We start from the raw sequence: 115343 nt of genomic DNA on the forward strand, positions 1-115343 counted from the left end.
CGCATGGTCTTGGGAATGTCGCTAGATACCAATCCAGGATGGCTGCCGTCGAATATGCTCTCGAGCACGATGACGGTCAGTCAATCCGCGCACTGGAGCACGCTGAATTAATTCTTCTGGCACCGTCCCGCTGCGGAAAAACTCCTACCACCATGTATCTCGCGCTGCAGCATGGCCTCCTCGCGGCCAACTTCCCGCTCGTGGAAGAAGACTTCGAACGGGGCATGCTTCCACCCCTGCTGCTTCCACATCTCAGCAAGTGCTTTGGGTTAACTTCTGACCCGGTACGGCTGAGCCAAATCCGCAGCGAACGCCGCCGCGAGTCAAAGTATGCCTCCTTGCGGCAGTGCCGATACGAAGTGCGCGAGGCGGAGGAAATGTATCTTGCAAAGAAGATCCCCTACGTCAACTCAGCAAGCATGTCGGTGGAGGAAATTGCGGCCACCATCCTCCAGCGAATGCACCTTCATCATTGATCGCGATCTCCTGCACACGCCTGTCGGCGGCCAAGGACCACTAGGGCGCAAAGCAAGGCAACACGTTCCGTATGCATTACCCCTTTCAGGCCCCAAGCATCACAGAGGCGGCACTAGCCACCTGACCGTCCCAAAGGAAAAAGACATGGATATCGACAGGCCGATGTCGCCGATCACAACACGGCGGTCCGGCGGTAGCTTTCATGGAAAGCAATCCGTTATGAATTGGGGAAGGATTCAAAGGGGAACGCAGATCGCGCTCATCCAGGATTGCCAACGAATAGCATCTGGCTGGGTTGATGATGTGATGCCTGACGGCAGCGGACTCTGGCTGATCCAAAAGGACGACGGCGAACGCAGGTTCTTCCTCAAGGTGGACGGCATCACAGCGGTCCGGCTGCAAGGGAACCCGTGTAGCGGCCTTCCGTTCCCTAAACCTTGACGACGAGTCGTCAGCATAGAGGGATGCGAGATCCAGCGGGCTCGGCCTGGCGCGCTCCCTACTCCCAGCCCATTTAACACTCGCAGCCAACATCGGAAAGGTACCCAATGACCGCGCTAAAGGCCAATGACTGTCCTCCCCTGGCCGACAAAGTCCTGACACAACTGCAAAACTGGCCCGGAGATCCTTCTTTGGCCGTAGTCGGAGAAAAAGGGATTCTCGGTGGTCACGATTCCGGCCGAGTTTATCGGTTCGCCTCTGTCACGAAGCTACTAACTGCTCTGACCGTGCTCGACGCGGCACAGAGCGGTGTCATCGCGCTCACCGATCCAGCCGGACCGAAGGGTTCCACTGTTCTGCATCTGTTGGCACACGCCTCAGGCGTGAACTTTGAAGACGGCAGGGTTAAAGCTCCCGCCGGATCCCGAAGAATCTACTCCAATGCAGGGATCGACATTGCCGCGGAGCACCTTACAGCCACGAGCGGCAAGGATTTCAAGGACGAAATGTGGGACCGAGTACTGGAGCCTTTGGGCATGCGGCACACCACACTGCGCGGCGCACCGTCCAAAGGCGCCGAAGGGACAATTGCTGATGTCGCACTGCTGGCTCAAGAGCTGCTGCGGCCGGTGTTGTTTCCTGGCTCTGTAAAAAGACTCTCATCCCTCGCCTACCCTGGCTTGTCCGGCTTCCTTCCAGGCTTTGGATACCATGCCGACAACGCCTGGGGTGCAGGAGCTGAAATCCGGGGGAACAAGTCTCCCCACTGGACCAGCCCGGATAACTCGCCCACAACCTTCGGACATTTCGGCGTCAGCGGCAGCTTCCTGTGGGTGGACCGCGACGCAGGACTGGCCTGCGCTGCCCTTTCGACTGTGGATTTTGACACCTGGGCAACCCGCTCATGGCCCGAGACCTCGACGGCCGTGCTGCGCTCGTACACCCTCCCGAAACGTAGGGTTCCGGCAGCTGTATCTTCAGGCGCGCCTCAGTCCACGACTTGATCGCCGCAATGACGGCAAGGCAATAAACCAGAAAAACAATAAGGAGTACGAACGTGACTTTGGTGCCAGAAGGCCGGCGTTTGCTGCGCGTGGAAGCGCGCAACTCCGCCACACCTGTCGAACGCAAACCCGAATGGATGAGAAGCAGGGTTAAAACCGGGCCGAATTTCGTCGGGCTCAAGAAACTGGTGCAGCGGGAAGGCCTCCATACCGTTTGCGAGGAGGCGGGGTGCCCCAACATTTTCGAGTGCTGGGAGGACAAAGAAGCAACTTTCCTGATCGGCGGTTCGCAATGCACGAGACGCTGCGACTTCTGCCAAATCGATACTGGAAAGCCGGATCTGCTTGACCTGACGGAACCGGTCAAAGTCGCGGAGTCTGTACGGACCATGGGCCTGAAATACGCCACAGTCACTGGCGTGGCCCGGGACGATCAGGAGGACGAGGGAGCCTGGCTATATGCCGAAACCATCCGCCAGATCCATTCCCTAAACCCGGGAACCGGTGTGGAAATCCTCATTCCTGACTTCACCGGGCACCGCCCGCTCATCCAACAGGTCATCGACGCCCGCCCCGAAGTTTTCGCTCACAATGTGGAGACAGTCCCACGGATTTTTAAGTCGATTCGTCCTGCCTTCCGCTATGAGCGATCCCTGGATGTCATCCGGCAAGGCCAGGAGAACAATATGGTCACAAAGTCCAACCTCATACTGGGCATGGGCGAAACCCGTCAAGAGATATCCAAGACGCTGCAGGAACTGCGTGAGGCAGGATGCGACCTGATCACCATTAATCAATACCTTCGCCCAAGCCCCAGGCATCATCCTGTAGCCCGCTGGGTCAAACCCGAGGAATTCGTCGACCTTCGCAGAGAGGCAGAGGAAATCGGATTCCTAGGGGTCTTGAGCGGGCCCTTAGTTCGTTCCTCATACCAGGCCGGGCGGTTGTGGGCAGAAGCCTCGAGCAAAAAGGGCCCCAAACTTCCTAACCAATTTGCAATCCTTCAGGAATAACACCGGCGTCCCGACCCGCTTGGTATTGTTGCCGCCTTCCGGAACAGAGTCGTCTCTCCCACACCGAATATCCGGAGGGTCTCCCGCCACCTTCATCCGAAATCGACCACAAAAGGCACTTAGCAATGACGCAGATCGTAGCGGACCAAACCGCGATCACTACCCAAGATCAGGCGCCCAACCTGAAATCAGCAGGACACGTTATCGTGGACACGCTCGTCGCCCATGGAGTCAAACGTGCCCACGTGGTGCCCGGCGAAAGTTTCCTTGATGTCCTTGATGGACTTTACGACTCTGAAATCGAGACGGTTGTTTGCCGTCACGAAGGCGGGGCAAGCTACATGGCGGAAGCTGACGGCAAGATGCACCAGCTTCCGGGCATCGCTATGGTTACTCGTGGGCCGGGGGCAGCAAATGCACACGTGGGCTTGCATACGTCTTGGCAGGATTCCACTCCAATGGTGCTTTTTGTGGGTCTAATCCCATTCGCACACCGAGACCGCGAGGCCTTCCAAGAGTTCGACATCAAGGCGTGGTTTGATAGCGGTGCCAAGCGCGTCATGGTCCTTGACCACGCAGAACGTGCCTCTGAGATCGTCGCCGAAGCCATGTTCGCGGCCATGAGCGGTCGGCCAGGCCCAGTGGTGATCGGCCTGCCCGAAGACGTCATCCGTGAGCAGATCTCCTCCGAACTGCATCCCCCAATCCCGGTAGCTGCTGGGGGGATGACAACAACGGACGCAGCTGCACTGACTGAAGCCCTTGCCGCATCCAAAAAACCGCTCTTTGTCACAGGCGGGAACGACTGGACCCAGGAATGCGCCGACCGCCTCACAGGCTGGCTGGAAAAGCACCACATCCCCGCGGCAGCTGAGTGGCGCACCGAGGGCACGGTCCCGTTCGATTCACCGTCCTATGTTGGCCCCATAGGCTACGGGCGGCCCCGCCCCACATATGACCTACTCGAAGAAACGGACTTGCTGGTTTTTGTGGGCACAGTCCCCGGGGACGTTATAACGGACGGCTTCGTCTGTCGGCAGGATTGGAACAAGAAGAACTTCCTCGTCACCATCGACCCCTCGCTCCGCGGCCGTTCCGGTCCAGTTTCCTACCAAATCGTCGCCAAACCGGAGGTTTTCATCCGGGACTTGGCTAAGATCAACCTTCCCGTCAAAGACGAATGGACGAAGTGGACGGCCAGAATGCGCGCTGAACAGGAATCCTTCGCAGCGCTGCCCCCGGCCACACCCTCCTCCGGCCAGGCACGGATGGATACATTGCTGGCGAACCTTGTGCCCACGCTGCCTCGGGACGCCATGATCACGTTAGGGGCGGGCGAACACACCAACTGGGCACACCGCTACTTTCCAACGCAGCGCTACGCGTCCATGATCAGCGCCCGTAACGGCTCCATGGGGTATTCCGTTCCCTCCGCGATCGCAGCCTCCCTGGAATACCCCGGCAGACGGGTCGTCACCATCGCTGGAGACGGCGAGTTCCTCATGAACGGACAAGAACTTGCCACAGCTGCCCAATATGGGGCGACTCCGCTGGTGATTGTGATGGACAACCAGGAATACGGCACCATCCGCAGCCACCAGGAAAAGCGTTACCCCCACCGGGTCTCAGGCACCCAGCTCAAAAACCCTGAATTTGCGCTCATGGCCCAGGCCTTCGGAGGTTTTGGCATAAAAGTCCAACATGATTCCGAAATTCCCGCTGCTATAGACGCTGCACTTCAGGCAATCGACCATGACAAAGTGTTCGCACTTATCCACCTCGTGGTCGAGCAGAGGGTCAAAGCCTACTAAGCGCACCCCTCAAGTGCAGCGCCAGCGCCTAAAAACCGCGGTTGAACCCGCACGCAATGCAAGCAACCGACACCTCCGAAGGATTTTTCCATGACTGTCTCCGAGATCTCCGCTGCCATCACCCAGGAGCGTGAGGCGTCCCTGCTCGCCTCGGTGCCCACCGGCCTGCTGATCAATGGGGAGTGGCGGGACGCGTCCGACGGCGGCACGTTCGACGTGAACGACCCCGCCACCGGGCAGGTCCTCGCCACCCTCGCCTCCGCCACGAGCGAGGACGCGATCGCCGCGCTGGACGCCGCTGACGCCGCCCAAGCCTCCTGGGCCCGCACCGCACCCCGGACCCGTGCCGACATCCTGCGCCTGGCCTTCGACCTCGTGACCGAACGGGCCGAGGACTTCGCGCTGTTGATGACCCTGGAAATGGGCAAGCCGCTGGCCGAAGCCCGCGGCGAAGTCACCTACGGCGCCGAGTTCCTGCGCTGGTTCTCCGAGGAAACCGTCCGGGACTACGGCCGCTACCTCACCACCCCCGAAGGCAAAAACAAGATCCTGGTTCAGCACAAACCCGTCGGCCCCTGCCTTCTCATCACCCCTTGGAACTTCCCACTGGCCATGGCCACCCGCAAAGTCGCACCCGCCGTCGCCGCCGGCTGCACCATGGTCCTCAAACCCGCCAAACTCACCCCGCTCACCGCGCAATACTTCGCCCAGACCATGCTCGATGCCGGACTGCCCGCCGGCGTCCTCAACGTCGTCTCTTCCTCGTCAGCCTCCGGGATCTCCGGGCCGCTGTTGAAGGATTCGCGGCTGCGGAAAGTCTCCTTCACCGGCTCCACCCCGGTCGGCAAACGGCTCATGGCCGACGCCGCGCAGAATGTGCTGCGCACCTCGATGGAACTGGGCGGGAACGCACCCTTCATCGTGTTCGAAGACGCCGACCTCGACGCCGCCGTCGAAGGCGCCGTAGCGGCCAAGATGCGGAACATGGGCGAAGCCTGCACCGCAGCCAACCGCTTCCTCGTTCAGAACTCCGTCGCACACGAGTTCACCACCAAGTTCGCTGCCGCGATGGGCGCCCTGATCACCGGACGTGGCACCGAGCCCGCAACAAAGGTAGGTCCGCTGATCGATGGCGGTGCCCGGGATGACGTGCACGCCCTGGTGAGGGCCGCCGTCGACGCCGGAGCAGTGGCCGTTACCGGCGGCGCCCCCGTAGACGGGCCCGGCTACTTCTACCAGCCCACCGTCCTTGCGGACGTTCCCAACGACGCCGCGATCCTGGGCCAGGAAATCTTCGGGCCCGTAGCGCCCGTCACCACCTTCAGTACCGAGGAAGACGCCATCCGGCTCGCCAACGCCAGCGAATACGGTCTCGCCTCCTACCTCTACAGCCGCGACTTCAACCGCCTCCTGCGCGTAGCAGAGCAGATCGAGTTCGGCATGGTCGGCTTCAACGCCGGCGTTATCTCCAACGCCGCCGCGCCCTTCGGAGGTGTCAAACAATCCGGTCTGGGACGCGAAGGCGGATCAGAAGGTATCGCCGAATACACCACCACCCAATACATCGGCGTCGCCGACCCCTACGCCAGCTAACCCTTCCCAGGCGGGGTGCGTCTCCCGCGAGCCGGCTCTGGCAACTGGTTGGCGGGCCTTCACCCGTTCCTCTGGCAACTGACGGGTGTGGGCAGGGTGGTGTTTGGATGAAAAACATGCATGCCCCACCCCCGCAGTTTCGGAGTACACCCCCCATCTGAGCTCGAGGGAGCATTGAAATGACTTACAAGGAGCCCGTCGTTTTCTTCGATCCGTTTGCTGCTGAGCACCTGACGACACACCCTTCATCATGTCCTGAACCTTCGAATCAGGGTCGACCTGAAAGCTCGCCAGCGCGGCAACCCGCTCAGTCTCGCCGCGAACGTGAAGTGCAACAGCTGATCCATGACTTGGCACTTTTGGCGGCAAGAAGAAAAGCGCCTGCCACGGAAGCTGAAGCGCAGGGCTTGACGAGGCGCCGGGTCGATGTCACCAGCTGGGGCAACGAACTCTGACTACTTGTCCAGTTACTCAATATCCAAAGCTGACATCAGAGACCAGTAGACGCGAAGAGCAGGCAGTTCAACAACTCCTACTTGTCGCCCACAACCGATCCCCTGGCGGCCCGGGCATGCGGGAATGGCGGCCGAGGTAGCGCCACTTGCCGCTTGCGCTTCATAAGACATGAAGGGGCCTCGTCTTCGACTGGTTGTCCGCGCTCGTTTCGTTTGGGTTTGATTGACCACATTCGTCGGTTCAATGCATCAAGACTTGCATGCCCAGCACAGTGCCGGCGCGTTTATCGTTGAGCCGCGTGATCAAGTCCTCGGGCAGATCTATAGATGACGCGCCATATCAAAGCCAGACAACTGTATACAGTTGGCTCGGTTAAACATCACGGCCAGAAAGTCAGCCCTTAGCAATCAAACCGAGTACCAGGAGCAGTGAGCTGTCAGCGCAGCGCTCTTATCAGCAGCCGTTTTCGCCCTCGGTACCCCATCAAACACTGCCTGCGACCGGGGCAGCGCTACGGCAGCAGCTCAACATATTCTCACCAGGCTCATACGGAAGGGCAGCCCATGTCAGAGGCATTCAAGCGCTTTACGGCACTCATCCGCCTCCGATTTGTTGAATCAGCATGCGAGGGAGATTCCCACTGCCACGCCCAGCTCCGCGACCTTCTAGCAGTACCCGATCTATGGGCCTACGGGTCTAGCTCGGACTGGGTCCGCACAGATGCTGGCGATGCCACTCGCGCCCCCTGTTGCAGCACAGAGGGCTTGCGCGTAAAGACATGATGTGTCAAACTCGGAGCTAGAAAGTGTATACAGTTCGGCATGAAGCTTTGCATGCGAGTGCGGCATTCATCGGAAGGCGGCAAGGTCGAGATGGCTGAAACATCAATGGAAGCAGTAGCCGGTGACACCGCTGCTGAACCCCGGAAGCTGGTTTCGTTCGCCCACCGTCAGCTGAGGGAGGCGATACTTACCAATGCGATTCCCGCGGACTCCACCATTAGCCAGGTCCAGCTTGCCAAGCATCTTGGCGTGAGCCGTACTCCGCTGCGTGAGGCACTCCGTCTGTTGGAGCATGAGGGCCTCGCCACCGTGGAAGTGAACAAGAAGGTGACGGTGGCCAACGTTTCGCCGGAGGATTTGGACGCACTCTATGCATTACGGATCCAGCAGGAATCACTTGCAATTTTTACGTCGGTGCAGAAAGCCGATCAGGACCGCCTTGACCGTTCGCGCGAGCACTTGGAGGGCATGCAATCTGCGATTGGCGACCACGATTATGTGCGCTGGGCTAATCATCACCGCATCTTTCACATGAGCCTGGTCGATGGCGTAAGCGATAGGTTTTGCAAATCCATTCGTCAGAATTTTGACCATGCTGAGCGATACCGCAGGATCTACGTCAATGAGTCTGATACAAACTGGAACCAGAGCCAGGTGGATCACCAAAGCATTTTTAATGCCCTAGTCGAGGGAAACCCGGCAGCGGCAGCAGAACTACTCGCCAGCCACTACTCACACACGGCCAAGGGCGTGCTTGCGGCCATCGACGCCGGATATACGCCGGAACTGATGAATGCCGCCGTAACGATGGCGATCAGTCTCCGATTTCAGCAGAAATAACACCCAGATCCGCGTCAGAACGCACGCAGCTGGTTCCCCAGCATTACAGCGCCCAGGGCCCGCAAGCCAATTTTCCAGTGATCTACCAAGCGTCTAGGTTTACCACGTCGTTTCCTGCCTCTGGCGAGGGCGGGAGCCGGGCCCGCTAAGACAACGCGATGAAATTTCCAATGGAGGAAGCGTGAGCATGAATACGTGCGGCCAATCAGGCCCCATCAACGCCCAGCAGAAGAACAAGACGCCGCGGTTCCTTCTGCCCGCGGCCGGAGACAACGCAGCCATCGCGACTGAACGAATTGAAGCCGGCGATCTCATCGAAATTGACGGTCAACTGCTCGCCGTCAAAACGGCTATTCCCAAGGGCCATCGCTTGTGCGTCAAAAGAATTCAGAAGGATGAAGGGGTGCTTTCCTGGGGTTATCCGTTCGGCTACGCATCCGTTGATATCAATCCTGGAGATTATCTTTGTAACGAACGGATGAAAGATGTCCTGACGATGCGGAACCCCCAAGACTACCCTCTTGGTCTTAGCGTAAATTTTACGGATAGGGACAGCACCAAGGAACAAACGCTCCCGCAGCGGCAGACCCTGGCCAAGAACGAGCGCAAGCAGGATTCCGGTCCGGCGTTCATGGGATATTACCGAGGTCCCGGTCGCGGTTGGGGCACTAGGAACGACGTTGCGATTATTGGTGTTACTTCACGCGTCCGGTCTCTGGTACTGGCGGCTACGGACGATCTCCAGGGTTACGTGCGTGGCTTGGAGAACGTCGATGCCCTCACGCCCGTCGTCCACACTGAAGGCGGCAGTTCCGGAGTCATGCACAACAAGACCCTGCTTCTCAGGACGTTGGCCGGGTTTGCTGTAAACCCGAACATCGCAGCTGCTGTGTTCGTGAACGACCCCGATTCACCCGTTTCAAATGCCGAACTGCTCCACCAGCTCAATTCTGTCGGGAACGCCCATCTTGAGAGCAAGATCCGGTACTTCGTCAGCGACGATGATTCCTGCGAATCTGTTTCGGCGCTGACAGCACTCGTCCGGCCGCTCCTTGATGGTGCCGCGAAGTGTGTGCGCGAGCCTGCGCCGTTTGAAGGACTGAAAGTGGGGCTGCAGTGCGGCGGTTCGGACGCCTTCTCCGGGGTGACAGCCAATCCTCTGCTCGGCGCCGTGGTCGAGAAGCTGCTGCAGGCCGGCGCCACGGCAAACCTCGCCGAGACCGACGAACTTATCGGCGCCGAAGAGCACGTGCTGGCCAAGGTAGCTGACCGAAACATCGCAGAAGAGTTCCTAGCCAAACTCAACAACTTCAAAAACTATGCCCGACGCCACGGCCAGACCGCTGAAGGCAATGTTTCAGGAGGCAACCTCTACCGCGGTCTCTACAACATCACTCTGAAATCGCTGGGCGCTGGACGAAAAAAGGACCCCAACACCGCGCTCGAGCACGTCATCGCGTACGGAGAACGCATGGAGCTTCCTGGTTACTACTTCATGGACAGCCCCGGTAACGACTTGGAAAGCATCGCAGGTCAGGTCGCGGCCGGAGCAAACCTGATCCTTTTCACCACCGGAAACGGTTCGATCACCAATTTCCCGTTCGTTCCCACAATCAAGATCGTGACCACGAACGAACGCTTTGCCCTGCTCGAAACGGACATGGACTTCAATGCCGGCCTGCTACTCAATGGGCTGGGACAAGGAGACACCGCACAACAGTTGTTGGATCTCACCTGCCGCATTGCCTCTGGTGAAAAGAGCAAAGGCGAGTACACCGGACAGTCACAGGTCCAAATTTGGAGGGATTGGCGCCAGGATGGCAGCCGGACCACGGACGCAAAACTCGGCCATTCCGCAATCTGGTCCGGGGAACCCCTCCTCCCTGCCGCGCAACCAAGCGCGGCCCCGGCAGATTTCTCAAACAATTATGGCTCCGGAACGGAGCACAGGCGGACTATCGAGATCCTGCCAACGAGCCTGTGTTCAGGCCAGGTCGCCGAGCAGATCGCCGCCAAGATGAACGCATCTCTCGCGGATGCAGGGTCAAACGCATGGGAAGTGGTCGCCCTGCCACACACAGAGGGATGCGGCGTCTCGGGAGGTGACGCAGAGGAAATCTACACCCGGACGATACTCGGCTACGCGATGCACCCGGCTGTCTCTCACACCATCTTCCTTGAGCATGGATGCGAGAAGACCCACAACGACTTCTTCAAAGACAGTTTGAGGCGCCGTGGAGTTGATACAACACACTTCGGATGGGCCGGGATCCAGAATTCTGGAGGCATCACGGCAGTGTCGGGCATCGTCGGCGACCTTATCCAAGAACATATCCGCGGACATGCAGCCAGCCCCGATGCACCAGGTGCACCGGCCAGCCGCATCATCGGCCTGGCAACAGCGACCACACCCAGCGAAACGGTGGCTGGAATGGCAGCTGACCTTGTCCAACGCCTGCTTGCCGAAGGAACCAGCGTCATCGTAAGCGAAACCGACCATCTGCTGACCTCGGAAACGTTCCTAACGGAACTCCAAATCGATGTCGCCGGGCCGACGATTCCCTATTCGGGATCAGTCGAGGCAGCTGGCCTGCATGTCATGCAGGCCAGCACGTCGGACTGGCTAGAAATCTCGACCGGGCTGGGCGCCACCGGCGCCGAAGCTCTCCTCGTTTTTGCCAACCAGCGCCCTGTCCAACCGCACCGGATGCTTCCGGTCCTTCAGATCGGCACCGGAACCACACCCAGCACCCACAAAGTTTTTGACATTACCGCAGACAACCAGGATTTGTCGGTGACCAGCGGCGAAATCATCTCCAAACTCAACGAAATCCAGCGAGGTCACTACGTGCCTGTAGTGACTGCCCGCCCCAACGTGGGATTCCAGATATCGAGAGGGTCCTGGGGTATCTCGCTCTAAACATCCACAAGAACCGCCGAAAGAAAGAAAACTACCATGTCAGCACTGCTAAAGAACAAACTCGCAGCCCGCGCCGCCCAAGGCAACCCGATCCGCGTAGGATTCGTCGGTTCAGGCCGAATGGGCACCGGAGCCATTTGTCAGATCGGACAGATGGCCGGGATGGAGGTTACTGCCATCGCGGACATCAACACCGATCGTGCAGTTGAAGCGTTCGAAAAGTCTGAGGTAAAGTCCCAGCTCGTCACCGTATGCAATGAAGCGTCGGAAGCCAAGCGCCTGATCAGCCAGGGACAGCGCATCGTCACCAAGGATTGGCGGCTGCTGCTGGAGGTCGGGGTCGACGTCATTGTCGAGTCAACCGGAGTTCCGGAAGTCGGCGCCGAGGTCGCGATGCAAGCAATCCTCAACCACATCCATGTCGTCATGCTCAACGTGGAGACAGACGTCGTTGTCGGTCCGATCCTTACCTCAATGGCTGACCGCAGCGGAGTCGTGTACACGGTGTCGTCCGGCGATGAACCTGGCCTGATCGGCGAACTTTACGACCGATACACATCCTTGGGATTCAAGGTCATTGCCACCGGCAAGTCCCCCTCCAGCATCGGCGAATACGATCGTTACGCCACCCCGGACAGCGTGCGGGCGGATGCAGAGCGCTTGAAAATCAACCCGCACTTCCTCGTCACATTCCGGGATGCCACCAAAACCATGATCGAGATGGCAGCCGTATCTAATTACACGGGGCTTCGCGCAGATGTCCGCGGCATGCATGGGCCTGTGGCTGGTGTCGAGGAAATCTGCCGGTTCTTCCGCCCTAAGGCCGAAGGCGGCGAACTCAACGGCACGGGTGTCATTGACTATGCGCGCCCCCTCAAGAACGAGGACGGCAGCATCGACTTTTTCCGATCGGTTACCCCCGGCGTCTTCATGGTCATCTACACCGACAATCAGCAAATCCGTGAAGACCTCGACTACTTGGACGTTTACGGCGACAACGGATACTACGTCATGTACACCCCCTACCACCTGGTGACCAACGAGATCCCTCTCGCCATCGTCCAAGCGGTCGACTTCGGTGAGCCCACCGTGTTCCCCAAATACGGTCTGGTGTCGGAAGTCTTCGCAGCCGCCAAGAAGCCCCTCAAGAAGGGCGAGACCATCGACGGTGCCGGCGGGTTCGCCGTGTATTCCCTGGTGGACGACTACGAGACGTGCAAACAGGAGAACGTAGTTCCCCTCGGACTGCTCACGAACGCAAAGCTGACCCGCGACGTCGAAAAGGACCAGGTCATCACTTACGACATGGTCGAAATCAACAAGGAATCAGCCCTCTATCACCTTCGCTGCCTCCAGGACTCCATGGCCACGGCCTGACCCTGCCGGCCGTCCCTCATACAGACAAAGGATTCTGAATGCGCATCGCATCTATCAACGACCGTGCCACACTGATATTTGAAAATGGCGGGGACCTGCAAGGCGTCGACATCGAAAAATGGTCAAACGGCAAGTTTCCGTCGAACACACGTGAGCTACTCGCCCACCTTGACGAGCTGAAGTCCTGCGTGAAAGACCACGATTTTGACTCCGATACTTTCCCGGTTTCATGGGATTCATTGGAAAGTCCGATCACCGACCCCCGCCAAATCTTCGCCATCGGTATGAACTACCAGGCGCATGCTGAAGAAGTCTCGATCGCAGCTCCCGAAGTTCCAGCCGTTTTTACTAAATTCTCAACGTCGCTGTCAGGGGCACGGAAGGCAATTCAACTGCCCTCCGACAGCGTCGATTGGGAGATCGAACTCGTTGCCATCATTGGGCGCGGAGGCCGCAACATCTCCAAAGACGAAGCCCTGGATCACATCGCCGGCTACGCGGTTGGACAGGACCTATCAGACCGCGCCCTGCAATTCGCTGCGAGCTCATCACCCCAATTCTCACTCGGAAAGTCTTACGCCGGCTTCGCCCCAGTAGGGCCTTGGATGACGACCTCCGACGAGGTGACGGACCCCGGACAGTTGAAAATGCGCTGCACCGTGGGCGAGGAAGTGCTCCAGGACGGATCCACCGCAAACCTGATCTTCGACATCCCCACTCTGGTGGAGCACCTGTCATCCGTCGTTGAACTTGCCCCGGGAGACCTGATCTTCACGGGAACGCCTGACGGCGTGGGCTTCGGTAGAAACCCCAAACGCTACCTGCGCACAGGCGAGGAGCTCGTCAGCACGATCGAGGGACTAGGCGAGATCAAACAGCTCTTCTCGTAAGCGAACTGGCCCTAAATGAGTCAAATCTTCCAATTCAAGAGCGGCCACTTCAACGGGGAGTGGCCGCGCCCCTTCCTCCAGGATCCACGGTTCAAAGGAGAACAACAGTGAGCTCCACCCTTACCCAGCGCGAGAAGAATCGCGCAACTGCTCTCGGCACCATGGTCGGTGCCGGCATCGAATGGTACGACTTCTACGTCTTCGGCATCGCCGCCGCACTGGTCTTCAACCGGATATTTTTCCCTGGCGTTGACCCTGCCACCGGCACACTGCTGTCATTCGCTACATTCGCTACCGCATGGTTTGCCCGTCCTTTGGGCGGAATCATCTTCTCGCACCTCGGAGACAGGCTGGGCCGCAAGAACATCATGCTGGTGACACTCATCCTCATGGGCACAGCCACCACGGCAATCGGGCTGCTCCCCGACGCCAGTGCAATCGGGGTCTGGGCACCCATCGGCCTTGTCATCCTCAGATTCCTCCAAGGCCTGGCCTGCGGAGGTGAATGGGGTGCCGCCACTGTAACCGCCGTTGAAAACGCCCCTCCAGGCAAACGCGGCCTGTTCGGCGCCTTCCCACAAATGGGTGTACCGATGGGTCTGTTTCTTTCCTCGGGTGTATCTCTCCTCTTCTACATGCTTCCCGAAGATCAGCTCCTCACCTGGGGCTGGCGAGTCCCGTTCCTCCTCACCCTCGTGTTTGTCGTTGTTGGCCAATACATCCGCCGTCGCCTGCCCGAGAGCGAGGACTTCAAAGAAGCGGCCAAGAACGGCGAAATCGTACGATTCCCGATGCTCGAGGCCCTCCGCCGCCATCCCCGCGCAGTCCTAACCGTGTTCCTGGGACAAGCCATCATCAACGTCACCTTCTTCACCTCAACAACCTTCATCCTCGACTACGCCACCAAGCACGGATCTTTCGAACGCACTACCGTCCTAGCGGTTGTTGCCCTCGCCGCTGTGGTGGATTTCTTCGCCATCCTCGCCGGCGGCCTGCTGGCCGACCGGATCGGGGCCAAGCGAGTCTACCTAACCGCCTGCGCAGCCGGAATGGTAGTCTTTGCGGCAATATTCCCCCTGACCGATACCGGCAATATCGTTGCACTCATCCTCGGTATCGCAGTCCTGTTCCCCCTGGTGCACGGACTTGCCTTCGGCGCACAGGCCTCGTTCTTCGCAGGCCTATTTCCTCCCAACGTGCGACTTTCGGGCATGTCCACCGGATTCCAGTTTTCAGGCATGGCATTTGGTGCACCACTCCCGCTGCTGGCCGGTTTCCTGATCGCAACCGCTGGCGGCTCCCCTTGGCTACTCATCGCCTATATCGGTCTCGTCGGCCTGATCAGCACCATCGGTACACTTACATCACCGCGCGAGTACGTGCCGGCTGCATCGCCGGAACCGGCTACCCAGGCACACGTCTAGCAACACCTGAACCCAACCTGATTTCGAGGGACGAGACCGGCGATAAAAGCGCTGGTCTCGTCCCTCAGTCATGCCTCTCCGGTTACCGCGTAAGTGCTGGTCGCGAACAAGGGAACCATTTGACCGGTCCGGCGTTTCGGCTCCTCGTGACCTGGATCCCTGTATGCGGATTTTCGCAACGGTAGAAGGACCCTGGGGATAAAGCAGCACGCGCATGTGCTGGTCAGAGTAGTGGCGCCACCACTCATTGGTGCCTGTGGCATCGTCGAGACCCAGGGGCTCCCAGAGCCTGCCACAGGGCTTCGTCGCGGGAGAAGATAGTGACTGAACCGGTCAGTTTGATCTCATGTCAGCTTGAGTTCCACCCTAAGCTACCGTCAGCCAGGAAGCCCGCGTATGGCCAGAATGAGGTTCGATTGTTCATTTTGAACGTTGGCTTGGAGGGGCCCTCGGATCGAAACCCGACACTTCTGGCTCAGCTCAACATTGCCCCCTCACCTGGCCGGATCGGGAAAACCGAAGTGCGGACTATCTCAGGTTGCCGGAGCAGCCATAGGCCCAATCCCTGCCGTCGGTCCAAGCACTCAGTGTGTTAGGGGTCGAGCCCGATCCTGGAGACGTAGGGCCCGCTCCCCCACAATTTTTGAACGATCAACATCCACGCCTGTTTCGCTGGTTGTCGCTCTGATCTTCGTGGTCGTTTGGACGTTCTCCGCCGGCAGCCAAGGCGCCACAGGCCTTCGCGATCCGTAATTCCATTCCGCTCTGCTCGCACCAAGGGACTCCCATAAAGCAGACTTAAGTGTGGACAGTGTCCACACCCCCTTTGGCAGGACAAAGCGTGCGCCTGCAGCTCCCGAGACACCCTGAGGACCTCTTCGTGAAAGCTCCCCACCAAAGTCGGCTAGATCATGTCGTGCTCCCCCACCTCGGACCATGAATAGATGTAGGCCGCCCCGGGCCCACCCGACAGAACCAGAAAGAGGAACCCAGAAACCCAGCCACAGCAAGCGAAAGGGCCACCAGCCAGGGACCTGAACCCGCCACCCCACACACCTGAACAGGCTCCGCGGCAGCCAGGCCACAGCCCGCGAACCAGCCGTCAGAGCGACGCGACCACAAGCTTTGTACACACGTCAAAGCAAAAAAGCCTCTGACGAGGGAAAACGTCGTGCCCGAGGTGGGACTCGAACTGCACTCCCAGCCCTGCAAGCACTGGGAACCCGCGAAAACATGCGGAATTCGGAGCAGTCCGACCGACCTACTAACCAGTCCGAAGCCCAAAGTGTTGACACTGTCAACACTTCCCTTTTGTCCACTCCGTCCTACTCCAATCGGCCTCCGCGACCGCCGCGCCACCGCGCGCAGCTAGATGTGTCCCAAGCCAAACACCGTTGGACTCGTCCGAATGGCAGGGCGACCGAACGTCTGCTATCGACGTTCGGACTGGGCCGTCGTTACATTACAGAATCGCTCATCTATCGGTAAATTTCCGTTGGCCTCCAACCCACAATAGGCTGACCAGCATGGAAGAGGACGCGGCGGTGCAGGGGCACCGCACCTACACCGGTACGACCCCCGAGGGGGAAGCCGCTGTAGGACGGATAGCTATCTGGGCCGCATCCGTAGAAGACAATCTTGTGGAACTGTGCGCGCGGCTGATCAACAGCGACAACCGCGAAGCTGGATACGCCGTGACCGTAAACATGAGTGCTTCATCGGTAATCCAGCTTGCTAGGAAACTGGTGACTGATTCAAACAAGGTCAGCGAGAAGGACAAGACCGAAGTCCTGGCCATGCTCACGGAAGCGAAAGCTGCCCTGGAGCAACGCAATAAGATATTGCATGGCCGGGTGGGAGAACTGATGTTTGAGGGCAAAACGACCTTCTTCCACCGACGAAGAAAGGGTCCCGTTCCGGTCGGGCAGAATCCGGGCTGGCATTCCACCTCGCTCGGATTAGAAGAGCTTGACAAGATCGGCGCTCGGCTTTTCGATGTGTCGGAGGACCTTTGGGGATACGTATACCTGCCGCCTGACTAGGCCCTCTTAGCTCCAGCTTTACGGATCGCCGGTTATCGGCGTTCAAAGCACGGGATTTGTAGTAGGTGCGCGGACTCCCGTTCCATGGCTATTCTGGTGTCCTGCCCGCGGCCCCTGTTCCCCTCATCATGTTATTGCCCCGTATCAACGGGTATGCGGCCTTCGACGACGTTGAACGCGTTTTGCAGTCAATGCCCGATCATTTCACCGTCCTCGAAAGGTGTCCGGACGATGTCCGGCATTGGGTACGCAACCATTAGCACCGCGGAAACGATCCAGATGAGACCAACCGCCCCCACGGTCACCGCTCCTCCGAGTCCTGCGGCCGAGGCGGCCAAGGCTGCACCGGCCGCAGAGGCAGTGGCCCTCAAGCCTGCAGTCACAGTAAAAATTTGGGATTTGAGGAGAGGCGGACTGTGTCGGTTCCGAAGGAAGAGCATCGCGGCTGCACTGGGTGCAGTGAAGATCCCGGACAGTCCTATGACAATGGTGGTCCAAGTGGTCCCAACGTCAAACGAAGCGGCGATTGTCAGCAGTCCTGTCGCAAGAAAGCACGCCATCATGACGAAGTGTGGACGCTGTCGGGTGGGTCGGGCCGTCTCGAAGAGGGCACCTACGAGGCTGCCAATTGCGAAAGATGTCATCAGGGCCGCGCCCGAGCTGGGTGATCCGGCCCTTTCGAGTGACAGAGCTACGCCCGCGATCGCCAAACCGCCCTGGCCGAGTTGCGTCAGGGTTGATGACGCGGTGACGACTGCAAGGGGCCGATGGTTGGAGATTCTGTGCAGGCCGGCTTTGATGGCCTGCCATGGCGAACCGCTGTCACCTGAGCGGGCGTTAAGGCCGAGGGTGCATACGGCCACGGAGCCAAGGGAGGCAGCAACGGCCAAGACCCAGAGCGCAGTGCGGGCTGGCAGGAATGTAGCTATGATCGCCACCAGCGCCGGCCCAGCTACGGCCGAGATGTTGTACGAGAGGGCGTCGTAGGCGAACGCCCTGCGCACATCCGGTGTAGAACCGGCCACGAAGCTTGACAACCCGCCCATATAGAAGGGCGACACCGTCCCGGCCGCCACTAGGACGGCACACACGGCCGGCAGCGGTATTTGGCCAATGAAGGCAGTCACAGCTAAGGCCACCGCGGTCAGCAATCCCGATGCGGCGACTAATGTACCAGGCCGGCGTGCCCGATCCAGGGCAACACCGACCAGTGGGGCAGCGAGGACACTAGGACCCAGCGATGCAGCCACCAAGAGACCACCGACGGCGACATCGCCGAGTTGCTCCGCTGCGACAACGGGAAGGGCTACAGCCGCACCGGCACTTGCCATTCTTAGTGGGGCGGAAGCGGCTAGATAGCTGAGCGCGCCCATTATTAACTAGAACCCTTCAGATCCGGGGATTGCTCCCAAAAGGTGCAGCAGAAAGTGTCAACGTAGGAGCTGCGGCCATGCTGAAGGCCATTCCCAGTCCCGACTTCCATCGACCTTATCGAACGCGAGCCGATCGGTCCTCCCGCCGGCGCTTGTACCATCGACCGGTGTCGAGCTTCGGCCAGAGCGGCCACCTCAGGCTCTCCCCGCTGGTGCACCCCGCCGTAATTCTCGACAGCATGGGCTGGTGACCTCCGGATCCGTCTTGACCTTTGGAGGATCGCACACTCGTCCAAAATGGTCGAAGCCCATCATCGTATCTCCTCAGCGCTGAGTCGAGACGACACATACGGTCCGCCTTTCAACAGAGGTTGCTCTCCCGCTTCATGCATTGTGTTGATCAACAATGCATTCTACAGGCTGCGCACTGCTCCGGCGGCAGGCTGGAATTGGCGCGCCACCAACTGCCGGCGATGACTTCCAACGTCCGGTGGGGCAGGCGCGACATCGTAGCGTCCTGCATACTTACCTCAACAAATGGATCATTGCGCAAATAATGCATTATCGGTTATGGTGAAGATCACAAGGGGCTAGCGCGACGTTGCTGCCGAAGACCTGCTGATAAAAGAAACGCTCCGGGCCGTAATTCTTGCTGGTCTTGGGCGGCCGAAGCGGGACAGTGCCAGCCCTCTTCCTGCACCTCACCAAAGAAGGAGTCCACATGACCGGTGTAGATCGCGTAAAACTCACAATGATCACTGACAACTACGTCGATATGCTCCTGCCCGACCTCCCCAACGTCACCCGCACGGGTCTGGCTCATCACTTTGATCCGAAGACGAAGTGCGTGACGGGCGAAAACGGCATAGCCCTCCACGTGGAGGTTTCCTGGGGTAGGTATACATACCGCGCCCTGTTCGATACCGGGATGTCCAGTGAAGTCCTTTTGCACAACATGAAGATCCTCGAACTTGAGAGCAACAGTATTGATCACATCGTCCTAAGCCACGGCCACCCTGATCATTACGGTGGGTTGCTGGGACTGCTCGAATCCCGTGAGGCTCCGGTCCCGGTCTCCGTCCACCCGGAAGCGTTCGCGCCGCGGTATCTCAGGCTTGCTTCCGGCCAAGTTGCCCCGTACTTCAATTACGGTCTTACAAAGGACTCAATCGGTGAGCGCGGAGGCCTCGTCGTTGAACATGTCGAGCCGTTGGAGATTGGTCCCGGCCTGATCGCCACAGGCCCGATACCCCGCGAGGTCGACTTCGAGAACGCGCCGACAGACCTCACTGCTCCCAACGCCTTGCTGCACATCGTCAACGGAAAGATTCAACCGGACGTCGTCCCCGACGACCAAGCCCTAGTTATTGAGATCGGTGAGGATGGCATCATCATCCTTGCCGGCTGTAGCCACGCCGGCATCATCAACACCATCAACTACGCCAAAAAGATCACCGGCCGCAGCCGAGTCGTGGGCGTCTTCGGCGGGTTCCACCTCGGATTCCCTGGCAGTCCCCGGGTCAAAACAGAAAAGACGATAGACGCACTACGCGAAGCGAACGTCGAGGTGATCGCGCCAAGCCACTGCACCGGGATGGAGGCCATCATGGAGATCGGACGTGCGTTCCCGGACAATTTCCTCCTTAACGTGACGGGCACCGCCATCACTCTTACGGCCGGAACCGATCCTGTGCCGGACCTCGATGCGGCAGCGCGATGAGGGGGAAACAAGCATGAGGGCGCTACGTCTGCACAATATCGCCAATGCCCCGGTGATCGACAACGTAGACGTGCCGGTTCTGTCCCCAAGGGAGGTTCTCGTACGGGTGCGCGCGGCGGGGATCTGCGGTTCTGACCATCACATCATCGCAGGACACAACCCATTGCCGGAATACCCGCGAACGCTGGGTCATGAAATAGCCGGCGAAGTGACAGCCCTGGGGCCTGGGGCCGAAGGGGTTCAGGTCGGCGACCGGGTCGCGGTCAACTTCCTGGTCAGCTGCGGCACCTGCGATTACTGCTGCACGGGACGGACGTCCCTCTGCCTCCGAAGGGAGGGGCTCGGCGTCGCTCTGGACGGGGGCTTGGCCGAGTACGCCCGCGTGCCCTCGACGAACGTCATTCGCATACCTGACAACGTTCCTTACTCTCATGCCGCCATCGCCACAGATGCATTCGCCACGCCTCTTCATGCAATCCGGCGTTCAGGCGTCAGGCCCGGTGATGCCTGCCTGGTGATAGGGGCAGGCGGGCTCGGGCTCAGCGCCGTGCAGCTTCTGGCGGCGATGGGCGCCGGTGCCATCGTCGTGCTGGACGTCGACAGGGCTGCACTGAGTGCTGCCTCTCGGAACGGAGCTACGGAGGCCAGGACGGTAGAAGAACTGAAGGACCTGGATAAGTCCTCGTTGCCCGCTCATCATGCATTCGATTTTGTCGGTTCGCCCGAAACCGTCGCCATTGCTATTGAAAACACCAGACGTGGCGGTCGCGTCAACGTAGTGGGACTGAGTGATAAACCGATTGCGCTTGCCCGTGGAGACGCCTTGGTACGTGAAGAGAAGGTCATCGCCGGAAGCTACTCGTTCGATAACGCCGAGATCAGGGAAGTGCTCGACCTGATGTCGCAGGGACGGATCCATCCGGATGCGGTCATCGGTGACCGCATCGACCTCAATGAGGCGATTGACGTTCTCGATCCGGCCGGCAACAGACCCCGCAGCGTCGGCCGGACCGTTGTTCAACTCGACCACACCACTCAGCTCAACACGCACATACCAGCATAGGAAGGCTTGCAATGCACACACCCACAGAGTTCTTTACGGGCAACGGTTTCTCACGCCTCACCGGCAGACTGGCCGAGGCAACGAAACAGTTCAACAAGACCTTGGACCAGGCCCGCGAGGATGCTGGCTTTCTTCCGAAAGGTAACCTCCGCGAGCCAGTCCTGACGGCAGAATTCCCCGGCTGCCCGACCGATATCCCAATCAACTTCCTCGCCCATCCGGGAAGGCTCATGGACTACTGCCTGATCAGGGTTCAACCCGGTCGGGGCTTCCCCGAACACGTACACGGCTACGGCGACGAGATATACCTGATCATCTCCGGACACGGCAAAGTCCGCGTTGACGGTGTCCTCTACGACGCTGGCCCCGAGGATGTTTTTCATCACCGCGCCGGCGTCGCACACGAGCTGTTCAATCCCTCAACCAACACAGAAGTGCTCGAGGTGTTCGCTGTAAACGTCCCCGGCGTCCACGAGGACTTGAGGTCTGAATACTGGGGGATCCCGGTAGACAAAAGGTCGGCTGAGTCATGAGCCTTCCGCTCAGCGGCATCACTGTCATCGCGCTCGAGCAGGCGGTCGCTGCACCGTTTGCCTCGCGGCAGCTGGCAGACCTCGGAGCAAACGTAATCAAAATCGAAAGGCCTGGCGGAGGCGACTTCGCCCGTTCCTATGACAACACCGTCGGCGGCCTATCCAGCCACTTCGTCTGGCTGAACCGAAACAAGAAGTCAGTCACCCTGGATCTCAAGACCGCTGAAGGAATCGCTACCCTTCAGTCCCTGATCGCGTCAGCCGATGTGTTCCTCCAGAATCTAGCTCCCGGTGCCATTGACCGTCTGGGAATCCCCGTCAGCCAACTCCGCGCCGAGAACCCGGACTTGATCACATGCAGCATCAGCGGTTTCGGCGAGGGCGGCCCCATGGCCGGCCGAAAAGCCTATGACCTCCTGATCCAGGCAGAAGTGGGGCTGGTATCGATCACCGGAAGCGAAGACGCGCCCGCGAAGGCCGGAATATCGATCGCGGACATCGCGGCGGGCATGTACGCCTACAGCGGCATCCTGGCTGCACTCTACGAACGCCAAACTACCGGAGAAGGCAGGGAGCTTACAGTTTCACTCATCGACGCGCTGACAGAATGGATGGGATTCCCTTACTACTACGGCAGATACGGTGGCGAATCCCCCCGGCGACATGGTGCCCACCATGCGACCATCGCCCCGTACGGCCCGCTGCAGTGCCGGGACGGCTCAGCAATCATCGCGGTCCAGAACGAACGCGAATGGCGGTCGTTCTGCAGAACCGTTCTGGCGGCGCCCGAACTGGCAGATGACCCACGGTTCAGCAGCGTTACGAACCGGGTCCGCAACCGCGATGAACTCGACTTGATCATCCGGTCACACCTGCAAGAGACGCCGCTTGCCGAAGCCGTGACCCGTCTCGAGACCGCAAATATCGCCTACGGTTCGATGAACGACGTTGCGGCACTGGACAGCCATCCACAAATGACAGCCCGCCAACGGGTCCAGCAGATTTCCACACCAGCCGGAGCCGTCAACACATTCATCCCCGTCGTCACCACAGAGGGATGGCCTCCACGACTGGACTGCGTCCCGGGAGAAGGCGCCGATACAGACCGTATCCTCGCCAACCACCACGTCCCGAGCTGAGTGCGCCGGGGCTTCTCCCCAAGCCACTAAAAACCCACCGCGTCACCATCACGTCCGTTCAATGCGGACCCCCACCAGTGAAATTCAAAGGAGAATGCACAATGAGTCAAGACGCCACCCTTTCCGTGACGGCCCCGCCGCAGGTCGAAAAAAGGACCTCCATGGTCCCGATTGCTCTGGCCACGCTAAGCGGTTCCGCGCTGGAGTGGTACGACTTCTTCCTGTACGGCACGGCCGCAGCACTCGTTTTCAACAAGATCATGTTCGCCACCACAGACCCCTACGTCGGCACCCTGCTGGCATTTGGCACGTACGCACTTGGTTTCCTGGCCCGCCCCCTCGGCGGCATCATTTTCGGCCGGCTCGGTGACCGTATCGGCCGTAAATCCGTCCTCATCGTGACCCTACTGATCATGGGCTCTGCGACCCTGGCCATGGGCCTGATCCCAACCTACGCCCAAGTCGGGTTCTGGGCGCCCGTCATCCTGATTGTGCTTCGACTGATACAGGGACTGGGCGCCGGAGCCGAATTTGGCGGCGCCGCGATTCTCGCCGTTGAGTTCTCCAAGAAAGACCGCCGCGGCCTCCACGGATCTTGGCCGGCGGTGGGAGTTTTCCTCGGCCTGCTCTTGTCATCCGGCATATTCGCCATCGTTACCACCATGCTTCCAGAAGACGCCTTCCTCTCCTGGGGCTGGCGCATCCCGTTCCTCCTGAGCATCCTGGTCATCATCGTGGCAATGGTCATCCGCCTGAAGATATCCGAAACACCCGCGTTCGAGAAGCTCAAGTCAGCCGATCAGGTCGCTAAGCAACCATTACGCGAAATCTTCCGCACCCAGAAGAAGGGACTCTTTGTCCTCATGGGCGCCCAAGTCGCCCAGAACGCGAACTCCTATATTTACCTCACGTTCGCCACCTCCTACATCGTCGGCACGCTCGGACTGGCCAAAAACCTCGGACCCCTTGGTGTCACACTGGGCGCCGCCGTGACTCTCGTAACCATCCCTTTCTTTGGCTGGCTCTCGGACCGCATCGGCCGAAAGCCCGTAATCCTTTTCGGCGCGATCTCTGCAGCGGCGTTTGCCTTCCCTTTCTTCTGGCTCCTTCAGACCAAGACCGAAAGCCTGGTCCTCCTGGCGATGATGATCGGCATCGGCCTAGGCAACGCCGCGATGTTCGGACCCCAGGGCGCCTTCTTCTCGGAACTGTTCACCGCACGCGTCCGCTTCAGCGGCCTCTCCATGGGTCGTGAAATCGCCAGCGCCGCGGTCGGCGGCTTCGTCCCCCTGGTGGCCGTCGCCCTCGTCGGCTGGTCAGGACACTACTGGCCGGTCGCAATCCTGACCATCGTCGTCTGCCTCGTTGGGATCGTAGCAGTATCACTAAGCTCGGAAACCCGGGATCGCTCGATCGAAGCCACAGAAGCCCACTAGCCCCTATCGGGAAACGCGGGGGCAGGCCATGCAAACGGCCTGCCCCCGCTCGGCTATCCCCCCCACTGACACCACGAGCAGGAATGATCGTTACGGATGTTCTCAACCACCCCCGCCTTTCTCTACGTGCCGGCAGACCAGCCAGCACTGCTCGGGAAGGCGCGCCAACACCGAAACGCAGCACTTATCCTGGACCTGGAAGACAGCGTCGCACCCTCCCGGAAAGAGTATGCGCTCCACAATGCGATCGAATTTGCACAACAAGGCCCGCATCCTGGAGGCACATGGGTCCGGATTAACCAAGGGGGGCAGGGCATCAGCGAATCTGCGGTTCTCGGTGCTGCCAAAAACCTCAGCGGCATCTGGATCCCCAAGGCCGAACAAACCCAGCAAGTGCTTGACATAGCCGCGGTCCTCCCGGCCGCCGCTGCGCCCCGGCCGAGAATCGGCCTCCTGGTTGAAAGCGCCAAGGGTGTGCTCGCACTTCAGGAATTGTCTGCAATGAAGGAAGTTAGCCAGCTACAACTTGGCGAACTGGACCTCGGAGCGGACCTGCGTCACCGCGCCAGGCATGCTGAGAACATGCTATTGGCCCGGCAGAATATGGTCCTGAACGCTGCCGCGCAAGAGCTCCCGGCACCCATCGCCCCCGTCGAGGACAACGTTGTTGACTTGGACGGGTTCCGCGAGTCCAGCAAGAAACTTCGAGACGCCGGCTTCGGAGGGCGAGCGTGCATTCATCCAGCACAGGTCCGGATCGCACTTGAAGTCTTTGGCATCTCAGAAGAGGAGCGTTCCGCCGCGCAGCAGCTGCTGGCCCATTATGAAGCCGCGACCTCCACAGGACAGGGCGTGATCCGGGACGATCAGGGTGTCATGATCGATGCCGCTTCGGTCCGCACCGCCCGCCTGGTACTCGGACTCCGAGCTTAAGGACCTACACACGCTATAGCGGAGAATGAATACAACACACGGGAGGCACAGATGGAAGACGAGACGATCAAAACGAAGAGTGCGCAGATCACGCAGCAGCTGCGAGACCTAATTTCCACAGGAGAACTGCCGCGCGGATCATCACTGCGCCAGGACAAGCTCGCAGAACTGTTTAATACCAGCATCACACCTGTCAGGGAAGCGCTGCGCTCCCTGCAGGCGGAAGGGCTGATCGTGGGCGAGCCGCACCGGGGAGTACGCGTCGCATCGGTCGATCTGGAGCACCTCAAGAGCACCTATGTCATGCGGCGACTCGTCGAAGGCTACGCGATCCAGAGATCCACCCACCGGCTCACGATCCTTGACCTGCAGAAGGCCACCGACCTCAACCGCCAAATGGAAGCCGCCTATGCAGCAGGCAATTCACTTGATGTGGGAACCATCAATCGTGATTTTCACTTCCTCTTCATCGAGCGGTGCGGCCTTGCCGGTGTCACGCACGAGGCCGAGAACCTCTGGTACTCATACCCGTGGGACATTCTCCGAGTCGTTTCCACACGTGTTCCCCATTCAGTTGGCGAACATGATGCCATCATCAATGCTGCCCGGTCCGGAGACCCCGAGGAAGTGGGAAGGGCCGTCGGCACCCACTTGTCCAACAGCTACCGCACACTCGTGAAGCATCTCACCGGGGATGATGTCATCGATCCATTCGATCTCAACGCCGTCTGACCTGCTCCTGAGGAAAGGCGCGCAGGGATTCGCATGCGGGATGACTGACGTCGTCGTGGCCGGCGCGGCCGTAGCGGCAAACGGAGAAGGGCTGCAGCCCCTGCGGCTTGACGGCGGTTCTGACCTCCGCGTTGCCTGTCTGCTTCAGGCCAGGTCCGCGGGGCTTGGAGTGGCGTGGGCATATCTGGCTGCTGTGAGGAGGGTGTGGGCCATGTTTCGTGAGTCCGCGACCCCCTTGCCTGCAATGTCGAACGCTGTTCCATGGTCGACTGAAAAGCGCAGGAAGGGCAGTCCCAGTGTCGTGCTGACAGTGCCATGAAAGTCGATTGATTTGCAGACTCCGGCAGCGATGTCGTGATACAGGGAAAGAACAACGTCGAACCGTCCCTGGGCGGCCAACGCGAAGACCGAATCCGCAGGAACAGGTCCCGTGACATCGATTCCCAGCGATCGGGCCAACTCCACCGCAGGGGCGAGAATGTCGATCTCCTCTGAGCCGAAGAGTCCACCTTCGCCACCGTGTGGGTTCATTGCCTGAAGAGCAATACGTGGTGACTCGAGGCCGACCATGTGGGACACGGAGACAAACCGTTCCAGCGTCCTGACGATCATGTCCTGATCGATGCTGTCAAGTGCCTGGCGAAGGGATAGGTGCCGGGTTAGGAACAGGACGCGCAGGTCCTGGACGGTGAAATACGTCAGTGACCAGGGGGACAACGTTAGATCGGCGAGCAACTCCGTATGTCCCTGGTGCCCCAGGCCTGCCAGCTTGAGCGCGGCCTTGTTGATCGGTGCGGTGACAAGGGAGGCGATTTCTCCTTCCTGCGCCATCCTTACGCCCTCGACTATGTAGTCGTACGAGGCCCGGCCTGCTTCAGCGGCGGCGATGCCGAATGCCTGCTCCGGGTCGACCCCCGGCACATTCCGGACCGCCAGGGCCCCGTCCACAAAGCCCTCGACATCAACATCAACCAAAGCGGTGCTGATACCCACAGCCTCGCATGTACGGCGCAAATTCGGGATGCTGCCGATTAAGAGCGGCCGGCACTGGGCTCTGACCGATTCCTGCGCCGCCGCTGCGAGCACGATCTCGGGGCCGATGCCCGCAGGGTCCCCTACTGTTACTCCGATGATGGGCAAATCCATTACTGTCCTCCTGTAGATGTGTTGGTTCGGCGACGGTCATCCGACGCGAGCAGTTCTATGGCATGAAGGGTTCTCATGGCATCGCCTTGGGAACCGGATTGGATTATGGCCAGCATTCCGTCATGGTTTCCGCCTTCAATCCTGGTGATCGGCGTGGCCGGCCAGGGTTCGCCGAGGACGGAGAGCCGTTGAGGTTTGAGCAGCCGGATCAGCGCCGAGGAGACCTCGCCCCCGAGCAACACCAGCCCTGTCGGGGTGACATCGGCAAGGATCCGGGCTGCGGTCTGTGCAGTATTTACTGCAACCGCCGCATTGGGCGAAGCGAGGCCTGACCGGTCCCGCATGGTGGTCAGCGCAACGTTCATTCCGGCGCGCAGCCCTTTGACCGCTTCGTCGACGACGCCATCAGCCCCTCTAGTGGCATCGAGGACGATGGTATGGAGGCCCTGCGCGATCACTTCGATCTGCTGCCGTGTCGCTTCGCGGTAGCTGGTGGCCACCACGAGAACGCCGGGTCTTTCGCGCTCGAGTTCTGTCTCAAACCAGGCCCCGAGCAGGCCATAGGACCCGGCAAGGGCCAGATCAGTACCGTCCCGCTGCACTTTTCGGATTCCGGTTGCGACCAGGTTCAGGTCGTTGAGGGACTCCGAGTCGACCACTACGCTGCGCCCTGCCGACATGTTCGCCGCCAGCCGCACAGGGAAAGACTCTGATCGGAGGGCCTGAAGGGACAGAACTTCGGAGTCGAGCAATTGATAGGGGTGGGCGCTGTTTTCTTCCCCGACGGCGTCTGTAAGGTCGAGCTGCATTCCGTTCACCTCTTGGAGTCCACTTCTCGTTGTGATTCCGTAAGAGGGTGCGGCCGCGGCGAGTACAACGGGGCGCTGCACGACATCATGCCAGGCTGTCATCTCGGCATGGGTGTTGCCACGCAAGAGGCTGTCCACGCGCTTGTACATGAGAGTGCCGGGGCCGAAAGAGTACAGCGCGGCCACCGTGCAGGCGCGCACCCGTTCAGCCGCTTCTGCCTGGTTCAGCAGCCGGCTGTTCGTATCTACGATAAGGGCGTGGGCGTTGCTGAGGCTTGGAATGCAGTCCCAGTGAACGATTTCCGTTCTCGCCCCCGCCCGGGCCGCTTCGCCCGCGGCAGCCACGGCTCCGGTTAAGTCGTCACTGAGGACCACAGCTTTCGGTAGCTGCTCTTGAATGACCTTTTCCTTCCGGTTTAAAAGCAAAAAAGCGTTAGCAGGCCAAGCATGCCGATCCCTTGGCGCAGCAGGCGGAGCAGGAACGGGCCGGGAGAAAAGTTCGGCGAGCCGACCCTGACTAAAGTTTTTGATGTGAGCTTCTGTCAGCGAGGCTTAAGCCGCTGCGGGCTTCAATCACTTCGACGATGAGGGGGTCGTCGCCTTCTCCGTTGTGCCGGTCGACGGCTTCCCGGATAGTTTCTGCAGCCGCCTTGGTGACTCTGGCGTCGACACCGAGCTGTTCGGCGAGTTCCAGTCCTGCTGCCATGTCTTTTGCAGCAACGGCAAGCGAGCCGCCACTGCTGTATTCATTACGCCAGCTCAGTGGGACCCGGTTGCGCAGGGCCCAGCTGTCGCCACTGCTGCGGCCCACAACCTCGATGACAGTGTCAGGGTCGAGCCCGGCCTTGGTTGCGGTGACGACCATTTCGGCCGCGGAGGCCATGGCGCTGAAGTACATCGCCTGATTAATCGCCTTCATCGTGGCACCAAGACCAGGTCGGCTGCCCAACCGAATGATGGCTTCACCGAGCACTTCGTGCACCGGCCGTACGGTCTCCAAGGCGGCCTCGGAGCCAGCCGCCATGATCGTCAAGGTGCCGGCTGCGGCGCCTTCAACCCCACCGCTGACAGGTGAATCGACGATATGGAAGCGATCTGCGGCGCGTTCTGCTGTGTCCGCCACGAATGCGGGCGGCAGGCTGCTCATCAGAATCAGGACGGAGTCTGGCCCTGCGGACTGTGCGAAGCCGTCGTCGCCCCAGATCGCCTCATCAGCCTGAGCAGCGTTGAGCACCATCAGTATGGTTGCTTCGGAGTCCTTCGCGACAGCGGCAGGTGAGGGTGCCGCTGTCGCCCCGAGCTGAGGCAACGCGTGTGCGACTTGCTCGCGGGGGTCGTAGGCAGAGACCTGATGGCCTGCTTTCACCAAGCGATCCGTCATCTGCCAGCCCATGTTTCCGACGCCGATGATTCCAACCTTCATGACAGCTCCTTCGCTGGTTGTAGTGCGAGTTGATTTGGCTCTTGTTTCTTTGTGCCGGTTACTGCGCGGTCCAGCCGCCATCGACGAGAAGATGGTGGCCAGTGACGAGGTCGGCGCCTTCGGATACGAGGTAGAGCACCGCCGCAGCAACTTCCGAGGACTTCCCCAGACGGCCGATGGGAATGCGCCGCATCACTTCCTCTTCGATCTCCGGGTCTTCGAACATCTGCCGGGCCAGGGGACTGTCTATGAATGTGGGTCCGACGCAATTCACCCGGATCCCGTAAGGCGCCCACTCAAGAGCCAAGACCTTCGACATCTGGACGAGTCCCCCCTTGCTGGCCGCGTAGGCAGCGCGCTTATAGAAGCCGACCGAGCCGATCTGGGAGGCGATGTTGACGATCCTTCCGGACGTCCCTGACTCGATCATCGTCTTGGCAGCAGCCTGCGACAGGAAGAAGATTGCGCGGAGGTTGACGTCAAGGATGGTGTCCCAGCTCGTTTCATCGACGTCCAGGGCATTCTGCTGGATATTGGTTCCGGCTCCGTTGACGAGAATATCCAGTCCGCCGAAGTGCTCCGCAATCCGCACGATGAGCGCTCGGGCCGCGGCAACGTCTGTCAGATCGGCGGGAAAAGGGTGGGCTTGAAGTCCAAGCTCATCGGCTTCCGCCGCCACCCGTTCCACGTCGTTGGCGGTGCGGGCCACCAGTGCCACCGCTGCACCGGCTTCGGCAAGCGCCAGTGCCGTGTGCCGTCCCAGACCGCGGCCGGCTCCGGTGACGACGGCGACTTTGCCATCGAGGCGGAAACTTGGCAAATAGGACATCTGGTTCTCTCCCTAATGTTGATTCCCAACACCCCGGTCGCGTGCCGATCTCGTTGGGACCGGTCCTGTGCCCGAGGGTGCGGGTTTTGGTCTATCGGATGCCGGGCTGGCTGGCTTCCTGTGGCAGATTGTGCAGGCGGCTGCGCCGGCCGAGGATGGTGTGTGCTGCGCCAGCAAGGGCGCTCTCGGAGCCGAAGGCGCCGGGTTTGGTCATGATAAGCGGCCACTGCGGTGTTGTCGTGCACACCGCGAAGGGTACTGCGGCGGTGCATTCCCCGCGTACGGCCAGGGACGCGATTGCGAGCACGTCAAACACGGCTCCGGTCGTCTCACCGCCGATAAAGTACAGGGCGTGGCCCGGTGCCGCCTGAACCGCGAGGGAGAAGGGGACGGCGAGAAAGTTGGCGAGGTCGCGTTCGTTCCATCCAAGCCGTGCGCAGTGTCGCTTGACATCTTCCCCGGTGCGCGCAGCTGCCGTATGCACAATAAGGACGCTGGCCGAGGATGAGTGGATACGGGCCGCAGCGCGTTCCCCCTCACCGTTGGCCTCGCCTGTGAGTATCCGGCCTATGTCCAGAATTATTTCTTCTGCCCCTGCGGCCACGAGATAGGAAAGTTGTGCGGCGGTGGCTGCTGAAGCGGACCCTGCGATGACAAGCAGCTTATCGACCACAGGCGGCACGAACAGGCCCGCCGTTCCACTGCCCAGGAACGTGTCGGCGAGGGGGGCGCCAAGTCCGTAAGTGCCGCCGAAGGAAACGATCCCCGCGTCTGCGGCCCCCGCCACGACCGTTGCCAGGTCGGCTTCCGTTTCCGAGTCTGCCAGGACGGGACCGTCCGGGTTTTGCCGCAGCCATTTTGCCACTTCACCGCTCCCCCGCCTCACGGTGCCCAGGTCAAGGGAGACCAGGGGCTCTGCCATGGAGGGCGAGAGCAGGTCAAGAACACTTGGCCCCGGACCGCCAGGTCTGAACTGCCGGCCGTCTCTGAGCGTCAGTCCTACTTCCGGACACGATGGGGCGATAAGGAGCCGTCCAGGGCAGGCTGCGGAAAACGCAGCCAACTCCGTCGCGACGTTGCCCTTCAGCGTACTGTCGATCTTCTTCATAAGAACGGCTGCGCACGCATCGGTCAGAAGCCCGGCTGCGTCGTGAACCCGTTGGGCCGCCAGGGAGGGCGCAAGGTACCTGCTGCCGGTTTCAAGGACAATGGACCTGGCGGGACGGATGGGTTGGCCCGTTCGGACGACATCGACGAGGTGGCCCGTACGGGCCACCTCCGCTCCAATGCTTGCTCCGCCGGTCACATCATCGGCGATTACTCCGATGAAGCCCTTGGCTGGGGTCATGATGCCGCTACTGCTGTTGATGACTGCGCGAGGTCCCCGGCAAGCTTAACGGCGCGGGCCAGCAATGACGGGTCCGCGTTGCCTTGCCACGCGATGTCGAACGCGGTGCCGTGCCCGGCCGTGGTGCGGATGATGGGCAGGCCCGCAGCGTACGTGACGTATCCGTAGCGTTTGAGGGGAATGGTGCCCTGGTCGTGGTACATGGCAAGGACCGCGTCGTAACGGCCGGCCTCGGCTGCCGCGAAGAGGCTGTCCGCTGCCAGGGGGTCGCTGAGGTTCATGCCTGCGGCACGGCACTTTTCCAGTGCAGGTTTGACGTGTTCGATTTCTTCGGTCCCGAACACCCCGTTCTCCCCTGCGTGGGGGTTCAGTCCCGCGATTCCGATCCGTGGTTCGGCTACCCCGAAGTGGTCGCGCATGGCAGTGTGGAGCTCTCCAAGGATCCTTTCGATCCGGTCCGCCCGGACGCGTGCGACAGCCTCCAGCATGGAGCAGTGGGCGCTGACCAGGCTCACCCTGAACGGGCCTCCGACGAGAATCGTGTGGAAGGCCTCGGTCTTGGTCAGGTGGGCGTAGATCTCGGTTTGTCCCTCGAAGTGATGACCGGCGGCGTTGAAGGCCTCCTTGTTTGCCGGGGCCGAGCAGACGGCTGAAATCTTCCCCTCGAGGGCCAGCCGGGCGCTGACCTCGATGGCGTCCACAGCGGCCTTGCCGCAAGCGGCGGACACCTGTCCCGGGATGACCGAAGCGGCGTCCATGGGTGCGTCCAGAACATAGGCGACGCCAGGCTCGGTGGCAGCCTCGGCGGGATCGTGGACAGCGCGGATTTCGGTTGCCAGCCCCACGGCCGCAGCAACACGGCGCAGCAGCTCCACGGACCCGATGAGCAGCAGTGGCTTGGCGGGCATGAAGGCCGGCTCGGAGGCAATCCGGAGGCTCAGCTCGGGGCCGATGCCGGCCGCATCACCGATAGTGAGGGCAACGGGTGCGTCGTTAGTCATTAGCCTGTCCTTTCGCCTGCGGGGCCAGGCCCAGCTTTCCCGGAGAGAGTACACCGGCAGGATCCAGTGCTGCCTTGACCTTGTTTAGAACCTGCAGAGCGTTCCCGTGCTCGCGGTACATCCAGTCTTTGCGGGCCTCGCCCACCCCGTGGTGGTGGCTGACTGAGCCTCCCGCCTCCGAAACGGTGCTCAAGGCGGCGTCCCAGGCGTTCCGGTACCGGTCCAGCACTTCCTGCCGGTCCGTGCCGCTGGTGAAGAAGATGAAGTAGATCGCGCCGCCGTTGGGGTAGAAGTGCGAGTAATGGGCGTAGGCCTTGTCCACGTGCGGGTCCATTGCTGCCAAGACCTTGCCGTGCAGTGCCGCGAGCTCGGGCCAACCCGCCGAGACCTCAATGGCGTCGGCAATCATCGTCCCCCCGGCGTTCCCGCGTTCAAGCCAACTGGCATCAAATCGCGTTCGTTCCCACGTCTCTCCCGGGACTGCGCCGAGATCGGCCCCGCCGTGTGCTGCGGCCGCGGCGAGAGCCACGGACTCTTCCGACGCCACAACCGACTCGTGACCGTCGTGGCCGAGGATAAGTAGTGCACGTCCCTCACCAGGGACACCGGAGCGCTCGTAAAGGTGGGCGGCTTCGTCACCGTCATACAACCGGATCACGGCAGGGGTGACGCCGGCGTCCAGTATCGAACGGACAGTGGCCAAGCCGCCGGAGAGATCGTCGAACGCGATGCCGCGGAACCTGCTGTCACGCGCCAGCGGAAAAGTCCGAAGCGTGACGGCGGTAATGACCCCAAGCGTCCCTTCGCTGCCGACGAAGAGCTGGGCGATGGAGGGACCTGTGGAGGAGCGGGGAACTGCCCGGGTCCTGACAATGGTGCCGTCAGCCAGAACCACTTCCAGCGCCACCAGCAGATCCTCGATGTTGCCGTACTTGCTGCTGAAGGTTCCGGAAGACCTCGTTGCGACAAGTCCGCCCACGCTCGCCAGCGACAAAGACTGGGGATAGTGCGGGATGCGTCGGCCCCGTGCGTTCAGGGCCGCTTCGAGGTCGGCGCCCAGCATCCCCGCGCCGACGGTGACTTCCCCCCGTTCATCATCGAACGCAGGGACCCCTGCCAGACGGGCCAAATCCAGTGAAACAAAGACGCCGTCATTGACGACGCCTCCAACGACACCCGAACCTGCCCCGTAAGGCACGACGGCGATGCCTGCTGTCTGCGCCGCTTTGAGCACTTCCGAGACCTCCTCGACGCTGGAGGGGCTGATCACGGCAGCGGGGAGATGGCGCTCCCGCTCTGCGGCGGACCATTTGGCAGCTTCCGGCCACCTGTCCCCCGCCCGGGAAAGGCGGCTCTCCTCTGTCCTGTCCACGGCGACTGACGGTGCCGCTTCCTGCAGCTGCTGCAGGAAGCGGTCTGCCTGATCCACCGCTATTTTCGTGTCTGCGGGAATGCCCATAGTTTTTCTCCTTTTCCGATCTGGCGTTTCCTACAGCATACTGTATATTGTTTGTAACGGAAATCACAGAGAGGTGAAATGATGTCCCGTACTCCAGATCTACGAAACCCGGCCCCCTCATCCGCTGGAGGATTGACGGCGCGGCGCGGAGCCTTCCGGCTCCGTTGGCTGATTTTGGCCACGACCGCTCTTCTGCTCGTACTGAATTACGCAGACCGGGCCGCCTTGGGTGTTGCAGGGCCCCAGATGATTGAACAGTTGGGCTTGAGCAAGGCCCAGTTCGGCTTGGTGGCCAGTGCGTTCTTCTTTGGTTATGTTCCGTGCGCCTTTTTGGGCGGATGGCTCTCGGACCGCTACGGCCCCCGCTCCATCATGGGCGTCGCTGTCGCCTGGTGGTCCCTGTTCACGGCGTTGACGGCTGCCGGTACAGGCTTCGTATCGTTGCTGATCATCCGGGTTCTTTTTGGCTTCGGTGAAGGGCCTCAGGGGTCAGTGTCGACCAAAACCATGCACAACTGGTTCCCGCAGCGTCAGATGGGGACGGCTATGGGCTTGGTGCAGGGCGCAACGCCGCTCGGCGGCGTCGTCGGCACCCCGCTCGTGGTGTGGCTGCTGAGCATTGGTGACTGGCGACTGGCTTTTATAGTCCTGGGCGCTGTCGGCGGCCTGTGCACCATCGGCTGGTTCGCCGTCGTCCGTGACCGCCCGGATATGCACCCATGGGCGCGCCTGCAGGATGTCGAGGAACAGCGGGAGCGCATCACGGCGATGCCAGAGAACTCCGGCGCGGACGAGGCAGACGCACTTCCCCTCAGGCACTACTTCAAGATGCCGATCATCTGGTCCACTGCCATTGCCTTCTTTGGCTACGCGTGGGTTTTGTACACCTTCTTGACCTGGTTCCCGGTTTACCTGACCCAGGAACGCGGCGTGAACCTGAAAGAACTCGCCGTCGCCGGCACCATTCCTTGGGTTTTCGGCGTTATCGGCTTCGTCCTTGGCGGACTTATCACCGACCGCATTGCCCGGCGGACGGGAAAGCCTGCGACGGCTCGGGCCGTGATGATTGTCGCCGGTCTGACTGTTACGGCTGTTCTCTTCGCGCTGATTGGCCTGGCCGATTCCACAGTCGCCGCGGTGGCGCTGATGGCGGCCGTGGTCTTCGTCCTTTACCTGACCGGCGCCCAATACTTCGCCATCGTTGCCGACATCGTTCCTGGCCGGCGGGTCGGGGGCGTCATGGGCTTCGTTCACGCGATTGCCAACCTTGCCGGGATAGCAGCCCCCTTCATTGTCGGCGCCATCATCGACAACACGGGGTCATGGGCAACCACCTTTACCCTCAGCGGGGCGGTGTGCATCGTGGGAGCCGCCCTCATGGCTATCTTCGGTCGCTCCAAAAAGGTTGCGCAGGTAGTGTGAGGACCCATGTACACCAGTGTCGCGTCCGAGACCTCTGCTACGGCGTCCGCGCCCCGGCCGGCTGAGACGCCGCAGCAGCGGGCCTCGGCAGGGGTCGCACTCACGATCCTGACCACTGAAATCGGCGCACGCCTGCCTAACATTGACCAGCTCCGCTCCAGTATTGGAGTGGGAGCCGGAACAGTTCAGAAGGCGCTGCAGGACATGCAACAGAACGGGTGGGTAACCCTCGACCCCAAGCCGCGGCAAGGAACCTTCCTTCTCAGCCGCCGCAGTGGCGAGCTATGGCACACCGCCGGGCTACCCACCCTTTCCGTTCTTTTGCCGCTGCCGAACAGCTGGGAGTTCCAAGGTCTTGCCACCGGGCTGCGATCCGAACTGGAACGCCTCGGCGTACCTTCAACGTTTCTCTACGGGCACGGCTCGGAGCAACGTGTCGCAGCTCTTCAAAGCGGACTCGCCCACATCGCCATAATGTCGCTGGGAGCAGCTGAACGCTGGACATCCGAAAACACCGGGATAACAACCCATGCTGCCCTACCCCCAGGCAGCTACTACGCATCCGACTCGGTCCTGGTGATGGCCCGTGCAGCCCGGCACGAACTCGGCACGGACCTGAAGATAGGAATTGACCGCCTTTCGGTAGACCACTCGGCCCTCACTAGGGCCGAGTTCCCCGACCATGAGTACGTCGACGTCAGCTACGCCCAGGTTCCATCTGCGCTGACGAGGGGGATAATCGACGCCGCGGTCTGGCATCGGACTGCGCTTGGCCTCTCACTCGACGACCAGGGGCTCCTCGCATGGCCCCTGGAACAACCGAGCGCACGCAGCCTCAGCGAGGGCATCAACTCGGCGGCAATCGTTGTCAAAGCCAGTGACGAAGCAACCAGAGGTGTGCTTCGCGAACTCGATGCGGAACGCCTGCTGGACCTGCAGCGGGGCGTCGTCGCCGGTGACGTCCTTCCCCTGTACTAGTCAGGGCCCAAGAATCACCTGGTTCTGGATCACGGCGCCCTGCTGAAGCCTGGTCTCGCAGGAGAGGACCGGGCGCGGGATCACTGTTTGGCGGAGCCCACAGGGCACAATGGCCCGCGAAGGCAGAATGAGCTTTTCCTTGTAGAAGTGCGTATTCGAGGCAACAAGAAGGGAACAAGTTTCATGGCAGAAAAAAGTGCGATCGTTACCGGAGGAGGCTCGGGCATCGGGCTCGCGACCGTTGAGCACTTGCTCCGTGAAGGCTGGCATGTCATCGCTGCGGACCGTGACGAGCACGCTTTGAACGAGCTAACTTCAGCACTCCCAGGGACGGACTTAACCACCGCCGCCGTCGACATCACTGACCCCGCCGACGTCGCCGATCTGGCATCCCTGTCTGCTTCAGGAGTTCCGCCGGTCACGGCGCTGGTCAATAGTGCCGGTATCGGTACCGTCGTCCCATTGCAGGAGACGACCGCGGAGCTTATGCGGCGTATCTATGAGGTCAACGTAATTGGGGCTCTGGCAATCACGCAGGCGGTTGCGCCCATACTTGCGAAAAACGGTGGTGGTTCCATCGTGCACCTCGCCTCAGTGTCCGGGATCCACGGGAATTTTGGACGGGCAGCATATGGGGCATCAAAGGGGGCAATGATTACCCTGACAAAGGTCATGGCAGTGGAACTGGCAGGTGAAGGGATACGCGTCAACGCAATCGCTCCAGGCCCAATCGAGACCGCACTAACAAGAAACAGCCACAGCGCTGAAACGCGTGAAGCCTGGGAAGGCTCCGTTCTTCTGGGCCGATATGGCACGCCGGAGGAAGTAGCAAGCGCCGCCGCATTCCTGGTCGACGGCAAACGGTCCTCATTTATTACAGGCCAGATACTCGCGGTTGACGGCGGCTTCACCGCAGCCGGAGTGCGGGCATAAAGGCCCGAAAGAACGATCAAGGAGACCCGAATGGGAAAATTTGCTGACCTCAAAGTACTTTGCCCTGATATGAAAAGTTGTGGATCCTATGCCTGCTAAAACCCGGATCTCTGAGGTCACCGTGCATCTGGTCGACCAATATGCGTTCGTTAGAATCCGGACAGAGGATGGCGCAGAGGGCATCGGTCAGAGCGGGTACTTCGGATTTCCTCAGATCACAGACGCAATCCTCGAGCCCCTTCGCTCAGTGCTCCTCGGACAAAACCCTGATGAGATCGGGCGGCTAGGACTCGAACTATTCCGTGCGGTATCAGTGCGTGGCGGAGCACTGACGTCGACAATCGGCGCAGTTGACCTGGCGCTCTGGGATCTGAAGGGACGCCGGTTCGAAGTTCCCGCATATGACCTCGTCGGTGGACGCCACCGGCACAAAGTAAGACTCCACTTGCTCATGGGACAGAAGTCCTGGCCTCGTGCATCGACGCCTGATGACCTTCTTACAGAGGCGAAGCTCGGGGTGGCAGAGGGTTTCACCGCAGTAAAGATCGACCCGTTCGTCGAAGGAGACGATGGGTTCCACATACAGACATCCGCCCGCCGGATAAACAAAGCGGTCGAAATCGTGGAAGAACTGCGCTCGATTGTTGGAAGAGATGTCGATTTGGGCGTCGAATGCCATCGCAAGTTAACCACAGGCGAAGCCATCCAGTTCGCCCAGCGCTTGGAGCGCTCGAACATCCACTATCTCGAAGACCCGATGCCGCCCGACAGCATTAGCGAATACGCGCGACTGGCCCAGGCCGTCAGAACTCCTCTGGCTGTGGGCGAGCGCCACGATACCCTTTACGAGTTCGAGGACCTTCTTAATGCGGGCGTAGGTGACTTCCTTCGACCTGACATAGGCAACGTAGGTGGCCTGAGCGCCAGCATTAAAATCGCTGCACTGGCGGAAGCGCGGCATCGCCGAATCATGGCTCACAATTTCTTGAGCCCCTATCTGACGGCTGCTGCACTCCAACTCTATGCAGCGGTTCCCAATACAGGCACATTTGAGTGGACTCCGCTGGACGAGGAGCCGCATCGAGCAGCAATGCTCACTGCGCCGCTTCCTCGCACCGGTGGATGGTTGGACGTGCCCGAGGCACCCGGACTTGGTTTCGACATTACACCCGGATACCTTGAGTCCGGGCCTGAATTCGCAGCCCCGCCGGCACCGGGCACACTTCGGACACAGGACGGTTCGATCCATGCCATCTAGGTACTTCGACCGTGGATGTTGTTGACGGGCCATAGTGGTAACGCCAAGTAGACCGCGAGGTGGATGGGCTCGTCTTGAGTACGGATCCGCCCTGCGGTCTTCTTCTCCACCTTAGGGCGTCGTGCGCCCGAGTCCCTACTACTGACGCCTAATGTGGCCTGCCAGTGATGGATATGCTGTGGGCCCACCTTACGTGCGAGCAGGGTCCAGCTCAGGAAGCTGCAGCATACCCAAGGGTTACGAACGAGGACTCTTTGGCATACGAGACGCCTTGCGGCCGCACACCCGGATTTTTAATATGTCAAGCTTTGTCAACAGCGAAGAGGGAAAAAGTCTCTGACCTGCGAAAACACTGTGCCCGAGGTGGGACTCGAACTGCATTCCGGCCCTTGCAAGCACTGGGAACCCGCGGAAACATGCGGATTCTGAAGCAATCCGAGGCCTCTACCGTCCAATCCGAGGCCACGACTGTGGACAATGTCCACACCCCGACTTCGCCCCGTCAAAGCGTTCAAGCCAGCGATCGCATCCCGCAAAGAAGGGATGCGGTTCTTCTTTGTCGTGACAGATTTGCCTCGGCCCTGCAACAGACTCTCGCGATTGTAAATACGAGGAGTATTGAGCAGGCATCGAACGGAACTTTACGACATCCGGTCGAATCCACACGGCACTTGTACCCCATGAAAGATCCCGCCCTGCAGCACCGCTGACGGCACTGCGGTATGCCCTCGACGAAATGCACGAACGCTTCGAGAACCTCGGCCAAATCGAGGAGCGCGACTGTCCGAGCGGCGGCATGCGGGGCGGAAAGGAGCAGTCACCAGCGGCCCCGTCATTGTCGCGGCTGAGGCAGCCTTAGTGGTTGCCGGCTTCCCGCAGCAGTCGCTTTATGCCAAACGGGAAAGATGCTTTCCTGGAAGTAATAAGGCTCAACGGGCATAAGCTTGCTCGAGGGCAAATCAGACTTCACCGTCCTGATGAACCCGGAAATGTTTGTCCGGTACGAAGCCACCGTATGCCTGCCTTCAAGGAGTTCAGTTGATCGAGGATTTTACGCAACTTCCCTCCTCCTGCTGTGCGCCTGCCGGACGGGATCTGACAGCGAACCGTACAGAACACCGTACAACGGTCACTAGAGGTGACGTGCTCGCCCCAATTCACGATGACGTGCTCCTGCCCGCGGCGACCTTTGAGATGGGGGACGCATTCGGGGAGGGCTATCCGATCAACGGAGAAACGCCAGTGCACCCGGTCACGGTCAATTCCTTCCGCATCGATACCACTGCCGTCACAAACAGGATGTTCAACGCATTTGTGGCTGCCACGGGCTATCGCACGGAAGCCGAACGCTACGGCACCTCCGCAGTTTTTCACCTTCTGCTCGAAGCACCAGCGAGCGATGTGCTCGGCGAGGCCGATGGAGCCCGTTGGTGGCTCAACATCCGCGGCGCTGATTGGCGCCACCCCAGAGGAATAGACTCGGATTGGTCAACCATCCCGGACCACCCTGCGGTGCAGGTTTCGCACAACGACGCCCAAGCCTACTGCGCATGGGCAGGCCGAAGACTTCCCACGGAAGCAGAGTGGGAGTACGCAGCGCGGGGCGGCCTCGCAAACAAGCGCTATGCCTGGGGAGATGAACTTCATGGACGCCAAGGAGAGCACCTCTGCAACATCTGGCAGGGCGAATTCCCGGAGTTCAACTCCGTGGAAGACGGTTTCCTGGGGACGGCTCCGGTTAGAAGCTTCCCTCCTAATGGCTTCGGCCTGTACGAAGTAGCAGGGAACGTCTGGGAGTGGTGCTCGGACTGGTACCTGCCACGGTATTACCGAAAATCCCCCAGCATAAACCCGCAAGGGCCGACGATAGGTGCCGGCCGGGTCATGCGGGGCGGGTCATACCTCTGCCACGAGTCCTACTGCAACAGGTACCGGGTGGCGGCCCGCACCTCTAACACCCCCGAGTCCTCCAGTGGAAATACAGGCTTCCGGACCGTGGCACTCTAATATTCGCCTGCTCCGGCAAGAAACGTTCCGGCCAAGACCGGCGCGGGGCACCGCTTGGACGCGCCACACAGTTCCTGTTAGACGCAATGGCTGGTGCAGGATTAGTCTGCTTAAGTGAAACGCGTGACGCTCCAAGATGTGGCTGAACATGCAGGTGTCTCCCGTGCCGCTGCCTCGATGGTCGTCCGCGAGACCGGGCGGCTGAGCGACGGGACGCGTAAGCGTGTCCGGCAGTCAATGGAGACCTTGGGATACGTCTACCATCGGGGTGCCGCTACCCTGCGGACGAATCGGAGCGGTCTCCTCGGGTTGGTCCTGACGGATATATCGAACCCCTTTTTCTCCTCCATGGCCCTGGGTTTTGAAGAAGTCGCCGCCGCTGCCGGGTTCATGACGATGGTTACCAGTACCTACGACGAAGCCAGCCGCCAAGAGCGGGTGCTGCGGACGATGCGGGAATACCCCGTGGACGGCCTGGCCTATTCCCCGGCACTGGGGAGTGCAGCTCCGTCCGTGTCAGTCCCCACCTTGGCTATTACCCGACGGTCACAAGATGGCTCCCCGAGCCTGCGGTTAGAAGAAGTGAAGGCCGGATTTCTGGCTGCAGACCACTTGGCGAGAGTGCACGGTGCGCGGAAGTTCGTCTACCTCGGCGGGCCCGAAGGGGCCGTGCCGGGGCAAGAGCGGGTCGAAGGGCTTGAGCAAGCACTTTCGGCGTTCCCTGGCGCAGAGCTCGTTGCAGTCTTACGCGGCAAGACAAGCACGCAAGGCGGGATAGAGCTCGCCAATCGCCTGCTGTCCACCAATATCTCTTTCGACGCGGTCCTATGCCACAGCGACGTGATCGCCTACGCACTCCTGCACGCACTCCGGACGCAGCGAGCAGAGCAGGAACCGGCAGGCGTAATCGGGTTTGACGGGCTCCCGGAGTCGGCCCTATTCAACCCTGCCGTTACGTCCGTAGCCGTCGGCCCTGAGGAGATGGGCCGACGCGCAGCGCAGTGGCTTCTGGACGCCCTGGACGGCAACATTCAGTCCCCACTCGCTCCCATCGAGCCACATCTTCAGGTAAGGGGTTCCTGCGGCTGCACAGAAACCGAAACCCTTGACGTGAGGCCTGGGTCACAGTTAGCCTCTTAGCGATGGTAGATCGATCCATCCTTCGGCTACTGTTCGACTCCTCCAGCAAGGCCCTGCATCGCCGCCTGATGGGGTGCCTTCAAAGCTGCAATTCCCATAAATGAGGGCGGCTAGCAGTGGTAGATCGATACAGCACCCAGAATTTCGAAAGGTGAGCAATGGAAGCTCCTATCCCCAGCGGCCGGGCGGACAAATGACGGCGGCCGTCGGAACCGCGTTGGCCCCCTCGTCGCCGGTTAAGAACAGCAGGTCCCGCCGCCGCGGCAAAGCCGGATGGGCCGCGATCGCCTTGGCTCCATTTGTTTTGTTCTGTCTCCTAATCGGGGCCTATCCCTTCGCTCGGGTACTCCAGATGGCGCTGAGCGAAGTGGCCATCACCGGCAGCGGATTCCATTTCACTTGGACCGGTTTAGCCAACCTCCAGACCGTCTTGGCCGACGCCGCCGCTTGGCAGGCGCTGGGGAACACACTCGTCTTCATCATTGGAAGTGTCGCGGGAAGTCTGATCGCAGGACTGGCCGCCGCCCTGTTGGTGGACCGGGCGGTGACGCTGCTGCCGATCGCCCGCAATGTCATGATCTGGCCGGCAGTAATCGCCCCTGTGGTGGTGAGTCTGATCTGGCTGCTCATCCTTAGCCCCACGGCCGGCGGATGGAACAAAGTCCTCGCAACGTTCGGCCTCCCGGAGCAGAACTGGCTGGACACAGGGTTCGGGGCCATGACTAGTGTCATTGTGGTGGACATCTGGCACTGGTCCCCAGTGGTCTTCCTCTTCATCTACACCGCGCTCAAGGGCATCGGCGAAGAACTGCTCGAAGCCGCCCGGGTCGACGGCGCCTCTGAAGGGGCCATCCTTCGCCGGATCGTGCTTCCCCTGCTGCTGCCCGCCATCGGAACCGTCGCGCTGGTACGCGTGGTCATGGGCGTGAAGGTCTTCGACGAGATGTACCTGTTGACCGCTGGTGGCCCGAACGGCGCCACAACGCTGGTGTCGCAACGGATCCAGCTCTGGTTCTTCCATGATCTGCAGTACGGCAATGCCGCCGCGTTCAGCGTTGTCGTCATCATCCTGACGGTAGCCCTGCTTCTGGTTGCGGTGCTGGCACGACGGGCAAGGCGGGCGGCATGAACGTGAACAAGCCAATGCGCCGCAGCAACCCAGCAGTCGAAATCACGCTGGTCGTCATTATGTTGATTGTCATCGTCCCGATCGTCTGGGCAATCCTGCTGGCATTCCTTCCCAACCGGGCCATCATCAGCCGGAGCTGGGACTTCCCGTTCTGGCTCGGAAACTTCCGGGCAATTTTTGCCGACGGCACGTTCGGAGTCCAGCTGCTCAACAGCGTCGGACTGGTCATCGGGACCGTCGTCCTATGCCTGGCGATTGGAGCCTTCAGCGGGTATGCGCTGGCAAAGCTGTCCCCGCCGCGCTGGCTCACGCTGCCGGCGCTGGTGCTGTCCGGGATCATCCCGCTCATCCCCCCGGCGACCCTCGTGCCAGGCCTTTACGTGCTGCTGAACAACATCGGCCTCCTCGGGACGGTGCCGGGCCTTATCCTCGTCAACACTTTGTTCAACCTGCCGTTTGCCGTCCTGCTTATGAGCTCGTATTTTTCGGCGCTCCCCGACGAGCTGCGTGAATCGGCGCTCATGGACGGAGCCCACGAATTCCGCGTTTTTTGGATGGTGATGCTGCCGCTGGTCCGGCCCGGTCTCGCCGCGACCGGTGTGTTCGTCGGGATCATGGCCTGGAACGAGTTCCTCATGGGCCTGACTCTCACCTCCGGCGGCCTCACAGCCCCGGTCACCGTCGGCATCGCCGGGTTCCTCCAGCAGTACGCGGTCACCTGGGGCGAGCTCGCCGCCGCCGGGGCCGTCGCCGCAATCCCGATGATCCTGCTCGCGATCTTTGCCAACCGGCAGATCGTCTCCGGGCTCACCGCCGGGGCAGTCAAGGGCTGACCCCACCTCAACCGACCGCTGATATCGAAGGAGATACCTATGCAAACATCCGCACAGCCCCGCTTCACCCACTTCGCACGAGCTGCGGGGGCCTGTCTTGCCATCGCAACCGCAACCGTAGGCCTGGCAGCCTGTGACTCGGGAGCCCCGGTTCCCCCGGGAGGAGCGGCCAAAAACGTCACACTCGTTGTGCCCACGAGCCAAGCGCCCTGGAATCCGGCCTACGCCAAGGTCGTGCAGGAATACCAGAAGGAAACCGGCAACAAAGTGGAGTTGCGCAATTTTCCCAACCCGGATGTGAAGACCCAACAGGTCAACGACATCCAAAGCCAGAAGCACACCTTCGACGTCTTCCAAATCAACGAGCAGGACCTTGCCCAGTTCAACGTCAACGGCTGGGTCCAGCCGTTCAACGAGGTCGACCCCGGCTACAAACCGGACGAGCAGATCTACAGCTACAGCAACGTCGCGAAGTGGGATGCGTCCAAGAAAGTCTTCGACGCCAGTGGGAAAATTACCAACCTCCCTTTGCTGGGCAACGTCGACATCTTCGTGTACCGCAAAGACATCTATGAGAAACTCGGCCTGAACGTCCCCAAGACATGGGAGGAAGTCATCTCCAACGGCAAGAAAATCGCGGAGGCCCAGGCAGCCAAGTACGGCGGCGTCTTCCGTACCCAAGGGGTCCCCGGTACCTACAGCGCCACCTTCGAATTCCAGCCACTGCTCAACAGTGCTGGCGGGGCCTGGTTCAAGGAACAGGGCACGGACTGGACACCAACCGCCAACACGAGCGCCGGCGTTCAGGCCGGGACATGGCTCAGGGAACTGGCCCAGCTGGGGCCCTCCGCCACCACCACAATGGGTCAGGCGCAGGTGATCGCGGAAATTCAGAATGGGAACGCTGCCCAGAGCTATCTCGTGGCCGCCGCTGCAGCCCAGCTCGAAAACCCGGCCAACTCCTCGGTCGCGGGCAAGATCGGCTATGCGCCGCTGCCCCAGACGCCATCCGGTGAAGCATCATCCGCCACAGGCCTGTGGTCTCTCGCCATACCGGCAGGCCTCCCGAAGGAAAGGGCCGAAGCAGCACTGGACTTCATCACCTGGATGACCTCACAAAAGGCCCAGACGCTGTTCGCCAAAGAGGGCGGAATTCCCGTCCGTGGTGATTCCTACGAGCCCTCCGACATCTCCGGCGCGCAACAAGAGGCTCTGCAGGCTATGAAGGAGACAGCCGAGAATCTTCCACAAACGCCGACGTCACTTCGCTACGGATTCTCGACGGAGATGCTCAATGCCACCGAACCTGCGCTTCAAAACATCGCCGCAGGAAACACCCCGCCTAAAGACGGCATGGACCAGATCCAGACCGCACTGCAGGGCATCATCTCCAAAGCCGGTCTCCCCACGCGTTGACGGCCACGGCGGGCGGCGGCATCAACACCAGCTCTCAGCCTGCGCCGCCCCGCCGGCCCAAGTAGACCGTCCGGCTCCCGTATCAAAACGCGCCCACCCTCGATACGGGAGCCGTACCCCCGATCCCACAGCAAGCTGTCGCTCCGCGTCGCCGTCATCAGCGGCAGGCGTTGGTGCCGGAAGGAACCCATGCCCCTCCCCACTCATCCAGACGTGGTCTTGATCCACTGCCACGACCTCGGTCGTTGGCTCCCCACCTATGGCATGCCACACGTGCCGGCACCGAACATAACCGAATTCGCGGCCGACTCGATCGTGTTCGAAAACGCCCATTCATCGTCACCGCTGTGCTCCCCTGCCCGCGCATCCCTCTTTACCGGGCTCTCGCCCTACCGCAACGGGGTCCAGGGACTCGTCCACAATGCATGGAGGTATCGCGAGGGCGTACTGACTGCACCCGAGCGCCTCCGCCCGCTGGGATACCACTCAGTCCTGATCGGACTCCAGCACGAAAACGTCGATCCGACCGTCCTGGGCTTTGACGAATGCCCCGGTCTCGGCTTCCTCCCACGCACCAATCAGGTGGTCGAAGCCACCGAGCGGTGGCTGGGCCAACTGCCCGGCCGCAATGAACGCAAGCCCGTCTTCCTCACCGTCGGAACCTGGGAGGTGCACCGGCCGTGGGGCCCCGAGGACTACGACCCAGCTGATCCGTCCGAGGTGGACGTCCCCGCATTCCTGCCCGACAACGAACACACCCGCCGTGACATCGCAGCCTTCAACGGTGCGATAGCCCAATTCGATGCCGGGTTCGGCAGGCTGCTCGCCGCGATTGACTCAGCCTTTGACAGAGAGAACACAATGGTCGTCTTCACTACCGACCATGGCGTCGCCTTCCCCCGGGCGAAGAGCACGCTGTACGACGCCGGTACGGGAGTGAGCTTCATCGTCCGGCCCCCCTCAAGCTGGAACGTGGCACCCCACCGAGTCAAGGAACTAACCAGCCACATGGACCTCCTCCCCACGCTCCTCGAGCTGGCAGGCGCCGCCCCGGACGGAGAAGAGCTCGAAGGCGAATCGCTCATGCCCTTGCTCACCCAACAGCCCGGTAAAGAGGGACGCGTCATCTTCACCTCTAAGAGTTTCCACGACACCTACGACCCGAAACGGGCAGCACGCTCCGCGGAGTACGTGTACATCCGCAACTATGAACCAGGACCCAAGCTTCAGTTGGCCATAGACCTCGAGACAAGCGACACACGCCAAGGAATGGGAGACGCCCATCTGGAGCCGCGTGAGCCTGAAGAGCTATACGACCGCCGGGCCGACCCCTCGGAACTCGTCAATGTCATTCGCAACGCCGAGTACCAGCACGTACGCTCCCGGCACTCCGACCTCCTCGACAAGTGGCTAAAAAAGACCGGGGACCCAGTTGCACACACGCCCATCGAAAGCGCACCTGCGCGCAACCGGCATGTTGACGACCTACCCCCGGCCAGCACGACGGAATCCCGTCCAGCACCCGTCACCGAAACCGAGGCGGCCGCTACGAGGACGTAAGAAGACAAACGACCTTGTGGCGGAATTCGAAGTGTCCGAGGCGGCTGCTTGCGGAACCGTTCTGGGTGCCTCACGCATTGACGCTCGCTTAACCGTTAAACCGTGATGCCAAGCGTGTTTACCTCGTTTCGCAACTCCAAGGACCAGGAGCGGATAATGGCCTTACCGAGAATGGGATCCTCGCTGGATGCCTATGCCGGAACCCTTGCTTTTGCCGGCGACATCCACAATCACTGTGATATCAGTTATGGTCACGGGAGCTTGGAAGACGCCTATCGGAATGCCCGCCTTCAGCTCGACTTTGGCAGCGTGACGGGCCACGCGAACTGGCATGACATGCCGGACACGCCAGCGGATGTGAATGAATATCACCGCAGGGGGTTCGCGCGCCTTAAGGATCAATGGGCTCACGTCCAGGACGTCACCGAAGGTGTACATCAGGATGGCGTCTTTGTATCTTTGCTCTCGTTCGAGTGGCACAGCATGACATACGGTGACCACTGCATCTACTACAAGTCCGGACGGGGGCCTCTGCGCCCGGCCACTGCCAACAGCCTGGAGGAACTCCGGTGTGAGCTCCGGAAACTCAAAGCCCGTGGACTGAATGCTCTTGCAGTGCCGCACCACATCGGCTATTTGCCGGGGCGTCGCGGCATTAACTGGGGAACGTACAGCGAAGAGTTTGCCCCGGTGGTGGAAATCGTATCGATGCACGGGTGCGGAGAGCACGACCAGGCGCCGCGAAAGTATCTGCACACCATGGGTCCGCGGGACACACAGAGTACGGCCCAGCACGGCTTGGAGCTGGGGAAAGTCTTTGGCTTCATTGGATCAACCGATCACCACAGTGCCCACCCTGGAAGCCACGGTTATGGCAGGGCCATGGTCTGGGCGGAGGAGCTTACGCGGGACGGCATCTGGAACGCCATACGCGCCAGGCGCACCTACGCCGTTACCGGAGACCGGATCATGCTGGCGACAAGCGTCAACGGTCATCCCATGGGGTCCGAGATCCTGAGCAACGGCGACAGGGAGATCGCCATAGAAGTGGCAGGCGGTGACTCCGTCGATTACGTGGAGCTTGTACGCAACGGGGACATCATCGCGCGAGCATCGCCCACGGCCGCTCCGGAGAATCTCTTTGACGGCGTGCTCTCCGTGAGCGTCGGCTGGGGAGAAGTCGGAGTGAAAGCAGCGTGGGACATCGAACTTGAAGTCCTCGGGGGGGTCATCACTGCAGTTGAACCACGGCTTCATGGCACCGACATCGTCGCGCCAAGCGACGCCGTCAAGGGCAAGTTCAGCTTCTCCGCCTGGCGACAAATCGATGAGCATCGTGTTGTCTTTACCACCGAAACCAGGGGCAATCCCACGGTCACGACGGACGCCACGCAACAGCTTGCCTTGCACGTGACAGGCGATGAGCGCACAGTGCTAGTCGGCAGGTTCAACGGCGTCGAGATGAAGCATTCCATCGCCGAGCTTCTCCGCGGCTCACGGGCTGCGTACACCGGAGGCTTCCTTTCGGGCGGAATCCTTATGCACCGCGCGTCGCCCCGAAACAGTCGGCAAGTAAATCTTGAGCTTGTGGATAAGGGGTCCGGAAGCCATCGCGACTGGTACTACGCAAGGGTCCGGCAACACAACGACCAATACGCCTGGAGCTCCCCCACATGGGTCAAAAGGCAACACAGCTCCCCGCAACTTCCACGAGAAAGCCAATGATAAGTGTCCCGTGCCACACGTGTCAGGCTGAGACGACGGTACCAAGAACTTATAGCAGGTCCGTCTCGTCGCGTGGTGGGCTGAGGAGCGGCGAAGTCCAAAAATATTGACCCCACGTCGGGATAGGCTACACCCCAACCTGACATCACGTGTCCGAGCGCGCCAGGTGTGTGAGCCGGGCACGTATATGTTCCTTAAAGCAGACGTAAGTGTGGACACTGTCCACACCCCCTTTGGTAGGACAAATAGAGCACCCCGAGCTCGCGTGACGCCAGCGAGCAGCCTTCCAAGAAAGCTTTGCACCCAGAATCGGCTGGGTCATGTGGTCCCCGCTCCCCCGCACCATGAACTGATGTTGGCCACTCCCGACCAACCCGACAGAACCGGAACGAGGAACCGCAGAAACCCCACCTCAGCAGGCGGAAGACCCACCAGCCAGGGTCTTGAACCCGCCACCCCACACACCTGAATGGGCTCCGCGGCAGCCAGGCCACAGCCCGCGCATCTAGCGTCAGAGGGACGCCACCACAAGCCATGTCAACACGTTAAAGCAAAAACCCCTCTGACGAGGGGTGATGCGTGCCCGAGGTGGGACTCGAACTGCATTCCAGCCCTTGCGAACACTGGGAACCCGCGGAAACATGCGGAATCCGGCCCGGTCCGACCCCCATACCACCCAGTCCGAGGAGCAAAGTGTGGACATTGTCCACACCCCCAAATTTTCCGCTTCAAGCCTTCCTGCCACCCACCGCGCGTCATCTGGAGATGCTGTTCTTCGTTGTGCTGACAAGAGTCCGAGGCTCCAGCGGGCCTGCACCATCAGAGAGGCACCGCGGTACAAACCGAAGGAATGTCAGCTAACCGCCGAACCCTGCAGCAGGAAATGCAAGTGTCACCATTCGGTGACATAATCGACGGTAGGAGGGGATACCATGACACTGGAAAGCACCATCGAGACCCCGGCGGCAGCCGGCGCCTTCATCCGCGCCCACCGCACAGCCCGCGGGCTGTCCCAGCGAACCCTTGCCGACATGGCCGGGGTGTCACGGAAGTTCCTCATCGATCTGGAAGCCGGCCACGACCGCGCCGAACTCGGCAAAACCCTGGCCGTCATGGCCGCCCTCGGCCTGTCCTTGGCCGCCACAGATCCCATCCCCCGCGGCAGAGACTTCGACCCGGCACGGCGCGACTACGCGACAACCTTCACGCGCCTTATCGCCGAACGGGACTTTGAGTTCGCGATCAAAATGCTCGCCGATTATGCCAGCGCATCCCTCACTGCCGGCATGCCGCTCCTCCAGCGCAGCCCCCGCCTCAAAGACCCGCACTGGTCAGCGGCCCTCGCCGGAATCACCAACTACACCGCACACCGACTCGGCCAAGCCGCACCACCATGGACGCGACGAATCAAGCCCCTCGACGAGGCATGGATGCCAGCCCAGTCCTACCGCACAATCCGAGAACCCATGAAGAAACTCACCATGTCCGAAACACCCCAAGAACTCGCCGACCTGAACGTCTTCATCCGCGAACGCAGCCTGGCCACCGCATGACCGGCGGAGAACTCACCGCCACACAAATCAGGGCACTCCTCCACGAACTCGGCAGGCGCCTGCAGACCGCCGGCGCCCACGGCGACGTCAAACTCGTCGGCGGGGCCGCCCTCATCCTCCAAGGCATCGGCAACCGCCCCACCGCAGACATCGACGCCAGCTACGCCGACCCAACCACTATCCACGCCGTCGTCGCCGACATGGCAGCAGACTACGACCTCTCCCCCGACTGGCTCAACACCAACGCCGCAGCCTTCGTCCCAGACAACGCCACCTGGGTCGCCCTCGAACAGCTCGACGGACTCACCATCCAGGCCGCAGACACCGAAACGCTCCTTGCCATGAAAATAGCCGCCGAACGCGACAAAGACACCCTCGACATCGCCCGGCTCCTGCGCCGACTCAACATCACCAGCGCCGCCGACGCCGTAGACCTCGCCTACGACAAATACGGCGAACACTCCATTCCGCTCGCCGCCGGACGCGACAATTACCTCATCGTTGTCGACGACGCCCTCGACGCGGCCGCCACCCTCAAGCCCGAAGACTGATCCGCCCCTTCACCGAGCAGTAGGCTCACAGACTAGACAGCGCACTCGTGGGCTCTGTTAACAGGCTCCGCGGGCCTACGCTCACCTAGCCGCCACAGAAACGAGGATGCCCGTGATCACTCATGGCATTGAGTGACGGCAAAATCTACCAGCCCTGCGTGGATCAGGCTTAGCGAATCCCGGTGTCGACAACCAGCGTGACGTGAACGGGCGTGTCTGAGATGACCACCAGCTCGGTAGCCGTCGATGCGTAACCGCCGATGTTGGTCGCTCTGAGCACGTAGCGACCGTCAGGCAGCGTCAGGTGGAAGGCCCCGGTGCTATCGGTTTGTGTTGAGCCCCGGGCGGCATCCCCGTCCATGGCCACAACCGCGGCCCCTGACACGGGGCGCGGTGGACACTCCTGACCAACACGTTCGACGGGACAGACCGGGCCGGTCAGGACGAAGCCGGTAACAACCCCGGAATGCCCCGTGACCGGACTGTCTGGACTGGTGCAAGCGCACAACCACACGACTGCGGCCAGTAAGGCCCAGACGGAATGCTTCACTTCACTCACCAACATTCCAGCACGACGTCACGATCCTTGCCCGCCGTTGGCTGACGGCGGCGGTCCGTTGCCCTGGACTGGACAAAGTGGCCGACAGGCGGCTCAACCATTAATGCATAAGACCGAGTATCCACCCTCCGCAGCTGGGAGGATATCGCCTCCCGCAGGCTCGTACAACCCGCTCACCTCAGTTGACGACATCCTCTAGTAGATGGCGTGGGGGCCATCTTCCACCCTCACGTCCTCATAATTGAGCCATGGACGACCAAGAACTGAATGCAGTGCTGAGAGGCTACAGCGAAGCCTGGGGTCGGTATATTTCCCCTCCTGCAATGCAGGGCGTGGAACCGGTGCTTGGGACTGCCCCGGCTTTTGTTGACTCGGGGTCTTAGGCCGCTGTGAGCGCGGTCCGGTTGATTGTTTCATATTCGATTGGCGTGAGTTTGCCCAGCCGTCTTTGCCGTCGCCGGCGGTGGTAGGTCCGTTCGATCCAGGTCGTGACGGCCAGGCGCAGTTCCTGCCTGGTGAGCCACCGTTGACGGTCCAGGACGTTCTTCTGCAGCAGCGAGAAGAACGATTCCATCGCGGCGTTGTCCGCGCACGCACCAACCCTGCCCATCGAGCCGGTGAGGCCGTGGCGCCGGAGTGATTCGACAAAGCGGCGTGACCGGAACTGGGACCCGCGATCCGAATGCACCACGGTCCCAGCAGGGTTGCGTGACCGCACCGCGTTCTCCACAGCGGCGACGGCAAGCGAGGACTTCATCCGCGAGTCCATCGAGTAGCCGACGATCCTGCCGGAATAGACGTCCTTCACCGCGCAGAGGTAGAGCTTGCCCTCGGCAGTGGGGTGCTCGGTGATATCTGTCAGCCACAGCTCGTTCGGAGCTGCGGCTGTGAAATCCCGCTCGACCAGGTCGTCATGCACGGGCGGCCCGGGTCTGCGGTTCACGCCCCGCTTCTTAGAGAACACCGACCAGATGCCGTGGTCCCTGCACAGGCGCTGGACCCTGTTCTCGCCCGCTGTGATGCCCTTCTCCGGGAGTTCGTCGGCGATAAACCGGTACCCGAACGCTGGGTCGTCGGCATGGATGTCAAGGGCTGCGTTGACCAGGTGCGCATCGATCCAGTCCCGTTCCGTGACCGGGTTGGCCTTCCAGCGGTAATAGCCTTGCTTGCTGAATCCCAACACCCGGCAGGTCACCGCGACGGGGACACCGTCGGCGGCAAGATCCGTGACCAGCGGGTAGGTCATTTTGGGTTGATGTCCCTGGCCAGATAGGCAGCAGCCCGGCGCAGAATCTCGTTCTCCTGCTCCAGCAGGCGGTTGCGCTTCTTCAGCTCCCGCATCTCAGCCGACTCCGCCGCCGCTGGGCCGGCCCCGGAGTCCTTACGCTCAGCGATAGCGATCCAGCGCTTCAGCGTCGTGACCGAAAGCCCAAAATCCTTCGCAATCTGCGCCAGCGGCGCCTCACCCTTCCGGGCCACATCGATAACATCCTGGCGGAACTCCGCCCCATACGGCGTGGGCATGGTCAACATCCTTCCACGAGCACAAGCTCGCTAGGTCAAGGAGTCAACAAAACCGGGGGCAGTCCCCTTCCCGCGCAGGCGCGATCAGCCATAAATAGGTTGCAGGCGGAAGCGAGCCGCGTGCCCGCCCCGGGTGGACCGCTCAGCAACTATAGCGATGCGTTGACCACATGGGCGGCGGTCAACCATCCCGACATCGACGCGCTGGAAATGAACAGGCATATCCTTCACAAACTGATCTTCGATCACCGGTAACCAGAAACGGATGCTCCAGGAGCGGTGCGCATGCGAAGCGCGTCGCCAGAACCAATGCCCTGGTCCCCTGAAACGGGCTAGCGATTCTCGCGCATGGATGTCTTACAGGGGGTTCCACTGAAAAGAGGCCGACTCGTTCTCAGCCGATTCAGTGTCTCCAAACTTCTGGCCGTTTCCTGAGCAGCGAGGTGACATTTAGCTTGCTGACGGAGGAAATAACACCATGAGAAAATGAGCACATTAACTGTTCTGGCTGGCGAACCGCGGACCAGCACGCCCCGCCGCACCAGGAGGCCAAGATGAGTGATTTTGATCCTCGCCTGGCAGCCCGCGCCCTCATCGAATCAGGCGGCCCAACCATCCCGCAGATCTGGCTTAAATACTGGGCACTGGGAGGGACGGCCGACGTCATGGAACTGGATGCATTCATCCACGGCATTCCCCTCCTCAGGGGCCTGGAAGTTGAACTTCTAACCCTCGCCCTAAAGGAACTATCGACCGAGTGAGGTTCCGAGGGCCGATCGAACCTTGGGCGGCCCGGCCCCTACAGCCGCCTGCCCGCAAAGCCCTACCCCTGCCGGCGCCCAGCAACTGCCTGCTCCAAAACCGCCCCGCGGGGAACGCGGAGAAACATTCCACAGACGGGCCCATCGGCCCTGCCCGGACCTTGCCCACTCTGGCAAACTTCCGCCCATGCGGTACTTCCTTGAATACGCAACCGACCAGGGAGCCGGCCGCTTCGCGGTTGAAGGCACAAATCTTTGTGACGCGCTCACAAAGGCCCGGGCAGCCCTGCAGGGTTTGGATTGCACCCGTGCCGCCCTGCGACACACCCCTCACCCACGTCCAACCTTCGGTGAAGGGCAGGCCCTCGCCATTTACACGCGTACCGAAGGCTGGAAGATCCAAGGACCGCAGCCCGTGTCCGAGTAGCCGTTAGCACTGCTTCCCTAAAACCTTTCTCGCCCTCAAAATGTCCTCAAAGTGCCGCAGTCGGGCAGTGATCCGTGCTTAGCGACCGCCGCCATTTCCGAGGCGCCCGGCGCCTACGGCCACATGGCTTCGCGTCAGAATCCACGGTTTACAAGGGCCTGGACTATTTGGTTGAGGGTCGGCAAGCCCGCAAACCCATCAGGAGTGGCGTATAACCTGCAGGCCAAATCGTCAACTGGTGCGCCGGTCGGGAAAATGTCCGAGCCATCGACAGTGATGGTCAGGGAACCCGCGAATCCCGTGTCCGAGATGTCCGAGATGTCCGAGGCCGTGCTCAGCTGTCGCAGCCGCACGGCAATGTCGCTGCGTCCCAGCACAGCCAAGGCCGACTCAAGACGTTCCAGAGCTCTAGCGGTATTGGGGCACTGGTCGATGTGCAGCAGTTCTATCCTCATACATCCATTGTGAACCGTCACCACGACGTCCCCGGCTCCGGTCAGTTGGAGTGTGCTCCTCGACCGCGAGCTGCTGCGGCCGGGGGCTCAAGGTCTGCAGTAGCAAGGAGATTCGTTGCCACATGCAGCTCAGGAGAGCTCGGGTGCACCACCTACGAACCCAGCCCCCCGTATAAAGCAGACATAAGTGTGGACACTGTCCACACCCCCTTTGGTAGGAGAAACCGAGCCACACCGAGACTCCACGAGGTCTCTGAGAAGCCCCTGATGAAGAATTTCATACCAAAGTCGGTCACGTCATGTTGTGCCAGCAGCCCTGGACCATGAACAGGTGTTGGCCACCCACGACCAACCCGAGACAACCAGGACGAGGTACCGCATAACCGCAGCCACAGCGGGCGGAAGGCCCACCAGCCAGGGCCTTGAACCCGCCACCCCACACACCTGCACAGGCTCCGCGGCGGCCAGGCCACAGCCCGCGAACCAACCCGTCAGAGCGACGAGAATCAAGCTTTGTACACACGTCAAAGCAAAATCGCCTCTGACGAGGCGATATGTCGTGCCCGAGGTGGGACTCGAACCGTCTTCCAGCCCCTGCAAACACTGGGAAGCCGCGAAAACATCCAGAATCCGGGGCAGTCCGGCCGATCTCCTCCCCAGTAAGAAGCGAGAAGCGTTGACATTGTCAACACCCGCTATTTCACTATTGAAGCCGTTCCAGGCCAGCACGACCTCATGGCTTCCGACCACGTGTGTCCCGAAATGGCCCGCTGGCTCACGCCAAAAACACAACTTCGGCGGTCGTAGTAACGCCCAGGAGAACATCGGGAGAACGCTCACTGAGGAAGGTGGCCGCCACGTGGGGCCGCGGATGCATGAACCTGACGGAGACTTTCGAGGCATTCAGGAACAATGTGATCCATGAATGATCACGCTTTACATGGCCGCGAGGACGACCGTGAGGCCGTAACGGCCCGGCCGGATGGTTTCATACTCGTCGTAGGCGATTCAGGCATCGGGAAGTCGAATTTCCTGTCGAGCCTGACAGCCTGGCCCGGAGAACCGTTCGTATCACGTCCAATCGTTTTGAAATCGGTTGAGGGTTCGTTGCAGACGGCTCTCGCCGACGCAATCAGTGATTGCATGGCCCAGTACCTCGCGGCCGCCCCCGACGTTCGCACCGCGTGGGCCGTGGCTAAATCCATCATGGACCGAGCCAGCACGATCACCGGAAGTGAAATTGGCCGCGCAGTCCTTGCTCGCACTCTCACTTATGCCGAATCGAAGCTCGGCAAGGAAGTCGTCGATATCGGCAAGAAAGTGCTCGGTGACGTAGCGACAGGTGGGGCGTTGGGCTTTGACGATCGACTGGCATCGATCCGGGTTCCTGACCGCGCGAAGGAACTATGGGACATCGCGTCGGGATTCAGCGAGGCTGTGGGTCGACCGGTGGTGCTGCGGCTCGATAATGCTGAACGCCTTGCGCCATCCGATCATGGACTATTGGCTGAACTTGCCGACACGACTGCCGGACCGGTGCGAATTGTCGCTTGCGTTACCCCGCATCATGCGGCGGGCGACGCCATAGTGCAGCAAGTGTCCCTGCGCGGCGTACAGCCGCATACACTTCTCCCACTCGTGCACTCCGCCATCGAAGAGTGGCTCATCTCCGCACACGTTTCCCAGGCTCTCTGGGATACGATCATCCGACTCTCTAGCGGGTACCCGTTCTTCATCGCCGATGCCATCCGGCTGGCAGAAGGGGGAGCATCTCTCGGCGAGATCGCCGCCCCGAACGGGTTTGAGGCGCTCATGCGCGCGTCCTGGAACAGCATCCCTGAGGGAATCCGGGCAACAGCGGCAAGACTTGCGCCCTTCGCCGAGCCGCCCAGCGACGATTTCATTCTCGATTACCTCGGTTTCGATGTTCTGCAATGGGGGATCCTGACCGACACCTTGCTTGAGTCGGGCATCTTCGTCCGCCGCTCCGATGGCGCGGCCTGGTTCCACGATAGGCGGCGTGCCTTTATCTGGGAGCGAGTGCTAACTGACAAACCGCGGAAGCACGTTGCTGGTGCGGCATTCGCCGCCGTCGCGTCCTGGTTGGACAGACAGAGCAGCCTCGAGCTGTGGGTTCCATCTGCAACGGCCGTTCTTGCAAGAGCAGTTGAGCCGTCGGCTGAGAAAAGCCTTACTCATGAAATCCTCGCGCTATCCGATGAGAGCATTGCCCTGCTCTGGGGGCTGATCGAGGTGATGGAGCCGAATTCAATTCGCGCTCCTTTCGCCGAGATCGGTGAAGTCATACGTCATGCTGAGGCGCGTTCAAGTAGAGCGATAGACACGCTGAATACCATGACTCAGCTCGAAGCGAAGGGTCTTATCGAGACGCACGAGGCAGATGATGCCCGACTCGTGCGCAGCAATGTGCGACAAAAAACCGACTACGCGGCCCTGCTCGGCGAGATTCAACTGCGCTTTTACACTACTCCCAAGCCTCGTCTAGCAAGCGCGGTTTTTGATGCCTTCATTGGTCCCGTGATGGGCCATTTCGACGCAGCCGTGATCAGTTTGGGTAAATCTAGCCTTGTCGACCATAAGAACCAAGCGAAGCTACTGCGTGACCCGAGCATTATCGGCGGCGTCGACGAACCGCTAGCGCTAGGGGCAACGGTCGCGATCGATGACCAACCGATAAGCTTTACCGCCAAATTTTCCACGCGTGAGGCCAGGGATGAGGCGGAGCGGGCGGTGCTAGCCATCGACGGGCTCACCTCCCGAGTGCGACCCGATCGGGTGATTCCCCTACCGCAGCCTCGCCTGCGCTACGCTCGGTATCGGCTAGCGGTGAAGTCGTTGGGACTCAAGCGGGCGAACGCCAACGCACCCACGCGCCACGAAATCATGGAGTTCCTCGACTTGCGGGCGCGCTACGCGGCAGCACTCGGAACAGTCAGCACAACCGAAGAGTTGGAAGTGCTCAACCTAGGGCGGCAGCGCTTTATCGTCGACATCCGTAAGGATCCTGGCACTTGGAGCTCGTTCGAAGTAAGAACGGACAGTGTAAAGCCCACACAAGATGTCTCTGAGCTCGCCCCTGACCTACGCGACCCACTTCTCGAACTTCAATTGCGTGCGGAGGGCTATCTCACCGGCAAGGAGCGCATCGTAAGGACGGTGACGCGCTTTGGTAAGCAACCGCCGATTCCGCATCCACTGACCGCAGTTTTGGAAGATATAGACGAGGCTGGAAAGACGTATAACTCAGGACTCCGCTCGGTACTCTTCCCGCCAGATGCCGAGTTGCTCGAGCGAGAAATACAAAGAGAGCGGCAACGATTTAACAGTGTGATAACCGCGTTGGAGTCGGCTGGCGTCGAAGGTCCAGCTCATCAACCTTCGCTGCTCGTAGGGTTCTGGGAGGACCTCGACGGGGGATGGCACAGCGACTTCGGCAACTGGAGTGCCTGCGCGCTGCAGGTTGACGATGACCAAGGCGCCGTGAATGTTCGGCGACTCGAGCGATCGCCGATAAACGTCACCGAGTGGCCCGAGGTCACGGTACCGGACGTGTTCGCGGGCCACGCCGGCGTCAAAGCGAAATCATGGCAAGAAGGTGTAGCGGATTCGGTCATCGCTCCGCTGTTGGGTTACGCCGACCACGACGCACGGATGATGGATCTCGACACGCCGCTTGGCAAGATGATGCGGAAGACGCGCGACATCGTTGGCGCGGGTGATTTCGCCACGTAAAGGGTTGCCCATTTGGCGAAGCCTTCGGTCTAAAACCCATGCCGCCCATAGGAGGAAACATGGCAGCCCAACGGACATCCAATGAAGGATTAAGACCCCCACAGAATGGGCAAACGGATGCGCTTTCCCGTGTTGAATACGACAGTGCAGCCTTAGAAAGGTTGCGGCACGCAGCTGATCTTTTTCAGTCACTCGAGCGCGAAGTCGACGAGTGGAACAGGCAAAATGTTCTGCTCGCACAAGGCGCAATGCGTCGGACCCTAAAGAGCTGGAATTCTTCATGCCGCGGGAGCCTCGACTTCCGCTTCCGCGGTGGAGCAACAGTTTTGGCGACGGAGTGCACAGCTTGCGTGCCTCGCTTGACAGGCTCGCCTTCGAACTTTGCCATGTGACCGGCCAAGCACTCGAGAAACCAACGCAGATCTATTTCCCGTTGCCGAACAACCGGACCAATGGAGGGACAAGATCAAACATCTTGGCTCGATACCGGAAACGATTCTCGAGCGGCTCAAGCAGGTGCAGCCCTGGCATTCGGCCAAACTGAAAACCCACGCGCTGGCTCTTATCGACCGCCTAGATATCTTGGACAAACACCGAACCAAGGTCGACGTATTTGCGCTTCCAACGGGTTTGTCTCCGGAGAGGCTACGGGCATGGCCAGGGGGCGAAGAGCACTCGGATGCCTGGGAAGAACCTTGGATGCAAGTCGGATATGACGGCCCTGTAGATCGCGGCGCGGAGCCTGCACTGTGGGACGTTGATGCATGGCCATTGGTCCATTTCGAAGGTCGTATGGCGCTGCTCGGCCAGCTCCAGCCATGGCTCTATCAAGAGACCATGCGCATTTTCGTGTTCGTCACGTCCGGAAGGTGGCCTGAGTCAAGCAATCCCGTGTTGAACCGGAATGGGTCGCATTACCGCCCTGGGGCGTCCAGCCTTAGAGTCCAAAGTACCTAACCGCAGCGGTCCGTCAGTGGGGACGCCTATCGCAGATCGCTGTCCTTCATCGATAGACACAGACAGGCGGCTTTCATCGTTACCGCCAGCCGAAGCGGCGGTTGCCAGGGGTGATGCAACCTCTGTCAGCATGGATGCCCTCGTTGTCGTCCTCGAACTCTCCTCCGCAGTCTGTGCACTCAAAGCGGAATCCGTTAGGGCTGACGCGGTACCGGGGGTTTGCTCGGAGCTGCTCCATTCGTTCGGCATGGGCCTTCTTGGCGGCCAAGCGATAAGGCAGTTCCTCGTTCCCCGATTCGGTCATCCAGTACGGCTTGCGGCGTGGGCCGATGAATCTCCAGTCGCTCTCTTCGACCTGCACGGGCAGCCGTCCCGGTCGTGGCTTCTCTGAAGAGTCACGTCGTTGAGTGGGCGGCTCCCGGTTCAGCACATCGCGGGCCCCAACGGAGGCAGCGCTTGCTTCTGCGATAAGCGTCCACTTCTCTGGAGGTAGCGCGGACACCCACCGGCCCTGAACGACCTGCTTGCATTCGGGGCACACGAATGTCCGTCGCATAGGCTGGCCCCTCACCTGATAGACCTTCGCCTTAGCTAAGCTGCTCCCGGCCGCAGCGAACCATGCATCGACGTGAGCACGGCCATTGTCGAAGTTCTCGCTCGGAGGGCGCCACATGGTGTCCGCGGGCGTCCGTGGGGTCGTTGGTTTCGTCGACCGCCAGATGATCATGGGATGGCCTCCCTCCATGCACAGGACTTCACTGGCCCAGACGCACTTGGGAGCGATAATCGGGCGCGCATCTGTGGCGGCCGGCGCTGTGGCGGACGCGACGAACCTGGCTTCTACTTCCGCTGCCTTTAGCGCTGCTTTCTCCTCCGCCAGGCGCCGCAATTCTGCCGTTTCCTCTTCCCGCGCCAGTTTCTCCGCTGCCTTTAGCGCCGCTTTCTCCTCCGCCAGGCGCCGCAACTCTGCAGCCTCCTCTTCCCGCTTCAGTTTCGCCGCCGCCGCTGCGGCCTTCATTCGCTCCAGTTTGGCGATCTCATCTAGCTGATGCTTTGGCGTTCCGTGCGGCCAATAAAAGGTCGGCTGCAAGACCGCGTCCACTGCAGCCCCAACACGGTCTCTTTTGCCGAACAACGGCTGGTAGGAGGCGAGGTCCATCAGCGCCCCCGGTGCCTCGGGCAAGTCGCTGGACTTGCCGAAGCCCGTAACGACCATCGGCAGCCGAACCCGGAACCAATGGAGGTCGTCAGGGACGACCCACACCGCCCCGATGCGATCGTCTGCGTAACGCTGGGACCGGCGAATGTACTCATCTTCGCTCTGCGGTGACAGCTGTACCTCGAACGCGAGTCGTTTGCCGCTGGCATGAGTAGCCAAGACGTCGGCAATCCAAATCCGGTCTGGGTGCGGGTGCTCCACCTCAGCACGCCACTCTGGCATCGCGTTGATTCTGTCTTTCAGCGCCTGCTTCATCGCCAGGTGTTGAGCTGACTCAGACTTGTGCTGGATGGGGCACTCAATGTCTGGGTAGTGCTTGAAAAACTGTCTGCCTCGTCGTGTTACCCGGCTGGCACGTAGGCCGCACTCAATCAGCGTCAGGCTTGGGTAGTCAGGGTGATTCGCCAAGGCCCGCCACGGTTCGTGCACCATTTGTGTGGCATCGACGCGTTCACCCTTCAGGTACGCCACTAATTGCACAGAAGCTCCCCCATTTCTGCTGCTGATATCTAGGGATCAATGTATAGCCCCCGGCGTCGCCAGCAGCAGAGGAACTAATAAGCGCGTACCAGGCGCACTGCACGGCGGTTCGATGGTTAATGCAGGAGCACGAGCAAGGCCAGCCGGAGGTGAGGAGGGGCGTTGGCGAGCAAGGGAAGAAAATTCGTGCCGGTTCCTTCGTTAGTTGGTGACCCCGGGGTTCCGGAGCCGATGCAGGAACCTTCGCTGGGTTTCGCAGACCTATGGGGACACGTTGCGTTCGTAGTCCTCCGCTTCCGGCCTCGCCAACCCCATAGGCGATCTCAACAAGCGATCCTTTATAGAGATGGGAGATCCGGGCTCGATGTAAACTTTCTCCGCCCCGTCTTAGAGGGGTTTCAAGCGGGGCGGGTCGTCTCAACATGAGCTCAGGCTGCCACACGCTAGCGGACCGGCTTACGGCCTTCTTTACAAAGGGTCCAGGTTTCCGGTTACGTGACGCCGATCTTGTGTTCTACGTACTTTTGCAGGATGTTGAGGCCTACGCCGAGCCCGCGGTTACCGAGGTCCGCCAGGAAGCGCTTGAGGCGACCGCGCGCCGCGACACGTTCGGCCCCTCGCGCACCGCCGTCCTCAAGCTCATGAACCGCCGTTTCCAGCTGAGCGCGCTCGTGGCCGCCAAAAGTCGCTATGAGTTCTAGCAACTGTTTCGCTTCAGCTCCCAGGTTGACGGTTCCCGCGATGTTCTGGACCACCGAACCCGTAACCTCGTTGATGAACTGCGGATTGAAATTATTGACTGTTAACGAATGACTTGGGTTCATCCTCGGCCCCTCGATAATCCCGATAGCCGCGGGAGGCGGAAGCATCTCGTCCAAAACAGCCTCTACATTCCTACTCGTCAACCCGTCGACCTCAAGGACGATGTTCTCGAGTTCGTGCTTCAAGCTCAGCATCCGCTCCTCCCTTCGTTGCTTAAGGTCGAGGCTGAGACGGCGTGCCCTGGTCGCATACCGCGACACAATAATTGCTGCCGCGTCCTCCGCTACACCGTTCGCTATCAGTTGGGCGGCAGCGGCCGCTGGCGTGGCCACGCAGTCACCGAGGAAGGAGGAGAAATCCTCGAAGTAGCGGCTCAATCCACCCTCAGGCTGGCCGTCCCCGCTGAAGAATTCGAACACCTGACCGGCGGCAGTGCTGTAGCCCTCCTGACGAACGCGGCTGTGGCCCGTCTGGCCAAGCCACTCGCGGAACAGGCCGAGGAGAGCGTCCGCCTCTTGCGCGTAGAGACGACCGCTGGGGACGTAGAAGCGGAAGAGCAGGTGCCGCTCATTGTCCTCCAAGAACCCGCTCGCAATGATCGAACGTTCCACGTTCGTGCGGTACGGAAAAACGTTGAGTTGACGATCCCTTAGCATGGCGTTCACGCGCTCCCGAGTGGCGTCGGAAATCGCTCTGAAGGGGTCCTCCCATTCCTCCCTCATAGATTCGAAGAGGGCGCGATCCTCATCGCTAAGCCCGAGAGGAAAGACATTCTCCCTCGAACGCTCATCTGCCGGGACATCGTGGGCCGCGCGCTGCTCGTCGGTGAGGAATACTGCCTCATGGACGAGAACCGCGTGAGAACGGTCGGCGAGAGCATCCAGCAGGGCCCTAGACGCTTCTTCATACTCGGGTCGGCACATTGCCTCGTAGTCGTTGCGTCTCAGAACGACAAGCACACCACGACAGTGCGGCGAGGTAATCATGGTGACGATCCTGGCCCAATTTTCAGGCTTCGAACTAAGCAGCTTCTTATGATACGTGGCACCGCTTGACCTCAGTTTCGTTGTGGCCGATTCGCTGTCAACGTCTCCAATGAAAAGAAAGTAGTCAGGCTCATCCGTGGTCATCCACTATTTCTACAGGCTTCGCGCAATGGGGCGAAGCTGTCGACCCCGATGGGCCTTCGGGAACGATCGTTCGCAAGATCATCACTCGGTGTCCCCTCCTGCCCCGGCATCCAAGGATTCGCGGTGTAACGCCTGCCGTGTACGCGCCAAAGCAACGGCTGGCTCCATGCCTGAAACACCGCGTGCAAAGATCAACGCTTCAGGAGGACGGACCCGCCCGGGAGGCCGCCATGGGGCTCCGCTCGCACCGACGCCGTTTCAAACGTCGGCCTACTCCCCCAATTTGTCGCTGCGTCGCCCCAGATGCAGGGCTAACCGCGCCCACCAATCGAGCCGGCCCCCGCCCCTGTTCGCACCGGAACTGCTGGGCAGCACGAACACTTCGCTACCAGCGATTCTCCAGTCCTGAAGGCCCATCTCGACACGCTGACCGGGATCGGCGTGCTCGACGTAATCCTCGGCAACACCCTTGCCGTTGAAGGCCACACACTGAGGCCGGAACTCGCGCACCAGTGCCTCCAACCGCGCGTGGCCGGAGCCAAGTTCGTCGGACTTGTGCAGGTCGGTCAAACCGATCCCCAATCGCGGAAGGTCTTCATCATCCTGCCAGGTCAACGCCTCGGAGGTCAGCCCGGAGTCGTAGAGAAGGCCCCAGAACGCATTGCCGCCGTCCGCGTAGTAGTGGCCTTTTTGGAGGCTCTTGCCGCCTGGCTTTGGCTTATCCCCACTGATGAGCACCTGCATTCCTGCAGCAATCCGGTCCGGCAGACCCGCTCTATCCATTCCCCGTCTCCTTCGCCTAGGCGCCTCATGGTATCGGGCTTCCAACGTTTCCGGGCGTACTGAGGCTTAGCGTTGGACACTGCACTTTTTCAGAAACAATCAACCGGACCGCGCTCACAGCGGCCTAAGACCCCGAGTCAACAAAAGCCGGGGCAGTCCCGACCGCCCCGAGCAGCAGGCGCTGGGCTGGATCTTTGGCCGGATCAGCGACTAAGCGGCTTTGTCTTTCAATGAACGATCCGCTCAGGGGCTTCCAGCCCAAGCAGAGCTAACGAGCCCACGCTTACGCTTTGACCCCCTCAGATCAAACGTATCGACGACTCGCAGAATGCGCGCCGAAACATCGCGATGTATGCGGCAGTCGCCGCCTCGACCGAGATTATGCACGCCTACGACCAGGACGGCGAAGGACGGACGCGGCTCTGGATCCAGCATGGCGCCTCCGGTCTGCGGGCACTGTTCGTCCTGCATGGGGACGGATTCGGCAGCGTCGAATCCAAGAGCACTAAGCTCGGATCCATTGACCCCGCTAAGCCGGAAACGCTGGACGCTTGGAGGCGGGTCACAGGCCTCGGAATCGGACGGCGCATCTACGAAGAGGCACACCGGCTCGAGCCGGACGTCCGCTGGGGCGCCGCGAGGGCCACCATGACTGCTGCCACTCTTACCCACGCCACGATGACCCTGATGCTCTTGTTCGCCTTCGACGCTCCGCGGTTCCAGCAGGGACGGAGTTCTAAGCGACGCTGTTTTACCAGAGAAGCAATATTACGGACACGGTGAGTGGATGGCAGAATCTACGGCATGGCCACCGAAGAAACCGCAGTTCATAGCGAGGCCTGGGAACAGTTCGGGGCTTGGCTCGCCGACGTACAGAATTTGTCCCAGGACACCCACGCGTACCCCCTTGCGCCGGAATCTCTCCTTGCCGGAGATGAGCTTGACATCCCGAAGGGGCCAGGTCCGGCAGCAGTGGTCCGAACACTCCTGGATGCGTCGGTCGACAACCTGGGAGCGGCTTTCAGTCTCGCGCAGGCTGGTCGCCTCAGCCCTGTCGGGATCCCTACCCTGGTGCGCGGCACAATCGAGCTTTCCGGTCTTGGAATGTGGGTGCTGACTGGAACCGAGCGCGCAGGAAGACAGGAGCGGGCGCTTAGGGTAGGACACGATTCGCTCATAAATGCGTACAAGTTCTTCAAGGAGCGCTCAGAGCTTCCGGGTTTTTCAACTGAGAACAAGAAGGCAGCGGCTGCATCGGCGGCTGAACATAAAGACTCAGCGGCAGCCCTCGGCGAGGCGGCTGCCAAGGCGGGCCTCAAGAGGACGCGGGTAACAGCAAAACTGAACCGCACAGAGGCCCTCCAGGAGGTTGACAAAGCCCGGGGTTCGGATTTCTTCTCACTCTGGCAGCTGTGTTCGGGCTTCGCCCACGGATTGGCGTGGGCGCCATCCCTGTTCCACCTCCCAGTCGGCACGCACACAATGGAGGGCGGTGGAATCATTACTGCCAGCACTTTCCACGAGGAACGTGCACTGATGATGTTCCTCTGGGGAAAGCACGCGATCGAGGAACTGAGAGGCACCTTCGCTGCCGGTCGAAGTGCGACCGGCGGTCCGGAAACGACCCTCGTCTCCATGCCCAGGGAGAAGATGGAGGTGGAGGCGCGCGCCAAAGGCATCCAGATTAATTATCAATTCACATTCCCTCCGCCTCGCCAACCTGAAAGCAGCACTTTCTACATGGCTCAGCCGAATAATCCCAAGGGTTAGATCAGGGCCGAGGACCAACAACGGCCGGTCATCCTCGGTGAGCACGTGGCCTGCCGTTGCTATTCCTCGTCCTTGAAGACCTTGCGCCCTGACGTATAGCGCCAGATAACGTGATCCAAACGACTAGCGGGGACGGGGTAAAGCTTCGCCACCTCCTTGATCAGATCGCCGGTCTGCCTCGACGTGAGTTTCCTCGTAACGCCGCCGTGTTCCTTGACGAATCGGGTGATCATTCGGTCGGGCTTCACCGATCTTCACGTGCGGAACTTTCCCACCGTTCCTTAGCAGCCCTTGCAGCGGGAGCGAGAGGCAAGACGCAGTGCTTGTTCACCGTTCTTGCCATAGAGCTGTGGCCCAGCTCAATCGTTATCACTCCCAGACAGCCACTGTTTCCGCCGCTTCGGCGCCGGCGCGATTGGTACTTTCGAATGGGTCACCCTTCGAAACAATGCTTTCCTCGGGAGTGATGGGGCGAGCCGCATTGGGGTCAATTCGCAGACGTTCGACGCGTTCGACGTACTTTGGAGCAGCCAGCGTCTTGGCAATACTTTCCAAGCCGGTCCGATTCTCTCCACCTACGTTGATAGTCTTCGTCCTGAAGGTCGTGGCGAGCGTGATTTTATCTGCTACCTGGGTGGCCACAACCACCACTTTGACCCTCTTCAGCCCTCCTAGGTACTCGCCGGTTTCGGGATCTTCGACCTTGAAACCTTTTGGGTCCAGGATCTTGAAGTACATACCTTCACGAACTCCGTGGGAAGCCCCTCTATTCAGGATCAATTCGCGGTCGCTGATGATCTCTGCCACTTGGCCTTTAACGACTTCATCCATTTTGTTCCTCCTTAGTCAGTTCCAAGAATCTCCTTTTCCCCGCGTCGCGCTTAGTAGTAACTGCAACGACCACGCCCGGGGAAATTTCGTTCCAATCGCTGACGGATCTCTCCATCATCTCGATCTGCCTCAGCAAGGCGTTCTGAGCTTCGACCAAGCGAAGGGCCGTCATCGGCTCTACTTCCTCCACCACGTCAGTGACTGTCTCCTGAACGCTCTTGATTTCGCGGGCCATGTCCATCATGCGCTCGACGGCAGCCGTTGCAGTGGGCTCATGATCGACGGGCTTCGGTGCGGGGGCGAAAAGGATTCCAATAACTCCACCCAGAACGACTAGGAGCCCAGTTTTCAGTCCATCCTCGTTCTGCCCGGCCGAAGAGAGTGTCCAGATGAGAACGGCGCCCGAAACGGCAATCCCACCCCAAAATTTTCTGCCAAAATAGATCACCGAGTTTCTGAACTGAATTCCAGATCGGTTCTTTTGGCCCGGTTCTCTCCCCACTCGCCCATGATCTCACGCGTCCGAGGGATTCCAGGCCCGCGCTCGGATCAGGCTGGTGCATGTCGAGGGCCATATCGCGTTTCTGGGCTGACTCCAACTATGGCCGCGCCAAGAACGGCCGCAATTTCAGACTCGTCACGTCCCGATGTGTGATCTGAGTCAAGCGATCCCATGCACCGGAGTGGCGTGGCGGCTGTAGTCATGGGCAGCTGGCTGTGGGCCCAGAGTCCCCAACCTACTAGCAAGAGCGGTTGCGGAAATCACCGTTCTAGTCATGAAACAGCCGGAGCGGAACCTGACATTCCCTGGTGAAGGGCCTTTACCTATCACCTGAAATGTTCGTGCAGCGCCCCTGGTTTTGGGTGCCAGGAGGATCACCAACACGGCATCCATCCCAAATCGGCCGAGTCCTCGTGTTCGCCTTGCGTCTACATTCCGTCACCACCGAAACGACGTTGGCGGCAGCTCCCTAAAGCAACCCGTGGGCCGCGAAGCTGGCGCGATGTTCCTCACGGAGGACCGCCTCGGGTTGCAGGTGGCGAAGTCGTCCCGCGGATTTCTTCCCTAATAGCGTCAATCGGCTTCGGACGACGGAACGTGACGAGCTTCGCAGGAGTCGCAATCGCAGCATCTTGTCTTCGTAGAAGAACGGCTCGGGCCGCCGCTTTCCCGTCAGCAGGACGTACTGCACTGCGAAGCAAGTGCACAATTAGCTACAACAAGTCAAGATTTGTCAACAGCAAGAAGACAAAAAGCCCCTGACCTGCGGAAACACTGTGCCCGAGGTGGGACTCGAACTACATTCCAGCCCTTGAAAACACTGGGAACTCCCGGAAACATGCGGAATCCGAGGCAGTCCGACCGACCTACTACCCAGTCCGAAGCCCAAAGTGTGGACAATGTCCACACCCCCTTCCGGGGGCGCTGGAGGGACTATCGGGGCACCAGATGCCTGGAAATCTCGGCGGCAGCGTTCGGCAGGTCGATAGCGCCCGCGGCGACTCCGACGACGAGGTCGAAGCCTTCATCCGTGGTGAAGTCATGCCGGTGACCGTTGATCCACAGCAGCAGCACCATGAGCGTCCAAGCCGTCCGTTTGTTGCCGTCAATGAGTGGATGGAACCGGGCGACCGACTCCAACAAGGCTGCCGCCTTCACCGCGAGCTCCGGATAGGCTTCCGCGCCCAGGACAGTCGTAGCCGGCCTGACCAATGCTGAGGCCAACAACCCGACATCACGGATATGGAAGCCGTACCGATCAACTACCTGAAGGGCATCCTCAATGTCCAGGTACGCTGTCACGCGTCTTCAAGGCGCTTCAGCAGATCAGCGTCATGACTCATAACAAAATCAAGACCTGCGCTGATTTCACGCCGGCGCGCGTGGCGCTGCAGAACCAACTCTGCCCCCTGCAACAGAAGCGCGGACTTGGACGTATGTTCCTCAGCAGCCAACTTCTCCAGCCGCCGATCGAGGTCTTCAGGGACACGGAGATTCATAGCCATCCCCTTATGGTACCAAACCGGTACTGTCACCTTCAACGGTCTGCACGCGCCTTCGACTCGAGTCCTGAGCTTAAAAGGCGGGGCGGACGCCGGCGGGTAGTAGGTCAGCACGGAATACCGCCGTGCTTCCAAAGCCGCGAAGGCGAGATTCTGGATCAGATCTACGCGGTGACGGGGTCCGCTGGTCACGGATCTTGCCGCCGACGGTGTTCCCGTGGCGGTGACCTGCAGGGTGTTGGGAAACAGCCAAGCAAGGCTAATACGGGTGGAGGGCCAGTCCGTTGACGGACCGGACCTGGCTGCTGCGCACCTGGTCAACGCCGCCCGGGACATCCACGCCGACGGCCCTGCATTCGACAGGTCGGGTCCCGTAGTAGGCCTGCACCGCTTAGTCGTGGCAGTTATCCGCAAAACGCTCAGCTCCACAGTCGCCCACTCTTGCAAGGGCTCTGCGCAGGCAATCAGGTGTATGTGATTCCGTAGGTCAAATTCCTTCTATTGACGCTCCGTGTGACACACGCTAGAGTTATCGAAGTTATACGCATAACCCAACAAACTTACCGGCTCGAGGAGGTGCCCATGGCTGGAACGCGGCCGAAGTCCGGACCGACGATGCACGACGTGGCTGCCGCCGCAGGCGTGTCGCAGGCTACGGTTTCCTTGGTGCTGAACTCGGCCTCCGGGTCACGGTTCTCGGAGGAGACCCGCAAGAAGGTCCGGGATGCCGTGAACCGGTTGGGCTATCGGACCAACGCCCACGCCAAGACCCTCCGTGAAGGCGTGGCAGGCATGATCGGGTTCATCGGCGATACCGTTGCCACCACTCCTTTTGCCGGCGCCATTATCGAGGGTGCGCAGCAGCGGGCGTGGGAGGACGGGCTCCTTCTGCTGACCGTCAATACCGGCGGCGACAAGGAGCTTGAGGCCGCGTCCCTGGACGCAATGCTCTCCTACAAGGTTGCAGGAGTGGTTTACGCCGGCATGTATCACCGGCGCTTGGATGTTCCGGAGGCCCTGACGGATGTCCGATCCGTTGTGCTGAATTCCCAGGACCGGGCGGGACGGGTTGCCAGTGTCGCTCCCGACGAAGTCAAGGGCGGATACGCGGCCACTCGCCGATTGCTTGCGGCGGGGCATTCCCGAATCGCGTTGATCAATATCGAGAGTCTTGAAAGCGGGCTCCCGGCCGCCGTCGGCCGTTACGACGGTTACCGGAAAGCTCTTGAGGAAGCAGGGCTGGAACTGGATCCGGACCTTGTCCGCTTCGGCGGAGGCGGCGAGGAAGACGGCTACAGGTACGCGATGGAGCTGTTGACCTCCGGCAAACCGCCCACCGCGATTTTCTGCGCGAACGACCGCGGTGCCTGGGGCGCCTACCAGGCGGTGTCCGACCTGCGCCTTTCGATTCCCGGGGACGTGTCCATTGTTGGCTTCGATAACCAGGCGACGTTGGCACCGTTCCTCCGGCCGGGCCTGACCACCTTTGAATTGCCGTTCGTCGCCATGGGCCGGCGCGCGGTCGAACTGATCCTCCAGGATGCGGAACCCGATGGCCGGGTCGAGCTCATGGACTGCCCCCTGATCGAACGGAACTCAGTGACCCATCCCAAGGAGATGCCATGAGCCGCACTATCCCGGCCCGACGCGGCGGTCCAGCTGCGGCACCGTTGCCGCAGCGGAAAAATTCTCTTTCGCTCCGCCTCAAGAGAATTTCCCGTGCCTGGCAGTTATACGTATTACTAGCCCCGGCTGTCATCTACATCCTGGTCTTTAAATACTGGCCGATGTACGGCGTGCAGATAGCGTTCAAAAACTACAACCCGGTGGACGGGTTCACGGACAGCCCCTGGGCGGGCCTGACCCACTTCGTCAGGTTCGTAAACTCCTACCAGTTCGGCCAGGTGGTCGGCAACACGCTGTGGATCGCCATCCTCGGACTGCTGGTGGCTTTCCCCATCCCGATCATCCTCGCGCTGCTGGTCAACCAACTGCAAAGCGAGAAGTTCAAGAAGTTCACCCAGACCGTGCTCTACTCGCCCGCGTTCATCTCGACAGTCGTGGTGGTGGGCATCATGTTCGTCCTCCTCTCCCCCCGGTCCGGCCTGGTGAACAACGCCATCCAGCTCGCCGGCGGGGAGCCCGTCTTCTTTATGGGCTCCCCTGAATGGTTCCGTCCCGTCTACGTGATCTCCGATGTCTGGCAGAACGCCGGCTTCTCGATGATCGTTTACCTTGCGGCCCTGGCAGCCATCGATCCTGCGCTGCATGACGCGGCCAAGGTGGATGGCGCGTCCAAACTCCAGCGCATCCGGCACATCGACCTTCCCGGCATCATGCCCGTGGTGACCATCCTGTTCATCCTGGCCATCGGCAACCTGCTCAACGTCGGGTTTGAGAAGGCGCTGCTGATGCAGACGCCGTTGAACATCTCATCCTCGGAGATCATCCAGACGTACGTCTACCACGCGGGCCTGCAGCAGGCGCAGTTCAGCTATTCGGCCGCCATCGGCCTGTTCAACTCCCTCCTCAACCTGGCGCTGCTGCTTGTCTTCAACACGATTGCGCGCCGGGCCAACCAAGCTACCCTGTGGTGATGCCGATATGTCTCTGACAACCAACCCCCGCCCTACCGACACCCCGGCCCGAACCGTCAACCGGGTCCGGCCTAAACGACCGCTGCGGGATCGATACGGTGACCGGGCCTTCAGCATCGCCGCCACCGTCGTCCTCCTGCTGTCCATCCTGGCGGTGGTATACCCCCTGTACTTCATCGTCATCGCCTCCATCAGCGACCCGAACGCCGTCTACGAAGGAAAAGTGTGGCTCCTGCCATCGGGCATCACCACCGAGGGGTACGAACGGATTTTCGCCGACAGCAGGATCTGGAACGGCCTGGCCAACACCCTTGTGTACACCGTGCTGGGCACCGCCGTCAGCGTCAGCACCATCCTCTGCGGCGCCTACGCCCTGTCCCGCAAAGACATGCCCGGCCGAAAAATCCTGATGCTCCTGTTCGTCATCACCATGTTCTTCGACGGCGGACTCATCACCAAGTACCTCGTGGTCCGGGACCTCGGCATGCTCGACACCGTCTGGGCAGTTGTTCTGCCAGGAGCCGTCGGCGTCTGGAACCTGATCATCGCCAGATCCTTCTTCGAACACACCATCCCGAACGAACTACGCGAAGCGGCCCAGATGGACGGAGCAACCGACTTCAAGTTCTTCTTCAAAATGGTGCTCCCCCTCTCCAAACCCCTGATCATGCTCATGATCATGATCCACGTCGTGGCGCACTGGAACTCGTTCTTTGACGCCCTGATCTTCCTCAATGACGACACCAAATACCCGCTGCAGCTCGTCCTGCGCAACATCCTTATCCAGTCAGACGTCTCATCCACCGGAACCACCGGCGGAGACATCGCATCCTATGCCGCAGCGCAACGGATCGCAGAGCTCACCAAGTACGCCATGATCGTCGTCTCAAGCCTGCCCCTCATGATCGCACTGCCATTCATGCAGAAGCACTTCACCAAGGGCGCCATGATCGGCGCCGTCAAATAGCCCCTCCCCAGCACCACCGCCCAGGCACCCGCCGCGGGCAGTCAGCACACAACCACCTCAGAAAAGGAATGACCATGGCATTCAGCCGCAAATACGCCGCCCTCGGCGCCATCCTGGCCGGAACATTGACGTTCACCGCCTGCTCCGGCGGCGGCTCCGGCACCACGGAGATCAAAGACGCCTCCGCTGACTTCGGTTTCCAGGAAACAGGCTTCCCGATCGTCAGCAAGCAACTGGACCTGACATTCTCCGGCACCAAAACCGCCCTGGCCCCGGACTACAACACCATGACTGTGGTGAAGGAATGGGAAAAAGCCACCAACATCCACGTCAACTGGGAAAACCTGCCCGAAACGGTCTTCCAGGAAAAGAAGAACCTCCTCCTCGCAAGCGGTGACCTGCCGGATGCGTTCTTCAACACAGGCCTCACCGACGCGGAAATCGCCACCTACTCCGCCAGCGGCACCCTCATTCCGCTCGAGTCCCTGATCGAAAAGAACGCCCCCAACCTCTCCAAGCTGCTCGCCGAACGGCCCGACATCAAGGCAGCCATCACCTCCTCGGACGGGCACATCTACTCCCTGCCCTCCGTCGAAGAACTTGGCCTGGTCCAGTTCCCCCACGCAATGGCCATCAACACCTCCTGGCTGAAAAAACTCAACATCCCGATGCCAAAAACTGTGGACGAGTTCCACGATGCTCTGTTGGCCTTCAAGAACCAGGACGCCTCCGGGACCGGCAAAACCATCCCGCTGAGCTTCATGCCAGGATCCTGGTGCGGGGACATCGTCGACCTGATCGCAGCCCTCGGCGGCGTCCCGGACAACATGGACCACCGCATCGTCCAGGACGACAAAGTCATCTTCACCGCCACCCAGGACGGCTACAAAAAGGCCATTCAGACCCTGCATGAGTGGTACCAGGAAGGCCTGATCGACCCCGAGTCCTTCTCCCAGGACGACAAGGCCTACCTGGCAAAAGGCAAGGCCGCGCAGGAGAACCTCGGCTCCTTCGTCTGGTGGGAAATCCCCGAAATGGTCGGCGCAGACCGCGCCAACAACTACGCCCTGGTCCCCGTGCTCGAAGGCGTGGACGGCAAGCGGACCGCCAGCCAGTCCAACAACCAGGAAATCGCCCGCGGCGCCTTCGCCATCACCCGGAACAACAAATACCCGGCCGCAACCATGCGCTGGGCCGACAACCTCTACGACCCCATCCAGTCCGCCCAGGCCAACTGGGGACCCATCGGCGAGACCCTGCAAAAAGATGCCAGCGGCCTGCTGACCCAGATCCCTGCTCCGGCCGGAACCAGCGAAGGCGAACGCCGCCAGAAGGTCGCTCCCGGCGGCCCGAAGGCCAACACTGCCGAGAACTTCAAAACCGTCGTCGCACCTGAACCGCGGGCAGCGGAACGGCAGAAAACCGTTGTGGAGATCTACAAGCCCTTCGCCGGCAACGACGGCTACCCCCCGGTGGCCCTCTCCAACGAGGAACTCCAGCAGATCAGCACCATCCAGACCGACGTTTCGTCTTTGGTCAAGCAGAACATGGCCAAGTGGATCGTCTCCGGAGGCATCGAGCAGGAATGGGACGGTTACGTCTCCCAGCTCAAGAACGTCGGCGTCGACAAAATGATCGAGGTCTACCAGCAGGCCTACGACCGCTACAAGAAGAACTCCTAGCTCCCGAAAAACGGCTGGGGCCCGGCGCTGCCCGCGCCGGGCCCCACCCGCCCCACTCATCCACCTGCAGGCCTTCCCACAAAGGACCCGCAGAGAACCAGACCTGCCAAGAAATGAGACGCCACCTTCATGACTGCCGCGACCGCCACGACAGCCGAGACCTTCCGCCCCGCCCTGCACTACGCAGCCCGGAACACCTGGCTTAATGACCCCAACGGCCTGATTTTCCACGACGGCGTCTACCACCTCTATTACCAGAACAACCCGCTGGGAAACGTCTGGGGCAACATGTCCTGGGGACACGCAACCTCCACCGATTTGCTGACCTGGACCGAACACCCCGTGGCCATCGCCTGCGACGAATACGAAGACATCTTTTCCGGCAGCATCGTCTTTGACCGCGACAACACCACCGGCTTCGGCACCGAGACCGTCGCCCCCCTCGTGGCCATCTACACCAGCGCCTACAAACCCGGCTCCGTGCATGAGGGTATCCAGGCCCAATCCCTGGCCTACAGCATCGACGGCGGCTACACCTGGATAAAACACCCAGGCAACCCCGTACTTAGCCGCGCATCCGCCGAGTTCCGCGACCCCAAAGTCATCCGGTACGACGGCGGCGCGGACAGCTACTGGGTGATGGCCGCCGTCGAAGCCACAGACTTCCAGGTAGTCCTCTACAAATCCCGAGACCTGAAGAACTGGGAACTCCTAAGCACCTTCGGCCCCGCAAACGCCACCGGCGGCGTCTGGGAATGCCCCGACCTTTTCCCGCTCCCGGTGGACGGCGACCCGGACAACCTCAAATGGGTCCTCACCGTCAACCTCAACCCCGGCGGACCCAACAACGGCTCAGCCGGCCAATACTTCATCGGCGACTTCGACGGCACCACCTTCACCTCCGCCACCACCGTCACCGAAGGCCCCCAGGACCCCGGCCGGCTGGGCGAATACCAGTGGCTGGACTGGGGCCGGGACTACTACGCCGCCGTCTCCTTCAGCGACGCCCCGGAGGACCGCCGCCTCATGATCGCCTGGATGAACAACTGGGAATACGCCAACCACATCCCCACCACGCCCTGGCGCAGCCCCATGAGCCTCGCCCGCGAAATCACCCTCCAGACCAACGACGGAAAGCTGTCACTGATCCAGCAACCCGCAGGCGATTGGACTGCCCTGGCTGACACGGAGCAGTTCCGCCTCGCCGACACCACCATTCACGACGGCGTGCAGGTCCTGGCGGACGCGGCCGGCACCATCCAGCGCATCGACGTCAGCTTCACCCCCGGAAGCGCAGAGGAATTCGGCCTCATCCTGCGCGGAGACGGCCTGAAGGGAACTCGCGTCGGCATCCGTCCCGTTGAAGGCAAGCTGTTCGTCGATCGGCGCGAATCAGGACAGACAGGATTCCACGCATCCTTCCCCTCCATCGACACCGCCCCCATCCAGACAACGGCGGCCTCCTACGAACTCACGATCTTCGTGGACCGCTGTTCCGTTGAAGTCTTCGCCCAGGACGGCCAGGTCACCATGACCGAACTGATCTTCCCGGCCGAGACAAGCACCGACCTCGCCGTCTACGCCGTCGGCGGCGCGGCAACCATCACCAGCCTCCAGGTCACGCAGCTCGCGTAAGGCAGCACCCAAAGCAAGGAACAAGACATGCACAACACCGGCAAGCCAAACCCTCCACAGCGGGTGCTGGACGTCGTCGTCATCGGCGAAGCCCTCACCGACGTCATCACCACCCCCAATGGCACCACAGAACACCCGGGCGGGTCACCGGGCAACGTCGCCTACGGCCTGGCCCGCCTGGGAGTCAGCACCGGACTGCTCACCTCAATCGGCGCGGACCGCCGCGGGCACGCACTCGAAACACACCTGGCCGGCGCCGGCGTGACGCTCCTGCCCGGCTCCCGCCCACTGGAGAGAACCTCGACGGCGACCGCCACCATCGCCCACGACGGCTCAGCCAGCTACGCCTTCGACATCACCTGGGATATCGAACCACAAGACTATGCGCTCACGCCGCCCAAGATCCTTCACACCGGGTCAATCGCAAGCTTCCTGTCACCGGGCGCCGGAAAGATCAAAACCCTTCTCCAGCAACTCCGCACCGAGTGCACCACCACCTACGACCCCAACATCCGGCCCGCCCTGCTCGGAACCCACACAGAAGCACGGCACACCTTCGAAGAACTCGTACACCTCACCAACGTCGTCAAACTCAGCGATGAAGACGCCCAATGGCTCTACCCGGGTAAAGACCCCGAAGAAACCGCCACACACCTCCTGAACCTGGGAGCGGAACTGGTGATCATCACCAGAGGCTCATCCGGCTCACTTCTCGCAACCCCTTCCGCTGCCCTCAGCATCCCGGCGGTCAAGTGCTCTGTCGTTGACACCATCGGCGCCGGCGACTCCTACATGTCCGCCCTGATCCTCGGGCTCCTCACCCACGGAACCAACAGCCCCGCCCCTTCCGCCCTCAACCAACTGGGACGCATGGCAGCCGCCGCGGCCGCAATCACCGTATCCCGGGCCGGCGCCAAGCCACCCACCGGAAACGAACTCCGCACCCAACTCGAAACGCAGTCCCAGCCGCACTCACCCGTAGGACACCCACTGAGCATGCCGTAAGCATTCAAACCAGGAGTTCTTCAAGTCCCGACACCTCGAACGGGCCCAAGGGTTTCGCAGATAGGGCACACCCCAACCTGACATCACGCGTCCGAGCGCGCCAGGTGTGTGAGCCGGGCACGTACATGTTCCTAAAGCAGACGTAGGTGTGGACACTGTCCACACCCCCTTTGGCAGGCCAAATGGAGCACCCCGAGCTCGCGTGACGCCAGCGAGCAGCCTTCCAAGAAAGCTTTGCGCCAGAATCGGCCCGGTCATGAGGTCCCCGCTCCCCCGGACCATGAACTGGTGTTGGCCACTCCCGACCAACCCGACAGAACCGGAACGAGGAACCGCAGAAACCCCACCTCAGCAGGCGGAACACCCACCAGCCAGGGACTTGAACCCGCCACCCCACACACCTGAATAGGCTCCGCGGCAGCCAGGCCACAGCCCGCGCATCTAGCATCAGAGGGACGCCACCACAAGCCATGTCAACACGTTAAAGCAAAATCGCCTCTGACGAGGAAAAACGTCGTGCCCGAGGTGGGACTCGAACTGCATCCTCCTTCCTGAAAACACTGGCAACCCGCGAAAACATACGGAATCCGGACCGATCGTGAGCCTGTGCCACCCAATCCGAACCGAAAAGCGTGGACCATGTCCGCATCCTCCTTCGACCCCTCCACGCAGCAGGGCACTTTCGCGCCAGCCCCCGGAACCTGCAACTTTCCTCGCTAGGTGGATCCCCCTGAGCAGCTAGCGAAGTTCTCAAGCCCAATGCCGTTCCCCCACGTTGCACTCCAGCCCTTCAAACCCACTGCCGGCCCTCCACAGGACGAAGCTCCAACGCAACTCGGAAGGGTCGATTCTTCACCACGCCTTGACAGACGTGGTGTGTATCACGCAGTATTTTTATCGATACAAACATAAGGCTAATGATGCGGCGTCAGGGCGGACGGAGGTGAAGGATGAAAGAGCTGACATGCGATTTGCAAGGTTTTCATCCCAGAGCTCTGTCATCAGTTCGCGGCGGTCGATTCACGGGCTATGACACGGGCGGAGCTCACGAATTCAGCAGGCTCCCGGCTGGGCGCTTCGCCGGCAATTCTCCGCACCAGCAGTTTGACTGCCATTCGGGCCATCTCAGCGCTGTCCGGGTCAACGGTGGAGAGGGTGGGCATGCTGTACTGGCCCTCCACCAGATTGTCGAAGCCGATGACTTTGACGTCGTCAGGAACACGGAGTTTGGCCTCATGGAGGGCGCGGAGCGCACCAAGGGCTACGGTGTCGGTGGCGCAGAACAACCCGTCGAAACCGATCCCGGATTCGATGAGGCGGTCGACGGCTTCGTGCCCACCCTTCAAGGTGAACTCATTGATCGTGACGTGCAGCGACGGGTCGCCATTGATTCCTGCGGCCGCCAGCGCCTGCTGGTAGCCGGTGTAGCGGAGCGAGGAGGCATCGGGGTCGGTACCCATGGGACCCATGACGGCTGCAATGCGGCGGCAGCCGCGTTCGATCAAATGAGCGGTGGCGGCCTTCGCTCCTTCCACGTTGTCCATGGCGACGTGGTCGACCGGTCCGGAGAATATACGTTCGCCCAGGATTACGACCGGGTAGTCGACGCGCAGCATGTTGGCATCACCGGCGCTCAGGCCGACCGTGCTGAGGATGAGTCCGTCGTACATGCGGTTGCGGGACAGTGCCAGGGCATTGATTTCGTTTTCCCTGCTACGGCCGGTCTGCTCGACGAGGACGCGGAGGTTATAGGCCGCAGCTTCCTCAATAATCCGCGTCGCGAACTGCCCCCAGTAGGGGCGGTCAAATTCCGCGACTGCGAGTCCGATGGTGAAGGTCCGGCCGGCACGCAGATTCCGCGCGGCATGGTTTACACGGTAGTCCAGCTCCTCCATCGCCTTGACTACCTTGGCTCGGGTACTGCTTTTCACGTGCGGGTGGTCGTTGAGGACATTCGAGACGGTCATAGGCGAAACTCCAGCAGCCTTTGCCACATCCTGAATGGTTGCCATCGTCTTCCTTCTTCCCATCGCAATTCGACCTGTCTTCCGATCAGCGTACGCCAAAGACTTGTATCGATCCACAATACTTGTATCGATAAAAAATGTAAGGAGAATCCTTTGGACCACTTCGACGGCGACCCTGCCGTACCGGCACTAATTGAGGGCTACTACGCGGACCCGCACCTATGCGTCTTCGACGGCAAGTACTTTCTGTACCCCACTACCGACGGCAGCAATGAATGGGGAGCCACGTCCTTCCGGGCCTTTTCCTCCCCGGACCTGGTCGAGTGGACCGATCACGGGGTCGTTTTCTCGTTGCCTGACCACACACGCTGGGCGGAGGCACATGCGTGGGCTCCCGCCGTCGCCGAACGGGATGGCCGCTACTTCCTTTACTACACGGCGGAGCAGGAGAACATTGGTGTGGCTGTGGCCTCGTCGCCGACCGGACCGTTTGAGGACCTGGGAAGGCCGCTGATTGCAGAGGGCGATTTCCCCGGCCGGGCCATCGATCCGAACATTTTTATCGACGACGACGGCAGGGCCTACCTCTGCTGGGGCAACAGCGTCGCCCACACGGTGCCCCTGAAGGAGGACATGGTCTCCTTCAATCCCTCTGACGTGATCTCCTGGATTCCCACCGGCTTCCGCGAGGCGGTCAACATCCACCGGCGGGGGAATGTCTACTACCTCTCCTGGTCGGAAAACGACACCCGCGACGAAAACTACCGGGTCAGCTACGCCACTTCCACCAGCCCCTTCGGACCATGGACAGACCGAGGGGTGCTCCTGGAGAGGGCTCCCCGCCGGGGCATCCAGGCAACCGGACACCACTCCATCGTCAGGATCCCGCACAGCGACGAATGGCTCATCACCTACCACCGCTTTGCCATCCCCGGCGGGACCGGCTACCGCCGGGAACTGGCTATCGATCCGTTGGTCCACACCGTCGACGGCCTGCTCCAAAAGGTCATTCCCTCCCGCGAACCGCTCGTGAGGGACCTGGCCGTCTATCGCACAAAATCCGAAAACGCATCAAAACAGCACTAGAAAGGCACCTGCCATGCTTCACCACACAAACAGCCCGCAGCGCCGTCGGAAAACCTCCCTGCGCCTGGCCGCCCTCGGCGCAGTAGTCGCAGCCGCGGCCGCACTGACGGGGTGCGGTTCCTCCGGGGGCTCCGGCTCGGACAACACGGTCAGCTTCTACTCCTGGGACAACGAAGCGGGCATGAAGCCGCTCCTGGAAGAGTTTAAGAAACAGAACCCCTCGATTGACCTCAAGGTCTCTTACGGCACTCCGGTCCAGGGATACATCTCGACCTTGCAGACCCGCATTAACAGCGGAACTGCTGCCGATGTGTTCATCATTACCGCCGAGAACAAAACCGAAATCATGGAAGGCGGGTTCGCCAAGGACCTCAGCGGCGAGCCCTGGATCAGCAACATCGCCGACGCTGCCAAAGCCACCTACACCAAAGACGGCAAAGTTTACGGGGCAGCAACGTCCTCCTGGGGCGGAGGGATCCTTTACAACAAAGACCTCCTGGCCAAGGTCGGGTTCACGACCCCGCCAAAGACCTGGGACGACTTCCTGGCACTGTGCAAGAAACTCAAGGACGCCGGCATCACCCCCTTTTATGAACCTGCTGACACCATTCCTGTGAGCCTGGCCGCCCTCGTCGGGCTCCAGAACCAGGCCAGCGGAGGAACCATGGACGCCGACATCTGGGCCGGAAAGACCTCCTTCGCCAAAACCTGGACCGAGCCATTGGAAGACTGGTCCAGGCTCTTCAGCCAGGGCCTGGTATCCCCCAGTGTCGCCGGACTGACAGGGGACCAGATCACTTCCGAGTTCCAGCGGGGCTCTGTGGCGATGATCAGCACCGGCTCGTGGGCACTGGGAAGCATCCAGAAGGCCGCGCCGGACATGAAGCTGGAGTTCATGCCGGTCCCCGGCGACTCCGCCACATACTGGGCTGGGGCCGTCTCACCCGGATACGCGATCAATGCCAAGGCTAAGAACCCGACCGGGGCCGAAAAGCTCGTGGAGTTCCTCCAGAGCAAGACCGCAGTAGAGATCTATCAGAAGCAGAATGCCGCCATCACGACGACCAAGGACTTCACTCCGCAGCTCGATCCTGCCTTGGATGCCATGGTCCCGGCAGTGCGCGAAGGCAATTTCTACCTTCCCCAGGTCACCTGGCCCACGAACTCTGCAGCCCTGAACAGTGAGACCGTCTCCCTGCTGCAGCAGCTCATCCAGGGCCAGACCACTCCTGAGAAGGTCGCATCGGCACTTGACGCGAAGCTGGCGGCGCTCCAAGGCAAGTAGCACTCCGAAGGGCCGGCGGCGACAGCAGCGCCGCCGGCTCTCTTCCTCAGAAAGGCAGCTTTACCTTGGCACTCTCCACAACCCCCGAGCTTCAGCCACTGCAGCCAGTGCAACCGCAACAGAGCAGCAAGAGGACAAAGCCCCGGAAGCGGACGCACCGGCTCTCCGTCACATCCTGGGTCTTCATGGCCCCCATCGCCGTGGTATTCGTCGTGCTCTACGTCATCCCGATGTCCCAGTCGCTCTACTACAGCTTCACCGACTTCAACGGATACACCAGCAACCCCAAATTCATCGGCTTCGACAACTATGCGGAGCTCTTCAAGGACCCGTCGATGCTCTCGGCGCTCGGCTACACCATCTTCTACGCGGTCTCCACCACCATCCTGGTCACGGTGACCGCCATCCCCCTGGCGCTGACACTGAACCGGAAATTCTTCGGCCGCAACCTCGTCCGCTCGGCATTCTTCTTCCCGGCAGTTCCCAGCGTGGCCATCCTGGGCCTGGTGTGGGGCTTCATCCTCAACCCCCTCGGCTCCGGCGTCCTGAACAGCATCATCCACTCGCTCACGGGACTCGGTCCCATCCCGTGGCTCTCCGACAGCACGCTCGCCCAGCTCTCCACGGTGGCCGTCACCATCTGGGCGCTCACGGGCTGGCACGCGGTGCTGTACCTCGCCTACCTGCAGGCAATCCCCGCAGACTACTACGAAGTCTCCAAGATCGACGGCGCGAGCAGCTGGCAGAGCTTCCGCTACATCACCCTTCCGCTGCTGATCCCGGCCATGGCGGTCAGCCAGCTGCTGCTAATGACCAATGGCCTCAAAGTCTTCGACCTGCCGTTCACCCTCACCCGTGGCGGCCCCGGCTTCTCCACCAGAACCCTCACCCAGTCCCTCATCGAGGACGGCATCGCCCAGTCACGCGTCGGGGCTGCCTCAGCCCTCGCCGTCCTCTTCCTTATCGTCGTCGGCCTCGTCGTGCTGGGCCAGATGGCCCTCTCGAACGCACTTCAAAGGAAATACTCATGACCAAGACCCGGCACGCCCTGACGTCCGTCCTCATGATCATGCTCGCCGGCCTCATGAGCGTCCCCTTCTACTACATCGTCGTCAACACGTTCAAAACCCAGCAGGAAACCACCAACAGCCCGCTCGCGCTTCCCACAACCTGGGTCCTGGACAACTACATCAAGGTCTTCGAAGGCACCCAGATCCTCCAAAGCCTGATGAACACGGTGTATGTCACGGCCATCTCCATCTTCCTGATGCTCGCGATCGGGTCACTCGCCGCATTCGGCCAAATCACCGGCCGGAGCCGCGTCTCCCAAATCATCGGGGCAGTCCTCATCGCCGCGTTCATCATCCCTGGACAGGCCACCCTTGTCCCGCTGTACCGGATGCTCGTCGGGGTACGCCTGGTGGACTCCCTCGAAGGGCTGATCGTGATCTACACCTGCGGGTCCATTTTCTGCTACTACCTCATCCTCGGTTACATGCGGACCATCCCGGCAGAGGTCCTCGAGGCCGCCAGAATTGACGGGGCCGGGCCCTTCCGCATCTACTGGATGATTGTCCTGCCCCTCATCCGGCCCATCCTGGTCACCGTCGGGGTGTTCCAGACCATGTGGGTCTGGAATGACTTCATCACCCCGAACGTGTTCATCAGTTCGGAAGACAAACAAACCCTGGTCCTGCAGGTCTACTCCGCTGTGGGGCAGTTCACCACCGACTGGCCGTCCTTCATGACCCTGACCGTCATCGTCCTGATCCCAATGGTGGTGTTCTTTATCTTCATGCAGCGGCACATCGTCAGTGGACTCGTCAGCGGAAGCGTCAAGGGATGACCGAACACCCGGCCGGCTACCTCTTCGCCTACTTCACCTCCGCTACCGAGGCCGACGGGGAACAAGTACGTTTCGCACTGAGCACCGGCTCCAGCCCCCTCAACTGGACGATCCTCAATGACGGCAGCCCGATCCTCGACTCCACGGTCGGTGAGCAGGGCGCAAGGGACCCCTTCGTGCTCCGTGCGGCCGGCCTGCCAGGCGAGAGCGCCAGCTACTACCTCCTGGCCACCGACCTCTGTATCGCCAGGAGGGACCCGGCAACCGCCTGGGAGGACTCAGTCAGAACAGGAAGCCGCTCAATCGTGGTCTGGGAAAGCGACGACCTAATGTCATGGACTCACCCGCGTCTCGTAGAAGTCGCCCCGCCAAATGCCGGCAACGCCTGGGCCCCGGAAGCAATCTTCGACAAGGCAAGCGGGACTTACCTGGTCTACTGGGCCTCCACGCTCCACTCCCCCACGAATGATCCGACCCGCGTCCCCTACCACCGGATGCTCTGCGCCAACACCACCGACTTCAGGACATTCACCCCCGCACGCGTCTGGATCGATCGCGGATGGTCAGTCATCGACGCCACCGTCGTCGAAGCTCACGGATTCTTCTACCGATTCAGCAAGGACGAACTTTCCGCTGATTCGTCATCACCCGACGCCAAATTCATAACCGCCGAACGCTCCGACACCCTGGACAGCGAGCACTACACCGTCATCGCAACCGGCATCGGCAAGAACGAACTCGTGCACGGCGAGGGCCCCATCATCGTCCGGGGGCCAGGACCCGGCTCATGGTTCCTCTTTATCGACGAATTCGGCCACCGCCGATACACCGCCTTCACCAGCGACTCGCTCGCATCGAACACTTGGACCCCGATAACGGCCGCCATGCCGCAAGGAGCCAGCCACGGCTCAATCCTCGCCCTCACCGCCGAGGAATACACGCAACTCGAACACCTCGCAGACAACTAAAGGACAGCAACGTCTGGTTGGCCACCCGTGCTGGACATGCACAACCTCAGGGTCCCTGCACAAGCATCACGGTCAAGCCCTGAACAGCAATTCATCTTCATCTTCAGGCTGCGGTGACCCCGGACGTTATCGGAAGAAGCTTGCTGACGGCGGGGATAACAGCATGAGAAAATGAGCACATTAACTGTTCTGGCTGGCGAACCGAGGACCAGCACGCCCCACCGCACCCGGAGGCCACGATGAGTGATGATCCTCGCCTGGCTGCCCGCGCCTTCATCGAATCAGGCGGCCCAACCATTCCGCAAATCTGGCTTAAATACTGGGCACTGGGAGGGACGGCCGACGTCATGGAACTGGATGCATTCATCCACGGCATTCCCCTCCTCAGGGGCCTGGAAGTTGAACTTCTAACCCTCGCCCTAAAGGAACTATCGACCGAGTGAGGTTCCGAGGGCCGATCGAACCTTGGGCTGCCCGCCCCTACAGCCGCCTGCCCGCAAAGCCCTACCCCTGCCGGCGCCCAGCAACTGCCTGCCCCAAAACCACCCCGCGGGAAACGCGGAGAAACATTCCACAGACGGGCCCATCGGTCCTGCCCGGACCTTGCCCGCTCTGGCAAACTTCCGCCCATGCGGTACTTCCTTGAATACGCAACCGACCAGGGAGTCGGCCGCTTCGCGGTTGAAGGCACAAATCTTTGTGACGCGCTCACAAAGGCCCGGGCAGCCCTGCAGGGTTTGGATTGCACTCGTGCCGCCCTGCGCCACACCGCACGCCCACGTCCAACCTCCGGTGAAGGGCAGGCCCTCGCCCTTTACACGCGTACCGAAGGCTGGAAGATCCAAGGATCGCAGCCCGTGTCCGAGTAGCCGTTAGCGCTGCTTCCCTAAAACCTTTCTCTTCCTTCAAAATGTCCTCAAAGTGCCGCAGTCGGGCAGTGATCCCGTGCTTAGCGACCGCCGCCGTTTCCGAGGCGCCCGGCGCCTACGGCCACATGGCTTCGTGTCAGAATCCGCGGTTTACAAGGGCCTGGACTATTTGGTTGAGGGTCGGCAAGCCCGCAAACCCATCAGGAGTGGCGTATAACCTGCAGGCCAGATCGTCAGCTGGTGCGCCGGTCGGGAAAATGTCGGAGCCATCGACAGTGATGGTCGGGGAACCCGCGAATCCCGTGTCCGGGATGTCCGAGGCCGTGCTCAGCTGTCGCAGCCGCACGGCAATGTAACTGCGTCCCAGCACAGCCAAGGCGGACTCAAGACGTTCCAAAGCTCTAACGGTATTGGGGCACTGGTCGATGTGCAGCAGTTCTATCCTCATACATCCATTGTGAACCGTCACCACGACGTCCCCGGCTCCGGTCAGTTGAAGTGTGCTCCTCGACCGCGAGCTGCTGCGGCCGGGGGCTCAAAGTCTGCAGGAGCAAGGAGATTCGTTGCCACATGCAGCTCAGGAGCGCTCGGGTGCACCACCTACGAACCCAGCCCCCGTATAAAGCAGACATAAGTGTGGACACTGTCCACACCCCCTTTGGTAGGACAAACCGATCCACACCGAGACTCCATGAGGTCTCTGAGAAGCCCCTGATGAAGAATTTCATACCAAAGTCGGTCACGTCATGTTGTGCCAGCAGCCCTGGACCATGAACAGGTGTTGGCCACCCACGACCAACCCGAGACAACCAGGACGAGGTACCGCATAACCGCAGCCACAGCGGGCGGAAGGCCCACCAGCCAGGGCCTTGAACCCGCCACCCCACACACCTGAATAGGCCACCGCGGCAGCCAGGCCACAGCCCGCGAACCAGCCGTCAGAGCGACGCGACCACAAGCTTTGTACACACGTCAAAGCAAAATCGCCTCTGACGAGGGAAAACGTCGTGCCCGAGGTGGGACTCGAACTACGTTCCAGGCCTTGCAAACACGGGGAACCCGCGAGAACATGCGGAATTCGGAGCAGTCCGAAGGCTGTTTGGCCCAGTACGAAACGAAAAGTGTGGACATTGTCCACACCCCCGGGACTATCTCATTTACGGTGTATCCGGCGGTTTGTTTTAGAAGTTTTCAGCGGCGGGGAATCGGTCGCTGAAAGTGATAGCGAAGGCGTTCAAAGCGGGCTTCCAGCGCATTGTCCATCGGGTCCTGCCGGCACCGGTCGGATCGAGGGATCTGGTGACCAGATACAGGCATTTTAGCGCAGCCTGCTCGGTCGGGAAATGACCGCGAGGGACTATCTCATTAACGGTGTATCCGGCGGTTTCTTTTAGTAGCTTTCAGCTGCCGGGAATCGGTCGCTGAAAGTGATGGCGAAGGCGTTCAAAGCTGGCTCCAACGCACGGCCCATCGGGTCTTGCCGGCACCGGTCGGATCGAGGGATCGGGTGACCAGATACAGGCACTTTAGCGCAGCCTGCTCGGTGGGGAAATGACCCCGGGCCTTGACGGCGCGCCGGTACCTGGCGTTCAGGGATTCGATAGCGTTGGTCGAGCAGATCACGCGCCGGATTTCCACGTCGTAGTCCAGGAACGGGATGAACTCCTCCCACGCGTTCTCCCAAAGCCGCACGATCGCCCCGTATTTCCTGCCCCAGCGCTCCGTGAGCTCCTCAAACGCCGCCCTGGCCGCCGCTGCGTTCACGGCGGTGTAGAGGGGCTTCACATCGCGTTTGAGCGCGTCCCAGTCCTTCTTCGAGGCCAGCCGGAAGGTATTCCGGATCAGGTGGATAATGCAGGTCTGGACCGTGGTCAGCGGCCAGACGTTGGTGACGACTTCGGGCAAGCCTTTGAGTCCGTCGCAGACCAGGAAGAAGGTGTCCTTCACGCCGCGGTTCTTGAGGTCGGTGAGCACGCGCATCCAGAATTTCGCGCCCTCGCCGCCGGTGCCGGCCCACAGGCCGAGGATGTCTTTCTCCCCATCGAGGGTGACGCCGATGGCAGCGTAAATCGGGCGGTTGGCGACCTGCCCGTCGCGGATCTATATTCCGTCAAGCGAGGTGTCTGAGGCGCACGTTGGATTGCTCAGCCAGGGACTTGTACATAGTGCGACGTCGATACCGGCGGTGAGCATCTCCTGAATGGCAGCGAGTGCGCCTTCAACTGGCAGCATGCCTGCGAAGAAACCCGGTTCATCGAGGACGCTGGCAGTTGCGTGTTGCTCCTCGAGCGTGAGACCCGCAAATAGATCGAAGCTTTCCCGTTTCCCAGCTTCGGGGATGGCAAGGTGGGGAAACAGCCGTCTATGAGAGGCGACGAAATGCTCTTCCCATCGACATAAAACCTCGTCCATATCCACCAACACGACAGGAGCTCGCCCGTGTGCTTCCTCAAATCTTTCTACCACTGCCGCGAGTGCACGGTTCATGGGGCTGACCTTCTTTTTGTCGACGAGCATGTGTCTGATTGCCGATTATTCATCACAGGGATCTGCTGAATTTCCGGGCAGGAGTGCCGTGGTGCCGCCTACCTGCAGACGTGGCTTGAACTGTTTATTGACGAATATGGACGGGATGTCTCCATGGATGCGGTGAACAAGGGCCTCGATTGCCGCGCTTGAGATCTGTTCCAAGGGCTGCTTGATCGTCGTCAATGACGGTTCCACGATTGTTGAAAGGACAGTCCCGTCGAAGCCTGTCACCTTGGTCTGGCGGGGGACGTCGACGCCTTCTCTTCGAAGTTGTCCATAGGCACCAAGTGCAATCAGGTCGTCACCGCAGACGATGGCGTCCGGGATTGGATCTTGAATGCTCATTGCCTGCGTGCCTGTTTCGTAGGTGAACTGGTGACGGTAACTTCCGACGAGATCCAGTCCCACCGCGCCAGCGGTTTCCTGGAAAGCTTCGGCCCGTTCCGTCCCCGGGGTCGTCGCATCGTCGCCTCCGACGAACTGGACAGTGCGGACTCCCTGAGCTGCCAGGTGCTCCGCGATGAGCGTCATCCCGGCTCTGTTATCGACGCCAACGTAGTCGGCAGTATCCTCCCCTGCGCGGCGGTCCAGCTGCACGAGCGGAACTTCTCCAGCCGTGGCAGCAATGGCAGCGGCCGACTGCCCATAGCAGGCAGGAACAACTAGGATTCCGTCGACTTGTCGGGCCAGCAGAAGCCCCAGCCGCTGCTCTTCTGCTTCGGTGCTGGCGTGGGAGTCGGCCACAATAAGCTGGTACCCCTTCTCGTGGAGGCCGGATTCCACCGCGCGAATAAGCTCGGCGAAGAACGGGTTCTCGATATGCGGTACAACCATTCCCACTGTGTTCGAGCTGCCGCGACGCAGGGCCTGACCAATTACGTTCGGCTTATAGCCCAGTCCGCTTGCCACGGCCCTAACATGCAGGATTGTTTCCAGCGATACGCGGCCGCGGCCGGTCATAGCCCGTGAGGCTGTACCGACGGAAACACCAGCAGCAATAGCCACATCATTCAAAGTCACGGCCGGCATGCTTCCTTGATTCCTTTCCAAGCGTTCAATCTCGTCGGCCCCGGCCCCGGCCCCGGCCCCAGCACCGATCCGCCGCAGACCTTCAGGCGGGCTGAAAGGAGGATACAAAGCGTGGGCGTCCATCGGAGAGGTGAGGCCTTCTCTGGACTTTTCGGAGGCTTGGATCAGGCTTCCCCAGGGACCCGTTTGACAGCATACCCCGCCATCCTTACGCTTATAAAGCGCTTGCGTAATCGATTACGCAATGAGACAATGAGGTAGCAGATGGTAGAGAAAATGACGGCAGCACCGCACAGCCCCTGGTGGCTGAGGGGGCTGGCTGCGGCGCGGCACACGACGCCGGAGGTAGCGCCGAATGCGGCCTTCACCTATCGCAAGAGCACGAGCTTGCGGGCCGTCTAACTCACCCGAAGCCTGCGGACACGTATCCACCGCTACAAACCGGTGCCACGGCCCGGATCGCCCCAGGGATTGACCGAAAACAAGCGGCACGCCACTCATCCCAGACAGAAGAACCTGTCCGGGTTAAAGGGCTTCAATGCTTTGGAATGCCCGGTAACGCACCCATGCCGTTCCACATCCCCCAACTGATGTCTCCCCCAGCTCCGGCGCGCCCCCATGCTTGCCCACTCACCCATCACTGCTGATGACAAAAACAGAAAGAGGAAAACAATGACCAAGATCATCCTGGACTGCGATCCCGGACACGACGACGCAATTGCACTGATGCTCGCCCACGGAAACCCGGACGTGGAACTTGTGGCCGTAACGACAGTGGGCGGCAACGCCGTGCTCGAGAAGACGACCAAGAACGCCTTGGGCGTACTGACGATCGCGGGAATCACCGGTGTACCGATCGCTGCCGGCTGCGCGCGCCCCCTGATGCGCGAAGGCGAAGACGCCGACGTCCACGGCGAGTCGGGCCTGGACGGTGTAGTGCTGCCTGAACCTGCGATGGAGCTCGACCCTCGTCACGCTGTTGACCTCATCATCGACACCATCATGGAAGCCGAACCGAAGACCATCATCCTCGTCCCCACCGGACCCCTGACGAACATTGCGATGGCCATGCGGAAGGAACCGCAGATCATCGAACGCGTCAAAGAAGTAGTTCTGATGGGCGGCGGCGTTCACGTTGGGAACTGGTCTGCAGTTGCCGAATTCAACATCAAGATCGACCCTGAAGCTGCGGCAATCGTGTTCGACGCTCCATGGGAGGTCACGATGTGCGGACTGGACGTCACCCATCAAGCCCTTGCCACCGACGAAGTAGCCGAGCGCATCAAGGCCCTTGACACTCCCCTGTCAGAGTTCGTTCTCGGACTGTTCGGCTTCTTCCGCCAGGCCTACCACGACGCCCAGGGCTTCGATTTCCCCCCGGTCCACGACCCGGTGGCCGTGGCCCGCGTTATCGATCCGTCCATTGTTGGAACGGTCCGTGCACCTATCGTCGTCGAGACCAGCGGCGATTACACGCTCGGCATGACCGTAACGGAGCTGCGCCCGGCACACATCCCCGCCGACTGCCACACCCAGGCGGCCATGACCCTCGACGCCGATCGGTTCTGGGACCTCGTCATCGACGCTATCGCGCGACTTGGCAAGGACAACTCAGATGGCTAAGGGCGTCGAGGATACTCTGGAACGAGCAGAAACCCGGCTCGGTCCCCACGAAGTGCTGGTTGCGGGCCAAATTGTTGTCCTGAAGCGCAAGAGCACAGCGGCGCTGATGTTTGCCTTGCTGTCTCCCTGCTTTGCCTTTCAGCTCAACGCCTCGATGCTTTCACCGGCCTTGAAAGGAATGGAAACGCAGCTGCATGCAACAACGGCGCAAATCGGCCTTACCCAGACCGCATTTTTCGCCTCTGCAGCAGTCTTCTCCCTGTTCCTGCCCCGGTTAGCTGACCTTCGCGGCCGCCGTCGAGTGCTCAGCCTCATGCTCCTCATCACCGGAATCGGCTGCGTGGTAAGTGCCATGGCGCCCAACGTCACATGGTTGTTCACCGGCCGCATCATTCAAGGCGTCGCAGGCCCCGTCGTGGTCATGTGCCTGATCCTTTTGCGCACACACGTAACCGATCCCAGGAAGTACGCACTGCTGCTCGGCATCATCACCTCCGTCAACGGCGGAATCGCCGGCGTCGACGCCATCGCGGGCGGGTGGCTCTCAGAAAATTTCGGGTTCGCCTCCATCTTCTGGTCCATGGCCGTTGTTGCCGTTTTTGCAGCCTTGGCGCTGCAGCTCATGGCGAACGAATCCACTGTGGCGGATCCGCCGCCCATGGACTGGATCGGCACCATCCTGCTCGTTGTCACGGTCGGCAGCCTCTACCTCGTCTTCAACGAACTGGCTTCCTTGAAGCGCATCAATTGGGGACTGATTGGGTTTCTGGCAGTGATGGCCGTGACCGCTTTTGTCGCCTTCTGGAAGACCGAGTCCAGAGTTACCCATCCCCTGATGACGATCAAGTACCTTCGAAGCCGCGCTACCTGGGTCTGCTGCTCACGACGCTGTTGACGTTGACCGGCGTCTTTGCTGTGATGAACCAGATCGTCCCGGCCATCGCACAGGATACCGAGTCAGGGGCGGGTCTAAGTGCCTCGCATGCTCCATTCGTGACGCTGACGCCCTATGCGCTGGCAGGACTGGCGATGGGACCCGTTTCCGGATACCTCGCGGGCAAGTTCGGGTACAAACGCGTCCTGCAGGTCGGGCTGTTCTGCAGTGTTGTCGGTGTGATGCTGACCCTGGCTCTGATCAAGTCGGACAATCTGCCGCTCCTGACCGGGATATCGATCCTGGTCGGAATCGCCTACGCCGGCATGGCCAACATCATGCTCAACGGACTGTGCGTGATCCTTTCACCTTCGGATAACCCCGGCTACCTGCCGGGCCTTAACGCAGGTGCATTCAACCTCGGGGCAGGGCTGTCATTCGTTGTGCTGCCCCTCGTTCAGACTGCCCTTCACGAACACGGTGGAGTTGAAGCCGGATACACCGGAGGCATCAGTACTGGTGCAGCCATCCTCCTGCTGGCCTTCGCCGCCAGCTTCCTGATTTCGAAACCGCAGGACAACCGCGGCTAGCCTGCGGATCCCAACTCCGTGCGGGCGGCGGGGACTGTTCGTGTCCCCGCCGCCCACCCATCTCTTCCCAGCGACTATCACACAAAGGAGCGTGCCCAGCGTGACCCCAGTGGCCTCTCTGCCCGCCGAAATTTATCTGGCCCGGGCACTGGAACATATTTATGGACGAGTCACTGTGGTCGGCTCGGCCAACGCTGATCTCACCCTTCATACACACACCCTGCCCCGTCCGGGTCAGACGGTCATTGGCACACCGGTTCGGGTCCTTCCCGGAGGCAAGTCCGCAAACCAGGCGGTGCAGGCATCACTGCTGGGAGCCACCGTCAGGTTCGTTGGCGCTGTTGGCAAGGACCATTACGGTAAATTGCTATGGACATCCATGCACCACGCCGGCGTGGTCCTGACAGACTGCGTGCAGTCGTCCAAGGAAACCGGCACCGCAGTGGTTGTCGTTGACGACAGCGCAGAAAACACCATCGCTATTTCCCCCGGGGCCAACAACGACGTCACCGACATCCTGGTCAACTACCATGCAGATGCCGTAAGGCAAGCCAATGTGCTCGGCCTGTGCTTGGAGACACCGGTAAGCGGAGCACTGGCCGCCGCCCGACTTGCCGCGGCCAGCGGCACTCTCGTTCTTTTGAACCTCTCCCCGTATCGCAGTGTCCCGGCCGAGCTCCTGCGCCTGACCGATGTGCTGATCGTCAATGAGAACGAACTGGCCGACCTGCTCCCCGCCAACCTCGCCGCGGGGCTGCATGACTTTGACAGGAACGAACAGGACATGATTGCCGCCGGCTTGTCGCAACTGGGCATTGAACAGGCTGTCATCACTCTCGGATCCCGCGGTTCCCTCGTCATCGAAGGCACCAGCACCACAGTGATTCCTGCCGTCCCCACCGACGCCATCGATACCACCGGCTGCGGTGACGCCTTCTTCGGTACAGTCCTGGCGGCGATGTCCTCCGGAACTCCGCTCCTGGAGGCCTGCCGTTTAGCCAGCTGCGTAGCAAGCATTGCTGCAACCGGACACGGCGCACAGGCCAGCTACGCAGACCGGGCACGAACAGCGGCCCAGCTGACGTCCTTGTCCAGTCTGCAGATCCAATGAAAATCAACATGATGCAGACAGCGGCGGGCTGTTCCGCCCAAACTGCTCAGGCTGAGTCGGATTGCCGCAGAGAAAGTGCAGGCAGTCACGTAATCCTGGGATTTCCGGGGCGAATAAAATGATTGAACTTGTCGCCAACGTAGTTGGCTGGGCGGGGACCATCGCGTTGCTGCTTTCCTTCGGGCTCCTCACCGCTAAACGCATTGAATCCGACGGTTACCAATATCAGGCACTCAACGCCGTCGGCGCGTTCCTCCTGGCGATCACAACAGCACAAGCCCACGCCTGGTCCGCCGTGGCTTTAATTCCATCTGGTCCATCGTCGCTTGTGCAGGGCTGTTACGTCCCAAAAAGGAACGGCCAGCACCGAAACCCGAAAAGGTCACTTTAGATGCAAGAGCCGCCGGCGGAGGCTAAGTGTCTCGGTGCTGTCGGCACCGCAGCCGTTAGCAGTTAGCTTGTTGTCCCCGTCCCGTCCGGCCCGCGGAATTGCAGCTGTCACGACTTGGCTGCAAAGCTGGAGGCAAGTTCGGCACCAGCGATTCTGAGATACGTCTCCGGATCGGCCATGGCCGAGCCAGTATCCCCTGCGAGATCCGATAGGGACATGGCGCACGAAAATCCTTCCGTTTCCGAGGCGATGGCGCCGGCAACCAGGGCGATCGGCACACCAAACGCAGCGGCCGTATGCCGCAATTTGCCCACAACCTTTCCGAGGTGCGACTGGTGATCGAACCGCCCTTCCCCGGTGATCACGAGATCGGCATGTTCGATGCGTGAGGGAAGGTTAAGGAGTGAGGCAATTTCTTCGGCCCCGGACTTCACTTCCGCGCCCCACACCATGAGACTGAAGCCAGCCCCACCGGCGGCCCCGGCGCCAGGCGTTTGAGGATCGATATCGAATAGCGCCGCGAAATGCTCCAGTGCGGCATCCATGCGGGTAATGACTTCCCCGGAAGCGCCTTTCTGAGGTCCAAAGACAGCCGCTGATCCGTTCGGCCCGGTGAGCGGATTAGTCACATCCGTCAGGACTACCACACCGTTCTCGGGCAACGTCACAACCGCGGACGCATCAACACGTACGGCATCTGGCAATCCCCGGTTCCCGGGACGGATCGGTTCGTCATTTTCATCAAGGATTCGGTAGCCCAGTTCCTGCAGCACCCCTGCACCGCCATCTGTGGCCGCACTTCCACCGATAGCCAGGATAAGCCTTGAGACTCCCGCCTCCAGGGCCGCAACGATTGCCTGCCCGAACCCGGTGCTTTGGGCATCGAGGGGACTTAGGCTCTCCAGCAGGGTTATGCCGCTGGTCGACGCCAGCTCCACGACCCCTGTACTTCCCCGGGCCCCGAATGCCGGCGGCAGGTAAAGCCATTCGGCTTCAACAGTCTTGCCGCCGGGGCCTATAACGCGGATCGGCCGGCGGTCAGCTGTCGGGAATACCGATTTCAGCGCATCGATGGTGCCTTCACCGCCGTCGGCCATGGGCGCCAACTGGACGTTGTCCTGTCCACGGACGGAGGACCAGCCGAGGGCAAGATTGCTGGCCACAGCCTCCGCGGTCGCTGAACCTTTGAAGGAATCGGGGGCGATGAGAATCCGCGCCGGCCGTGAAGCCGTATGCGGGCTCACGGTTGTGGACTCGCTGCCGAAAGTAGGGTCTGGAAATCAGTTCGCCTCCCATAAGAGGCCTGAGCGCCCCGGTGCTGGGCAGCCCATGCTCCCGCCAGGGCCCCTGTCATGGCCGCCTCAACCAAGGTGCAACCAGCCGCCAGTTCAGCAGCGACGGCGCCCATAAAGGCGTCTCCACATCCTGTGGTATCAACTGCCTTAACCTGAACGGCGTCGATGCAGGTTACGAAGGCTGCCTGGTCCCCCGGTTCAAAGACCACCGCCCCCGTCTTGCCTCTGGTCACTATTGCGTATGTGGGCCCGAGGTCCAGGATTCGACTTGCGTAGTAGTCCCACCCTTGACTCAGGTCCTGCTCCCCCAGGAGCGCGAGCATCTCGCCTTCATTGACGATCAGCACCTCAACGTTGGCAAGAAGCTGTGCGGGAAGTGCCTGCATGGGAGATGCGTTGAGCAGGAATGGTGCGCCGGCGGACGCGGCTCGTTCGGCGACGGAAATCACTGTTGGAAGGGGCACTTCGAGTGCCATCACAACAATCGGGGCGCCTTCGAGGTCCATGTCAGGGACGTCAGCAGATGTGAGGGTCGCGTTGGCGCCAGGGGACACGATGATCGTGTTTTCGCCGTCCTGGTTTACTGCGATCAGCGCTGCGCCGGTGCTTTTGTCAGGGCTGCGTCGTACCCGGGAAATGTCGACGCCTTTTGCTGCGGCCTCAATAATGAGGCGGTCACCCAGTTCGTCTGCACCCACGACACCCACCAGACTTACGTCCGCTCCGAGGAGCGCCGCCGCTGTTGCCTGATTAGAGGATTTGCCGCCGGGTTCTGTCCTTAAATCGGTCCCCAGAACGGTTTCGCCGGGGGAAGGGAATCCCCCGACTGTGGTCGTGAGGTCGGCATTCATCGACCCCACGACCAGTACTTTCACCTCGGGCATCTGTCATTCGCCTTTCTGTCTAAGAACTTCGATGGACCAATCAGGAAACCGGCATGAAGACAGTCAGCCCGCCGTCAACAATCAGTTGCTGCCCCGTGACGTAGCTGGCTTCTTCGCTGCTGAAGAACCTCACGGCGTGTGCTATCTCTTCCGGGCGTCCTACTCGGCCGATCGGGATCTTCGTTCCTGCTGTTTCAAGGCCTTCGCGGCCGAATGAATTTGTGCTGTCCTGGGTCTGCGCCGTGTCGATTACCCCTGGAATGACCGAGTTGACCCGAATTCCACGGGGGGCCAGCTCTACCGCGAGGGCCTTGCAGAGGCCCAAAACTCCTGCTTTGGCCGCCGTGTAGTGGGCGTGGTCGGCCCACCCGTAGACGCCTCCGGAGATGGAAGAAATGCCCACCAGGGCGCCGCCGTGGTCCATGCGGGAGGCGGCGCTGCGGAAGAGGCGCATGACCCCACCCAGGTCGACCGACATCAGGTCGTTCCAGGCCTCGTCGGTGAGTTCGTGAAGCGGGTGCAACCGGACGATTCCTGCGTTGGCGACTGCTATGTCAAGGCGCCCCCATTCGTCGACCGCGCGCTGGGCGAAGCTATCCACCTCGTCGGCGCTGCGTACGTCGAGTTCGTGGACGACGCCTTCTCCCCCGGCTTCTTTAACTAGGTTGAGGGTCTCGTAGGGGTCATGGGGATCGCCGGGAAACGAGCCGATGACGGATCGGATTCCTGCCTTCGCAAAAGCCACTGCGGTGGCTCGGCCGATGCCGCTCGCGGCACCTGTGATGACCGCGGTCTTGAAATTTGTCATGGTTCCTTCTTGGGTGGTTACTGGTGTGAGCGGCTGATCCGCCGCAGTGTTGTGGGGTAATGGGACAAGGGGACACCGCCGGTTTCACTGACGACGTAGGTGTTGGCGACCCCCGCTGACTCCTGCCCGCCCTCACACACAAGGCTCGGGTGCAAGGCGATGGCCTCGCCGTCGAGCAGTGTCCACGCGGACCCGTTGGTGATGGGTAGGGGTATCTCATCCAGACCAATGCAGTGTCCGAATCCGATGGTGTGACGCCCTTGCCTGGCCAGGAATCCCGCGACGGCGCTGGCCTGGTGTCCGCCACGGAGGTAGCTGGCGGCACCGTCAAGAGCTTTCACGGTCTGGTCGGCGAGCATGAGGCGCTGGGTGCTCACGTCGCCCAGGGCGAACAATGCACCGAGTTCGACCCAATGCCCATCGGCCGCGGCGGTTTCGATGAAAACGGTGACCAGGTCCCCGTCCAAGATTGGCCTGTCGGCGGGGTGCTGGCCATGGAAGTCGTTCGCGGCGACATGGATGATGTCAAAGAGCGAGCCGTGGGAACGCAGATAGTGCGCGATGGCACCGGCGACGTCTGCTTCGGTGCCGTCGCTCCGCAGCCGGTGTGCTGCAGCTTCCATTGCGCCCTCGGCCCTGGCCATGGAACGGCGAAGCTGCTCTGTCTTAGTCGTCTCCGGTTGCCGGCGCAGTGATTCCAGAATGCCGAAGGCGTCGATGACCTGGGTCCCGGGCCCCAGGTCCGCAAGGATGCCGTCGTGGTCTTTATGGAGCAGACCATTCTCATCGGAGGCGGCCAATCCAACAGTCCCGGGACCTGTGGCTGCGGCAATTTCCTTATACAGCGTTGCCTCGGGGCCTTTGCCCGGGGTGCGGACGATAACTCCAGGTGCAAGTAAGTGGTCCATCAGGACGTAACGGGCAGCCTGGGCCGAGGATGCGATCACCTCCGGCACACCTCCCCGGGCAATCACAACGAACAATCCCTTGTTACTGGGAATGTGCCCGATGAGGTGTGCGATGTTGCCGTAATGAGCAACCTGTCCTCGCCCATGGACGACCAATGCGTCCAGCCCCTCGCTTTCGAGCGTTTCCCACACCGCCTGCCAGCGCGCCTGGTACGGAACCTGTTCGCCGGTCAGCAAGACGCGCGCAAACTGTCGACGAGCGGGAAGTCGTGGTGGTGTGTGGACCACCAGTCTGCGATGTCGTTTCGCCGGGCGAACCAGACGCCGCCCTTGTGCTGGGCGTAGGTGATGAACTCACGCAAAGCCGACGTGCGGGCGGCCTGGCCAACGAGCCTTGGGTGCAGCCCGATGGACATCATCTTGGGGAAGCCACGTTCGCCTTCGAGCCACAGTTCGTCGAAGGCACGTTTGATGTAGTCCAGGAACTCCGAGGGATTTTTGGACCCCTGGGAGTCGTTGTAGGTCTGGGAATACGGTACGACGAGGTGCTCCTTGCCGTTGACCGTGGTGAAGTACGGAAGGTCGTCGTTGTAGGCGTCGCAGTCAAAGGCGAAGCCTCCTTCCTCGACGACGAGCTCACGGGTGTTCACGGAGGGTCCGTACCGGCAGTACCAGCCGGTGGGCCGGCTGCCCCATGTCTTTTCGAAGGATTCCACGGCCAGGCGGATGTGTTCGCGTTCCTCATCCCGGCTCAGGCGCCAATGTTCTTCCCATCTCCAGCCGTGTGAGACGAGGTCATGTCCGGCCCGGCTGGCGCAGGCGGCGACGGCGGGATTTTTCTCAAAGGCCACCGCGCAGCCGAAGAAGGTTGCAGGCACGTGAAGCTCATCGAAGAGCCTCAGGAGCCGCCAGATGCCGGCCCTGCTCCCGTACTCGTACATCGATTCCTGTGCCAGGTCGCGAACGTGCGCCGGAAACCGGTAGCCGGAGTCGCCCAGCACGTCGTTCTCGCAGTCTCCTGCAGCGTAGGAGTACTCGGAGCCTTCCTCGTAGTTCACGACAATGTTGACTGCGATGTTGGCATTGTCCGGCCAGGTGACTTTCGGGATGTGCGCCCCGTAGCCGACCAGGTCACGAGGGGGTCCTGTAGGCGTTGTCATCAGTACGCCATCCATCCGCCGTCAACCAAGAGGTTATGTCCCGAGATGTAGCTGCAGTCATCTGATGCCAGGAACAGGGCTGCGCCTGCCACGTCTTCGGCCCGGCCCAGCCTTGGGAAGGGCGTGCGGGACCGTGAGTACTCGAGGACAGGGTCGGTCATATCGACCTCGCCGGGATGGGTGCCGGTGATGATTCGGCCCGGGGCGATGCCGTTGACGATGATTCCATGTTTGGCATAGTCGACGGCGAGCTGCCGGGTCATCTGGATCATTCCGCCTTTGCTGACTGCATAGGCGAAGAAATCAGGCGGACCGACGAGACCATGTTGGGACGCGACGTTGATCACCCGGCCGCGGACTTCACCGATGGGCTCCTGGTCCATCATTTGACGGATGCCGCGTTTACAGCTGAGAAACTGCCCCCGGAGGTTCACGTCCATGAGACGGTCCCAGTCTTCTTCACTTGTGTCGAGTACGGAGGAGGAGAACACCAGGCCGGCGTTGTTGACCACGATGTCCAGACGTCCGTACTCGTCAACGGCGCGGTTCACGAGTCTGTCGACGGCCGCGGCGTCCGAGACGTCAGTCTGCTGGAATACCGCGGTCCCGTTTTCGGCCGTGATCAGGTCGGCTGTGGGTCTTTCGTCGTCACCGCTCCAGATGGGGTCTTCCCGGATGTCGCTGACCACGACATTCGCCCCCTCGCGGGCGAAGCGGAGTGCGATGGCCCGCCCGATTCCGGAGGAGCTTCCGGTGACGATTGCTGTGCGGCCTGCGAGGCGCATGGGGTTAAGCCTTTCTTTTGGCGAGCAAGGGGTGCCGTCCCGGCCTGCCGAGGCGCAGGCCGGGACGGACGGGGTGTGTCAGCTAGCTGACTTGCTTGATGGCGTCGATGATGAGGTCCCAGAAAGCGTCGAAGTCCAAAGTGGTGGCTGCGAGGTTGTTGAAGGGCAGGCCGTAGGCTCCGAGAAAGTCGGTAACGGTTTCGCCGTAGGTCCATTTACCCTGTGTTTCGACAGCGATGAAGGCTTCTTTCACGCCGACAACGGAGGGGTTGATGACGCGGGCGACTGCACAGGCATCGTGGATTGGCGGGTAGGGCATCTTCCACACGGAGTCGTAGTTTGCGCCGAAGAAGTCGAGCCATTCGACCACTACTTGGGAAATGGGTGTTCCGATCGCGCGAATCCGTTCCTTCACCTCAGGGGTGGCGACTGCCTGGTGAGTCAGGTCCAGGCCGACCATTGTTACCTGCCACTCTGCGGCGAAAACGGCTGCGGCAGCTTCGGGGTCCGCCAGGATGTTGAACTCGGCCGCGGGCGTGGCGTTTCCCTGGGTGTACGCCCCGCCCATGAGGACGACTTCCTTTACACGGGCAATGATTTTTGGTTCCAGCCGCATGGCCAGGGCGATGTTGGTCAGTGGGCCGGTGGGAACGAGGGTGTACTCGTCCTGTTCCCCTGCCATGACGAGGTCAATGATGAGTTGTGCGGCGTGGCGGGGATCGAGCTCCATCGCGGGTTCCGGCAGCTCCGGGCCGTCCAGCCCGGAGACACCATGGACGGATCCGGCGATCACTTCGCCGTCGGTGATCTGTTCGCGCACCAGGGGGAATTCGGCGCCGGCGGCGATCGGGATGTTCGTAGCGCCGACCAGTGTGGCTACTCGTTGTGCGTTATAGGTTGTTTTTGCCAGGACCTGGTTGCCTGCCACGGAGGTGATGGCGGCCAGTTCAACGTCAGGGTTTCCCTGTGCGAGGAGGATAGCGATGGCGTCGTCGTGCCCGGGGTCAACGTCGAGGATGATTTTCTTGGTCATTTTTTAGCTCCTGGAAGGTATTTGTATCGGGCTTACTTCAATCCGGTCCGGGCGAGCCCGGGGATGAAGAGTCGTTGAAGGAAGATGAACAGAATTAGCAGGGGGATGGTGGCCACGGAGGCTCCCGCGAACGTCAGGCCCCAGTTTGGCAGTGCCCCGGGAGACACGGACTGGGCGACGGCGACCTGCACGAGCGTGTTCTCTGTGCTCTGGATGGCCACGAGGGGCCAAAGGAATCCGTTCCACGAGAACAGGAAAATCATCAGCACAAACGTGACCAGGTCCACCCTGACTACAGGGAGAATGACTGACCAGAAGATCCGGAAGTGCCCGGCGCCATCGAGTTTGGCTGCCTCGTCGAGTTCCAGGGGAACCGCTTCGAAGGACTGACGGAGCAGGAACAACCCGAACGCGCTGGCGATCCAGGGAACGCCGACGGCGAGAAGGGTGTCCTGCAGGCTCATGGCGGAGATCAGCTGGTACAGCGGGACGACGAGTGCTTCGGCCGGAAGCATGAACGTGGCAAGTATGACTGCGAACACCGCGTTACGGCCCTTGAAGGCGATTCTGGTCAGCGCGTAGGCCGCCAAGGTACACAGTATGAGTGAGGCCACCACCTGGAATGCTGCGACCAGGAACGAGTTCAGCAGGGCGCGGCCTACGCCCCGGTCAACGAACAATTCTTGGAGGTTCTCAAAGGTCACGGCGAGTGGGACAAACGTCTTCCAACTAAGCGGACTGATGTCCGCGAAGATGCTCGATTGGCTCTTTAGGCCTGAGACGAACATCCATTCATAGGGCAGGACGAAAGCCATCAGAATTGCTATGACGACGACCGTTGTCCAGATCCGCTGCCATAGCCGGACGGGCACGCGACTCCGGCCGGTCCTATCGTCGTTTCCGCGCGTGCCGTCCCCGGCTCCGGCGTCGTCCGACACGCGTTGTGATGTCAGCTGTGTCATCTCAGTAGTCCCATCGGGTTCGGAGAAGTCTCATTTGGATGAGGCTGATGGTGATGGCTCCGACCAACAGCAGAACCGACAGTGCTGAAGCGAAGCCCGGGTCCTGCAGCGTGAAGGCCTGTTTGTAGATTTCGTAAACGAGCAGGTTGGTGGTGCCTCCCGGGGCGCCTTGAGTCATGACGTAGGCCGGCGTGAACGACTGAAGCGCAAAGACAGTCATGATGACCACGACCATGACCGTCGTCCTGGACAGCAGCGGGATCACGATCAAAAACGTCCGCTTCAGCCCCCCAGCGCCGTCGAGGACCGATGCCTCCATGACGTCCCCGGGAATGGACTGCAAACCGCCGAGGTAGAGGATGGCGGCCATCCCAACTTGCTGCCAAACACTCATGATGATGATCGACGGCAAAGCCAAAGCCCGGTCGGTTAGGAACGAGGCGGTACCAAGCCCCAGAGAATTCAGGACGGCGTTGACGAGTCCTTCATTGGCCAGCAGGAAATTCCACAGGGTAGCGACAACAACGGATGAGGTGATAACCGGGAGGAACACCGCTGTCCGAAGAATTCCCCTGCCTGGAAGGGGCTGATTGAGATAAGTGGCCAAGAGGAAGCCCAGCGGAATGATCAGGACAACCATTCCGACCGCAAAGATCAGCGTGACCCCTATAGTTTGAAGGGCGGCTGGATCGCTGAAGATCCGGGCGAAGTTCTCCAGCCCCACGAACGTCTGCAGGTCCGGGTTGATAAGTGTGTAACTGAAAAGGCTGTTTTTGATCAGGAGTGCAACAGGGGCGTATTGAAATATTGCGAGGATGATGAGGAACGGGGCCAGGAAGCCGGCCGCGACGAGTAATTCCCGCCGCGACCGCTTCCTTCCAGTTCCACGAACGGGCCTCGTCGTCGTGGATAACATGGATGCTCTCCTTATCGGGACATCAGCGGCGTCAGCTTGGACACAGCCTGGTCCAGCTCGCCCTCGGGATCGCCGCCATAGGCGATGTTTTTCAGCGCGTTCTCAACGATCTGGCTGTACTGGGAGAAGTGCGTAGTGGGCGGCCGCGGCTGGCCCCACTTCTCCAGCTCGTTGTAGAACAGACTCTGCGGGGGCTCCTGGAATTCCGGCAGGTCTTTATAGACGCTGTTCAGCGTGGGGAGACGGCCGTTTTTCTGGTTATATTCCTTGGCTGCCGAACCCGTGCTCACGGCAACCACAAACTTCGCGGCCGCATCTGCCTGCTTCGATTTCGCGGACGCCGCAACAGTGATCGCACCCGTATGAACGATCGGGGTCTTGATGTAGGGCAGCGGTGCCACACCCCAGTCGAAGGACACCTTCGCGTCCTTCAAGGGCTGGACCTGCCCCGCGTGGAACATGTCAAAACAGGCTTTGCCGTCCAGGAATGCATTGGGCCGCCCGGTCTTGGAAGTGACCGCCTTATCACCGTTGTACAGGGACTGATAGAAGCCGGCCGCTTTAACAGCTTCGGGCGTGTTCAGCCAGCCGTCCACCTCTTTACCATCAGGAGAGATGGCGTAGAAGGTCTTGTACGCTGACGAATCACTGGGCGCTTTAGGGTCACCGGCGCTGCGAAGATACAACAGGTCGCTGTAAACCGGCCCGGGTGTGCCCGAACCCAACTGCGTCGGGGCGAGCCCGTAAACCGTTGGGTTGCCAGGTGTTCCCTGTTGGCATTTGAGCATGGCATCGCGGGCCTGTTCCCAGGTCCAGGCCTTATCCAGGGTCGTGGGGACGGTGATGCCGGCCTGGTCAGTCAGGGTCTTGTTGTAGTACAGGCCTAAGGCGTCCTGCTGCACGCCCATGGTGTAGACCTTGCCCTCGTAGCTGCCCTCTGTGAGGGTTGCCGGCAGGACATCATCCTTCCACCCCTCAGGCAGATACTTGTCGAGGGGAAGCAGCACGCCCTTGGACGCATAGTTCGCGGTCTCCGGCATGTCATAGCCGTAAATGTCTGGCGCGTTGGCCGAGGAGCTGAGGACACTCACCTTGTCGGCATACTGGCCGAACGGCACATCGGTGACGTCGAAGGTGACGCACCCGTTGGTCTTGGTCGTGTAGTCGGCCATCTGAGAGTCGGTTGGCACGTTTGTGGTGGACCGTAGAACCTTGAGTTTGGCTGACCCGTCGGGGCAGTTGGCGCTGGTGGCCGGGGAACTGGGTGAGCAGGCAACCACGGATGAGGCCAGGGCCCCAATCGCAAGTGTTGTAAGGATCAAACGGCTTGTCCGCCGTCGTGATGTAAAGTTGGTGTACAAAGTAACTCCTTGTTTCTGGCGTGGGAGGGTGTTCGTTTCCTAGGCATTCACCCTCCGCGTGGGGACTAGCTGCTTATCTCCCTTCGTTCAATGCCTCGAAAAGAAGCTTGTTGAACAGGTCCGCGTCCGCGCCCAGAGCCACAAAAGCATTGGGTTTCTTGCGCGTGCGTGAGGCTACATCGACAAATGTTTTGCCGAAAGCCAGTGGGCTGACCGTGTCGACGGCGACGTGGTACGGCGCCAGGTCGACTACCGCCGGGTCTAAGAGGTACGCGATGCAAAGAGCATCATGCACGGGAGCTGAGTCCGGTTCGTCCTGAGGCTGGGTTTCGTTATAGCCACGGATTCGCTGCTCGACAATGTCTGCAGCCACACCCGCGGCCGGAGTGCCGATGGCCCGCAGGGCCGCGGTATGGCGCAAGGACATGTTGGCTTTATGGGTTGCATCCAGGGGCACCAGCACGACACGTTCGAGACCTGCCTGCAGGACGACGTCTGCCGCGACCGGATCATGCCAGATGTTTGCTTCGGCTGAAGCCGTGACGTTACCCAGGGCATGGGCCCCGCCCATGATGACAACCTCATCGATCGCCTCGATGATCGTGGGGTCCAGAGTGATGGCTGCTGCGATGTTCGTCAGTGGTGCCACTGGCACCAAGGTGATCTGCTCCGTGGTTGCCCGGAGAGTTTCGACCAGCCATTCCACTGCCGGCTGCTGGGATGCCTGTCGAAGGGTGGACGGCGCCGGGAAATCATGGGGATGAATGACTTCCCGCTCGCTGTCAACGTGATCTTCGAAGAGGAACGGGATGGGTGCGTAGGGCCTCCCGAGTCCCCGGAACACCGGAATGTCCTGGCGGCCGATCAGGTCAAGAGTCCGCAGTGTGTTCTCTGTCGTGGTGTCAACGTCGTGGTTACCCCATACGGTGGTGCAGGCGATCAGATCCAGCGACCGGGACTGGGCCGCCAACATGATCGCGATCGCGTCATCGGTTCCTGTGTCGACATCAAGAATCACTTTCCGGGTCATGCCAGGAGCTCCTCTTTGTTGAATCGGGTGATCATGGTTTGTGTTCCGCCGACCGCTGGTGCAGCCAGAAGCGGGACGGCGTCGAGCTGGGCTTTCGAGAAGAGTTGGCGTCCAATCGGCCCCGGATCGTGAAACCCATCATCGTCAATAACGACGCGTCCTGCGCTGATCACTGTTGTGGGCCAGCCCGTAAACTCTGTGCCCTCGTACGGCGAATAGTCAGAGTTCATGTGGTGCGTCTTGGCGCTAATGACCTTGGTCATTGTGGGGTCGAGAATGACCACGTCGGCATCCGCGCCAGGGCCTATCCAGCCCTTGGACCTGAGGCCGTTGAGTACCGCAGGGTTTGTTGAAGACATCGCCACGAAGTTTTCAACACTCATACCACCGCGCACGACGAGCGTGTCAAAGGACACCGTCATGCGGTTTTCGACACCAGGGAGGCCGTTGGGCATTGAGGTCACGTCATGGGAGTATTTTTCCTTCTGTGAACTCGAGTAGCAGCAGTGATCAGATCCCAGGGTGTGGACCATGCCCCTGATCGTCCGGTCCCTCAGTCCAGTCATCGCGGTAGCGGAGCGGATTGGCGGGCAGCAAACGAAAAGTTCCGGTCTCCCGCTTTCGTAGACGCTGTCATCCAAGGTGATGTAGTGCGGGCAGGTTTCCGAGTAGGCGCGGACGCCCCTGGACCTGGCATCCGCAACCAAATCCACAACATCCGGCGTCGTCTGGTGCACAAAGTAGACCGCCGCTCCAGTGCTTGCCGCAAGCCCCAAGGCCCGGGTGACGGCAGCAGCTTCAGCTGCTTCGGGGCGCGTTAGGGCGTGGTGCCGGGAGTCGCCCCGCCCATTCTCCCGCTCGTAGTTTTGCGCCTCCTCGACCAGATGATTCTCCTCGGCGTGAATGATTGCCACGCCACCGAGATCGGCAAGAACCTCCATAACTTTTTCGATGGTGTCGAATCCGGCCATCACCCCGTCACGGTAAGTGGTGAACATCTTGACCGTCAGGACACCGAGTTCAGCCAATGACAGGAGTTGATCCCGCGTGGTGTTGTCCCAAGCAACAACACCACCATGCAGGGCCAAATCTGTCCGGGTATCCTGTGCTGCCTTGCGCTTCTCGTAAACAGCCTGCAGCGGGTTTTGGCCTGGTTCCGGGATGGCGAAGTCAATGATGGTGGTAGTGCCGCCCCACAGAGCGGCAATGCTTGCCTGAGCGTGAGAGTCCAGCATGGAGAATTCACCGAGCACCTGCCCGACGTGACAGTGCGGATCGACGCCGCCGGGCAGAACCAGCTGACCTGTCGCGTCGATCTGTCGCTTGTGAGGCGGCAACGGCGCATCGGGGTCCAGGATCCCTGCGATGCGGCCGTCTCTAATGAGGACGGTGCCCTCGGTGGATCCGGAGGCGTTGACTATAAGGCCGTCTGTAACAACAAGGTCGAAGGGCGTAAGGATGGTTTGGTCAGGCACCAGTGCCAGCTCCGTTCATGAAAATGGCACGGTCAAGGTGCCCAAGATGATTCCGCATGGCCTCGGCTGCGGATACAGGATCGCCGCCGCGGACTGCTTTGAGGACGGCACGGTGCTCGTCGACTTGTATTTGCCGAGAAGCCGGGTCCGGCAATCCTTGCTGGTTGACGAGAACCCACAGTGGATGCGATTCGACGTTCACCAGCTGCTCGATAATCCCGGAAAGGATTGAATTTCCGCACCCCGGCGCCAGATCCGAGTGGAACTGCAGCCCCAAGGCAACAAACTCGGCAACCCCAGTGGAGTCCTCCACCAGTTCGGCCTGGCGATCCAGATACCGCTCCAACGTGGATATCCGCTCAGGTGTAATCCGGGTCGCGGCGAGGCTGGCGGCCACGGGCTCAATCGACAGGCGCGTCTCAATCAGCTCCCGCGGAGGGACATCGAGGGGGGAGCCGTCCGCCCCGCCTACTCTAGCGGCCCGCCGCACGAAAGTTCCGTCGCCGTGGCGAACTTCAATTGCCCCCACAAGCTCCAAGGCCAGAAACGCTTCCCGCGCCGTCGGCCGAGAAACCTGGTATTGGGCAGCAATGTCGGTATGGGCCGGTAACCGTTCCCCGGCCGCGTACTCGCCGCTGGTAATGGCCATCAACAGATCCTGGGCAACATTCAAATAGCGGCGCTGTCGACTGGACTCATCTGACGTGTTCATACTCACACTCTAAACGTCTGAGGAGTACTATGCAAGAGGTAAGACTTCTAGGGCAGATGGTTCTAGGACGAAGAGGAAAAGTGAGATGTGATGAAGGTTCTACTTCCGTCAACAGTCAGTTCAGAGTCGTTCACAGGTGGGGCGGGGGACGACTTCATCGTCTATGACGTACATGCCCCAATACCGGAAGAACACAGGGATGCCGAAGTTCTGGTTGCGTGGCAGAACCCTCCGGCACAACTGGCCGCCGCAGCCCAACACCTGACGCGCCTGCGCCTCGTGCAGGCCCTCGCCTCGGGGACGGACGCCGTTACCGCCGCTGGTTTTCCTGAATCGGTACAGGTATGTTCGGGCCGCTCGCTTCACGACGGGCCGGTGGCCGAGCATACCCTTGCGCTCTTGCTTGCCTGCGTCCGGAGACTCGACCGGCTCTACCTCGCACAGCAGTCCAGGACGTGGGACAACGAATACCTACATGACCAGGCGAGCCCGGACAGCGCCGGCGACTACACACTCAATGGCGCACGCGTCCTCGTCTGGGGATTTGGCTCCATTGCCGCGAAGCTGGCTCCCCTGCTCACATCCTTGGGCGCAAAGGTCACGGGTGTGGCAAGCACGGCGGGTAACCGCGCAGGCTATCCCGTGGTGACAGAAGATACTGCCCGAGAAATGCTGGCAAGTACAAACGTGCTCATTTCCCTTGTGCCCGCTACCGCGCGAACCGACAAGCTGTTCAACAACAGTGTGTTCGCCGCCATGCCGCCAGGCTCCGTTTTCATCAACACAGGACGTGGTTCAACGGTCGACGAAGCAGATCTTATATCCGCCATCGAAAAGAACCACCTGAGGGTTGCGGCCATCGACGTCGCCCAAAGCGAACCACTGCCGTCCACTTCACCACTGTGGAGAACAGAAAACCTCATCATCACACCGCACGTTTCGGGAAACAGGCCACAAGGAGCGGCAGCGTTGATCGGGAGGAACCTAAAAGCACTTCACGCCGGCAGCATGCTGGAAAATCTCACCTCAAAAAGTGTCGCCTGAGTACGCGTACCTGCAGCGCCCTTCCATAGTTTTGGGGCGGTCCCCTCGCAAAAGGACGGGAGCAGGCGGGCTGGCCCAAGATCCAACCCCTGGCCTACTGGCACCCCCGCATATCAATGTTGGGCGTATTCGCCTCCAGGAGGGATCGTCGCTGGGCAATGAAGGGCGTGCCACCAGTCTGCTTGTCTTTGACGACTACGAGCCACGTCCTTCTGGACGTGGCGTACTTTGTTCCTGCGTTGGAGAGCTAAGACAGATCCGTCCAAGCAATCCTGCCACCGCACAACGCCGGGGCAAGTCACTGGTTCCTGTGAACTTACCGCTGCATACCGCCTCGTCTCCCGGCATGGACGCCTGCCCTACGTTGGAGAGCCGGCGGCAGACTTGGCAGAGCCGCCATAAGTGAACACGGCTGGCACGTGGCCGGCGTCAACCCTCCCCGGTAGAGACCCGGGGGCGGGCGCGAGGATTCTGTGCTGCCATGACACATCAGCTATGGAGCGTCATCGTGATCGAGGCAGACCCCGGCAACGACGCACCAGGCTGCGACGGCAGCTTCTTGAGGAGTAGCGGGGCCAGGAAAGACCGATAACCATTGCTACCTTACGGAAGGTTCGGGCTAGTGCTTGTACTGTACGGGTCCGGAAACGGGAGCCCACAATCAGGCCACCGTACGGCTGGCCTACACCCCAACCTGACGCAGTTCGAAGCCCTCGCGCATCAGAGCCTTGCTTCATCCCGTTTCTACTGGAAATCGGAGAAACAGCGCTGAGCCCTATCCGACCTGCGCGGCCCCTGCAGTGCAAGATAACTAAACTCCCGGACGTCTGTCGGGACGCCAATAGTCCGTCCGGCATCTCCTCAAAGTGATGAATCTTGGGGCTTGGCTGTCGTCGCAGCGGCGTCGATCAAGCGACAGCCCCGGCAACGCCATAAAGCAGATGTAAGTGTTGACACTGTCAACACCCTCTTTGGTACGCCAAACGCCCCGGCAGCGCTCCTGGTAACCCTCGCGGACCCACGCACGAAGCTCCTGAAGGAAAAGTCCGCGAGGTCATGTAGCAATCACAATTCCGAACCATGAATAGGTGCTGGCCACCCACGACCAGCCCGACAGAACCGGAATGAGGACCGCATAAACCCAGCCACAGCAGACGGAAGGCCCACCAGCCAGGGACTTGAACCCGCCACGCCACACACCTGAATAAGCCACCGCGGAGGCTAGGCCACAGCCCGCGAACCAACCCGTCAGGGCCTGCGACCACAAGCTTTGTCAACACGCCAAAGCAAAATCGCCCCTGACGAGGGAATCTGTCGTGCCCGAGGTGGGACTCGAACTACATTCCCGCCCTGCAAACACTGGACGCCCGTGGAAACATGCGCAATCCGAAGCAGTTCGAGGGAAGTACGACACAATCTGAAGCTGAAAGTGTGGACAATGTCCACAGCCGTATTTCGACCCTTGGCGGGCACGGTTAGCCGACAACAGCGCAAGCCCGACTACTCACATCGTTGACGACGTAAGTTCTTCCACTTCTGCAGCATCAGCAGGTCCAGGTACTGTTTATCTGCCCTCAAGTGGGGTTCACAGCGATGTAGGTTCTGCATTAGGGTCGTCTCGGAACGCACGGATTATCTACCCTGACGAGGTACGTTCGTATGCCGCAGTCCCTGATTCCGTTTCCGTCGACCACCCACCCGATCGTCCCGATTTCACGGCGCTGGATCGCGTTCAGCGTCATCCACAAGGCTGGAGGCCCGTCCTGGGCAGTAGTGGACTCCTCCACCTACGAGTTGCATTCTGAGGCCAGCGCCTACCTTCACTACCTTCTGGGTTCTGCCCGGTCCGCCAACACCATCCGGGCCTACGCGCAGCGCCTGGCCGCTTTCTTCACCTGGCTCGGTCCGGCGAGGTTGGACTGGACTGACGGTGTTCCTGTCGTTTCCCGGTTCATCCGGGAGCTCGCCGTCACCGCGTTGAACGCCCCGGAGGGAAACGCGGAATATCGTGAGCCGCGCTACCGGAGCGGGAAAACAATGAACCAGTATGCCGCGGCAATAACCCAGTTCTACATGTGGGCCGCGCGCAGTGATCTGGTCAGTGAGAAGACGGCCGCAGGCTTCTACGAAACCAGAATCGCCTACGGCTATTCCGGTGACAGACTCCTGCCGGGCCAGGTGTTGAGGTCCCGGGCAGTTCGCGTCAAGGAAATCGAAGAAGCCCCGAAGTTGCTGAATGAAACCGGTGCGGAGTCGTTGCTGGAGGCGGTCTCCAACCACCGTGACCGTTTCCTGGTGGCACTGATGGTCGAAACGGGCGTCCGGATCGGTGAGGCCTTGGGGCTGCGGACAGAGGATCTGCACCTTTTCCATGACTCGCGTGCCGTCGGTTGTGTGTCCGTTGGGCCACATATCCACGTCCGGCGGCGACAGAATCCCAACGCTGCGCTGTCCAAATCCTCGAACCCACGCACAGTCCCGGTCACTGAAGCGGTCTGCACCCTGTATTACCTGTACCTTGAGGACCGCATCGACCGGTTGGCCCAGGATTCCAACCCGATGGTCTTCGTCAACCTGTATTCCCGGTCCCATGTCGGGGAAGCGTTGAAGTACTCCAACGCCGTGAAGATGTTCTACCGCTCTTCAGGCCGTGCTGGGCTCCGGGTAAACCCGCACATGACACGGCACACCGCGGCGACCCGCTGGAAGAGGGCAGGAGTGCCGACGCGGGACGTTCAGGCACTGCTCGGGCACCGCAGTCCCTCATCCCAGCTCGTGTATGAGCACTCCTCCGACCAGGACCTGCGCGAGGCCATCGAACGTGTCCGGTTCCGTTCGTCGGAGCCCACATGAGCGGCGGACAATCAGTCATCTTCGATGTTTCTCCGGTCCTACCGCGGCCGGAACCAGTCGACCCGGCCGCGGACCTTGCAGGCTTCCAGCACATGCTTGCCCAGGAAATCCGGGACGATTGGCGGCCGGAGGAATGGGACAGCGAGGCCAGGGTCTTCACCGGAGTTCCTGGCCACTTGGGCACGCTCGTCAACCAGTGCAGGTTCCCTGGCTGCCATGGCCCCTCATTTACACGCCGCAGCGGGCTGTGCAACGTCTGCACCGGCCGCTACCTCCGGCACACCAGACGCCTCGGCGCCATGACCGCCGAGGCCTGGGTCGAAAGGGCAGTCCAGCTGCAGGACACCAACTGGGCATCCCGCGTCGTCCCGATCCTGTGTTCGGTGACGAACTGCACAAACCGTAGCAAGGGACTTGGTGTGCCCTTGATGACCCCGACGGAGGGGAACCCCAAACGATGGCACCAGCAAAAAGACCGGCTCCCTCCCCTGTGTCTGGGCCACCAACCACGCCACACAGTCGAAGACATCAAGGAATGGATCGCGTCCCAAGCCGCCAATCCGGTAGCAGCGCCAGAGTATTGCGCAGTTCCGTGGTGCGGCTACAAACGTCACCACGCCAACCAGACGGGCATCTGCAGAATGCACGCCAAGCTGATCCACGACCCGAGTGAGCTTGCGCTGCATCTTGAACGCGAAGCTGTCGTCTCTCTGGAACCTGACGGCTACCGGGAAATCCACGCGCCGCCGGCGAGAACCGACGGGTACGAACTCAACCTGGCCCCTCTACGCCGCCGGCACCCGGGACTGGCCACGGAACTGCTGTGGTCCCTTCAGCATCAGGACCGCATTGGCTTCCCGATCAACATCACCACGACCAAGGCCCTCATCAAGTCGGCGCTGGAATTCCCTCAGGCCACGAAGTCCTTCCTGAACGCCGACACCCACGCACTTGCTGAGGGCAATATGCTGTGTTCCGTAAATGCCTGGTCCATGTTCCGGGTGGTGCGGGCGAGGTTGCTGGAACGCTACGTCCCGTGGTCCACGGACGGTGATCTGCTGCAATCGGACCTCATCCCGTTCGGTCTGCTCATGACCTCTTCAAACAGATCCGGCTCCGCACGATCCATGGCTGCCCTGGATTTCCGCCCGATCCCTCTGGACTGGGCCCGGCACATGACCAAGCTCTGGATCCTGGAGCGGTCCACCACCGAAACCTCCTCGACGACCCTCATCACTCACGTCGCAAGACTATGCACCGACTTCATCGTCCAATGCTCGGCGCGACGCCTTCCCGCGCCGACCAACGCATCCGGACTGACCCGCGAGCATGGCAAGGTGCTCGCACATGCACTGGCCGGCCTGACGCGGCTCGACGGAAAACCCCTGACCAACGCCTACAAACGCTTTCTCGGGTCAACCGTGGCGGGCATGATCGACTACACCCGGAAGAACTCTGACCTGTTCGAACACACCACGCTCTCCTTCTCCCTCGACTACGACCTGCAAATCCCGCTAGAAGACGCCCCAGGGACAGACGCTGACGACGAGACCGGACGGGCAATCCCCGAACCCGTCATCGAGTACCTCTTCAAACAGTTACCCACGGCCCGTGTCGCCAGTCCGACCTCGGCCGCGGTCCCCAATGACGTCTATAAAGCAGCCTTCACCTGCTACATGACCCTGCTGCGCGACGCCGGGAGGCGGCCGAACGAGACGGCAAGCCTCCGAAGGGAATGCCTGAGCTACGACAGGACCGGTCAAGCCACCCTGCTGTGGCACAACGACAAAGGCAGACGCAGGGGCAGGCGCCTCCCCATCTGGGCAGAAACCGCCCACGCCCTGGAGTCGTGGTTCATCATCCGCGACCGCCACATCGAGGCGATGCCTGCCGGGCAGCAGGACTGGCTGTTTCCCACGTTCCGCTCCCGCGCCCGGGACAAACACCTCAAAACGGCCTGGTTCAACCGCCGGCTCCGTGACTGGATCGATAACCGGCTCCCGGACCTGCCCGGCCCGGCAAACGGCCCCGGAACGGGGACTCCTTTCGGCAAAACCTCCGTCTTCGCCTATGCATTCCGCCACTCCTACTGCCAACGGCTGGCCGACGCAGGAGTCGCCCAGGAAACCCTCCGCCGCCTCATGGACCACCGATCCGCGGACACCACAGCCAGGTACTACACGGTGACCAACGCACGAAAACGTAAAGCCATCGAATCCGTCAAAAGACTCTCCTTCGACACCCACGGCACCCACGCCCCCGTCGCTGAAGAGCTCTACTCAATGGCCGCCGTGGCCGTCCCGTTCGGCAACTGCACCGAACCGACCAACATCAAAGCAGGAGGCAAGGCATGCCCCGCCCGCTTCCAATGCGGCGGCTGTACGTTCTTCAGATCGGATCCTTCCCACCTGCCTGACCTCAAGGCGCATCTGGAACGCATGAAAGAAGACCTCGCGTGGCAGATCGCCCAGAACCTGCGCCCCTCGTTAATCACGGACACCAAGAATGAAATAGAAGCGTTCACGGGCCTTATCCAGGCACAGGAATCACGCCTTGCCGACCTGCCTTCCATCGAGCGGGAGTCACTGGCCGAGGCCTCCGCTGTGCTCCGCCGGGTCCGCGCCAGCGTCCCGACCGCCGTCGAGAAGCCCTTCATCCCGGTCGGAAGCCTCAGACTCAGGACCGATAACGGCAAGGAGATCGAGTGAGCAAACATCCGGGCAACGCGGCCGCCATGGTCCGGCAACGAAAGAAGGACAGCAATAACAAACGAGGTGCGGTTCTGGCAACCCTTGAGGCCATGGAACGTACGCGCAGCCCCATCACGGTAGCCGAGGTTGCACGCCTCGCCGGTGTCAGCCCGTGGCTCGTCCGACAGGAACCCCTCCTGGACGAGGTCAGGAAAGCACAGAAACGACATGCCACGGGCTCCGTGACATCCCCGGAAACAACAAAATCAACGACGGGCTCGCTCCAAGTCGAACGTGATCTTCTGCGCCAGGAGAACCAACGGCTCAGGCACGAACTACAGAGGCACCAGCGACGCATCTCCGAACTGCTCGGGGACCAAATCGACGGCACGGACGCCCACTCCCAAAGCCTTCGCGTCCAGGAACTGACAGATCAAAACGCCATCCTCTCCAAACAAACCAGCGAGAGAACCCAAGAGCTTCATCACGCTCAGCAGCAAGTCGCAGCACTCTCATCAGACCTGCAAGCAGCCCACAGCGTTAACCGTTCCCTGATGACCGAACTAAACCGCCCAGAACGAACCCGCCCCGGCCGAACTTAAACTTCAGTCTTACAGCTTCGGTTGCAGCTACCTCTTCTGGTCTGGACTCGGGCCGAGGGAACAAGCTGTCCTGTCGCGCTCCGGCTCCCATTCGTCAGTAACTGGCCGGGCCCACGAAGGCACAGACAAGATATTCCCGGGAGGGAGGGCCTGCCGTTACAAGCTGTAGCACGGTCTCCTAGACGAGCGGTTCAGCAGCCACCCTGAGCTCGCGAAGTTCGTCCTCCACCGCACGGGCCGGCCAGTGGTCATGCGTCAGGTCCTGAATCCGGTTCCGATCGGCTGCCGGGAATAGCTTCTCAAGCAAGCGCGCTGCGTGCAGGAGTGCGATCAGCGCCCGGTTCCTGGGATCTGTTTCCGCGCGGGCAGTTTCTGAAGGCTCCAACTGCTCGGCACGGGAACCGGACGCCGATTCGGCGCGGCCACCGCTCAGCGCCGACTCGATCCTCTTCAGGAGCGCCGCTTCTGGAGTATGGTCCTTCTCCGGGTACCGCACGCTCTTGAACACGCCGAGGTGCTTTTCGCCGACTTGATCCAGGATGCCTCGGGAGGCCATGCTCTCGTAGACGCGCTGCACCTCGGCACGGCCCTCGAGCATGGAGACCCACTTTTTAGGTGGGTGCGGACGGGATTTGTGGCGGATGATCTCCAGTTCGTGCTGGAGGTGTGTTTGTGGCTCTGTACCGGTGGCCCGGACATTCTTGCCCTGCAGTTCGATTGCGCCAAGCAGGTCCAGTTCGGCCAGGATTGCCCCCGCCACCGTGGTCCTGAGTACGTAAGACGGCAGCTCCGGTTCGCCGTCGATATCGTTCGTTGCCAGCAGGAGGAACGCCTGTGGAAGGCTCAGCTCTCCGCCATTAGCTGTTTGAGGATCCATAAGATCATGGTGCTCCCGTCAGGGTTCCGTCACAACCAGTCGCGTTGATTCATAGAAGATGACTGGCTAGACGCGTGTCTGCCGTCCCGGCGCGGGGTGCGGCCACGGCAACGCGGATAGATCCCCTGTCCGTGCTGCCGTGGCTGTTGCCATAACTGCCCTAGTTACGGTCAGGCGGTCATTTCGTGGCGAAGGTATTGGAAAGCCGGAGCAAGGTGTCTACGACGCCTTGTCCGTCACTGCAGTTCTGACGCGGTAGCGGTGCCGTCCATGGCCGGCGTTCCTGCGTGCCCGATGTCCGCTCCCGTCCTGAAGTGCTAGCGATGTCATCCGGTAGGAGCGCTGACCCTCAAGCTTTCTGGGCTCGACCCACACCTCGTGTCCTTCAGCGGCTTCGATCAGAACACGGCCGGTGAGCCCGTCGGCGGCGATCCAGAGCGCCGAGGAATCGGGCATGACATCCTCAACGAGTCCTTCCCGAACGACCGTGCCGTTTTTCCGGACTTCCACGAGGGCGCCGAGAAGGGTGTGCCAGAGGTCATGGCGGTAGAAAGTCATGCGGGTACCTTTCGTTCAACTGCGGAGGGGAACGGAAACTGCGTTGGTGCCTTTCGGCCCGGATCCTACCGGGCGATAATGACGTCGAGCTTGCGGGGGCCGTGGACTCCCTCGACGCGTTCAAGTTCGATGTCGCTGGTGGCACTCGGGCCGCTGATCATGGTCAGGGGCCGAGTGCCGTCGATCCGGCGCAGCGCTTCGGGCAGGATCCCGGTTATATCAGTGGTTTTGACGATGCAGATGTGGTGGTCCGGGACCAGGGTGATCGCGCGGCGGCCCTGGTTGGGGCTGCCGTCCAGGATGATGGTCCCGGTCTCGGCGACGGCGACGGCGCTGCCGGTCACGACGGCGTCGATGCCGTCGAGCTCGGCGACGGACAGCGGCGCTGCGGCCGAGTCCTGGCGGCGCCGGCTGTCGTGTTCGAGTTCGAGTCCTGTGAGCCAGCCGGCGTCGAGCCCTGTGGGCACGACGTAGCTGCCGGCGTCGGCGAGGAGTTCCGCGATCCGCGCCGGGACCTCTGCGTTGTCCACGACCGAGACCTGTGCTTTGTAGTCGATCAGGCGGTCCACCAGCAGCTCGATCAGTGCCTCCTCATCCAGCTGGGATGCCGCCCGGTACTCCCGCGGGATCTCGGGCGCCACGGGGCTGTCTTTCAGGGCGGTGCGGATCCGCTCGAGGATTTCTTCGCGTGCGCTCATGGCTGGTTTTCCTGATCTTGGGACGCGGCGGGGGCAGCGTCTGGCTCTGGTGTCCGGTGTTCCTTTTTCCACCAGTCCCGGAAGGACTGCGAGGGGGGTGCCGGGATGTCGCGGCTTTGGGTCCAGCCGGCGGCGATGCCGGGCAGCTTGGTGATCTTCTTGTCCGGGCCGGCGGCCAGGCGTCCCAGCGGCAGCCCCTTTTCGAGAAGGCCGAGACGTTTTCCTGAGGACAGCGCCCAGGAGGCGGCGTTCATGCCGACATCCATCTGGGTGGGGATCTTCTTCTTGCCGCGTTTGCTGTCCACATCGACGCTGCGCAGGTGCACCAGGATGTCGGGGATGTTGATCTTTACCGGGCAGGCGTCATAGCAGGCCCCGCAGAGTGAGGACGCGTAGGGCAGCGAGTTGTTCTCCTCGGCCTGGATGCCGGTCATCAGCGGTGAGAGAATCGCCCCGATAGGCCCGGGGTAGGTGGAGCCGTAGGCGTGGCCGCCCGTGCGCTCATAAACCGGGCAGACGTTCATGCAGGCGCTGCAGCGGATGCAGTGCAGCGCGGACCGGCCCATTTCATCTGCCAGCGCGGCGCTGCGGCCGTTATCCAAAAGCACCAGGTGCACGTTCTGCGGCCCGTCGCCTCCGGTGACGCCGGTCCAGAGCGAGGTATAGGGGTTCATCCGTTCCCCGGTGGAGGAACGCGGCAGCAG

General features: G+C 60.9%; 99 protein-coding genes and 4 pseudogenes (2 of these 103 cut by a window edge). 59 read left to right on the top strand and 44 right to left on the bottom strand.

What is annotated here, in order from left to right; all coding sequences use genetic code 11:
• The 12 genes from GK109_RS00260 to GK109_RS00315 form a co-directional block, all read left to right on the top strand.
• Window positions 1-476: the 3' portion of a pyruvate, water dikinase regulatory protein gene (locus tag GK109_RS00260; RefSeq protein WP_370460290.1), read on the top strand. The gene continues 343 nt to the left of window position 1, outside the view; the window shows 476 of its 819 coding nt (coding positions 344-819); the start codon falls outside the window, past its left edge; the stop codon is at window positions 474-476.
• Window positions 477-621: 145 nt separating this feature from the next.
• A complete protein-coding gene (locus GK109_RS00265; protein ID WP_157238254.1) occupies window positions 622-918 on the top strand; it encodes a hypothetical protein in 297 nt (98 codons plus the stop codon).
• A 107-nt stretch (window positions 919-1025) separates the two neighbouring features.
• The gene (locus tag GK109_RS00270) at window positions 1026-1922 is read left to right on the top strand and encodes a serine hydrolase (protein ID WP_157238255.1); all 897 of its coding nucleotides are present in this window, start codon (window positions 1026-1028) and stop codon (window positions 1920-1922) included.
• Between the two features lie 53 nt (window positions 1923-1975).
• Entirely contained in the window at window positions 1976-2935 is a 960-nt protein-coding gene (gene lipA / locus GK109_RS00275; RefSeq protein WP_370460291.1) for a lipoyl synthase, read from the top strand.
• 125 nt (window positions 2936-3060) lie between these two features.
• Window positions 3061-4746 carry a thiamine pyrophosphate-dependent enzyme gene (locus GK109_RS00280; RefSeq protein ID WP_157238256.1) on the top strand — a complete coding sequence of 562 codons (1686 nt, stop codon included), beginning with the start codon at window positions 3061-3063 and terminating at the stop codon, window positions 4744-4746.
• A gap of 90 nt (window positions 4747-4836) precedes the next feature.
• Entirely contained in the window at window positions 4837-6339 is a 1503-nt protein-coding gene (locus GK109_RS00285; protein ID WP_157238257.1) for an NAD-dependent succinate-semialdehyde dehydrogenase, read from the top strand.
• A gap of 179 nt (window positions 6340-6518) precedes the next feature.
• Window positions 6519-6794, top strand: a complete 276-nt coding sequence (locus GK109_RS00290; protein WP_157238258.1) for a hypothetical protein — start codon at window positions 6519-6521, stop codon at window positions 6792-6794.
• Window positions 6795-7616: 822 nt separating this feature from the next.
• Window positions 7617-8417, top strand: coding sequence for a GntR family transcriptional regulator (locus GK109_RS00295; RefSeq protein ID WP_157238259.1), 801 nt, complete (start codon window positions 7617-7619; stop codon window positions 8415-8417).
• Window positions 8418-8604: 187 nt separating this feature from the next.
• On the top strand, window positions 8605-11337 hold the full coding sequence (locus GK109_RS00300; RefSeq protein WP_231754912.1) for a UxaA family hydrolase: 2733 nt from the start codon (window positions 8605-8607) through the stop codon (window positions 11335-11337).
• A 36-nt stretch (window positions 11338-11373) separates the two neighbouring features.
• Window positions 11374-12714: an NAD(P)H-dependent oxidoreductase gene (locus GK109_RS00305; protein WP_157238261.1), complete on the top strand. Its 1341-nt coding sequence runs from the start codon at window positions 11374-11376 to the stop codon at window positions 12712-12714.
• Window positions 12715-12752: 38 nt separating this feature from the next.
• Complete coding sequence (locus tag GK109_RS00310; RefSeq protein WP_157238262.1) at window positions 12753-13604, top strand: fumarylacetoacetate hydrolase family protein; 852 nt, start codon at window positions 12753-12755, stop codon at window positions 13602-13604.
• Between the two features lie 107 nt (window positions 13605-13711).
• Window positions 13712-15028, top strand: coding sequence for an MFS transporter (locus GK109_RS00315; RefSeq protein WP_157238263.1), 1317 nt, complete (start codon window positions 13712-13714; stop codon window positions 15026-15028).
• On the opposite strand, the pseudogene GK109_RS00320 reads toward GK109_RS00315, so the two are convergent.
• Window positions 14969-15307, bottom strand: a pseudogene (locus GK109_RS00320) (hypothetical protein); the annotation flags it as partial. The gene GK109_RS00315 and the pseudogene GK109_RS00320 sit on opposite strands and share 60 nt — an antisense overlap.
• Before the next feature lie 1247 nt (window positions 15308-16554).
• On the opposite strand from GK109_RS00320, the gene GK109_RS00325 reads away from it, so the two are divergent.
• Window positions 16555-17070, top strand: a complete 516-nt coding sequence (locus tag GK109_RS00325) for a hypothetical protein (RefSeq protein WP_157238264.1) — start codon at window positions 16555-16557, stop codon at window positions 17068-17070.
• 188 nt (window positions 17071-17258) lie between these two features.
• Here GK109_RS00325 and GK109_RS00330 read toward each other — a convergent pair whose 3' ends face one another.
• Window positions 17259-18443 carry an MFS transporter gene (locus GK109_RS00330; RefSeq protein WP_157238265.1) on the bottom strand — a complete coding sequence of 395 codons (1185 nt, stop codon included), beginning with the start codon at window positions 18441-18443 and terminating at the stop codon, window positions 17259-17261.
• 721 nt (window positions 18444-19164) lie between these two features.
• On the opposite strand from GK109_RS00330, the gene GK109_RS00335 reads away from it, so the two are divergent.
• The 7 genes from GK109_RS00335 (at window position 19165) to GK109_RS00365 (ending at window position 25999) form a co-directional block, all read left to right on the top strand.
• On the top strand, window positions 19165-20163 hold the full coding sequence (locus GK109_RS00335; RefSeq protein WP_157238266.1) for an MBL fold metallo-hydrolase: 999 nt from the start codon (window positions 19165-19167) through the stop codon (window positions 20161-20163).
• A 13-nt stretch (window positions 20164-20176) separates the two neighbouring features.
• On the top strand, window positions 20177-21226 hold the full coding sequence (locus GK109_RS00340; RefSeq protein WP_197432363.1) for an alcohol dehydrogenase catalytic domain-containing protein: 1050 nt from the start codon (window positions 20177-20179) through the stop codon (window positions 21224-21226).
• Window positions 21227-21237: 11 nt separating this feature from the next.
• Window positions 21238-21759: a cupin domain-containing protein gene (locus GK109_RS00345; RefSeq protein ID WP_157238268.1), complete on the top strand. Its 522-nt coding sequence runs from the start codon at window positions 21238-21240 to the stop codon at window positions 21757-21759.
• A complete protein-coding gene (locus GK109_RS00350; RefSeq protein ID WP_157238269.1) occupies window positions 21756-22898 on the top strand; it encodes a CaiB/BaiF CoA-transferase family protein in 1143 nt (380 codons plus the stop codon). Before GK109_RS00345 ends, GK109_RS00350 begins: the two co-directional genes overlap by 4 nt.
• Window positions 22899-22999: 101 nt before the next feature.
• Window positions 23000-24334, top strand: a complete 1335-nt coding sequence (locus tag GK109_RS00355) for an MFS transporter (RefSeq protein ID WP_197432364.1) — start codon at window positions 23000-23002, stop codon at window positions 24332-24334.
• Window positions 24335-24430: 96 nt separating this feature from the next.
• Entirely contained in the window at window positions 24431-25267 is an 837-nt protein-coding gene (locus tag GK109_RS00360) for a CoA ester lyase (protein ID WP_157238271.1), read from the top strand.
• A gap of 51 nt (window positions 25268-25318) precedes the next feature.
• Window positions 25319-25999: a GntR family transcriptional regulator gene (locus GK109_RS00365; protein ID WP_157238272.1), complete on the top strand. Its 681-nt coding sequence runs from the start codon at window positions 25319-25321 to the stop codon at window positions 25997-25999.
• Window positions 26000-26143: 144 nt separating this feature from the next.
• Here the strand turns inward: GK109_RS00365 and pdxA (GK109_RS00370) are convergent, their stop codons facing one another.
• The 7 genes from pdxA (GK109_RS00370) to GK109_RS00400 form a co-directional block, all read right to left on the bottom strand.
• A complete protein-coding gene (gene pdxA, locus GK109_RS00370; protein WP_157238273.1) occupies window positions 26144-27145 on the bottom strand; it encodes a 4-hydroxythreonine-4-phosphate dehydrogenase PdxA in 1002 nt (333 codons plus the stop codon).
• On the bottom strand, window positions 27145-28380 hold the full coding sequence (locus GK109_RS00375) for a four-carbon acid sugar kinase family protein (RefSeq protein ID WP_157238274.1): 1236 nt from the start codon (window positions 28378-28380) through the stop codon (window positions 27145-27147). Before GK109_RS00375 ends, pdxA (GK109_RS00370) begins: the two co-directional genes overlap by 1 nt.
• 91 nt (window positions 28381-28471) lie before the next feature.
• Window positions 28472-29458, bottom strand: a complete 987-nt coding sequence (locus GK109_RS00380) for an NAD(P)-dependent oxidoreductase (protein ID WP_157238275.1) — start codon at window positions 29456-29458, stop codon at window positions 28472-28474.
• The gene (locus GK109_RS00385) at window positions 29436-30206 is read right to left on the bottom strand and encodes an SDR family NAD(P)-dependent oxidoreductase (RefSeq protein WP_157238276.1); all 771 of its coding nucleotides are present in this window, start codon (window positions 30204-30206) and stop codon (window positions 29436-29438) included. The genes GK109_RS00380 and GK109_RS00385 overlap by 23 nt, the downstream gene beginning before the upstream one ends.
• Before the next feature lie 91 nt (window positions 30207-30297).
• A complete protein-coding gene (locus GK109_RS00390) occupies window positions 30298-31554 on the bottom strand; it encodes a four-carbon acid sugar kinase family protein (protein ID WP_157238277.1) in 1257 nt (418 codons plus the stop codon).
• Window positions 31551-32555, bottom strand: coding sequence for a 4-hydroxythreonine-4-phosphate dehydrogenase PdxA (pdxA, locus tag GK109_RS00395; RefSeq protein WP_157238278.1), 1005 nt, complete (start codon window positions 32553-32555; stop codon window positions 31551-31553). Before pdxA (GK109_RS00395) ends, GK109_RS00390 begins: the two co-directional genes overlap by 4 nt.
• Window positions 32548-34014, bottom strand: a complete 1467-nt coding sequence (locus tag GK109_RS00400; protein ID WP_157238279.1) for an FAD-binding oxidoreductase — start codon at window positions 34012-34014, stop codon at window positions 32548-32550. Before GK109_RS00400 ends, pdxA (GK109_RS00395) begins: the two co-directional genes overlap by 8 nt.
• An 81-nt stretch (window positions 34015-34095) precedes the next feature.
• Between GK109_RS00400 and GK109_RS00405 the strand changes: the two genes are divergently transcribed.
• From GK109_RS00405 to GK109_RS21985, 13 genes are all read left to right on the top strand, one after another.
• Entirely contained in the window at window positions 34096-35436 is a 1341-nt protein-coding gene (locus GK109_RS00405; protein ID WP_157242484.1) for an MFS transporter, read from the top strand.
• Between the two features lie 6 nt (window positions 35437-35442).
• Window positions 35443-36414 (top strand): YhfZ family protein, encoded by a 972-nt coding sequence (locus tag GK109_RS00410; protein WP_157238280.1) that lies wholly within the window; start codon window positions 35443-35445, stop codon window positions 36412-36414.
• Window positions 36415-36597: 183 nt separating this feature from the next.
• Entirely contained in the window at window positions 36598-37347 is a 750-nt protein-coding gene (locus GK109_RS00415; RefSeq protein WP_157238281.1) for an SDR family NAD(P)-dependent oxidoreductase, read from the top strand.
• An 88-nt stretch (window positions 37348-37435) separates the two neighbouring features.
• Complete coding sequence (locus GK109_RS00420) at window positions 37436-38605, top strand: mandelate racemase/muconate lactonizing enzyme family protein (protein ID WP_157238282.1); 1170 nt, start codon at window positions 37436-37438, stop codon at window positions 38603-38605.
• A 1143-nt stretch (window positions 38606-39748) separates the two neighbouring features.
• Complete coding sequence (locus GK109_RS00425) at window positions 39749-40612, top strand: formylglycine-generating enzyme family protein (RefSeq protein WP_370460292.1); 864 nt, start codon at window positions 39749-39751, stop codon at window positions 40610-40612.
• A 114-nt stretch (window positions 40613-40726) separates the two neighbouring features.
• A complete protein-coding gene (locus GK109_RS00430; protein WP_157238284.1) occupies window positions 40727-41752 on the top strand; it encodes a LacI family DNA-binding transcriptional regulator in 1026 nt (341 codons plus the stop codon).
• A 352-nt stretch (window positions 41753-42104) separates the two neighbouring features.
• Window positions 42105-42881, top strand: coding sequence for a carbohydrate ABC transporter permease (locus tag GK109_RS00435; protein ID WP_197432367.1), 777 nt, complete (start codon window positions 42105-42107; stop codon window positions 42879-42881).
• Window positions 42878-43714, top strand: a complete 837-nt coding sequence (locus GK109_RS00440; protein WP_231754771.1) for a carbohydrate ABC transporter permease — start codon at window positions 42878-42880, stop codon at window positions 43712-43714. Before GK109_RS00435 ends, GK109_RS00440 begins: the two co-directional genes overlap by 4 nt.
• 39 nt (window positions 43715-43753) lie before the next feature.
• On the top strand, window positions 43754-45130 hold the full coding sequence (locus GK109_RS00445) for an ABC transporter substrate-binding protein (RefSeq protein ID WP_157238286.1): 1377 nt from the start codon (window positions 43754-43756) through the stop codon (window positions 45128-45130).
• 189 nt (window positions 45131-45319) lie between these two features.
• A complete protein-coding gene (locus GK109_RS00450; RefSeq protein ID WP_157238287.1) occupies window positions 45320-46690 on the top strand; it encodes a sulfatase in 1371 nt (456 codons plus the stop codon).
• 105 nt (window positions 46691-46795) lie between these two features.
• On the top strand, window positions 46796-48415 hold the full coding sequence (locus GK109_RS00455; protein WP_231754918.1) for a DUF3604 domain-containing protein: 1620 nt from the start codon (window positions 46796-46798) through the stop codon (window positions 48413-48415).
• Window positions 48416-49347: 932 nt separating this feature from the next.
• Entirely contained in the window at window positions 49348-49968 is a 621-nt protein-coding gene (locus GK109_RS00460; RefSeq protein WP_157238289.1) for a helix-turn-helix domain-containing protein, read from the top strand.
• Window positions 49965-50519, top strand: coding sequence for a DUF6036 family nucleotidyltransferase (locus GK109_RS21985; RefSeq protein ID WP_231754772.1), 555 nt, complete (start codon window positions 49965-49967; stop codon window positions 50517-50519). The genes GK109_RS00460 and GK109_RS21985 overlap by 4 nt, the downstream gene beginning before the upstream one ends.
• A 169-nt stretch (window positions 50520-50688) precedes the next feature.
• On the opposite strand, the gene GK109_RS22180 is transcribed toward GK109_RS21985, so the two are convergent.
• Together GK109_RS22180 and GK109_RS00475 are read right to left on the bottom strand one after the other, a co-directional pair.
• A complete protein-coding gene (locus GK109_RS22180) occupies window positions 50689-51078 on the bottom strand; it encodes a carboxypeptidase-like regulatory domain-containing protein (protein WP_197432368.1) in 390 nt (129 codons plus the stop codon).
• A gap of 379 nt (window positions 51079-51457) precedes the next feature.
• Window positions 51458-52602 (bottom strand): IS3 family transposase gene (locus GK109_RS00475; RefSeq protein ID WP_157238291.1). Its coding sequence is split into 2 segments (ribosomal slippage): window positions 51458-52326 and window positions 52326-52602, totalling 1146 coding nucleotides; the frame shifts between segments, so codons are not numbered across the junction.
• A gap of 554 nt (window positions 52603-53156) precedes the next feature.
• Between GK109_RS00475 and GK109_RS00480 the strand changes: the two genes are divergently transcribed.
• On the top strand, window positions 53157-53363 hold the full coding sequence (locus GK109_RS00480; protein ID WP_157238292.1) for a hypothetical protein: 207 nt from the start codon (window positions 53157-53159) through the stop codon (window positions 53361-53363).
• Between the two features lie 561 nt (window positions 53364-53924).
• Here GK109_RS00480 and GK109_RS00485 read toward each other — a convergent pair.
• Window positions 53925-54245, bottom strand: coding sequence for a thioredoxin family protein (locus tag GK109_RS00485; protein ID WP_157238293.1), 321 nt, complete (start codon window positions 54243-54245; stop codon window positions 53925-53927).
• A gap of 921 nt (window positions 54246-55166) precedes the next feature.
• Here GK109_RS00485 and GK109_RS00490 point away from each other — a divergent pair.
• Window positions 55167-57998, top strand: coding sequence for a hypothetical protein (locus GK109_RS00490; RefSeq protein ID WP_157238294.1), 2832 nt, complete (start codon window positions 55167-55169; stop codon window positions 57996-57998).
• 1036 nt (window positions 57999-59034) lie between these two features.
• Here GK109_RS00490 and GK109_RS00495 read toward each other — a convergent pair.
• From GK109_RS00495 to GK109_RS00505, 3 genes are all read right to left on the bottom strand, one after another.
• A complete protein-coding gene (locus tag GK109_RS00495; RefSeq protein ID WP_157238295.1) occupies window positions 59035-60645 on the bottom strand; it encodes a competence protein CoiA in 1611 nt (536 codons plus the stop codon).
• Between the two features lie 500 nt (window positions 60646-61145).
• On the bottom strand, window positions 61146-62546 hold the full coding sequence (locus tag GK109_RS00500) for a hypothetical protein (RefSeq protein ID WP_157238296.1): 1401 nt from the start codon (window positions 62544-62546) through the stop codon (window positions 61146-61148).
• Between the two features lie 270 nt (window positions 62547-62816).
• Window positions 62817-63329 (bottom strand): mismatch-specific DNA-glycosylase, encoded by a 513-nt coding sequence (locus GK109_RS00505; RefSeq protein WP_157238297.1) that lies wholly within the window; start codon window positions 63327-63329, stop codon window positions 62817-62819.
• A 348-nt stretch (window positions 63330-63677) separates the two neighbouring features.
• Between GK109_RS00505 and GK109_RS00510 the strand changes: the two genes are divergently transcribed.
• Window positions 63678-64112 (top strand): hypothetical protein, encoded by a 435-nt coding sequence (locus tag GK109_RS00510; RefSeq protein ID WP_157238298.1) that lies wholly within the window; start codon window positions 63678-63680, stop codon window positions 64110-64112.
• A gap of 21 nt (window positions 64113-64133) precedes the next feature.
• The gene (locus tag GK109_RS00515; RefSeq protein ID WP_157238299.1) at window positions 64134-65099 is read left to right on the top strand and encodes a hypothetical protein; all 966 of its coding nucleotides are present in this window, start codon (window positions 64134-64136) and stop codon (window positions 65097-65099) included.
• A gap of 59 nt (window positions 65100-65158) precedes the next feature.
• Here the strand turns inward: GK109_RS00515 and GK109_RS00520 are convergent, their stop codons facing one another.
• The 5 genes from GK109_RS00520 to GK109_RS00540 form a co-directional block, all read right to left on the bottom strand.
• Entirely contained in the window at window positions 65159-65332 is a 174-nt protein-coding gene (locus GK109_RS00520; protein ID WP_157238300.1) for a hypothetical protein, read from the bottom strand.
• Between the two features lie 136 nt (window positions 65333-65468).
• Window positions 65469-65930 carry a hypothetical protein gene (locus GK109_RS00525; RefSeq protein WP_157238301.1) on the bottom strand — a complete coding sequence of 154 codons (462 nt, stop codon included), beginning with the start codon at window positions 65928-65930 and terminating at the stop codon, window positions 65469-65471.
• The gene (locus GK109_RS00530) at window positions 65923-66432 is read right to left on the bottom strand and encodes a hypothetical protein (protein WP_157238302.1); all 510 of its coding nucleotides are present in this window, start codon (window positions 66430-66432) and stop codon (window positions 65923-65925) included. The genes GK109_RS00525 and GK109_RS00530 overlap by 8 nt, the downstream gene beginning before the upstream one ends.
• 933 nt (window positions 66433-67365) lie before the next feature.
• Window positions 67366-67734 (bottom strand): type II toxin-antitoxin system death-on-curing family toxin, encoded by a 369-nt coding sequence (locus GK109_RS00535; protein ID WP_104997784.1) that lies wholly within the window; start codon window positions 67732-67734, stop codon window positions 67366-67368.
• A complete protein-coding gene (locus tag GK109_RS00540; RefSeq protein WP_229666519.1) occupies window positions 67731-67937 on the bottom strand; it encodes a ribbon-helix-helix protein, CopG family in 207 nt (68 codons plus the stop codon). The genes GK109_RS00535 and GK109_RS00540 overlap by 4 nt, the downstream gene beginning before the upstream one ends.
• A 178-nt stretch (window positions 67938-68115) precedes the next feature.
• Between GK109_RS00540 and GK109_RS00545 the strand changes: the two are divergent.
• The 7 genes and pseudogenes from GK109_RS00545 to GK109_RS00575 all read left to right on the top strand — a co-directional run.
• Window positions 68116-68292, top strand: a pseudogene (locus GK109_RS00545) (IS3 family transposase); the annotation flags it as partial.
• A gap of 224 nt (window positions 68293-68516) precedes the next feature.
• Complete coding sequence (locus tag GK109_RS00550; RefSeq protein WP_231754773.1) at window positions 68517-69560, top strand: LacI family DNA-binding transcriptional regulator; 1044 nt, start codon at window positions 68517-68519, stop codon at window positions 69558-69560.
• Window positions 69557-70531, top strand: coding sequence for a sugar ABC transporter permease (locus tag GK109_RS00555; RefSeq protein ID WP_197432369.1), 975 nt, complete (start codon window positions 69557-69559; stop codon window positions 70529-70531). The genes GK109_RS00550 and GK109_RS00555 overlap by 4 nt, the downstream gene beginning before the upstream one ends.
• A gap of 7 nt (window positions 70532-70538) precedes the next feature.
• Window positions 70539-71498: a carbohydrate ABC transporter permease gene (locus GK109_RS00560; protein WP_104997782.1), complete on the top strand. Its 960-nt coding sequence runs from the start codon at window positions 70539-70541 to the stop codon at window positions 71496-71498.
• A 74-nt stretch (window positions 71499-71572) separates the two neighbouring features.
• On the top strand, window positions 71573-73180 hold the full coding sequence (locus GK109_RS00565; protein WP_104999714.1) for an ABC transporter substrate-binding protein: 1608 nt from the start codon (window positions 71573-71575) through the stop codon (window positions 73178-73180).
• 129 nt (window positions 73181-73309) lie between these two features.
• Window positions 73310-74815: a glycoside hydrolase family 32 protein gene (locus GK109_RS00570; protein ID WP_157238303.1), complete on the top strand. Its 1506-nt coding sequence runs from the start codon at window positions 73310-73312 to the stop codon at window positions 74813-74815.
• Window positions 74816-74842: 27 nt separating this feature from the next.
• Window positions 74843-75820 (top strand): carbohydrate kinase, encoded by a 978-nt coding sequence (locus GK109_RS00575; protein WP_157238304.1) that lies wholly within the window; start codon window positions 74843-74845, stop codon window positions 75818-75820.
• Between the two features lie 1001 nt (window positions 75821-76821).
• Here GK109_RS00575 and GK109_RS00580 read toward each other — a convergent pair.
• Window positions 76822-77832 carry a LacI family DNA-binding transcriptional regulator gene (locus GK109_RS00580; protein ID WP_157238305.1) on the bottom strand — a complete coding sequence of 337 codons (1011 nt, stop codon included), beginning with the start codon at window positions 77830-77832 and terminating at the stop codon, window positions 76822-76824.
• A gap of 108 nt (window positions 77833-77940) precedes the next feature.
• Here GK109_RS00580 and GK109_RS00585 point away from each other — a divergent pair, with 108 nt between their 5' ends.
• From GK109_RS00585 to GK109_RS00610, 6 genes are all read left to right on the top strand, one after another.
• Window positions 77941-78873: a family 43 glycosylhydrolase gene (locus tag GK109_RS00585; protein WP_157238306.1), complete on the top strand. Its 933-nt coding sequence runs from the start codon at window positions 77941-77943 to the stop codon at window positions 78871-78873.
• A 13-nt stretch (window positions 78874-78886) separates the two neighbouring features.
• Window positions 78887-80158: an ABC transporter substrate-binding protein gene (locus GK109_RS00590; protein WP_104997777.1), complete on the top strand. Its 1272-nt coding sequence runs from the start codon at window positions 78887-78889 to the stop codon at window positions 80156-80158.
• 185 nt (window positions 80159-80343) lie between these two features.
• Window positions 80344-81189, top strand: a complete 846-nt coding sequence (locus GK109_RS00595) for a carbohydrate ABC transporter permease (protein WP_231754774.1) — start codon at window positions 80344-80346, stop codon at window positions 81187-81189.
• Window positions 81186-82004, top strand: coding sequence for a carbohydrate ABC transporter permease (locus tag GK109_RS00600; RefSeq protein WP_157238308.1), 819 nt, complete (start codon window positions 81186-81188; stop codon window positions 82002-82004). Before GK109_RS00595 ends, GK109_RS00600 begins: the two co-directional genes overlap by 4 nt.
• Window positions 82001-82972: a glycoside hydrolase family 43 protein gene (locus GK109_RS00605; protein ID WP_104997774.1), complete on the top strand. Its 972-nt coding sequence runs from the start codon at window positions 82001-82003 to the stop codon at window positions 82970-82972. Before GK109_RS00600 ends, GK109_RS00605 begins: the two co-directional genes overlap by 4 nt.
• 239 nt (window positions 82973-83211) lie before the next feature.
• The gene (locus GK109_RS00610; protein ID WP_104997773.1) at window positions 83212-83415 is read left to right on the top strand and encodes a hypothetical protein; all 204 of its coding nucleotides are present in this window, start codon (window positions 83212-83214) and stop codon (window positions 83413-83415) included.
• 562 nt (window positions 83416-83977) lie between these two features.
• On the opposite strand, the gene GK109_RS00615 is transcribed toward GK109_RS00610, so the two are convergent.
• From GK109_RS00615 to GK109_RS00635, 5 genes and pseudogenes are all read right to left on the bottom strand, one after another.
• Window positions 83978-84289, bottom strand: a complete 312-nt coding sequence (locus GK109_RS00615; RefSeq protein WP_104997771.1) for a thioredoxin family protein — start codon at window positions 84287-84289, stop codon at window positions 83978-83980.
• 733 nt (window positions 84290-85022) lie between these two features.
• A pseudogene (locus GK109_RS00620) lies at window positions 85023-85196 on the bottom strand (IS256 family transposase); the annotation flags it as partial.
• 35 nt (window positions 85197-85231) lie between these two features.
• A pseudogene (locus GK109_RS00625) lies at window positions 85232-85941 on the bottom strand (IS256 family transposase); the annotation flags it as partial.
• Window positions 85942-86358 (bottom strand): hypothetical protein, encoded by a 417-nt coding sequence (locus GK109_RS00630; RefSeq protein ID WP_157238309.1) that lies wholly within the window; start codon window positions 86356-86358, stop codon window positions 85942-85944.
• Window positions 86359-86373: 15 nt separating this feature from the next.
• Window positions 86374-87420, bottom strand: coding sequence for a LacI family DNA-binding transcriptional regulator (locus GK109_RS00635; RefSeq protein WP_197432370.1), 1047 nt, complete (start codon window positions 87418-87420; stop codon window positions 86374-86376).
• 651 nt (window positions 87421-88071) lie between these two features.
• On the opposite strand from GK109_RS00635, the gene GK109_RS00640 reads away from it, so the two are divergent.
• From GK109_RS00640 to GK109_RS00655, 5 genes are all read left to right on the top strand, one after another.
• Window positions 88072-89022 carry a nucleoside hydrolase gene (locus GK109_RS00640; protein ID WP_157238311.1) on the top strand — a complete coding sequence of 317 codons (951 nt, stop codon included), beginning with the start codon at window positions 88072-88074 and terminating at the stop codon, window positions 89020-89022.
• Window positions 89015-89917, top strand: coding sequence for an MFS transporter (locus GK109_RS22270; protein ID WP_370460294.1), 903 nt, complete (start codon window positions 89015-89017; stop codon window positions 89915-89917). The genes GK109_RS00640 and GK109_RS22270 overlap by 8 nt, the downstream gene beginning before the upstream one ends.
• 23 nt (window positions 89918-89940) lie before the next feature.
• A complete protein-coding gene (locus GK109_RS22275; RefSeq protein ID WP_370460295.1) occupies window positions 89941-90486 on the top strand; it encodes an MFS transporter in 546 nt (181 codons plus the stop codon).
• A gap of 100 nt (window positions 90487-90586) precedes the next feature.
• Window positions 90587-91597: a ribokinase gene (locus GK109_RS00650; RefSeq protein ID WP_370460296.1), complete on the top strand. Its 1011-nt coding sequence runs from the start codon at window positions 90587-90589 to the stop codon at window positions 91595-91597.
• Between the two features lie 118 nt (window positions 91598-91715).
• Window positions 91716-91988 carry a hypothetical protein gene (locus tag GK109_RS00655; protein WP_157238312.1) on the top strand — a complete coding sequence of 91 codons (273 nt, stop codon included), beginning with the start codon at window positions 91716-91718 and terminating at the stop codon, window positions 91986-91988.
• A 107-nt stretch (window positions 91989-92095) separates the two neighbouring features.
• Here the strand turns inward: GK109_RS00655 and GK109_RS00660 are convergent, their stop codons facing one another.
• The 13 genes from GK109_RS00660 to GK109_RS00720 all read right to left on the bottom strand — a co-directional run bounded on the left by GK109_RS00660 (window position 92096) and on the right by GK109_RS00720 (window position 105317).
• A complete protein-coding gene (locus GK109_RS00660; protein WP_370460297.1) occupies window positions 92096-93232 on the bottom strand; it encodes a glycerate kinase in 1137 nt (378 codons plus the stop codon).
• Window positions 93229-94167, bottom strand: coding sequence for a ribokinase (locus tag GK109_RS00665; protein ID WP_157238313.1), 939 nt, complete (start codon window positions 94165-94167; stop codon window positions 93229-93231). Before GK109_RS00665 ends, GK109_RS00660 begins: the two co-directional genes overlap by 4 nt.
• 40 nt (window positions 94168-94207) lie before the next feature.
• A complete protein-coding gene (locus tag GK109_RS00670) occupies window positions 94208-94975 on the bottom strand; it encodes an SDR family NAD(P)-dependent oxidoreductase (protein WP_157238314.1) in 768 nt (255 codons plus the stop codon).
• A gap of 17 nt (window positions 94976-94992) precedes the next feature.
• Complete coding sequence (locus GK109_RS00675) at window positions 94993-96120, bottom strand: Xaa-Pro peptidase family protein (RefSeq protein ID WP_157238315.1); 1128 nt, start codon at window positions 96118-96120, stop codon at window positions 94993-94995.
• Entirely contained in the window at window positions 96114-97043 is a 930-nt protein-coding gene (locus GK109_RS00680) for a polysaccharide deacetylase family protein (RefSeq protein ID WP_157238316.1), read from the bottom strand. Before GK109_RS00680 ends, GK109_RS00675 begins: the two co-directional genes overlap by 7 nt.
• Window positions 97043-97828: an SDR family NAD(P)-dependent oxidoreductase gene (locus GK109_RS00685; protein ID WP_157238317.1), complete on the bottom strand. Its 786-nt coding sequence runs from the start codon at window positions 97826-97828 to the stop codon at window positions 97043-97045. Before GK109_RS00685 ends, GK109_RS00680 begins: the two co-directional genes overlap by 1 nt.
• A gap of 82 nt (window positions 97829-97910) precedes the next feature.
• Window positions 97911-98861, bottom strand: coding sequence for a nucleoside hydrolase (locus GK109_RS00690; protein ID WP_157238318.1), 951 nt, complete (start codon window positions 98859-98861; stop codon window positions 97911-97913).
• Window positions 98862-98893: 32 nt separating this feature from the next.
• The gene (locus GK109_RS00695) at window positions 98894-99676 is read right to left on the bottom strand and encodes a carbohydrate ABC transporter permease (protein WP_197432371.1); all 783 of its coding nucleotides are present in this window, start codon (window positions 99674-99676) and stop codon (window positions 98894-98896) included.
• Window positions 99677-99824: 148 nt separating this feature from the next.
• Window positions 99825-100739 (bottom strand): carbohydrate ABC transporter permease, encoded by a 915-nt coding sequence (locus tag GK109_RS00700; protein WP_157238320.1) that lies wholly within the window; start codon window positions 100737-100739, stop codon window positions 99825-99827.
• An 11-nt stretch (window positions 100740-100750) separates the two neighbouring features.
• Entirely contained in the window at window positions 100751-101911 is a 1161-nt protein-coding gene (locus GK109_RS00705) for an extracellular solute-binding protein (protein WP_157238321.1), read from the bottom strand.
• A 262-nt stretch (window positions 101912-102173) separates the two neighbouring features.
• Complete coding sequence (locus GK109_RS00710) at window positions 102174-103130, bottom strand: nucleoside hydrolase (RefSeq protein WP_157238322.1); 957 nt, start codon at window positions 103128-103130, stop codon at window positions 102174-102176.
• Window positions 103127-104605 (bottom strand): amidohydrolase family protein, encoded by a 1479-nt coding sequence (locus GK109_RS00715; protein WP_197432372.1) that lies wholly within the window; start codon window positions 104603-104605, stop codon window positions 103127-103129. The genes GK109_RS00710 and GK109_RS00715 overlap by 4 nt, the downstream gene beginning before the upstream one ends.
• Window positions 104598-105317, bottom strand: a complete 720-nt coding sequence (locus GK109_RS00720; RefSeq protein ID WP_157238324.1) for a FadR/GntR family transcriptional regulator — start codon at window positions 105315-105317, stop codon at window positions 104598-104600. The genes GK109_RS00715 and GK109_RS00720 overlap by 8 nt, the downstream gene beginning before the upstream one ends.
• A 90-nt stretch (window positions 105318-105407) precedes the next feature.
• On the opposite strand from GK109_RS00720, the gene GK109_RS00725 reads away from it, so the two are divergent.
• Together GK109_RS00725 and GK109_RS00730 are read left to right on the top strand one after the other, a co-directional pair.
• Entirely contained in the window at window positions 105408-106361 is a 954-nt protein-coding gene (locus GK109_RS00725) for an NAD(P)-dependent oxidoreductase (protein ID WP_157238325.1), read from the top strand.
• Between the two features lie 1659 nt (window positions 106362-108020).
• Window positions 108021-109214, top strand: a complete 1194-nt coding sequence (locus tag GK109_RS00730; RefSeq protein ID WP_157238326.1) for a tyrosine-type recombinase/integrase — start codon at window positions 108021-108023, stop codon at window positions 109212-109214.
• Between the two features lie 38 nt (window positions 109215-109252).
• Here GK109_RS00730 and GK109_RS21855 read toward each other — a convergent pair whose 3' ends face one another.
• Window positions 109253-109432, bottom strand: coding sequence for a hypothetical protein (locus GK109_RS21855; protein ID WP_197432373.1), 180 nt, complete (start codon window positions 109430-109432; stop codon window positions 109253-109255).
• A 423-nt stretch (window positions 109433-109855) separates the two neighbouring features.
• On the opposite strand from GK109_RS21855, the gene GK109_RS00735 reads away from it, so the two are divergent.
• Both GK109_RS00735 and GK109_RS00740 read left to right on the top strand, forming a co-directional pair.
• Window positions 109856-111922, top strand: a complete 2067-nt coding sequence (locus GK109_RS00735) for a tyrosine-type recombinase/integrase (RefSeq protein ID WP_197432374.1) — start codon at window positions 109856-109858, stop codon at window positions 111920-111922.
• Window positions 111919-112506 (top strand): hypothetical protein, encoded by a 588-nt coding sequence (locus GK109_RS00740; RefSeq protein ID WP_157238328.1) that lies wholly within the window; start codon window positions 111919-111921, stop codon window positions 112504-112506. Before GK109_RS00735 ends, GK109_RS00740 begins: the two co-directional genes overlap by 4 nt.
• Before the next feature lie 178 nt (window positions 112507-112684).
• Here GK109_RS00740 and GK109_RS00745 read toward each other — a convergent pair whose 3' ends face one another.
• The 4 genes from GK109_RS00745 to GK109_RS00760 form a co-directional block, all read right to left on the bottom strand.
• Window positions 112685-113383 (bottom strand): GPP34 family phosphoprotein, encoded by a 699-nt coding sequence (locus GK109_RS00745; RefSeq protein WP_157238329.1) that lies wholly within the window; start codon window positions 113381-113383, stop codon window positions 112685-112687.
• 219 nt (window positions 113384-113602) lie between these two features.
• Window positions 113603-113941 carry a hypothetical protein gene (locus tag GK109_RS00750; RefSeq protein ID WP_157238330.1) on the bottom strand — a complete coding sequence of 113 codons (339 nt, stop codon included), beginning with the start codon at window positions 113939-113941 and terminating at the stop codon, window positions 113603-113605.
• 65 nt (window positions 113942-114006) lie between these two features.
• Complete coding sequence (locus GK109_RS00755; RefSeq protein ID WP_157238331.1) at window positions 114007-114639, bottom strand: lactate utilization protein C; 633 nt, start codon at window positions 114637-114639, stop codon at window positions 114007-114009.
• A protein-coding gene (locus GK109_RS00760; RefSeq protein WP_157238332.1) for a LutB/LldF family L-lactate oxidation iron-sulfur protein crosses the window boundary here: on the bottom strand, window positions 114636-115343 show its end. It continues 819 nt past the right edge of the window; only the last 708 of its 1527 coding nucleotides appear in the window; the start codon falls outside the window, past its right edge — the gene reads right to left on this strand; it ends in the stop codon at window positions 114636-114638. The genes GK109_RS00755 and GK109_RS00760 overlap by 4 nt, the downstream gene beginning before the upstream one ends.

This window comes from Pseudarthrobacter sp. GA104 (assembly GCF_009741265.1).
In the GTDB taxonomy this organism is placed as follows: Bacteria; Actinomycetota; Actinomycetes; order Actinomycetales; family Micrococcaceae; genus Arthrobacter.

Excerpts from the sequence above, each read along its gene's own strand:
- GK109_RS00265 (WP_157238254.1), top strand. The coding sequence starts at position 622 with ATGGATATCGACAGGCCGATGTCGCCGATCACAACACGGCGGTCCGGC.
- GK109_RS00270 (WP_157238255.1), top strand. The coding sequence starts at position 1,026 with ATGACCGCGCTAAAGGCCAATGACTGTCCTCCCCTGGCCGACAAAGTC.
- GK109_RS00280 (WP_157238256.1), top strand. The coding sequence starts at position 3,061 with ATGACGCAGATCGTAGCGGACCAAACCGCGATCACTACCCAAGATCAG.
- GK109_RS00285 (WP_157238257.1), top strand. The coding sequence starts at position 4,837 with ATGACTGTCTCCGAGATCTCCGCTGCCATCACCCAGGAGCGTGAGGCG.
- GK109_RS00290 (WP_157238258.1), top strand. The coding sequence starts at position 6,519 with ATGACTTACAAGGAGCCCGTCGTTTTCTTCGATCCGTTTGCTGCTGAG.
- GK109_RS00295 (WP_157238259.1), top strand. The coding sequence starts at position 7,617 with ATGAAGCTTTGCATGCGAGTGCGGCATTCATCGGAAGGCGGCAAGGTC.
- GK109_RS00300 (WP_231754912.1), top strand. The coding sequence starts at position 8,605 with ATGAATACGTGCGGCCAATCAGGCCCCATCAACGCCCAGCAGAAGAAC.
- GK109_RS00305 (WP_157238261.1), top strand. The coding sequence starts at position 11,374 with ATGTCAGCACTGCTAAAGAACAAACTCGCAGCCCGCGCCGCCCAAGGC.
- GK109_RS00310 (WP_157238262.1), top strand. The coding sequence starts at position 12,753 with ATGCGCATCGCATCTATCAACGACCGTGCCACACTGATATTTGAAAAT.
- GK109_RS00325 (WP_157238264.1), top strand. The coding sequence starts at position 16,555 with ATGGAAGAGGACGCGGCGGTGCAGGGGCACCGCACCTACACCGGTACG.
- GK109_RS00330 (WP_157238265.1), bottom strand. The coding sequence starts at position 18,443 with ATGGGCGCGCTCAGCTATCTAGCCGCTTCCGCCCCACTAAGAATGGCA.
- GK109_RS00335 (WP_157238266.1), top strand. The coding sequence starts at position 19,165 with ATGACCGGTGTAGATCGCGTAAAACTCACAATGATCACTGACAACTAC.
- GK109_RS00340 (WP_197432363.1), top strand. The coding sequence starts at position 20,177 with ATGAGGGCGCTACGTCTGCACAATATCGCCAATGCCCCGGTGATCGAC.
- GK109_RS00345 (WP_157238268.1), top strand. The coding sequence starts at position 21,238 with ATGCACACACCCACAGAGTTCTTTACGGGCAACGGTTTCTCACGCCTC.
- GK109_RS00350 (WP_157238269.1), top strand. The coding sequence starts at position 21,756 with ATGAGCCTTCCGCTCAGCGGCATCACTGTCATCGCGCTCGAGCAGGCG.
- GK109_RS00355 (WP_197432364.1), top strand. The coding sequence starts at position 23,000 with ATGAGTCAAGACGCCACCCTTTCCGTGACGGCCCCGCCGCAGGTCGAA.
- GK109_RS00360 (WP_157238271.1), top strand. The coding sequence starts at position 24,431 with ATGTTCTCAACCACCCCCGCCTTTCTCTACGTGCCGGCAGACCAGCCA.
- GK109_RS00365 (WP_157238272.1), top strand. The coding sequence starts at position 25,319 with ATGGAAGACGAGACGATCAAAACGAAGAGTGCGCAGATCACGCAGCAG.
- pdxA (WP_157238273.1), bottom strand. The coding sequence starts at position 27,145 with ATGGATTTGCCCATCATCGGAGTAACAGTAGGGGACCCTGCGGGCATC.
- GK109_RS00380 (WP_157238275.1), bottom strand. The coding sequence starts at position 29,458 with ATGGCGGCTGGACCGCGCAGTAACCGGCACAAAGAAACAAGAGCCAAA.
- GK109_RS00385 (WP_157238276.1), bottom strand. The coding sequence starts at position 30,206 with ATGTCCTATTTGCCAAGTTTCCGCCTCGATGGCAAAGTCGCCGTCGTC.
- GK109_RS00390 (WP_157238277.1), bottom strand. The coding sequence starts at position 31,554 with ATGACCCCAGCCAAGGGCTTCATCGGAGTAATCGCCGATGATGTGACC.
- pdxA (WP_157238278.1), bottom strand. The coding sequence starts at position 32,555 with ATGACTAACGACGCACCCGTTGCCCTCACTATCGGTGATGCGGCCGGC.
- GK109_RS00400 (WP_157238279.1), bottom strand. The coding sequence starts at position 34,014 with ATGGGCATTCCCGCAGACACGAAAATAGCGGTGGATCAGGCAGACCGC.
- GK109_RS00405 (WP_157242484.1), top strand. The coding sequence starts at position 34,096 with ATGTCCCGTACTCCAGATCTACGAAACCCGGCCCCCTCATCCGCTGGA.
- GK109_RS00410 (WP_157238280.1), top strand. The coding sequence starts at position 35,443 with ATGTACACCAGTGTCGCGTCCGAGACCTCTGCTACGGCGTCCGCGCCC.
- GK109_RS00415 (WP_157238281.1), top strand. The coding sequence starts at position 36,598 with ATGGCAGAAAAAAGTGCGATCGTTACCGGAGGAGGCTCGGGCATCGGG.
- GK109_RS00420 (WP_157238282.1), top strand. The coding sequence starts at position 37,436 with ATGCCTGCTAAAACCCGGATCTCTGAGGTCACCGTGCATCTGGTCGAC.
- GK109_RS00435 (WP_197432367.1), top strand. The coding sequence starts at position 42,105 with ATGGCGCTGAGCGAAGTGGCCATCACCGGCAGCGGATTCCATTTCACT.
- GK109_RS00440 (WP_231754771.1), top strand. The coding sequence starts at position 42,878 with ATGAACGTGAACAAGCCAATGCGCCGCAGCAACCCAGCAGTCGAAATC.
- GK109_RS00445 (WP_157238286.1), top strand. The coding sequence starts at position 43,754 with ATGCAAACATCCGCACAGCCCCGCTTCACCCACTTCGCACGAGCTGCG.
- GK109_RS00450 (WP_157238287.1), top strand. The coding sequence starts at position 45,320 with ATGCCCCTCCCCACTCATCCAGACGTGGTCTTGATCCACTGCCACGAC.
- GK109_RS00455 (WP_231754918.1), top strand. The coding sequence starts at position 46,796 with ATGCCAAGCGTGTTTACCTCGTTTCGCAACTCCAAGGACCAGGAGCGG.
- GK109_RS00460 (WP_157238289.1), top strand. The coding sequence starts at position 49,348 with ATGACACTGGAAAGCACCATCGAGACCCCGGCGGCAGCCGGCGCCTTC.
- GK109_RS21985 (WP_231754772.1), top strand. The coding sequence starts at position 49,965 with ATGACCGGCGGAGAACTCACCGCCACACAAATCAGGGCACTCCTCCAC.
- GK109_RS00480 (WP_157238292.1), top strand. The coding sequence starts at position 53,157 with ATGAGTGATTTTGATCCTCGCCTGGCAGCCCGCGCCCTCATCGAATCA.
- GK109_RS00485 (WP_157238293.1), bottom strand. The coding sequence starts at position 54,245 with ATGAGGATAGAACTGCTGCACATCGACCAGTGCCCCAATACCGCTAGA.
- GK109_RS00490 (WP_157238294.1), top strand. The coding sequence starts at position 55,167 with ATGAATGATCACGCTTTACATGGCCGCGAGGACGACCGTGAGGCCGTA.
- GK109_RS00500 (WP_157238296.1), bottom strand. The coding sequence starts at position 62,546 with ATGACCACGGATGAGCCTGACTACTTTCTTTTCATTGGAGACGTTGAC.
- GK109_RS00505 (WP_157238297.1), bottom strand. The coding sequence starts at position 63,329 with ATGGATAGAGCGGGTCTGCCGGACCGGATTGCTGCAGGAATGCAGGTG.
- GK109_RS00510 (WP_157238298.1), top strand. The coding sequence starts at position 63,678 with ATGTATGCGGCAGTCGCCGCCTCGACCGAGATTATGCACGCCTACGAC.
- GK109_RS00515 (WP_157238299.1), top strand. The coding sequence starts at position 64,134 with ATGGCCACCGAAGAAACCGCAGTTCATAGCGAGGCCTGGGAACAGTTC.
- GK109_RS00520 (WP_157238300.1), bottom strand. The coding sequence starts at position 65,332 with ATGATCACCCGATTCGTCAAGGAACACGGCGGCGTTACGAGGAAACTC.
- GK109_RS00525 (WP_157238301.1), bottom strand. The coding sequence starts at position 65,930 with ATGGATGAAGTCGTTAAAGGCCAAGTGGCAGAGATCATCAGCGACCGC.
- GK109_RS00540 (WP_229666519.1), bottom strand. The coding sequence starts at position 67,937 with ATGGCTATGAATCTCCGTGTCCCTGAAGACCTCGATCGGCGGCTGGAG.
- GK109_RS00550 (WP_231754773.1), top strand. The coding sequence starts at position 68,517 with ATGGCTGGAACGCGGCCGAAGTCCGGACCGACGATGCACGACGTGGCT.
- GK109_RS00555 (WP_197432369.1), top strand. The coding sequence starts at position 69,557 with ATGAGCCGCACTATCCCGGCCCGACGCGGCGGTCCAGCTGCGGCACCG.
- GK109_RS00560 (WP_104997782.1), top strand. The coding sequence starts at position 70,539 with ATGTCTCTGACAACCAACCCCCGCCCTACCGACACCCCGGCCCGAACC.
- GK109_RS00565 (WP_104999714.1), top strand. The coding sequence starts at position 71,573 with ATGGCATTCAGCCGCAAATACGCCGCCCTCGGCGCCATCCTGGCCGGA.
- GK109_RS00570 (WP_157238303.1), top strand. The coding sequence starts at position 73,310 with ATGACTGCCGCGACCGCCACGACAGCCGAGACCTTCCGCCCCGCCCTG.
- GK109_RS00575 (WP_157238304.1), top strand. The coding sequence starts at position 74,843 with ATGCACAACACCGGCAAGCCAAACCCTCCACAGCGGGTGCTGGACGTC.
- GK109_RS00580 (WP_157238305.1), bottom strand. The coding sequence starts at position 77,832 with ATGGCAACCATTCAGGATGTGGCAAAGGCTGCTGGAGTTTCGCCTATG.
- GK109_RS00590 (WP_104997777.1), top strand. The coding sequence starts at position 78,887 with ATGCTTCACCACACAAACAGCCCGCAGCGCCGTCGGAAAACCTCCCTG.
- GK109_RS00595 (WP_231754774.1), top strand. The coding sequence starts at position 80,344 with ATGGCCCCCATCGCCGTGGTATTCGTCGTGCTCTACGTCATCCCGATG.
- GK109_RS00600 (WP_157238308.1), top strand. The coding sequence starts at position 81,186 with ATGACCAAGACCCGGCACGCCCTGACGTCCGTCCTCATGATCATGCTC.
- GK109_RS00605 (WP_104997774.1), top strand. The coding sequence starts at position 82,001 with ATGACCGAACACCCGGCCGGCTACCTCTTCGCCTACTTCACCTCCGCT.
- GK109_RS00610 (WP_104997773.1), top strand. The coding sequence starts at position 83,212 with ATGAGTGATGATCCTCGCCTGGCTGCCCGCGCCTTCATCGAATCAGGC.
- GK109_RS00615 (WP_104997771.1), bottom strand. The coding sequence starts at position 84,289 with ATGAGGATAGAACTGCTGCACATCGACCAGTGCCCCAATACCGTTAGA.
- GK109_RS00630 (WP_157238309.1), bottom strand. The coding sequence starts at position 86,358 with ATGCTCGTCGACAAAAAGAAGGTCAGCCCCATGAACCGTGCACTCGCG.
- GK109_RS00640 (WP_157238311.1), top strand. The coding sequence starts at position 88,072 with ATGACCAAGATCATCCTGGACTGCGATCCCGGACACGACGACGCAATT.
- GK109_RS22270 (WP_370460294.1), top strand. The coding sequence starts at position 89,015 with ATGGCTAAGGGCGTCGAGGATACTCTGGAACGAGCAGAAACCCGGCTC.
- GK109_RS22275 (WP_370460295.1), top strand. The coding sequence starts at position 89,941 with ATGAACCAGATCGTCCCGGCCATCGCACAGGATACCGAGTCAGGGGCG.
- GK109_RS00655 (WP_157238312.1), top strand. The coding sequence starts at position 91,716 with ATGATTGAACTTGTCGCCAACGTAGTTGGCTGGGCGGGGACCATCGCG.
- GK109_RS00665 (WP_157238313.1), bottom strand. The coding sequence starts at position 94,167 with ATGCCCGAGGTGAAAGTACTGGTCGTGGGGTCGATGAATGCCGACCTC.
- GK109_RS00670 (WP_157238314.1), bottom strand. The coding sequence starts at position 94,975 with ATGACAAATTTCAAGACCGCGGTCATCACAGGTGCCGCGAGCGGCATC.
- GK109_RS00680 (WP_157238316.1), bottom strand. The coding sequence starts at position 97,043 with ATGACAACGCCTACAGGACCCCCTCGTGACCTGGTCGGCTACGGGGCG.
- GK109_RS00685 (WP_157238317.1), bottom strand. The coding sequence starts at position 97,828 with ATGCGCCTCGCAGGCCGCACAGCAATCGTCACCGGAAGCTCCTCCGGA.
- GK109_RS00690 (WP_157238318.1), bottom strand. The coding sequence starts at position 98,861 with ATGACCAAGAAAATCATCCTCGACGTTGACCCCGGGCACGACGACGCC.
- GK109_RS00695 (WP_197432371.1), bottom strand. The coding sequence starts at position 99,676 with ATGGCTTTCGTCCTGCCCTATGAATGGATGTTCGTCTCAGGCCTAAAG.
- GK109_RS00700 (WP_157238320.1), bottom strand. The coding sequence starts at position 100,739 with ATGTTATCCACGACGACGAGGCCCGTTCGTGGAACTGGAAGGAAGCGG.
- GK109_RS00705 (WP_157238321.1), bottom strand. The coding sequence starts at position 101,911 with ATGGCCGACTACACGACCAAGACCAACGGGTGCGTCACCTTCGACGTC.
- GK109_RS00710 (WP_157238322.1), bottom strand. The coding sequence starts at position 103,130 with ATGACCCGGAAAGTGATTCTTGATGTCGACACAGGAACCGATGACGCG.
- GK109_RS00720 (WP_157238324.1), bottom strand. The coding sequence starts at position 105,317 with ATGAACACGTCAGATGAGTCCAGTCGACAGCGCCGCTATTTGAATGTT.
- GK109_RS00725 (WP_157238325.1), top strand. The coding sequence starts at position 105,408 with ATGAAGGTTCTACTTCCGTCAACAGTCAGTTCAGAGTCGTTCACAGGT.
- GK109_RS00730 (WP_157238326.1), top strand. The coding sequence starts at position 108,021 with ATGCCGCAGTCCCTGATTCCGTTTCCGTCGACCACCCACCCGATCGTC.
- GK109_RS21855 (WP_197432373.1), bottom strand. The coding sequence starts at position 109,432 with ATGGCAGCCAGGGAACCTGCACTGGTTGACGAGCGTGCCCAAGTGGCC.
- GK109_RS00735 (WP_197432374.1), top strand. The coding sequence starts at position 109,856 with ATGCACGCCAAGCTGATCCACGACCCGAGTGAGCTTGCGCTGCATCTT.
- GK109_RS00745 (WP_157238329.1), bottom strand. The coding sequence starts at position 113,383 with ATGGATCCTCAAACAGCTAATGGCGGAGAGCTGAGCCTTCCACAGGCG.
- GK109_RS00750 (WP_157238330.1), bottom strand. The coding sequence starts at position 113,941 with ATGACTTTCTACCGCCATGACCTCTGGCACACCCTTCTCGGCGCCCTC.
- GK109_RS00755 (WP_157238331.1), bottom strand. The coding sequence starts at position 114,639 with ATGAGCGCACGCGAAGAAATCCTCGAGCGGATCCGCACCGCCCTGAAA.